This window comes from Streptomyces griseicoloratus, from assembly GCF_014534645.1.
Classification (GTDB): Bacteria; Actinomycetota; Actinomycetes; order Streptomycetales; family Streptomycetaceae; genus Streptomyces; species Streptomyces griseicoloratus.
This window is the reverse complement of the sequence record NZ_JACVQF010000238.1, coordinates 169099-253037: the sequence shown is the minus strand read 5'-3', so window position 1 is coordinate 253037 and position 83939 is coordinate 169099. Positions and strand designations below refer to the sequence as shown.

At 71.2% G+C, this 83939-nt stretch carries 88 protein-coding genes, 1 tRNA gene and 1 pseudogene (1 of these 90 running past the window's edge); 54 read left to right on the top strand and 36 right to left on the bottom strand.

What is annotated here, in order from left to right; genetic code table 11:
- The first annotated feature begins 224 nt into the window (after window positions 1-224).
- The 5 genes from H0H10_RS38705 to H0H10_RS38685 are packed head-to-tail and all read left to right on the top strand — an operon-like array spanning window position 225 to window position 4677.
- Complete coding sequence (locus H0H10_RS38705) at window positions 225-767, top strand: RNA polymerase sigma factor (RefSeq protein WP_188185903.1); 543 nt, start codon at window positions 225-227, stop codon at window positions 765-767.
- A complete protein-coding gene (locus H0H10_RS38700; protein ID WP_188185902.1) occupies window positions 764-1600 on the top strand; it encodes a zf-HC2 domain-containing protein in 837 nt (278 codons plus the stop codon). The genes H0H10_RS38705 and H0H10_RS38700 overlap by 4 nt, the downstream gene beginning before the upstream one ends.
- 40 nt (window positions 1601-1640) lie before the next feature.
- Window positions 1641-2501 carry an ABC transporter ATP-binding protein gene (locus H0H10_RS38695; protein ID WP_188185901.1) on the top strand — a complete coding sequence of 287 codons (861 nt, stop codon included), beginning with the start codon at window positions 1641-1643 and terminating at the stop codon, window positions 2499-2501.
- Window positions 2498-4021, top strand: a complete 1524-nt coding sequence (locus H0H10_RS38690; RefSeq protein WP_188185900.1) for an ABC transporter permease — start codon at window positions 2498-2500, stop codon at window positions 4019-4021. Before H0H10_RS38695 ends, H0H10_RS38690 begins: the two co-directional genes overlap by 4 nt.
- Window positions 4009-4677, top strand: coding sequence for an ABC transporter (locus H0H10_RS38685; protein ID WP_309142006.1), 669 nt, complete (start codon window positions 4009-4011; stop codon window positions 4675-4677). The genes H0H10_RS38690 and H0H10_RS38685 overlap by 13 nt, the downstream gene beginning before the upstream one ends.
- 261 nt (window positions 4678-4938) lie before the next feature.
- Here the strand turns inward: H0H10_RS38685 and mshD are convergent, their stop codons facing one another.
- The gene (gene mshD, locus H0H10_RS38680; protein ID WP_188185899.1) at window positions 4939-5865 is read right to left on the bottom strand and encodes a mycothiol synthase; all 927 of its coding nucleotides are present in this window, start codon (window positions 5863-5865) and stop codon (window positions 4939-4941) included.
- Window positions 5866-6023: 158 nt separating this feature from the next.
- Between mshD and H0H10_RS38675 the strand changes: the two genes are divergently transcribed.
- Complete coding sequence (locus H0H10_RS38675) at window positions 6024-7844, top strand: bifunctional metallophosphatase/5'-nucleotidase (protein ID WP_188185898.1); 1821 nt, start codon at window positions 6024-6026, stop codon at window positions 7842-7844.
- A 61-nt stretch (window positions 7845-7905) separates the two neighbouring features.
- On the opposite strand, the gene H0H10_RS38670 is transcribed toward H0H10_RS38675, so the two are convergent.
- Both H0H10_RS38670 and H0H10_RS38665 read right to left on the bottom strand, forming a co-directional pair.
- Window positions 7906-9978, bottom strand: coding sequence for a pectinesterase family protein (locus tag H0H10_RS38670; protein ID WP_188185897.1), 2073 nt, complete (start codon window positions 9976-9978; stop codon window positions 7906-7908).
- A gap of 86 nt (window positions 9979-10064) precedes the next feature.
- Window positions 10065-10685 (bottom strand): DUF7691 family protein, encoded by a 621-nt coding sequence (locus H0H10_RS38665; RefSeq protein ID WP_188185896.1) that lies wholly within the window; start codon window positions 10683-10685, stop codon window positions 10065-10067.
- 111 nt (window positions 10686-10796) lie between these two features.
- Between H0H10_RS38665 and H0H10_RS38660 the strand changes: the two genes are divergently transcribed.
- Complete coding sequence (locus tag H0H10_RS38660; protein WP_188185895.1) at window positions 10797-11084, top strand: hypothetical protein; 288 nt, start codon at window positions 10797-10799, stop codon at window positions 11082-11084.
- Window positions 11081-11479, top strand: coding sequence for a PIN domain-containing protein (locus H0H10_RS38655; protein WP_188185894.1), 399 nt, complete (start codon window positions 11081-11083; stop codon window positions 11477-11479). The genes H0H10_RS38660 and H0H10_RS38655 overlap by 4 nt, the downstream gene beginning before the upstream one ends.
- Window positions 11480-11488: 9 nt before the next feature.
- On the opposite strand, the gene H0H10_RS38650 is transcribed toward H0H10_RS38655, so the two are convergent.
- The 5 genes from H0H10_RS38650 to H0H10_RS38630 form a co-directional block, all read right to left on the bottom strand.
- Window positions 11489-12904 carry a sensor histidine kinase gene (locus H0H10_RS38650; RefSeq protein WP_188185893.1) on the bottom strand — a complete coding sequence of 472 codons (1416 nt, stop codon included), beginning with the start codon at window positions 12902-12904 and terminating at the stop codon, window positions 11489-11491.
- Window positions 12901-13632, bottom strand: a complete 732-nt coding sequence (locus H0H10_RS38645) for a response regulator transcription factor (RefSeq protein ID WP_188185892.1) — start codon at window positions 13630-13632, stop codon at window positions 12901-12903. Before H0H10_RS38645 ends, H0H10_RS38650 begins: the two co-directional genes overlap by 4 nt.
- A gap of 93 nt (window positions 13633-13725) precedes the next feature.
- The gene (locus H0H10_RS38640) at window positions 13726-14805 is read right to left on the bottom strand and encodes a S1C family serine protease (protein ID WP_188185891.1); all 1080 of its coding nucleotides are present in this window, start codon (window positions 14803-14805) and stop codon (window positions 13726-13728) included.
- Window positions 14806-14936: 131 nt separating this feature from the next.
- On the bottom strand, window positions 14937-15959 hold the full coding sequence (locus tag H0H10_RS38635) for a LacI family DNA-binding transcriptional regulator (protein ID WP_309142005.1): 1023 nt from the start codon (window positions 15957-15959) through the stop codon (window positions 14937-14939).
- Between the two features lie 97 nt (window positions 15960-16056).
- Window positions 16057-16830: a response regulator transcription factor gene (locus H0H10_RS38630; protein WP_188185890.1), complete on the bottom strand. Its 774-nt coding sequence runs from the start codon at window positions 16828-16830 to the stop codon at window positions 16057-16059.
- A gap of 234 nt (window positions 16831-17064) precedes the next feature.
- On the opposite strand from H0H10_RS38630, the gene H0H10_RS38625 reads away from it, so the two are divergent.
- The 8 genes from H0H10_RS38625 to H0H10_RS38595 all read left to right on the top strand — a co-directional run bounded on the left by H0H10_RS38625 (window position 17065) and on the right by H0H10_RS38595 (window position 22367).
- Window positions 17065-17901, top strand: coding sequence for an alpha/beta hydrolase (locus H0H10_RS38625; protein WP_188185889.1), 837 nt, complete (start codon window positions 17065-17067; stop codon window positions 17899-17901).
- Window positions 17902-17938: 37 nt separating this feature from the next.
- Window positions 17939-18193, top strand: coding sequence for a MoaD/ThiS family protein (locus H0H10_RS38620; protein WP_188185888.1), 255 nt, complete (start codon window positions 17939-17941; stop codon window positions 18191-18193).
- A gap of 3 nt (window positions 18194-18196) precedes the next feature.
- Window positions 18197-19543: a hypothetical protein gene (locus tag H0H10_RS38615; protein ID WP_188185887.1), complete on the top strand. Its 1347-nt coding sequence runs from the start codon at window positions 18197-18199 to the stop codon at window positions 19541-19543.
- A 148-nt stretch (window positions 19544-19691) separates the two neighbouring features.
- Window positions 19692-20426, top strand: coding sequence for an LmeA family phospholipid-binding protein (locus tag H0H10_RS38610; protein WP_188185886.1), 735 nt, complete (start codon window positions 19692-19694; stop codon window positions 20424-20426).
- 180 nt (window positions 20427-20606) lie between these two features.
- Window positions 20607-20687, top strand: coding sequence for a putative leader peptide (locus H0H10_RS41385; protein ID WP_350310325.1), 81 nt, complete (start codon window positions 20607-20609; stop codon window positions 20685-20687).
- Between the two features lie 137 nt (window positions 20688-20824).
- Complete coding sequence (locus H0H10_RS38605) at window positions 20825-21670, top strand: sulfurtransferase (RefSeq protein WP_188185885.1); 846 nt, start codon at window positions 20825-20827, stop codon at window positions 21668-21670.
- A 49-nt stretch (window positions 21671-21719) separates the two neighbouring features.
- Window positions 21720-22007, top strand: a complete 288-nt coding sequence (locus H0H10_RS38600; protein ID WP_010351646.1) for a DUF1416 domain-containing protein — start codon at window positions 21720-21722, stop codon at window positions 22005-22007.
- Between the two features lie 99 nt (window positions 22008-22106).
- Window positions 22107-22367, top strand: a complete 261-nt coding sequence (locus tag H0H10_RS38595) for a DUF3099 domain-containing protein (protein WP_188185884.1) — start codon at window positions 22107-22109, stop codon at window positions 22365-22367.
- 6 nt (window positions 22368-22373) lie between these two features.
- On the opposite strand, the gene H0H10_RS38590 is transcribed toward H0H10_RS38595, so the two are convergent.
- A complete protein-coding gene (locus H0H10_RS38590; protein ID WP_188185883.1) occupies window positions 22374-22736 on the bottom strand; it encodes a DsrE family protein in 363 nt (120 codons plus the stop codon).
- A gap of 272 nt (window positions 22737-23008) precedes the next feature.
- Here H0H10_RS38590 and H0H10_RS38585 point away from each other — a divergent pair, with 272 nt between their 5' ends.
- From H0H10_RS38585 to ygfZ, 3 genes are read left to right on the top strand one after another with little or no spacing between them, the layout of a single operon-like run.
- Window positions 23009-23584 (top strand): heme-binding beta-barrel domain-containing protein, encoded by a 576-nt coding sequence (locus H0H10_RS38585; RefSeq protein ID WP_188185882.1) that lies wholly within the window; start codon window positions 23009-23011, stop codon window positions 23582-23584.
- Window positions 23585-23615: 31 nt separating this feature from the next.
- Window positions 23616-24053 carry a Fur family transcriptional regulator gene (locus H0H10_RS38580; protein WP_188185881.1) on the top strand — a complete coding sequence of 146 codons (438 nt, stop codon included), beginning with the start codon at window positions 23616-23618 and terminating at the stop codon, window positions 24051-24053.
- Window positions 24054-24062: 9 nt separating this feature from the next.
- On the top strand, window positions 24063-25028 hold the full coding sequence (gene ygfZ, locus H0H10_RS38575; RefSeq protein ID WP_188185880.1) for a CAF17-like 4Fe-4S cluster assembly/insertion protein YgfZ: 966 nt from the start codon (window positions 24063-24065) through the stop codon (window positions 25026-25028).
- 19 nt (window positions 25029-25047) lie between these two features.
- Here ygfZ and dtd read toward each other — a convergent pair whose 3' ends face one another.
- Window positions 25048-25473 (bottom strand): D-aminoacyl-tRNA deacylase, encoded by a 426-nt coding sequence (dtd, locus tag H0H10_RS38570; protein WP_188185879.1) that lies wholly within the window; start codon window positions 25471-25473, stop codon window positions 25048-25050.
- Window positions 25474-25641: 168 nt separating this feature from the next.
- Here dtd and H0H10_RS38565 point away from each other — a divergent pair, with 168 nt between their 5' ends.
- The 3 genes from H0H10_RS38565 (at window position 25642) to H0H10_RS38555 (ending at window position 28684) form a co-directional block, all read left to right on the top strand.
- On the top strand, window positions 25642-26289 hold the full coding sequence (locus H0H10_RS38565; RefSeq protein ID WP_188185878.1) for an RsiG family protein: 648 nt from the start codon (window positions 25642-25644) through the stop codon (window positions 26287-26289).
- Window positions 26290-26367: 78 nt separating this feature from the next.
- On the top strand, window positions 26368-27366 hold the full coding sequence (locus H0H10_RS38560; protein ID WP_188185877.1) for an asparaginase: 999 nt from the start codon (window positions 26368-26370) through the stop codon (window positions 27364-27366).
- Window positions 27367-27427: 61 nt separating this feature from the next.
- On the top strand, window positions 27428-28684 hold the full coding sequence (locus H0H10_RS38555) for a GNAT family N-acetyltransferase (RefSeq protein WP_188185876.1): 1257 nt from the start codon (window positions 27428-27430) through the stop codon (window positions 28682-28684).
- A gap of 148 nt (window positions 28685-28832) precedes the next feature.
- On the opposite strand, the gene H0H10_RS38550 is transcribed toward H0H10_RS38555, so the two are convergent.
- Window positions 28833-29018, bottom strand: a complete 186-nt coding sequence (locus H0H10_RS38550) for a hypothetical protein (protein ID WP_188185875.1) — start codon at window positions 29016-29018, stop codon at window positions 28833-28835.
- A 185-nt stretch (window positions 29019-29203) separates the two neighbouring features.
- Between H0H10_RS38550 and H0H10_RS38545 the strand changes: the two genes are divergently transcribed.
- Window positions 29204-30115 (top strand): FadR/GntR family transcriptional regulator, encoded by a 912-nt coding sequence (locus tag H0H10_RS38545; protein WP_188185927.1) that lies wholly within the window; start codon window positions 29204-29206, stop codon window positions 30113-30115.
- A 39-nt stretch (window positions 30116-30154) separates the two neighbouring features.
- On the opposite strand, the gene H0H10_RS38540 is transcribed toward H0H10_RS38545, so the two are convergent.
- A complete protein-coding gene (locus tag H0H10_RS38540; RefSeq protein WP_188185874.1) occupies window positions 30155-30343 on the bottom strand; it encodes a hypothetical protein in 189 nt (62 codons plus the stop codon).
- A 139-nt stretch (window positions 30344-30482) separates the two neighbouring features.
- Here H0H10_RS38540 and H0H10_RS38535 point away from each other — a divergent pair, with 139 nt between their 5' ends.
- The 3 genes from H0H10_RS38535 to H0H10_RS38525 all read left to right on the top strand — a co-directional run bounded on the left by H0H10_RS38535 (window position 30483) and on the right by H0H10_RS38525 (window position 33064).
- Entirely contained in the window at window positions 30483-31394 is a 912-nt protein-coding gene (locus H0H10_RS38535) for a winged helix-turn-helix domain-containing protein (protein WP_188185873.1), read from the top strand.
- A complete protein-coding gene (locus tag H0H10_RS38530) occupies window positions 31394-32122 on the top strand; it encodes an HAD family hydrolase (protein WP_309142004.1) in 729 nt (242 codons plus the stop codon). The genes H0H10_RS38535 and H0H10_RS38530 overlap by 1 nt, the downstream gene beginning before the upstream one ends.
- A gap of 72 nt (window positions 32123-32194) precedes the next feature.
- Window positions 32195-33064, top strand: a complete 870-nt coding sequence (locus H0H10_RS38525) for a winged helix-turn-helix domain-containing protein (RefSeq protein ID WP_188185871.1) — start codon at window positions 32195-32197, stop codon at window positions 33062-33064.
- Window positions 33065-33069: 5 nt separating this feature from the next.
- On the opposite strand, the gene H0H10_RS38520 is transcribed toward H0H10_RS38525, so the two are convergent.
- Window positions 33070-33960, bottom strand: a complete 891-nt coding sequence (locus H0H10_RS38520; RefSeq protein WP_188185870.1) for a hypothetical protein — start codon at window positions 33958-33960, stop codon at window positions 33070-33072.
- 7 nt (window positions 33961-33967) lie between these two features.
- Here H0H10_RS38520 and H0H10_RS40660 point away from each other — a divergent pair, with 7 nt between their 5' ends.
- Entirely contained in the window at window positions 33968-34093 is a 126-nt protein-coding gene (locus H0H10_RS40660) for a hypothetical protein (protein WP_262506341.1), read from the top strand.
- A gap of 59 nt (window positions 34094-34152) precedes the next feature.
- Here the strand turns inward: H0H10_RS40660 and H0H10_RS38515 are convergent, their stop codons facing one another.
- Window positions 34153-34908: an HAD family hydrolase gene (locus tag H0H10_RS38515; protein ID WP_188185869.1), complete on the bottom strand. Its 756-nt coding sequence runs from the start codon at window positions 34906-34908 to the stop codon at window positions 34153-34155.
- Window positions 34909-35154: 246 nt separating this feature from the next.
- On the opposite strand from H0H10_RS38515, the gene H0H10_RS38510 reads away from it, so the two are divergent.
- The 3 genes from H0H10_RS38510 to H0H10_RS38500 are packed head-to-tail and all read left to right on the top strand — an operon-like array spanning window position 35155 to window position 38981.
- Window positions 35155-36258 (top strand): aminoglycoside phosphotransferase family protein, encoded by a 1104-nt coding sequence (locus tag H0H10_RS38510; protein WP_188185868.1) that lies wholly within the window; start codon window positions 35155-35157, stop codon window positions 36256-36258.
- A gap of 17 nt (window positions 36259-36275) precedes the next feature.
- The gene (locus H0H10_RS38505) at window positions 36276-36881 is read left to right on the top strand and encodes a TetR family transcriptional regulator (protein ID WP_188185867.1); all 606 of its coding nucleotides are present in this window, start codon (window positions 36276-36278) and stop codon (window positions 36879-36881) included.
- A gap of 54 nt (window positions 36882-36935) precedes the next feature.
- Window positions 36936-38981, top strand: coding sequence for a HelD family protein (locus H0H10_RS38500; RefSeq protein ID WP_188185866.1), 2046 nt, complete (start codon window positions 36936-36938; stop codon window positions 38979-38981).
- A 38-nt stretch (window positions 38982-39019) separates the two neighbouring features.
- Here H0H10_RS38500 and H0H10_RS38495 read toward each other — a convergent pair whose 3' ends face one another.
- Complete coding sequence (locus H0H10_RS38495) at window positions 39020-39922, bottom strand: NAD(P)-dependent oxidoreductase (RefSeq protein ID WP_188185865.1); 903 nt, start codon at window positions 39920-39922, stop codon at window positions 39020-39022.
- A 50-nt stretch (window positions 39923-39972) separates the two neighbouring features.
- On the opposite strand from H0H10_RS38495, the gene H0H10_RS38490 reads away from it, so the two are divergent.
- The 4 genes from H0H10_RS38490 (at window position 39973) to H0H10_RS38475 (ending at window position 42179) form a co-directional block, all read left to right on the top strand.
- A complete protein-coding gene (locus H0H10_RS38490; RefSeq protein WP_188185864.1) occupies window positions 39973-40335 on the top strand; it encodes a winged helix-turn-helix transcriptional regulator in 363 nt (120 codons plus the stop codon).
- Window positions 40336-40514: 179 nt separating this feature from the next.
- Window positions 40515-41027 (top strand): helix-turn-helix domain-containing protein, encoded by a 513-nt coding sequence (locus H0H10_RS38485; protein WP_188185863.1) that lies wholly within the window; start codon window positions 40515-40517, stop codon window positions 41025-41027.
- Between the two features lie 79 nt (window positions 41028-41106).
- On the top strand, window positions 41107-41736 hold the full coding sequence (locus H0H10_RS38480; RefSeq protein ID WP_188185862.1) for a hypothetical protein: 630 nt from the start codon (window positions 41107-41109) through the stop codon (window positions 41734-41736).
- A gap of 107 nt (window positions 41737-41843) precedes the next feature.
- On the top strand, window positions 41844-42179 hold the full coding sequence (locus H0H10_RS38475; RefSeq protein WP_188185926.1) for a DUF2516 family protein: 336 nt from the start codon (window positions 41844-41846) through the stop codon (window positions 42177-42179).
- A 30-nt stretch (window positions 42180-42209) separates the two neighbouring features.
- On the opposite strand, the gene H0H10_RS38470 is transcribed toward H0H10_RS38475, so the two are convergent.
- The 3 genes from H0H10_RS38470 to H0H10_RS38460 all read right to left on the bottom strand — a co-directional run bounded on the left by H0H10_RS38470 (window position 42210) and on the right by H0H10_RS38460 (window position 46009).
- Window positions 42210-43625, bottom strand: a complete 1416-nt coding sequence (locus tag H0H10_RS38470) for a PP2C family protein-serine/threonine phosphatase (protein ID WP_188185861.1) — start codon at window positions 43623-43625, stop codon at window positions 42210-42212.
- Window positions 43626-43913: 288 nt separating this feature from the next.
- On the bottom strand, window positions 43914-44996 hold the full coding sequence (locus tag H0H10_RS38465) for a C40 family peptidase (RefSeq protein WP_188185860.1): 1083 nt from the start codon (window positions 44994-44996) through the stop codon (window positions 43914-43916).
- Between the two features lie 203 nt (window positions 44997-45199).
- Window positions 45200-46009 (bottom strand): class I SAM-dependent methyltransferase, encoded by an 810-nt coding sequence (locus H0H10_RS38460; RefSeq protein ID WP_188185859.1) that lies wholly within the window; start codon window positions 46007-46009, stop codon window positions 45200-45202.
- Between the two features lie 189 nt (window positions 46010-46198).
- Here H0H10_RS38460 and mshA point away from each other — a divergent pair, with 189 nt between their 5' ends.
- Together mshA and H0H10_RS38450 are read left to right on the top strand one after the other, a co-directional pair.
- A complete protein-coding gene (gene mshA / locus H0H10_RS38455; protein WP_188185858.1) occupies window positions 46199-47536 on the top strand; it encodes a D-inositol-3-phosphate glycosyltransferase in 1338 nt (445 codons plus the stop codon).
- Window positions 47529-48035 carry a type III secretion system chaperone family protein gene (locus H0H10_RS38450; RefSeq protein WP_188185857.1) on the top strand — a complete coding sequence of 169 codons (507 nt, stop codon included), beginning with the start codon at window positions 47529-47531 and terminating at the stop codon, window positions 48033-48035. The genes mshA and H0H10_RS38450 overlap by 8 nt, the downstream gene beginning before the upstream one ends.
- A 69-nt stretch (window positions 48036-48104) precedes the next feature.
- Here the strand turns inward: H0H10_RS38450 and H0H10_RS38445 are convergent, their stop codons facing one another.
- The gene (locus H0H10_RS38445; RefSeq protein WP_188185856.1) at window positions 48105-48911 is read right to left on the bottom strand and encodes a helix-turn-helix transcriptional regulator; all 807 of its coding nucleotides are present in this window, start codon (window positions 48909-48911) and stop codon (window positions 48105-48107) included.
- A gap of 49 nt (window positions 48912-48960) precedes the next feature.
- Here H0H10_RS38445 and H0H10_RS38440 point away from each other — a divergent pair, with 49 nt between their 5' ends.
- Entirely contained in the window at window positions 48961-49389 is a 429-nt protein-coding gene (locus H0H10_RS38440) for a DUF2000 family protein (RefSeq protein ID WP_373566967.1), read from the top strand.
- Window positions 49390-49421: 32 nt separating this feature from the next.
- On the opposite strand, the gene H0H10_RS38435 is transcribed toward H0H10_RS38440, so the two are convergent.
- On the bottom strand, window positions 49422-50684 hold the full coding sequence (locus H0H10_RS38435; RefSeq protein ID WP_188185854.1) for an MDR family MFS transporter: 1263 nt from the start codon (window positions 50682-50684) through the stop codon (window positions 49422-49424).
- A 153-nt stretch (window positions 50685-50837) separates the two neighbouring features.
- On the opposite strand from H0H10_RS38435, the gene H0H10_RS38430 reads away from it, so the two are divergent.
- Window positions 50838-51599 carry a phosphoglyceromutase gene (locus H0H10_RS38430; protein WP_188185853.1) on the top strand — a complete coding sequence of 254 codons (762 nt, stop codon included), beginning with the start codon at window positions 50838-50840 and terminating at the stop codon, window positions 51597-51599.
- A 647-nt stretch (window positions 51600-52246) separates the two neighbouring features.
- Here H0H10_RS38430 and H0H10_RS38425 read toward each other — a convergent pair.
- The 7 genes and pseudogenes from H0H10_RS38425 to H0H10_RS38395 form a co-directional block, all read right to left on the bottom strand.
- Window positions 52247-53473 (bottom strand): tyrosine-type recombinase/integrase, encoded by a 1227-nt coding sequence (locus tag H0H10_RS38425; protein WP_188185852.1) that lies wholly within the window; start codon window positions 53471-53473, stop codon window positions 52247-52249.
- On the bottom strand, window positions 53473-53712 hold the full coding sequence (locus H0H10_RS38420; RefSeq protein WP_073934353.1) for a helix-turn-helix transcriptional regulator: 240 nt from the start codon (window positions 53710-53712) through the stop codon (window positions 53473-53475). The genes H0H10_RS38425 and H0H10_RS38420 overlap by 1 nt, the downstream gene beginning before the upstream one ends.
- Window positions 53705-54373 (bottom strand): annotated as a pseudogene (locus H0H10_RS38415) (replication initiator); the annotation flags it as partial. The pseudogene H0H10_RS38415 and the gene H0H10_RS38420, both read right to left, overlap by 8 nt.
- Before the next feature lie 442 nt (window positions 54374-54815).
- Window positions 54816-57206, bottom strand: coding sequence for a hypothetical protein (locus H0H10_RS38410; protein WP_188185851.1), 2391 nt, complete (start codon window positions 57204-57206; stop codon window positions 54816-54818).
- Complete coding sequence (locus H0H10_RS38405; protein ID WP_223181045.1) at window positions 57203-58528, bottom strand: alpha/beta fold hydrolase; 1326 nt, start codon at window positions 58526-58528, stop codon at window positions 57203-57205. The genes H0H10_RS38410 and H0H10_RS38405 overlap by 4 nt, the downstream gene beginning before the upstream one ends.
- Before the next feature lie 191 nt (window positions 58529-58719).
- Window positions 58720-59220 (bottom strand): ribosomal protein L7/L12, encoded by a 501-nt coding sequence (locus tag H0H10_RS41380; protein WP_373566968.1) that lies wholly within the window; start codon window positions 59218-59220, stop codon window positions 58720-58722.
- Window positions 59221-59237: 17 nt separating this feature from the next.
- On the bottom strand, window positions 59238-59804 hold the full coding sequence (locus H0H10_RS38395) for a hypothetical protein (RefSeq protein ID WP_309142003.1): 567 nt from the start codon (window positions 59802-59804) through the stop codon (window positions 59238-59240).
- A 199-nt stretch (window positions 59805-60003) separates the two neighbouring features.
- Between H0H10_RS38395 and H0H10_RS38390 the strand changes: the two genes are divergently transcribed.
- From H0H10_RS38390 to H0H10_RS38380, 3 genes are all read left to right on the top strand, one after another.
- Complete coding sequence (locus H0H10_RS38390) at window positions 60004-61251, top strand: NsdA family TPR-like regulatory protein (protein WP_223181044.1); 1248 nt, start codon at window positions 60004-60006, stop codon at window positions 61249-61251.
- Between the two features lie 2 nt (window positions 61252-61253).
- Window positions 61254-61574 (top strand): 4a-hydroxytetrahydrobiopterin dehydratase, encoded by a 321-nt coding sequence (locus H0H10_RS38385; RefSeq protein WP_188185848.1) that lies wholly within the window; start codon window positions 61254-61256, stop codon window positions 61572-61574.
- Between the two features lie 194 nt (window positions 61575-61768).
- Complete coding sequence (locus H0H10_RS38380) at window positions 61769-62203, top strand: hypothetical protein (RefSeq protein ID WP_188185847.1); 435 nt, start codon at window positions 61769-61771, stop codon at window positions 62201-62203.
- A gap of 124 nt (window positions 62204-62327) precedes the next feature.
- Here the strand turns inward: H0H10_RS38380 and H0H10_RS38375 are convergent, their stop codons facing one another.
- Window positions 62328-63083, bottom strand: a complete 756-nt coding sequence (locus tag H0H10_RS38375; protein WP_188185846.1) for a ferritin-like domain-containing protein — start codon at window positions 63081-63083, stop codon at window positions 62328-62330.
- 160 nt (window positions 63084-63243) lie between these two features.
- Between H0H10_RS38375 and H0H10_RS38370 the strand changes: the two genes are divergently transcribed.
- On the top strand, window positions 63244-63492 hold the full coding sequence (locus H0H10_RS38370) for an SCO4226 family nickel-binding protein (protein WP_188185845.1): 249 nt from the start codon (window positions 63244-63246) through the stop codon (window positions 63490-63492).
- 217 nt (window positions 63493-63709) lie between these two features.
- Here H0H10_RS38370 and H0H10_RS38365 read toward each other — a convergent pair whose 3' ends face one another.
- Entirely contained in the window at window positions 63710-63865 is a 156-nt protein-coding gene (locus H0H10_RS38365; RefSeq protein ID WP_188185844.1) for a hypothetical protein, read from the bottom strand.
- Between the two features lie 196 nt (window positions 63866-64061).
- The gene (phoU, locus tag H0H10_RS38360; RefSeq protein WP_188185843.1) at window positions 64062-64751 is read right to left on the bottom strand and encodes a phosphate signaling complex protein PhoU; all 690 of its coding nucleotides are present in this window, start codon (window positions 64749-64751) and stop codon (window positions 64062-64064) included.
- A gap of 201 nt (window positions 64752-64952) precedes the next feature.
- Here phoU and H0H10_RS38355 point away from each other — a divergent pair, with 201 nt between their 5' ends.
- Both H0H10_RS38355 and phoP read left to right on the top strand, forming a co-directional pair.
- The gene (locus H0H10_RS38355; protein WP_223181043.1) at window positions 64953-66473 is read left to right on the top strand and encodes an ATP-binding protein; all 1521 of its coding nucleotides are present in this window, start codon (window positions 64953-64955) and stop codon (window positions 66471-66473) included.
- Between the two features lie 5 nt (window positions 66474-66478).
- Window positions 66479-67150 (top strand): two-component system response regulator PhoP, encoded by a 672-nt coding sequence (gene phoP / locus H0H10_RS38350; RefSeq protein WP_466113876.1) that lies wholly within the window; start codon window positions 66479-66481, stop codon window positions 67148-67150.
- A 144-nt stretch (window positions 67151-67294) separates the two neighbouring features.
- Here the strand turns inward: phoP and H0H10_RS38345 are convergent, their stop codons facing one another.
- On the bottom strand, window positions 67295-68014 hold the full coding sequence (locus H0H10_RS38345) for a copper chaperone PCu(A)C domain-containing protein (protein WP_188185842.1): 720 nt from the start codon (window positions 68012-68014) through the stop codon (window positions 67295-67297).
- A gap of 742 nt (window positions 68015-68756) precedes the next feature.
- Here H0H10_RS38345 and H0H10_RS38340 point away from each other — a divergent pair.
- The 6 genes from H0H10_RS38340 to H0H10_RS38315 all read left to right on the top strand — a co-directional run bounded on the left by H0H10_RS38340 (window position 68757) and on the right by H0H10_RS38315 (window position 75278).
- Window positions 68757-69239, top strand: coding sequence for a CarD family transcriptional regulator (locus tag H0H10_RS38340; RefSeq protein ID WP_003953493.1), 483 nt, complete (start codon window positions 68757-68759; stop codon window positions 69237-69239).
- A gap of 226 nt (window positions 69240-69465) precedes the next feature.
- Window positions 69466-70221 carry a 2-C-methyl-D-erythritol 4-phosphate cytidylyltransferase gene (ispD, locus tag H0H10_RS38335; RefSeq protein WP_188185841.1) on the top strand — a complete coding sequence of 252 codons (756 nt, stop codon included), beginning with the start codon at window positions 69466-69468 and terminating at the stop codon, window positions 70219-70221.
- Window positions 70211-70717 carry a 2-C-methyl-D-erythritol 2,4-cyclodiphosphate synthase gene (gene ispF, locus H0H10_RS38330; protein WP_188185840.1) on the top strand — a complete coding sequence of 169 codons (507 nt, stop codon included), beginning with the start codon at window positions 70211-70213 and terminating at the stop codon, window positions 70715-70717. Before ispD ends, ispF begins: the two co-directional genes overlap by 11 nt.
- A 215-nt stretch (window positions 70718-70932) precedes the next feature.
- Window positions 70933-72333 (top strand): cysteine--tRNA ligase, encoded by a 1401-nt coding sequence (gene cysS / locus H0H10_RS38325; RefSeq protein WP_188185839.1) that lies wholly within the window; start codon window positions 70933-70935, stop codon window positions 72331-72333.
- 109 nt (window positions 72334-72442) lie between these two features.
- Window positions 72443-73384 (top strand): 23S rRNA (guanosine(2251)-2'-O)-methyltransferase RlmB, encoded by a 942-nt coding sequence (rlmB, locus tag H0H10_RS38320; RefSeq protein WP_188185838.1) that lies wholly within the window; start codon window positions 72443-72445, stop codon window positions 73382-73384.
- A gap of 118 nt (window positions 73385-73502) precedes the next feature.
- The gene (locus tag H0H10_RS38315) at window positions 73503-75278 is read left to right on the top strand and encodes a DoxX family protein (protein ID WP_188185837.1); all 1776 of its coding nucleotides are present in this window, start codon (window positions 73503-73505) and stop codon (window positions 75276-75278) included.
- A 111-nt stretch (window positions 75279-75389) separates the two neighbouring features.
- Here H0H10_RS38315 and H0H10_RS38310 read toward each other — a convergent pair whose 3' ends face one another.
- The 4 genes from H0H10_RS38310 to H0H10_RS38295 form a co-directional block, all read right to left on the bottom strand.
- The gene (locus H0H10_RS38310; protein ID WP_188185836.1) at window positions 75390-76124 is read right to left on the bottom strand and encodes a nucleotidyltransferase family protein; all 735 of its coding nucleotides are present in this window, start codon (window positions 76122-76124) and stop codon (window positions 75390-75392) included.
- 60 nt (window positions 76125-76184) lie between these two features.
- Window positions 76185-76640 carry a hypothetical protein gene (locus tag H0H10_RS38305; protein WP_188185922.1) on the bottom strand — a complete coding sequence of 152 codons (456 nt, stop codon included), beginning with the start codon at window positions 76638-76640 and terminating at the stop codon, window positions 76185-76187.
- Between the two features lie 246 nt (window positions 76641-76886).
- Complete coding sequence (gene msiK / locus H0H10_RS38300; protein WP_188185835.1) at window positions 76887-78023, bottom strand: diacetylchitobiose ABC transporter ATP-binding protein MsiK; 1137 nt, start codon at window positions 78021-78023, stop codon at window positions 76887-76889.
- A 133-nt stretch (window positions 78024-78156) separates the two neighbouring features.
- Window positions 78157-79200 (bottom strand): helix-turn-helix transcriptional regulator, encoded by a 1044-nt coding sequence (locus H0H10_RS38295; protein WP_188185834.1) that lies wholly within the window; start codon window positions 79198-79200, stop codon window positions 78157-78159.
- 133 nt (window positions 79201-79333) lie between these two features.
- Here H0H10_RS38295 and H0H10_RS38290 point away from each other — a divergent pair, with 133 nt between their 5' ends.
- A complete protein-coding gene (locus tag H0H10_RS38290) occupies window positions 79334-79744 on the top strand; it encodes a DUF3224 domain-containing protein (RefSeq protein WP_188185833.1) in 411 nt (136 codons plus the stop codon).
- A 93-nt stretch (window positions 79745-79837) separates the two neighbouring features.
- Window positions 79838-79911 (top strand) — tRNA-Thr (locus H0H10_RS38285).
- A gap of 63 nt (window positions 79912-79974) precedes the next feature.
- Here the strand turns inward: H0H10_RS38285 and H0H10_RS38280 are convergent.
- A complete protein-coding gene (locus tag H0H10_RS38280; RefSeq protein WP_188185832.1) occupies window positions 79975-80856 on the bottom strand; it encodes an aminoglycoside phosphotransferase family protein in 882 nt (293 codons plus the stop codon).
- A gap of 132 nt (window positions 80857-80988) precedes the next feature.
- On the opposite strand from H0H10_RS38280, the gene H0H10_RS38275 reads away from it, so the two are divergent.
- Entirely contained in the window at window positions 80989-82395 is a 1407-nt protein-coding gene (locus H0H10_RS38275; protein WP_188185831.1) for an NAD(P)/FAD-dependent oxidoreductase, read from the top strand.
- 102 nt (window positions 82396-82497) lie between these two features.
- Window positions 82498-83939, top strand: partial view of a Tat pathway signal protein gene (locus tag H0H10_RS38270; RefSeq protein ID WP_223181042.1) — the start only. 1825 nt of this gene lie beyond the right edge of the window; the window shows 1442 of its 3267 coding nt (coding positions 1-1442); its start codon is at window positions 82498-82500; its stop codon lies off the right edge, out of view.

Below are 83939 nucleotides of genomic sequence, written 5' to 3'. Positions count from 1 at the left end.
CCCCAGTGCCTGAACGGCCTGGGAGGTACCCCCAGGGCGGCACGGGTGGGCGCAGCGGCACCCGGGCAGGGCCGGGCTGCGCGTCCCACCCCCGGCCCGCACCCACGCCGGGTGACCCCTGGGCGTCCTGCTCCGGCGCCGACCCCACCGACGGCGCGGCGGTCCGTGTCGGTGAGAGTCGATGGGGCGTGAACCGGACGGGGCGCGTCGTCCGATGAGGGGGTGTGAGCGAGATGAGAAGCGACGGGGAGCTGCTGCGGGCCGTCGCCGCGGACGGCGACCGGCGCGCCTTCGAGGAGCTGTACCGGCGGTACGCCCCCTGGCTGACCGCCCGCATGCGCAGCCGCTGCGCCGACGCCGGCGTCGTCGACGACGTCGTACAGGAGACCTTTCTCGCGGTGTGGCGGGGCAGCGCCCGGTACCGGGAGGACGGGGACGTCGCCGGGTGGCTGTGGCGCATCGGGTCCCGGCGGCTCGTGGACGCGCTGCGCGGCGACGGGGCGCGGGGACGGCTGCGGCAGGCGCTGGCGCGGCTGCGGCACCGGGAGGAGGTCTCGGCGGAGGAGCGCGTGCTCGCGGGCGTGGAGCACGGTGACCTCGCCGGCGCGCTCGTCCGGCTGTCGCCGGAGCTGCGCGCGGTGCTCCAGGCCACGGTCGTCGACGGGCTGACCACCCGCGAGGCGGCCGTCCTGCTCGGCATCCCGCCGGGCACGGTCAAGACGCGGGCCATGCGGGCCCGCAAGCAGCTGCGGGAGGCCCTGGCATGACCTGGCACGTCGACGAAGAGGACCTGCGCGGCTACGCCCGCGGGGAGCTGGCACCGCCCGCGCTGTGGTCCGCCGATGCGCATCTGGTCGCCTGTGAGCGGTGCCGGGGCGTTCTCGCCGAGTTCGGTGACGCGGGGGCCCTTCAGGCCGGCTGGGAGCGGCTGGATGCCGAGTTGGACGCGCCGCGGCCGGGTCGGTTCGAGGGGCTGCTGGTGCGGCTCGGCGTCGCCGACCACACGGCGCGGCTGCTCGCCGCCACCCCCGTGCTGCGCCGCTCGTGGCTCGGCGCCGTCGTCGCCGTGCTCGTGACGACCTTCCTCGTGGCCTTCTCGGCGGGCGCGGCGGACTCGCCCACGCTGTTCCTCGCCTTCGCGCCGCTGCTGCCGCTGGCCGGGGTGGCGCTGGCGTACGGGCCCGGGCTGGACCCGACGTACGAGATGGCGGTCGTGTCGCCGACGCACGGCTTCCGGCTGCTGATGATCCGTACGGTCGCCGTGCTCGTCGTCGGGCTGGGGCTCAACGGCCTCGCCACCCTCGCTCTGCCCGACTACGGGCTGCGGGCGCTGGCCTGGCTGCTGCCCGCCCTCGCCCTCACCGTCTCCGGGCTGGCGCTGGCGCCCCGGCTGGGTCCGGTGGCCGCGCCGTCCGTGGTCGGCGCGGTGTGGGTCGCGGTGCTGTTCGCCGCCAACGCCGCGCAGACGAGCGCCGGCGATCCGCTCGCGCCGTTCACCGCGGCCGGGCAGGGCGTGTCCGCGGTCCTCGCCGGTGCGGGTGCCGGGCTGCTGTTCCTGTTCCGCGACCGCTTCGACGTCTTTCCGAGGGGGGCCGCGTGATCGCCGTCCTCCGTGGTTCCTTCGTGTACGGGAGTGCCGTATGACCTTCACCGTCTCCGCCTCCGGGCTCAGCCTCCACTACGGAGGCACCCGTGCCCTCGACGACGTGTCGCTGCGGCTGACCGCGGGCGTCACCGGGCTGCTCGGGCCCAACGGGGCCGGCAAGACCACCCTGCTGCGGGTGCTGGCGACGGCCGTGCCGCCGGACCGGGGGGCCTTCACCGTGCTCGGGCACGATCCGGGCAGTGCGCGCGGGCGGCAGGAGGTACGGCGCCGGCTGGGGTACCTCCCGCAGACGCCCGGCTTCCACCCGGACTTCACCGCCTTCGAGTTCGTGGACTACGTGGCGATCCTGAAGGAGCTGACCGACCGTGGCGCCCGGCACCGCGAGGTGCGACGGGTGCTGGAGGAGGTCGGCCTCGGTGATGTGCGCGGGCGGCGGATCAGGAAGCTGTCCGGCGGGATGCGGCAGCGGGTCGCGCTGGCGGCCGCGCTCGTCGGTGACCCCGGGTTCCTGGTGCTCGACGAGCCGACCGTCGGTCTGGACCCCGAGCAACGGATGCGGTTCCGGGAGCTGATCGCCCGGGCCGGGGAGGGGCGGACGGTGCTGCTGTCCACCCACCAGACCGAGGACGTGGCGATGCTCTGCCACCGGGTGCTGGTCATGGCGTCCGGCGCCGTGCGTTTCGACGGCACGCCGGCCGAGCTGACCGCTCGCGCGGAGGGGCGGGTGTGGAGCAGCACAGAGCGGGACCCGGGCGCGAAGGCCGGGTGGCGTACGGGGACGGGGTCCTTCCGGAACGTGGGGGAGCCGCCCGCGGGTGCCGAGCTGCTGGAACCGACCCTGGAGGACGGCTACCTGCTCACCCTCGACGGCACGGGCGCGGAGGTGGCGGCGTGAGCGCGGTGCTGGAGGTACCGGCGGAGGCGGGGAGTCCTTCGCGCGGTGGTGCGCGGGCGGCCGTGCTCGCCCTCGCGCGGTTCGAGGCGCGCAGGCTGCTGCTGAGCGTTCCCGTCGCCGTCGCCTTCGTCGGGTACGTCGTCTGGATCGTGTGGCACGGGCGGAACACGTGGGACGGCTACCCCGCCCTCCAGGACGCCGACCGCGCCACCCAGAACATGCCCATGCTCGTGGGCCTCGCCGTCCTGCTGAGCGCCAACCTCGCCGTACTGCGCTCCTGGCGCCACGGCACGGAGAGCCGGTTCGCGGCGCTGGTGGTGTCCCCCTGGTCCCGTACGGCGGCCCATGCGCTGTCCGTCGTGCCGGCCGCCCTGCTCACGGCGGTGTGCGTGGCCGGCCAGTTCACCCGGGAGGCACTCAAGCCCGGCGCGGTCGGGCACGGTTCGCCCGCCGAGCTGCTCGTCGGCCCGCTGACCGTACTGCTGTTCGGCGTGCTCGGGGTGCTCGTGGCCCGTCTGGTGCGCTCGGCGTGGGCCGCGCCGCTGGCGGTGGTGTGCCTGCTGTTCCTGTTCGTGCTCGGTACGGGCCCGTCCGGCACGGACGGCGTCTCGTGGCTCGCGCCGGTCGTCACCGAGCCGAGCACCAAGACCCTGCCCTCCGCACTGCTGGGCCGGCCGGCCGCCTGGCACGCCCTGTACCTGGCGGGCGCGGCCCTGACCCTGGCCTTCCTGGCGGTGCTGGCCGCCGGCGGGCGGAGCCGGACCGTCAAGGCGGGCGTCGCGCTGAGCCTCGCCCTGGCGCTGACCGGCGGGATCGCCCAGGCCGCGCGGATGTCGCCGTCGCCGGAGCTGACCGCGGCCCGGGAGCGCGCCTCGGTGAGCCCGGAGAAGGAGCAGACCTGCGTCGAGCGGGGCGGGTCCCGGTACTGCGCGTTCCCCGAGTGGACGGCCCGGACCGGGGCCTGGGCCGGCGTGGTGGACGAGGTCAGGTCCCTCGCGGGCGGCTCCGCTCACGGGCAGCGGCTGGTCGTACGGCAGCGGCTCGACGCCCGCTACGGGCTGGAGGGCGACGCCGCGCTCGCTCCGTCGGAGGCCGCGCACCAGGTGACCGTGGGCACCTCCTGGGGCGGCAACCGGGTCCCGGAGTTCTCCACCGCCGTCGCCGCCGTGCTGGTCGCGGGCAGCGAGAAGGCGAGCGGCGGGATGTGCGACGGGCGGATGGTCACCGTCATGTGGCTCTCCCTGAGCTGGCAGGACGACCCGCTGGGCGCCCTGCGCCGGGTCCGTCTCGACGACAGCCTGAGCGGCTCCGCGGTCGTGCTGTCGCCCACCGATCCGCTGACGATGACGGAGGGGCAGACGGACGTCGTACGCCGCCTGCTCGGCGAGCCCCGGGCCGCCGTCGCGCAGCGGGTGAAGGCGCACTGGGCCGAGCTGACCTCGCCGGGCGTCACGACGGCACGGGCGGCGGAGCTGCTGGGCGTGAAGGGTCCCGAGAAGGCGGACTCGTGCGAGGAGTGACGTGGGCCCTGGCGGGCCCGGTGCGGCGGACGCTGCCGTGGCGGGCGCTGGGGGCCGCCGGTGCCGTCGGGCTGCTGATCGCCGGGGTGCCGCGGCTGACGGGCGCGCAGCCGAACCCCTGGCAGACGCTCGTCCTGCTGCGCGGGATCGCCCTGGTCGGCGCGCTGGGGCTGGCCTTCCTGCTGGACGATCCCGCCCGGCACGTCACCGCCGCCGTACCGACCCGGCGTCCCGTGCGGCAGGCGCTCCGGGCGGCCCTCGTCGCACCGCTCGTCGCCCTGTGGTGGACGGCTGTGCTGCTGCTCGCCCCGCCGGCGTCCCGGCCGCCGGCCGCCGGCATCACCCTGGAGGCTGCGGTGACGTGCGTGTTCGCGCTCGCCGGTGCCGCGGCGGCGGTACGCCTGAGGGACGAGCCCCGGCCGGGGCCGGGCGTCGCGGCGGCCCTGCTGGTCTCGGCCGCACTCGCGCCGCTGCTGGCACCGGAGAGCTGGGCGCTGTTCGTGCCCTCGGCCGACGAGCGGTGGGCCGCGGCCCACGACCGGTGGGCGGTGCTGCTCGTGGTGGCGGTGGTGGGGTGGGGGGTGTGCGGCCCGGAGCCGGTGGCGCGCCGACGACGGCGGGCGACCGCCGCCCGGGCGGCGGGTGGGGCCGGGTGACGGTCGTGCCCGTCGGCCGAGGGTGGGGGCACCGTCGTGCGGCCGGTGGGTGGGACCGGGTGGCCGCTGTGTGGTGAGTGGGCGGGGACGAGCGTCGTGCGGTGAGTCGGTGGAGGGACTGCCGTGCGGTGAGCGGCCGGCGGTGACCGTCACGCGGTGAGGCGGACGGGAGTGACTGCCGCGCGGTGAGGCGGCGGAGACTGACCGTCGCGCGGTGGCCGGGCGGTCGTGGTCGCCGCCCCGGTCAGCCCGTCACGTCTGTCACGTCTCCGTGCGGTACATCAGGTCCGTCTCGTGGGTCACGAAGCCCAGCCGCTCGTAGACGGACACCGCCGCCGTGTTGTCGGCGTCGACGTACAGCATCGCCGTGGGCAGGCCCAGCCCGGCCAGGTGCCGCAGGCCGATGGAGGTCAGGGCCTTGCCGAGGCCGCCGCCCTGGGCGTCGGGGCGGATGCCGAGGACGTACACCTCGCCGAGCTGCTCGGCGGCGTGCACCTTGGTCCAGTGGAAGCCGATCAGCTCGCCGCCCCGCTCGGCCAGGAAGAAGCCGGCCGGGTCGAACCAGGACTCGGCCTTGCGGTCGTCGAGGTCCCGCTGGGTGAGGGCCCCCTGCTCGGGATGGTGGGCGAAGGCGGCGGCGTTCACGGCGAGCCAGGCCGCGTCGTCCCGGCCGGGGACGAAGGTCCGTACCGTCACGCCCTCCGGCAGCACCGGCTCGGGCAGGTCGAGGTCCGCCAACGGACGCCGCATCTGACGGAGTTCGCGGAAGAGGGTCAGGCCGAGGACCTGGGCGAGGTGGCGGGCCGCGGAGTGGCCGCCGTGCGCCCACACCCGCAGCCGCTTGCCCGAGGCGCCGAGCAGCGCCGCCCCGAGCGACCGTCCGTGCCCCTGCCCCCGGTGGGAGGGATGGACGACCAGCTCGGCGGCGGGCGGCTCGACCGGGTCGGTGTCCTCCAGCTGGGCGTAGCCGACGAGTTCGCCGTCGACGGTGAGCAGCAGATGCGACACGCCCTCGCGTGCGCCCCCGCGCAGCTGCAGCCGCCCCTGTTCGGACACGGCCTGCTGACCGTCGTTCCGGGCGGCCTCGTCGAGCAGCCGGAGGACGGCCTCGGTCTGGTCCGAAGAGAGCGCGGAGTACGTGTCGATCGAACGGGGGCGGCCGGGTCGCACGGTGTCGTCGCTGGTCATGCGTACGAGGGTAAGGGGCGGGCCCGGCAAAGTGGTGGCAGAAGCTAGACCAGGATGTAACCCGGAACCCCCTGTCGCGCTACGCGCGTTGACTCTAGGCTGCGCCGACGGGCCGTCACGTCGGCGGCCCCCAGCGACGCAGACCCACAGGGGGGCGCATGCCAGCCACAGCTCAGTCGTACCGACAGCGCCGCAGACGGCGTACGAACCGTCTCCTCGCGGTCGCCGCCGGCGCCGTCACCGCCGGGGCGCTCGCCGCGGCCGCGCTGCCGGGTACGGCGAGCGCGGGCGAGGCCGGAAGGGGCCACGGCGGCCACGAGCCCGGCCGCTACCAGGACGTCCAGCTCCTGTCCTTCAACGACCTGCACGGCAACCTGGAGCCGCCGGCCGGTTCCTCCGGCCGGGTCACCGAGGTCCAGCCGGACGGCACGACGAAGACGGTCGACGCGGGCGGCGTGGAGTACCTGGCGACCCATCTGCGCCAGGCCCGCAAGGGCAACCCGTACTCCATCACCGCGGCCGGCGGCGACATGGTCGGCGCCTCCCCGCTGCTGTCGGGGCTCTTCCACGACGAGCCGACGATCGAGGCGCTCAACAAGCTCGACCTGGACGTCACGTCCGTCGGCAACCACGAGTTCGACGAGGGCGCCAGGGAACTGGCCCGTCTGCAGAACGGCGGCTGCCACCCCACCGAGGGCTGCTACACGGACAAGGAGTTCGAGGGCGCCGACTTCCCCTACCTCGCCGCGAACGTCCTGGACGAGAAGACCGGCAAGCCCGTCCTCGCGCCGTACTGGGTGTGGAAGAACAACGGCGTCAAGGTCGGCTTCATCGGCGTGACCCTGGAGGGCACCCCGGACATCGTGTCGGCGGAGGGCGTGAAGGGCCTGTCCTTCAAGGACGAGGTCGAGACGATCAACAAGTACGCCAAGGTGCTCCAGGGACAGGGCGTGAAGTCGATCGTGGCCCTGATCCACGAGGGCGGCTTCCCGGCCTCGACCTCCTACAACTACGACTGCGACTCCCCGGGCGCCGGCGACGGCATATCCGGACCGATCGTCGACATCGCCAAGAACGTCACGCCCCAGGTGGACGCGCTGGTCACCGGCCACACCCACAACGCGTACGTCTGCACGATCGACGACCCGGCGGGCAAGCCGCGCATGGTCACCTCGGCCGCGTCCTTCGGCCGTCTCTACACGGACACCACGCTCACCTACGACCGGTGGACGGGCGACATCGCCCGCACGGCGGTGAAGTCGGCCAACCACGTCGTGACGAGGGACGTCCCGAAGGCCCCGGACATGACGTCGCTGATCGACAGGTGGAACACCCTCGCCGCCCCCATCGGCAACCGCCCCATCGGCTACATCTCCGGCGACATCGGCAACACCGGCACCGAGTCCCCGCTCGGCGACCTGATCGCCGACGCGCAACTGGCGTACGGGAAGGAGCTGGACCCGGAGACCGACCTCGCCCTGATGAACTCCGGCGGCATCCGGGCACCGCTGACCTACGCGGCCAAGGCCGGTGAGGACGACGGTGTGGTGACGTACGCCGAGGGCTTCACGGTGCAGCCGTTCGCCAACACGGTGAACCTCCAGGACTTCACGGGCGCTCAGGTCATCCAGGTGCTCAAGGAGCAGGTGAGCGGGTCGAACGCGGAGGCGCCGAAGATCCTCCAGGTCTCGTCCGGCCTGACGTACACCCTGGACCTGACGAAGACGGGCGCCGACCGCGTGGTCACGGACTCCATCCGCCTGAACGGTGCGGCCATCGACCCGGCGGCCACCTACCGCGTCGCGACGAACAGCTTCCTCGCGGGCGGCGGCGACGGCTTCCCCACGCTGGGTCAGGGCACGAACGACGTCGTCGGCGCGGACGACCTGAAGGCCCTGGAGCAGTACCTGACGGCCAACTCCTCGGCCACCGCCCCGATCGCTCCGCCCGCGGCGGACCGGATCACGATCGTGGGGTAGCGCTCCGCGGTGTTCGCAGCGGGCCCACGGACGCCGGCCGTCCGGGGCCCGCTCGCTTTCCTCACGCAGCCGTGGGCACCCAGTCCCCGAGCCAGTCCGCGACCTCCTGGCCGGCGGCCTGCGCGTCGGTCAGGTGAGGGCGGTCGCCGCTCGCGGCGCCCGCGCCCGGGCCGGTGTTCCGGTACTCGGCGAAGCGGTCGTCCCTCCAGGAGAAGCCGCTCATGTCGGTCCAGGGAGCGGTACGGACCGCCGCGCTGAGGGTGGTGTTGCGGACCGTGGTCTGCGGGTCGAGGGACGCGTCGCCGCCCGCGTGCCAGGGACGGCCGAGGTGGAAGGTGCGGTCGGCCACGTCACCGTTGACCGTGGAGTTGGCGATGAGGATGCCCTTGCGGTTCGCGGGCGTGCTGGGGGCCGTGACGTATCCGGCGGAGGTGCCGTCCCAGCGCTTCTTCAGCGTGATGACGGACCGGTCGATCACGGCGGTCGCCCGGCCGAAGATGAAGTCGACGTTGCCGGTGACGTAGGAGTTGGTCATGTAGACCCGGCCGAGCCGGTCCTTGGCCGCGGTGTCCACGAGCAGGGTGTCCTGGTCGCCGTTGACGATGATCCCGTCGAGGAACACCTTGTCGGCGGCGGTGCGCAGGGCGACGGCCTGGTGGCCGGACAGGGACTGGTTCGCCTTCTCGTCGAAGTCGTTGGTGACGGTCAGGTTGCGGGCCTGGAAGTCGTCGGCCTCGACGGCGACGGTGGCGCTGCCGGCGGTGCCGTACGTGCCCGACCCGTCCGGCTTCGGCGTGCCCGCCGCGTTCCCGTAGGTGATGACGGTGTCCTTGCGGCTGCCGCCGGTGCCCTGGATGGTGACGTGCGGTTTGTTCGAGGGCACCTTCACGGTCTCGCGGTACGTGCCGGGCTTGACGGCGATCACCACGCGGGAGGGGTTGTTCGCGGGGACGGCGTTCACGGCGGCCTGCACGGTCCTGTACTGCCCGCTGCCGTCCCGGGCGACGGTGAGGGTGGTGGCGGCGGCCTTGGCGACGGCGGTCGTCCCGGTGGAACCGCGCGGACCGGCACCGGACTTGAGCAGCGCCGGCACGTCCGCCGCCTTGTCGGGCGTGTAGGCGTAGTACGCCTTCGGGTCGAAGGCCGTGCCGCCGCTCTCGTTGCGGCCGCTGGTGCCGGAGAAGACGTTGCCGCGCTGGACGACCGTCGCGGTGGCGTCCTTGATGACGGGGTTGTTCACGCCCTGGAAGTAGCTGTTCTCCAGGACCATCGCCGTCCTGCCGCGCGCGTAGTTGCCGTAGGAGGAGGTGATGTCCGTCCCCGGGGTGTCCTCCAGGTAGTTGTTGTAGAGGTGCGCGTGGGCGGCGTTGTCGGTGGACGGGTTGCGCTGCTCGGTCTCGCGGAACCAGTTGTGGTGGATCGTGATGTCCGTCTTGACGTTCTCGGTCCAGCCGATGCCGAACGTCTTGTTGTTGTTGCTGAGTTTGTTCCACGACACGGTGACGTTGGTGCTGTCCTTGCGGACGTCGATCAGGCCGTCCGCCATGTGCCGCAGGTCGTTGTGGTCGATCCAGACGTGGTGGGCCCCGTCCATCTGGACCGCGTCGAAGTCGTGGTCCTTGTCGTTCCAGACGCCCTGGTACGAGTCCCGGATGGTCAGGTTCCGGATGATCACGTTGTGCACGCCGGTGCCGAGGAAGAAGCCGCCGCCGACGATGTGCCCCGAGGTGCCCGACCCGACGATGGTCTTGTCGGACTGGACCTTGATCTCCTTCCCGACGGGCGACATGGTGATGGTCCCGGCCACGACGATGACGTACGGCTCCGCGGCGGTGGCGTACTTCTCCAGCTCGGCCTGCGTCCGCACGGTCACGGTCTGCCCGTCCCGGCCGCCGTACGTGCCGTTCTGGCCGAGTGCGTCGACCGAGGCGAAGCCGTCGGCGGTCTCGGCCGCCCAGGCGGGCGCGGCGGTGGCGGCGGCGGACGCCTGCCGGGCGGCGCCTTCGCCGAGGAGGCCGGCGTCCGTGCCGTAGGCCAGGGTCCCGGCGGCGGTCAGCGCCAGGGGGAGGCCGACCGCCAGGGCTGTGCGCCTCTTGCGGTGACGGTTCCTGCTGCGGGTGCGGGTGTCGCTCACGGCAACTTCCGTTCAGGTGGGGGACTGGGATCACCTGTTGGTCGCTGCCGACGGAGGAGAGGTTGCCGCGTCGGCCGGCACAGCCGTCAGGAGCGGAAGCCGATGACTCCGAAGCCGGGCCGGGCCTGTGCGTGCCGCATCCAGCCGAGGCACTGCATGACGGCCTCCACGACGGCGGGCTCGAGCGGCGGGGCCTGGCCGGATTCGTCGACGGCGCGCTTGGTGGCCTCGAACTGCTCCAGGGCCTGCGTGATGCGCTCGGGCGTCCACTCGCCGCTGCCCGGCATGTACGTGTACGGCAGCGGAGCGGGCAGATCGCTGTAACCGAAGTCCTCCACGGAGACGGCCGTGATGCCCAGGGCCCTCAGGCCCTCGTCGACGACGGAGAGCCAGTCGCCCCGGTGGGGCGTGAAGCAGGAGTTGTCCAGGAACGAGCCGGTGAGCGAGCACAGCCGCTTGTACGCGTAGCCGTACTGGAAGGCGTGGTCCTTGTCGTCGCTGAACGGCCCGCCGTTGACGACCGCGCGCAGTGCCTCGTACGCCGTGGGAGCGCCGTCCGCGATGGCGTCGCCGAAGTAGTCGTCGTCGCGGGCGAGGTCGTCACCGAAGTTGGTGCGTATCACCTCCAGCAGCTGCTCGTCGCGGGAACCGACGAGTGCACGGGTGGCGGACACGTCGAGAAGGTAGACGCTCAGGGAGGAACTCATGGGTCACAACCTAGGTGCTCCCACTGACATCGGGTTCGACGAGGAACGTCCTTCGGGTGAACCGGCCGACGGTATGCGTCCGCGAGGTTGTGGTGTGACTATGGTGGCGCCATGGCTGAGAACACGACCATTCAGGTGTCCCGCAAGGCACGCGACCACCTCGCGCAGGTGGCCAAGGAGCGGGGGATGACGCTCGGGCAGCTCGTGGAGCAGCTGGCCGCCGAGCAGCCGACGGCGGAGCAGATCGCGGAGCGGGTGGCGGCCACGCGCAAGGTGCTGCGCGAACGGCTCGGCTGCACGCTCAGCGACGAGGAGTTCGACAGCGGCCCGAACGTGCTGGCCAACGTCTATGCCGTGGCGGCGGAGAAGGCTCGCGCCCTCCGGGAGCGGGCCGCGTGATCATTCTCGACACGTCTGCGGCCCTCGCGCTCGCTCACGGTCACGAGGGACTTCACCGCCTCGCGGACAACATCGCGCACACCCCCGGTGACTGGCTGCACCTACCGGCGCTCTGCCTCCTGAAGGCCGAGGAGAGCGACGCGGGCGTCGGCGGCGCGCTTCTCGCGCTGCCGGGCCTGCGAGTCGATCCACTCAACCAGCTCGCGGCCGTCACCGTCGGGGGGATGGTGCGCGACGGCTGGGGCGGCGCGGACACCTGCCACGCCCTCTACGTCGCCACGCCGCACCTCGAGTCGGGCGGCATGTCGATCATCCTCACCGGACGGGAGGACGCCTACGCGCCAGGCTTCCTCACCGTGGACATCGACTCCCCCGGCATGCTCGGTTCCCACTGAGTGCCGTGGTCAGGATCCCGGCGGCGGCACCGGCGCCCCCGGCAGCCGTACCGTCGCCACCGTCCCGCCGCCCCCGTCCCCGGCCGGGGCCAGCGTCACCTCGCCGCCCGCCTGCTGCACCGTGCGCGCCACGATCGACAGGCCGAGCCCCGAGCCGGGCAGCGCGCGTGCCGACGGTGAGCGCCAGAAACGGTCGAAGACGTGCGGAAGTTCCTCGGCGGGGATGCCGGGGCCGTGGTCGCGGACGGTGAGGACGCCGTCGGCGAGGCGTACGTCGATCGTGCCGCCCTCCGGGCTGAACTTCACCGCGTTGTCCAGGATGTTCACCACCGCCCGCTCCAGCGCGGACGGCTCCGCGCGCACGTACCAGGGCTGGACGTCGGCGGTGATCGTCAGCTCCGGGCCGCGCAGCCGGGCGCGGCGCAGGGCCGACTCGACCACGTCCTGCCAGGCGAGGATCTGTGTCCTGCCCGCGTGCTGGCCGGGGTCGGGCCGGGACAGCTCCTGGAGGTCGCCGATGAGCGCGGCCAGCTCGGTCATCTGCGCCTTCACGGAGGCGAGCAGCGCCTTGCGGTCGGCCTCGGGGAGGGGCCTTCCGGTCTCCTCGCTGCGGGTGAGCAGCTCGATGTTCGTCCGGAGGGAGGTGAGGGGGGTGCGCAGTTCGTGACCGGCGTCCGCGATGAGCTGCTGCTGCAGGTCACGGGAGCTGGCCAGGGAGGAGGTCATGGAGTTGAAGGAGCGGGAGAGACGGGCGACCTCGTCGTCGGAGTCGTCCTCGACGGGGATGCGGACGGTGAGGTCCTCGGTGCGGGCCACGTGTTCCACGGCGCGGGTCAGTTCGTCGACGGGACGCAGACCGGCGCGGGCCACCCACAGGCCGGCGGCGCCGGCACCGACGACACCCGCGCCCGCGACGAAGAGGAGCACCAGCGCCAGATGGTTGAGCGAACTGGTCACCTCGCCCAGCGGCCGTGCCGCGGAGACGGCGACGCCCTGCAGACGGGGCACGGTGTAGGTGAAGACGCGGTACTTGGTGCCGTCGGAGCCGATGGCGTCGTGCAGGGTGTCGGGGGACTCGCCCTCGGCCACGGCGTGGTCGGCGTCGGTGAGCGGGACCAGCTCCTTGCCGATGATGAGGCAGCTCCCGCCCTCCCGGTCCACGAGCTGTACGGACGAGCCGAACGGGTTCTGCTCGTGCGTGAGGGGTTCGTGGGCGCACAGGCCGGTGCGCAGGTTGACGTACTGGCTCACCTGCTGGCTGTCCATGCGGTTCGCCTTCAGGGCCTCGTCCAGCGAGCTGACCAGCACGCTCTTCACCACGAACCAGCACGCCACCGCGGCCGCGGTCACCGCGAACGCCACCGCCGCCGCCACCAGCAGGGCCAGGCGCGAGCGCAGGGGCAGGCCGCGGAACCGTCTGATCACTCCGCGCCGCCCTGCCGCAGTACATAACCCACGCCCCGGACGGTGTGCACGAGCCGCGGCTCGCCGGCCGCCTCTGTCTTGCGGCGCAGGTACATCACGTACACGTCGAGGGAGTTGGACGACGGCTCGAAGTCGAAGCCCCAGACGGCCTTCAGGATCTGCTCCCGGGTGAGGACCTGGCGCGGGTGTGCCATGAACATCTCCAGGAGGGTGAACTCCGTGCGGGTCAGCTCCACCGTCCGCCCGCCCCGCGTGACCTCCCGCGTCCCCAGGTCCATGCTCAGGTCGGCGAAGCGGAGGACGTCGTCCTCCTCGGAGGCCGCCACCGCCGCCGCGTAGGAGCTGCGGCGCAGCAGCGCGCGGATGCGGGCGAACAGTTCGTCCAGCTCGAAGGGCTTGACCAGGTAGTCGTCGGCCCCGGCGTCCAGGCCGGTCACCCGGTCGCCGACCGTGTCGCGGGCCGTCAGCATCAGGATCGGGGTCGTGTCGCCGGCGCCGCGGATCCGGCGGGCGGCGGTCAGGCCGTCCATACGGGGCATCTGGATGTCGAGGACGACCAGGTCGGGCCGGTACGCCACCGCCTTCTCCAGGGCGTCGGCGCCGTCGACGGCGACCTCGGTGTCGTACCCCTCGAAGGCGAGGCTGCGCTGGAGGGCTTCGCGGACCGCCGGCTCGTCGTCGACGATCAGGATCCGCTGGGTGTCACGGTCGCCTTCTGCGGGGCTCATGGTCTCGGGTTCCTCGGGTGCGGTGGGGACACGGGGCGCTGAACGCCTTCAGCGTCGCACGTTCACAGGAGGCGGGGAAAAGACGGTCGCCGCTCAGTTGCCGGCGCCCGCCCGCAGGTCGGCCAGGTCGGCCTTGACCGTGTTGATCGGGATGGCGAAGCCGAGGCCCACGCTGCCCGCGTCCGCGGACGAGGAGGAGCCGGCCGCCGAGTACATCGCGGAGTTGATGCCGATGATGTTGCCGTTCATGTCGATCAGCGCACCGCCGGAGTTGCCCGGGTTGAGGGACGCGTCGGTCTGGATCGCCTTGTACGTCGTCGTGGACGAGCCGGTGTCGCCGTTGAACTCCTGGCCGCCGAACTCGAACGGCCAGCCGCCGCCCTGCCGCTGCTGTTGCTGCTGCCGGCCCTCGTCCGTGGAGACGGTCACGTCCCGGTCCAGGGCCGAGACGATGCCGCTGGTGACGGTGCCGGTCAGGCCCTCGGGCGAGCCGATCGCCACGACCTCGTCGCCGACCCGTACGCCGTCGGAGTCGCCGAGGGTGGCCGCCTTCAGCCCGGAGGCGTCCTCCAGCTTGATCAGCGCCAGGTCCTTGGAGCTGTCGGTGCCGACGACCTCGGCGGTGTACTCCTTGCCGTCGCTGGTGGTCACCTCGACCGACGAGGCACCGGAGACGACGTGGTTGTTGGTGATGATCTCGCCGTCGCCGGTGATGATCACGCCGGAGCCGGTGGAGGAGCCGGCGTTCGAGGTGGCGCTGATCTCGACGATGCTCGGACTGACCGCCTTGGCGACCCCGGCGACCGTGCCCCGGTCGCTGGAGGGCACCACGTTGGTGCTGGTGGAGCTGGAGGCGACGGTGTCGCTGCCGGTCAGCTCCTGGATGCCGTACGCGGTGCCGCCGCCGATGGCCGCCGCGACGATCGCGACGGCCGCGAGCAGGGCGACCGGGCCGCGCCGGGCCCCTCGCTTCCCGCGCGGACCGCCGGGCTCCCCGGCCGCCGGCGGCACGGGCGGCTGCGCCGGCGGGGGCGGCCACTCGGGGCTCACCGGGCTCATCGGGCTCGCCTGGCTCACCGGGTTCACGGGAGCGGAGGCGTGCTGCTGCGTTCCCTGGTACGGGTTCTCGTGCGCGTGCTCGTACTCGCCGCTGTGGCGGAGGCTCTCGGTCATGTCCACGAGCATGTCCGCCGACGATGAGAGCTTCCTGAGTGCTGTCTGAGAAGCCCGGCAGAACCTCGTATGCCCGATATAAAGAGCCCTCTGCCGCTGCACAAGGCCCTGTGCCGCCGGATCGCCGGAGGCTACTGGCAGCCGCAGGACTGCCGCAGCACCAGCCGCGACGGGAACACCTTCAGCCGCTCCCGCCGAGAGCCCGCGACCCGCAGCCCGTCGTCCAGGACCAGGTCCACGGCGGCCCGCGCCATCGCCGACCGGTCCGAGGCGACCGTGGTCAGCGGCGGGTCGGCCAGCGCGGCCTCCTTGATGTCGTCGAACCCGGCGACCGCCAGCTCGCCGGGGACGTCGATGCGCAGCTCGCGGGCCGCGCGCAGCAGGCCGATCGCCTGGTCGTCGGTGGAGCAGAAGATGGCGGGCGGACGGCGGGGACCGGAGAGGATCTCCAGGGCCACCCGGTAGGCGTCGTAGCGGTTGTACGGCGCCTCGAAGAGCCGTCCCTCGGTGGAGAGACCGGCCTCCTTCATCGCGCGCTTCCAGCCCTCGACGTGGTCGGAGACGGGGTCGCCGACGGCGGGCGTCTCCGCGGTGCCGCCCATGCAGGCGACGTACTCGTAGCCGTGTTCCAGCAGGTGGCGTACGGCGAGCTGGGCGCCGCCGAGGTCGTCGGTGACGACGGCGACGTCGTCGATGGCCTCGGGGCGCTCGTGCAGCAGGACGACCCGGGCGTCCCACGCCTCGATCTCGGCGGCGGCCAGGTCGTTCAGGGCGTGGCTGACCAGGATGAGGCCGGACACCCGCATGCCGAGGAACGCGCGCAGGTAGTGGACCTCGCGTTCGCCGACGTAGTCGGAGTTGCCGACGAGCACCATCTTGCCGCGCTCGGACGCGGCCCACTCCACCGCGTGCGCCATCTCCGCGAAGAAGGGCTGGCGCGCGTCCGGCACGATCAGACCTATGAGGTCCGTGCGCCGTGACGCCATCGCCTGGGCGACCCGGTCGGGCCGGTACCCCAGCTCCTTGATCGCGGCGAGGACACGCTCGCGCGTGGCCGGGGCGACCGGCCGGGGTCCGTTGTTGATGACGTAGCTGACCACGGCAGTGGAGGTCCCTGCCAGCCGCGCCACATCATCCCGAGTCACCTTGGCCACGCGCGGAGTCTACGCGGATGGACCCGCTCTGGGCAGGGCGTATCACAGCTTGGATTAAGCCCCGGCCCTCGGGGCTCCGCCCTGTCCGGACGGTCCGCTACGCCTTGGAGCGGGCCTCGGCGGCGACGGCGGGCGCCGCATCCGGGGCGTCCGTCTTCGGCTTGGCCTTGGCCTTGGCCTCCTCGGCGGCGCGCTCCACCTTCTCCGGCGTCACGAAGCGGTAGCCGACGTTGCGGACGGTGCCGATCAGCGACTCGTGCTCGGGGCCGAGCTTGGCGCGCAGCCGCCGTACGTGGACGTCGACCGTGCGGGTGCCGCCGAAGTAGTCGTAGCCCCACACCTCCTGGAGCAGCTGCGCGCGGGTGAAGACCCGGCCCGGGTGCTGGGCGAGGTACTTCAGCAGCTCGAACTCCTTGAAGGTCAGGTCCAGGACCCGCCCCTTGAGTTTCGCCGAGTACGTCGCCTCGTCCACCGACAGGTCGCCGTTGCGGATCTCCATGGGGGAGTCGTCGCCGACGATCTGCTGGCGGCCCATGGCCAGCCGCAGCCGCGCCTCGACCTCGGCCGGGCCGGCGGTGTCCAGCAGCACGTCGTCGATGCCCCAGTCGGCGGTGACGGCGGCGAGGCCGCCCTCGGTGACGACGAGGACCAGCGGACAGCCGGGCCCGGTGGAGCGCAGCAGCTGGCACAGGCTGCGCACCTGCGGGAGGTCCCGGCGCCCGTCGACGAGGATGACGTCGGCACCGGGGGTGTCGACCAGCGCGGGGCCCTCGGCGGGGGCCACGCGCACGTTGTGCAGCAGCAGACCGAGGGCGGGGAGCACCTCCGTCGACGGCTGGAGGGCATTGGTCAGGAGCAGAAGAGAACTCATCGCGCCCCACCTGCCTGGGTCGTCATACGGTCGTGCACGGTTCGCTCGCCCATAACGTCTGGTTCCTCCTCGGTCCCTGCGAGGACGTTTACGGCACTGCTTCGTACGGTGCGGGTCCCGCGCCCGTGGGGCCCGCTGCGAGTCCGGGACGCCGGTGAAGACGAACGCACCCGAAAGCACAAAAGGACCCGGGGGCTACGCTGCCCGAGTCCTCTGCCCAGCAGAATAGCCGACATGAGCATCGGTCCGGCAGGTCATGTGGCGCGTTCCACCATTCGTCCGTATCCCGAGACGGCGCGGCGGGCGCCGCGCCGCACCCCCGCACGGACCTTCCTCGACACCGCCGACGGCGTGCGGATCGACGCCGTGTACGAACCCGGAACGGCCGGTGACCTGGTGTTCGTCGTCGCGCACGGCTTCACCGGCGACGCGGACCGTCCGCACGTACGGCGCATCGCGGAGGCGTTCGCCCGGTACGGGGCCGTGGTCACCTTCTCCTTCCGGGGCCACGGTGCCTCGGGCGGACGGTCGACGGTCGGCGACCGCGAGGTGCTCGACCTGGCGGCGGCGGTCGGCTGGGCCCGCGGCTTCGGGCACGCGCGCGTGGTCACCGTCGGCTTCTCCATGGGCGGCTCGGTGGTGCTGCGGCACGCCGCGCTGTACGGCCCGGACGGCGATGCGCGGACGGACGCGGTGGTGTCGGTCAGCTCCCCGGCGCGCTGGTACTACCGGGGCACCGCGCCCATGCGCCGGCTGCACTGGCTGGTGATGCGCCCCGCGGGCCGGCTCGTCGGCCGCTACGGGTTCCGTACCCGCATCCACCACCGCGACTGGGACCCGGTGCCGCTGTCGCCGGTGGAGGCGGTGGCGCGGATCGCCCCGACGCCCCTGCTCGTCGTCCACGGCGACCGGGACGGTTACTTCCCCCTCGACCACCCCCGGATGCTGGCCGAGGCCGCCGGTGACCACGGCGAACTCTGGCTGGAGCCCGGGATGGGACACGCGGAGCACGCGTCCGGCGAGGGACTGCTGCGCCGGATCGGCGACTGGGCGGCGGCCCGGGCGGGCTAGCCTGACGGTGTTCACCGTCAAGTGATTGAGGAACCAGATGGCAAAGGTCACGGTGCGCTACTGGGCCGCCGCGAAGGCCGCGGCCGGGGTGGCCGAGGAGCCGTACGAGGCGGACACGCTCGCCGAGGCGCTCGACGCGGTGCGCGGACGCCACCCCGGCGAACTCACGCGCGTGCTGCTGCGCTGCTCGTTCCTCGTCGACGGCGACCCCGTGGGCACCCGCGGGCACGAGACGGTACGGCTGGCCGACGGCGGCACGGTCGAGGTGCTCCCGCCGTTCGCAGGAGGGTGACCGATGACCGACCAGCCGAACCGGCCGCATCAGCAGAATCAGCCGTACGAGGGATACGACGCGCAGGCGTGGCCCGGACAGCAGGGGCACCAGGGGTATCACCAGGGACATGCCCCGTACCCGGGCCAGGGCTACGAGGACCCGCACGCCGCCGAGCACACGCAGCAGTGGCAGGGGCACACCTGGGAGACGCAGGTGCAGCCACCGGTCTCCGCCGAGGAGACGGCGTACCTGCCCCCGCAGACCTACGACGGCCCGGCGGGGCCGGGCTACGGGACGTCGGCCGGTGGGTACGCGGCACAGGCGTACGCACCCGGTGCCGCGCAGCCCCAACCGCAGACGTACCAGCCGCAGCAGCAGTACCCCCAGCAGCAGTACGCCCAGCACCCGCAGACCGCACAGCCCCACCAGCAAGCCGCGCAGCCGCACCCGCAGACCGCACAGCCCCACCCGCAGTCCGCCCGGGCCCACAGCCCCCAGCCGTACGCCCCCTTCGCCTCCCCGGCCGCTCCCTCCGCCGCCGAGCCCGCCCCTGCCGCCCCCGGGGCCGCCGAAGGCGCCCCCGAGTACGGGCCGGCGACGCTCGCCGGGAACGCGCGGATCACCGACGCCCAGCGGGCCCGCGCCGAGGGGCGTTCGCCGATCATCGACCCCGGGATGCAGCCGGCGCTGCTCACGGCGCTGCTCGGGCTGCTGCTGGCCGGCGGGGCGGCGCTCGGCACGTACGCGCTCCTCGTCCCGCTCGTCGTCCTCCAGGCCGTCACCGCGGCGGGCTGGTTCCGGCTGAACGGCATGTGGCCCGCCCGGCAGGGCATCGCGCTGGGCTTCGCCGGGGCGCTGGCCGCGGACGCGGCGCTGCTGGTGTCGGACCGCTCCCCGGCGGCGATCCTCGGCACCCTCGGGGTGTGGGTGCTGCTCTCCCTCGTGCTGCAGCTGCGCTCGCACGCCGACCCGGACGAGCGGATGTACGGCCTGATGGCGACCGTCGCGTCGGCGGCGCTGGCCGTCGTCGCCGGCGGGTACCTCGCCGCCGATGCGGACGCGGTCACGGTCGGCGCGGTCGCGGTGGCGGTCGCCGTCGTGGCCCGCGCGGTGCCGCTGCCGACCCCGGCGTCCGTGGTCGTCGCGCTGCTCGCGGCGGCCGGTGCGGGCGTCGCGGCCGGCTCGGCGACCGGTGTCGGGTCGCAGGGCGCGCTGCTCGGCGCGGGCGCGGCGGTGTGCGCGCTGATCGGCCACCGGGTGGCGGCCTACGACTATCCCTCCCGGTTCGTCCACTTCACGGCGGGCGTGGCGCTGCCGCTCGCGGCCGCGGCGCCGGTCGTCTACGTGCTCGGGCGGGCGCTCGGCTAGGGCCTGTCCGGCCTGTCACAGGTGGTCGACAAATTCCCGGCGGCCGCCGCGCGTCGCGTTAGCCTCGCGCGGGACGGCCGCCGGTCGTCGAGGACGCCGTCGTGGACCGCGACCGCCGTCACCGACCGCCTAGCGTGGGGAACACCGGATGCGTGCACTGCGAATACTGCTCATCGTCGTCGTGGTCCTGTGCGGGCTCTTCGTCGTCGCCGACCGGATCGCGGCCGGCTTCGCGGAGGACGAGGCGGCGGACAGGCTGCGCACCTCCGAGAACCTCGCCTCCACGCCGGACGTGTCGGTCAACGGCTTCCCCTTCCTCACCCAGCTCGCCGCCGGTGAACTGGACGACGTGGAGGTCGGCATCGACGACTACGAGGCGACCGGCGGCGACGGCGAGAAGATCCGTCTCGACCGCATCGAGGCGCACCTGAAGGGCGTGGAGTTCTCCGGCGACTTCGGCTCGGCCACCGCGGCCACGGCCACCGGCACCGCGACCGTCGGCTACGACGAGCTGATGAAGGCCACCAAGTCCGAGCCCACCGAGATCGCGCCCGGCATCACCGCCAAGGTCGTCGGTCTCTCCGACGGCGGAAACGGCAAGATCAAGGTGTCGCTCGCGGCGACCGTGCTGGGCATCGAACTGTCCGAGCCGGTCGACGTGCTCAGCTCGGTCAGGGTCAGGGACGACGACGTCGAGGTCGTCGCCGACGGACTGCCGGAGATCGGCGGCAGGCAGCTCGGCGAGTCCCGGATCCGGGCCATCACCGACTTCCAGCAGAGGATCGACGAGCTGCCCGGCGGCATCCGGCTCGACAAGGTCGAGGCGGCCGAGGACGGCGTCGAGATCACGGTGCGGGGTTCGGACGTCCGGCTGGCCGGGTAGTACGTACGTCCGACAGGCGAGACGCCCACGTCCGTACCGCAGATGTGACGCCAACGCACCCACCCGGCGGCCGTGCCGGACCCGCACGGCCCAGTCGTGCTTCCCGAATGGCGGACGATGGCGTCTCATCATCCGACACACCGGTGACACGCCCCGGCGTACCTCCCTACGATCGAGGCCATGAAGCGACAGGCGGATCTCACGAAGCGGCGGGCAGTGGACCTGTGCCGCGTTGCCGCCATGCTCTGTCGCACGTTCTGAGCGGACGGGCGGCTGCGCCCTCCGTGTTCCCTCACCGCCCAGCCCAGGGCACTCGCGCGCCGCGCCGGCCCGACCGCGCGCACGCGCACGCACCCTCTCACCGCACGCCCCGCCGCAACTGCCCCGGAGGAGAAACCATGAGCCGCAGCGACGTCCTGGTCGACGCCGACTGGCTTCAGGAGCACCTGGACGACCCGAACATCGCGATCGTCGAGGTGGACGAGGACACGTCCGCGTACGACAAGAACCACATCAAGAACGCGATCCGGATCGACTGGACCCAGGACCTTCAGGACCCGGTCCGCCGTGACTTCATCGACCAGGAGGGCTTCGAGAAGCTCCTGTCGGCGAAGGGCATCGCCAACGACACGCTGGTGATCCTCTACGGCGGCAACAACAACTGGTTCGCCTCCTACGCCTACTGGTACTTCAAGCTGTACGGCCACGAGAACGTCAAGCTCCTCGACGGCGGCCGCAAGAAGTGGGAGCTCGACGCCCGCGAGCTGGTCGACGGCACCGACGTGCCCGAGCGCCCGGCCACCGACTACAAGGCCAAGCCGCAGGACACCTCGATCCGCGCCTTCCGCGACGACGTCGTCAAGGCGATCGGCGCGCAGAACCTGGTCGACGTCCGCTCCCCCGACGAGTTCTCCGGCAAGCTGCTCGCGCCGGCCCACCTCCCGCAGGAGCAGTCGCAGCGCCCGGGCCACGTCCCCACCGCCCGCAACATCCCGTGGTCGAAGAACGCCAACGACGACGGCACCTTCAAGTCGGACGAGGAGCTGAAGGCCCTCTACGCCGACGAGCAGGTCGACCTGGCCAAGGACACCATCGCCTACTGCCGCATCGGCGAGCGCTCGGCCCTGACCTGGTTCGTCCTGCACGAGCTGCTGGGCGTGGAGAACGTCAAGAACTACGACGGCTCCTGGACCGAGTACGGCTCCCTCGTCGGCGTGCCGATCGAGCTCGGCGCCAACAAGTAAGACGGGCACACGCCCGACCGACCTTTCCCAACCCCTCAGGAGAGACGACATGTGCGGAGCGAAGGCCGGCGGCCCGGACGCCTCGACGATCAAGCCCGGTGAGACCACGATCCAGGGTCAGGTGACCCGCGACGGCGAGCCGGTGACGGGCTACGTCCGTCTGCTGGACTCCACCGGCGAGTTCACGGCGGAGGTCCCCACCTCCGCGACGGGCCAGTTCCGCTTCTACGCGGCCGAGGGCACCTGGACCGTCCGAGCGCTCGTCCCGGGCGCCACCGCCGACCGCACGGTCGTCGCCCAGCAGGGCGGGCTGGCCGAGGTCGCGATCGCCGTCTGACGGCACCCGGCGGCGAAGGGCCGCACCCACCGGGTTGGACACCTGGGGTGCGGCCCTTCGGCATGCCCCGCGCCGGCCGTGCGGGCCTACGCTGGAGGCATGTACGCACGGCGTCGGCACCGGTACTTCGCCCTGATGGGGACGTGCATCGCGCTCTTCGTCCTGGCCTGGGCGGTCGTACGCCTCTGGTCCGTCCCGGCGGCCGTGGCCATGTGCGTGGTGGCCATGGTCATACCCCCGGTCGCCGCGATGGTGGCCAACCGCCGCGGTCCCGACGACCGCTGGTGGGACGACCCCTCGGGCGACCCGCAGTCCGACGAGTGGTGGGACGAGCTGGACGGCAAACGGCCGCGGAGCTGAGCCCGCTCAGTACACGAGCGCCTGCGTGTCCTCCGCCAGCGCCTCCTGCACGAACACCTGCGCGCCCGCGATCCGCACGCCCTCGATGACGTCCTTCTCCGTGATGTCCCGGCGGGCCGCGCACTGGGTGCACAGGGTCAGCCGGCCGCCGGCCAGCACCGAGTCGAGCAGATCGGGCAGCGGCGCGGCGTGCGGCAGCTCGAACTCGGCCGCGCGGCCCGGCAGCGCGAACCACGAGGACTCGCCGGTCAGCCACAGGGAGACGTCGACGCCGCTGGCCACGGCCACCGCCGCCACCGTGAACGCCTGCGAGCACCGCTCGGGGGCATCGGCCCCCGCCGTCACCTTGATCACGAGCTTCTTCGCCATGGTCCGCATCGTACGGCTCCCAGGTGTGCGCACCTCACAAAGTGCCCCCGCCCCCGGCCGCGTAAGCTGGTGCCCGGCCCTGTGCACCTAGCGCACGCACCGCACCCCGCTCAATCGAGGAGCACCCCGTGGAGATCTTCTTCGAAATCCTGCTGGTCCTGGTCTGCGTCGGCGTCCTCGCCTTCGCCGGACTGACCGTGAAGAAGCTGTACCAGGGCCAGCGCTGACGCGCCCCACCGACGCAACCGACGTACGAGACTGCTGAGCTGCTCATGATCGAGATCCCGTCCGACCTCCACAAGGACCTCGTCCCGCTGGCCTTCCTGCTCGGCGACTGGGCGGGCGCGGGCGTGCACGACTTCCCCGGCGCCGAGAAGTGCAACTTCGGGCAGGAGGTCACCTTCAGCCACGACGGCCGGGACTTCCTCGAGTACCGCTCCCACACCTGGGTGCTGGACAACGACGGCAACAAGGTCCGCCCGCTGGAGACCGAGTACGGCTTCTGGCGCATCGACGCGAACCGCAAGGTCGAGGTCACGCTCACCCGCGACGACGGCGTCATCGAGATCTGGTACGGCGAGATGGCCGACCAGAAGCCGCAGATCGACCTGGTCACGGACGCGGTGGCGCGCACGGCCGGCTCCCGCCCCTACTCCGGCGGCAAGCGGCTGTACGGCTACGTCAAGAGCGACCTGATGTGGGTCGGCGAGAAGCAGACCCCCGAGGTCGAGCTGCGCCCCTACATGTCGGCGCACCTGAAGAAGGTCGTCACCCCCGAGGACGTCGAGCGCTGGGCCAAGGCCCTCCCGGACGACCTGCCCGACGACGGGATCGCGTTCTTCAAGTAGGCGATCCGCCCGGCCGTCCTAGACTTGCGGTGTGGTGAGCACCGACTGGAAGACGGATCTGCGGCAGCGCGGCTACCGGCTGACGCCGCAGCGGCAACTCGTGCTCGAAGCCGTGGACACCCTGGAGCACGCGACCCCCGACGACATCCTCGGCGAGGTGAGGAAGACGGCGTCGGGGGTCAACATTTCCACGGTCTACCGGACCCTGGAGCTCCTGGAGGAGCTGGGGCTGGTCAGCCACGCCCACCTGGGGCACGGGGCGCCGACGTACCACCTCGCGGACCGGCACCACCACATCCATCTCGTGTGCCGCGACTGCACCAATGTGATCGAGGCCGATCTGTCGGTGGCCGCCGAGTTCACCGCCAAGCTGCGCGAGCAGTTCGGCTTCGACACGGACATGAAGCACTTCGCGATCTTCGGCCGGTGCGAGGACTGCTCCCCGAAGGGCTCAACTACCGAGTCGTAGGCTAGCGGTATGAAGAGCCCCCTGCTGTCCCTGCCCGGCGCCGTCCCCGCCGAGGGCGTGGACGAAGGCGTCGCCGCCCACTACGGCGATCTGTTCCGTGAGCAGCGTGCCCTCGCCGACGGCACCGGCTTCGTCGACCTCTCCCACCGCGGTGTCGTCACCGTCACCGGCGAGGACCGGCTCGGCTGGCTGCACCTGCTGCTCACCCAGCACGTCAGCGACCTCCCGCCGGGCCGGGCCACCGAGGCACTGATCCTCTCGGCGCACGGCCACATCGAGCACGCGCTGTACCTCGTCGACGACGGCGAGACCGTCTGGGCCCACGTGGAGCCCGGCACCCAGGAGGCGCTGATCGCGTACCTGGAGTCGATGAAGTTCTTCTACAAGGTCGAGGTCGCCGACCGCACCGCCGACATCGCCGTCGTCCACCTGCCGGCCGGTTCGATCACCGAGGTGCCCGAGGGCGTCGTGGTCCGGGAGACGCCGTACGGGCGTGATCTCTTCCTGCCGCGCGCCGAACTGGAGGCGTTCGCCGCCCAGGCCGGTCCGCCGGCCGGGATACTCGCCCACGAGGCGCTGCGGGTCGAGCAGCACCGCCCCCGCCTCGGCTTCGAGACCGACCACCGCACCATCCCGCACGAGCTGGGCTGGATCGGCAGCGCCGTCCACCTCCAGAAGGGCTGCTACCGGGGCCAGGAGACCGTCGCCCGGGTGCAGAACCTCGGCAAGCCCCCGCGCCGGCTGGTCTTCCTTCACCTGGACGGCAGCGAGGTGCACCTGCCCGGGCCCGGGACCGACATCAGGCTCGCCGACGACGGCCCCGAGGGCCGGAAGATCGGCTTCGTCACCACGTCCGTGCGCCACCACGAGCTGGGCCCGGTCGCCCTCGCCCTGGTGAAGCGCAACGTGCCGGTGGACGCCCGGCTGGTGGCCGGAGACACGGCGGCCGCCCAGGAGACCGTCGTGGAGCCCTGAGCGGCCGCGGGGCGGCGCCTCAGACCTCGACCAGCACCGTGAACGGGCCGTCGTTCGTCAGCGACACCCGCATCTGCGCGCCGAACCGGCCCGTCGCCACGGTGGCGCCCAGGGAACGCAGCCGGGCCACGACCTCGTCGACGAGCGGTTCGGCCGTGTCGCCGGGCGCGGCCGCGTTCCAGGTGGGACGACGGCCCTTGCGGGCGTCGCCGTAAAGGGTGAACTGGCTGATCACCAGGAGCGGTGCGTCGATGTCGCTGCACGACTTCTCCTCGTGCAGCACGCGCAGCGACCAGAGCTTGCGGGCCAGCCGGTCCGCCTTCTCCTTGGTGTCGTCGTGGGTGACGCCGACCAGGACGCACAGGCCCTCGCCCTCGATCGCCCCCACCGTCTCGCCGTCCACGACGACGCTCGCGCCGTCCACCCGTTGCACCACTGCACGCATACGCTCATGATGCCGTGCGCCCCCAGGGAGCCCACGGGCGGCCCCGTACGGGTTTCTTTTCGCTCTCTAACCCCCCATCTGGGGCCGTTCACGGGCACTCGGTCACATAGCGGCCACTTGGGGTGGCACGATGCTCCCAGACGCCGGTCGAGGGGACGGTAGAGGCACATGAGCACACCGAGCACGGGGCAGCCGTCTGTGGCTGTCGCGTTGAGTTACGCAGGGGGCCTGGAGACGGCCCGGCCGCCCGTGCAGCGCACGGACAGCCCGGAGCTGCCCCCGGATCCCGTCCCGGGCTCCGCGGGCCGGGGATGTCCCCAGAGGAACGACCTGACCGCACTGAGCCTGTCCGAGCTGCGCACCCTGCGCCGGGACGCCCAGCGCGAGGAGGCCGACCTCAGCTATGTCCGGCGGCTGCTGCAGGGGCGGATCGACATCCTGCGGGCGGAGCTGGCCCGGCGCGGGCCGGCGTCCGTGGTGGACACCGCGGAGGCGTCCGTGGTCGAGCGGCTGCCGGAGATCCTGACCGACGCCCCGGCCCGGCAGCGCTCCTCCGCCCGTCATGTGACGCTGGGCACCCCGCAGAGCGAGGAGTACCGGCAGCTGGCCGAGGAGATGCTCGGCGAGGTGGAGCTGTCGGACCTCTGCGCCCGCACCGACCCGGAGCTGAACACGGCGATGGCCCGGCTCGTGCGGTACGAGCAGCAGGTCTCCCGGCGGCGGCAGCGGCTCCAGCGCACCGCCGACGAGTGCAGCGCGGAAATCGCACGCCGGTACCGTGAAGGGGAAGCACAAGTAGACGACCTGCTCGCGTAACGCCAGGAGCCGACCCTGGGGACCCGGTGATCCCGGGCCTTGTCCGCGACGGGTCCCCCGCCCGGAAGGCCACCGCCGATGCCCGAGTCCCCGTCCGCCGCCACCTCCTCGTCCGCGCCGTCCGCCATATCGTCCGCCGCACCGCCCGTCCTCGCCGAGGTCGTCCGCTCCGGCTTCGTCGAGGGCCGGCACCGGGGCAGTCTGGTCGTCCTCGGTGCCGACGGAGCCGTGGAGCTGGCGCTCGGGGACGTGACGGCACCGGTCTTCCCGCGCTCCTCCAACAAGCCGATGCAGGCGGCGGGCGTCCTGCGGGCCGGTCTGGACCTCGCCGGGGAGCGGCTGGCGCTGGCCGCCGCGAGCCACTCGGGCGAGGCCTTCCACCGTGAGCTGGTGCACAAGATGCTCTGCGAGTACGGGCTGGACGCACAGCAGCTGCAGTGCCCGCCGGACCTGCCACTGGACCCGGAGGAGCGGGACGGCTACCTGGCGTCGGGCGCGGCGCCCGACCGGGTGACCATGAACTGCTCGGGCAAGCACACCGCGATGCTCGCCGTCTGCCTGGAGCGCGGCTGGCCGCTGGAGACCTACCTCGACCCGGAGCACCCGCTCCAGCGCCTCATCCACAGGGTTGTGGAAGAGGCGGCGGGCGAGCCCGTCGCCGCCGTCGGCACGGACGGGTGCGGGGCGCCGCTGATGGCCATCAGCCTCGTCGGGCTGGCCCGCGCCTACCGCTCCTTCGCCGGCGCCGAGCCCGGCTCCCCCGAGCGCCGGGTCGCCGACGCGATGCGCGCCCACCCCGAGTACGTCGCCGGTACGCGCCGTCCCGACACCTGGCTGATGCGCGAGATGCCGGGCACGCTGTCCAAGATGGGCGCGGAGGCGGTCCAGGCGGTGGCCCTGCCGGACGGCCGTGCCCTGGCCTTCAAGGTGGAGGACGGGGCGACGCGGACGCTGGGCCCGGTGCTGGCCCGCGCGCTGACGCTGATGGGCGTCGACGCCCCGGTGGTGGAGCGGATCGGCCGCGCCCCGCTGCTGGGCGGCGGCCGCGAGGTGGGGGAGATCCGGGCGGCCTTCTGAGCGGGCGGCCGGGACGGGAATTCCCGCGACGCCGGTGCCCTCGCCGACCTACCGTGAGCCCATGACCCGCAGTGCCGACATCGACGTCCGTCCCATCACCGAGGCCGAGTTCCCCGACTGGAACCGCGCCCTGAACACCGGGTTCCTCCAGGCGCCCGCGATCAGCGAGGAGCTGTTGCGGGCCCGCCGCAACCAGTTCGTCCCCGGCCGCCTCCTCGGCGCCTTCGACGGCGACCGGTGCGTGGCGACCTTCCGGTCCTTCGCGCAGGAGCTCACGGCCGTGGGCGGCGCCCTCGTCCCGGCCGACGCCGTCTCGAACGTCACCGTCAGCCCGACGCACCGCCGCCGCGGCCTGCTCACCCGCATGATGGCGCAGGACCTGGCGGCGGCGAAGGAGCGCGGGGACGTCGTCGCGACGCTGATCGCGGCCGAGTACCCGATCTACGGACGGTACGGCTTCGGCCCGGCCACCACGATGGCCGAGTGGACGGTCGACGTGCCCCGCGCCGGCCTCGACCCCCGCTGGGCGGCCCCGGAGGACGGCGGCCGGATCGACCTCGTCGACGGCGAGGACGTCCGCAAGCTCGGCCCCGAGCTGCACGAGCGGCTGCGCCGGGCGCAGCCGGGTGCGGTCAGCCGGGCCGAGCTGTGGTGGCAGACCAGGACCGGCGTCCTGAGCATGGACGGCTCCCCCTGGCGCGAGCCCTTCTACGCCGTCTACCGCTCGGCGGCCGGCGAGGTCGAGGGCATGGTGTCGTACCGGGCGGACGACCGGTGGGGCGACGCCAAGCAGCCGCTGAACACGGCGACCGTCGACTGGCTGCTGGGCACGACCCCGGCGGCCGAGCGCGCCCTGTGGCGGTATCTGTGCTCGATCGACTGGGTCGTGACGGTCAAGAGCGGCTGGCGCGCCCCGGACGACCTGCTCCCGCACCTGCTGCCGGACCCGCGCGCGGCGAGGATCACCACGCAGGCGGACTGGCTGTGGGTGCGGATCCTGGACGTCGTACGGGCGCTGGAGTCGCGGACGTACGGCGGTACGGGGTCGCTGGTGCTGGAGGTCGAGGACCGGGACCGGCTGACCGGGGGCCGGTGGCGGCTGGAGGCGTCGGAGACGGGGGCGTCCTGCACGCCGACGACGCGGAGCGCCGATCTCGTGCTCGGCGTGGCGGAGTTGGCGGCTCTCTGGCTGGGCGACGAGTCGGCGGTGCGGCTGGCGGCGCTGGGCCGGGTCCGGGAAGAACGAGCGGGCGCCGCCCGAGTGGCCGACGCCCTGCTGCGTACGTCCAGGCGGCCTTGGTGCCCGGACCTGTTCTGAGGTCGCTGCTCCCTTCTGACGGCGACGGGTGTGTGCATCCGTAGCGTGCTCTTCAGTTGTGGTTGTGGTTGTTGTGCGGTGGTGCGCCTGCGCGGCCGGGCTCCCGGCTCCCCTCCGGATGGGGGGCCCGGCCGGCAGGTCCGTCGGTTCAGCCGGACTGTGCGAGCAGCATCACGAGGATCACCGCGCCCACACCGCCGATCATGGTGTTCTTCGCCTTGATGCCGATGGAGAGCGCGACGAAGGCGATGATTCCCATCGGCCCGTACTTCCATTGCACGAGCTGCTCGAACCCGATGGCCAGAGCGGCGACGACGACGGCGATGAGCGGCATGGTGGTCCCCCTTCGGACCGTTCCCCCGTGGGACGGCCCCAACTGTCACCGTGGTGGCCAACCCTTCCGGGAGCTGACCACGTTGCTCAAGTTGGCTGCCAACTTCACTGTACTTATCTCCGCTTGGAAGCGACTCATAACCACCTTTCCGCGAACTGCCTAAAGATGGCGGGAAGTTGTACTGTTTGGTCGTGGAGCCGGAACACGCCTCCGTCAACGGACGGAAGAGACCGCAGCCGCCGCAGAGGACCCATCGCGAGGTGGCCGACGAGCTGCGGGCCCGGATCAGGTCCGGGGCGCTGCCCCCGGGCCGGCGCATGCCCACGCAGGCCCAGCTGGCCGAGGAGTTCGGCGTGGAGCGCGGCGCCGTCCGGCAGGCCCTGCGCATCCTGCAGTCGGAGCACCTGCTCACCAATGTGACCAAGGGGAGTCCGGCGACCGTCGTCCCCGACCTCGACAAGGCCCTGACCGGCCCGGGGGCGCCGCCCCTGCCCACCACGGTCGCCCTCGCGCCCCGGATCGCCTCCGCCTTCGCCGCCCAGCACGTCCGGATCGACGCCCTGTGCCTGACCTCGGTCTCCCTCACGCTCGCCCTCGGCGAACCGCTGCGCCAGATCCACGCCGGGCGTCGGAAACCGGCCAAGATCGACGTCCGGGTGCTGCTGCCGAGCCGGGACATCGACCTCGCCTTCCCGGTCCCGGTGGCCGGCCGGGGCGGCGGCGACCCCGTCCACCGGCGGTGGCTGGCCATGCGCAACGCCCAGGGCCAGGTGCTCCGGCACAACCTGCTGGCGCTGCGCGCGACGCACGGCATCGACGTGCGCGTCTCCTTCCGGGCGCTGCCCTTCACGCCCCCGGTGAAGCTGTACCTGCTCAACGGCGTGGAGTCGCTCTTCGCCTACTACACCCTGACGCGGCGCGAGCAGGAGTTCGACCAGGAGCGGCTGGAGATGTACGACGCGGAGGGCACCCGGTCGGTGCTCTTCGCCTTCGAGCGGGGGGCCGGGCTGCGGGACACGGCGTTCGTGGAGCAGTCGCGCCGGTGGTTCGACGCACTGTGGGAGACGATCAGTTCGGAGCTGCTGCTCACGTCCTGAACGTCTCCCGCGGCGGGTGGTCCGCGCGGCACTGTTCCTTCAGAGGGCGGGCCCCGCGACCAGCAGGGCCAGCAGCACCGCGCCGGCCGAACTGACCGACGGGCTCTTGGCCTTGAGGCCCACGGTGAGCAGGGCCAGGCCGATGAGTCCGGTCGCGCCGTACCTCCACTGGACGAGCTGTTCGAAGGCGACGACGAGGACCGCGGTGACGAGGGCGAGAACGGGCATGGTCTTTCCCCCTTCGGAAGTGAAACTTCCGCCAACTTGTCCGAGTTGGCAACCAACTCTGAGTATGTTGTCCCCACTTGGCAGCTACTTATAAACAAGTTTCAAACAACTCCCGTTAGGTAGGTCGGAGTTGTAGCGTTTGGTCGTGACCCAGGAGAACGTGGCCGTGGACGGCAGCAGAAGGCTCTCGCCCCAGGAGATCGCCGACACCCTGCGGGAACGGATCCGCGTCGGAGACCTCAAGGCGGGCGACCGCCTGCCCACCCAGGCCGAACTCGCCGAGGAGTTCGGAGTCGAGCGCGGCACCGTCCGGCAGGCCCTGCGGGCACTCCAGGACGACGGGCTGCTCACCAACGTCAGCAAGGGCAGCCCCCCGCGCATCGCCGAGCCCGCTCCGGCCCGGGGTGAGCCGCTGCCGACCATGGTGGCCCTGGGGCCGCGGCTGTCGGAGGCGTTCTCGGTGCCGCGCGTGCGGGTGGACGTCGTGTGCCACACGTCCGAGACGCTGATGCTGGCGCTCAGCGAGCCGCTGCGGCTGATCCACGAGGGCCGTATCCGCCCCGACTCCATCGACTTCCGCGTCCTGATGCCGTCCCGGGACATCAACCTGGCCTTCCCGGTGCTGGTCGAGGACCATGCCGAGCCGGACCCCGTGCCGGTCCAGGACCACGCCGAGCCGGACCCGGTCCACCAGCGGTGGCTGCAGATGCGCAACGCCCAGGCCCAGGTGCTCCAGCACAACCTGCACGCCGTGCGCTCCACCCACCACATCGACGTGCACGTCACCTTCCGCGCACTGCCCTTCACCCCGCCGGTGAAGCTCTACCTGCTCAACGGCGAGGAGGCCCTCCTCGGCTACTACATGCTCACCAGGCGGGAGGAGGAGTGGGAGAGCCGGAACCTGGAGATGTACGACGCCCTCGGCTCCCAGTCCCTGCTGTTCTCCTTCCTCAAGCGGGCCGGGCACCGCGACGCGGTCTTCGTGGAGGAATCCCAGAAGTGGTTCGACGCCCTCTGGGAAACCATCACCACGGACATGACACTCTCCTAGTGACTTCTGATACGACGCGGACCGGGCCGGGGTCGGCCACGGGGAATCTCGGGCGGCTGGTGAGCGGCGCCCGTTTCGTGCTCTGGGACTTCGACGGGCCGATCTGCCGCCTGTTCGCCGGGCACCGGGCGGAAGGGGTCGCGGCCGACCTCGTCGCCTGGCTGGAGCGGCGCGGACTGTGCGGGCTGCTGACGGAGAAGGAGCGGGAGTCCCCGGACCCCCACGCGGTGCTGCGCGCGGTCGACCGCCGGCATCCGCACAGCGACCTGGTCGAGGAGCTGGAGGAACGTCTCACCCAGGAGGAACTGCGGGCCACCGCGTCCGCCATGCCGACCGCGTACGCCGACCCGCTGATCCGGACCTGGACTGCCGTGGGCGTACGGCTGGCCGTCGCCACCAACAACTCCGCGCGCGTCGTGCGCGCCTACCTGGACGGCCGGGGCCTGCTGCCGAGCTTCACCCCGCACATCTACGGCCGCACCCGGGAACTGCGGCTGCTCAAACCGGACCCGCACACCCTCCACCGGGCCCTCAACGCGATGGGGGCCGCGCCGTCCGCCGCACTGTTCATCGGCGACTCCCCGTCGGACTGCCAGGCAGCCCACCGGGCCGGCGTCCCCTTCCTCGGCTACGGCCGCGACGAACGCAAGACCAAGCTGCTGCAGCAGGCCGGGGCGGACGTCGTGGTGGGGTCGCTGGAGCCGGTGCTGGCCCTGCTGCGGAGGTAGCCGCAAGGAAGGGCGGGCACGTGCCCGTCCCCAGGCCGTTTACCGGCAGATCGCCAGCGGTACGTTCGAGGCGTGACTGCCAAGGGGAGCGGGGGCGGCGGGGAGTTCCGGCGAGTCGCCGAGGCTCTGCGGTTGAGACTGGCCGACGGGACGTATCCGCTGGGCGCCTTCCTGCCCTCGCAGCAAGAGCTCGCGCAGGAGTTCGGCGCCTCCCGGGAAACTCTCCAGCACGTGATCCGGGAACTGGGCAACGAGGGCTGGATCGACAACCGGCGGGGCAGCCGGGCCCGGGTGGTCAAGTGCGGGCGCGTCCAGTCCTCGACGCCCAAGGCCACCAGGTCGCGTCGTCCCCTGACGCTGGGCCCCCTGATCAGCGAGGCGTTCGAGCAGCCCGAGATCACACTGGACGTGTACACACTGACCTCCGAATCGCTGGACGCGCACATCCGGCTGCAGGCGGAGCGCATCCGGACGGGCTCCATCGCTCCGCGGCGCATCGCTCTGCGGATGCTCCTGCCGTCCGAGTCGCTGCCCCTGCCCTATCCGCGGGCCAAGCACGACAGGGACAACGGGCGATTGCGGCACCGCCTGCGGCACATCACGCGACGGCACTCGGAGTCCCTGTGCGAGGCGCTGCGCGAGCTGGAGAGGGAGCAGCTGGTGCCGTCGGTGGAACTGAAGATCCGCCACGCCCCCTTGACCCCGGCCTTCAAGCTCTACGTGATCAACGGGGTGGAAGCGCTGCACGGCCCGTACGAGGTGATCGAACGGACCATCGTTCTGGACGGCGGGGAGACCATCGACGCGTACGACGTGCTCGGCCTGGGAGCGAGGTTGACGCACCACGTGAAGGACGCCGATCCCAACTCGCCGGGTTCGGCCTTCGTCGAGAGCATGCAGGCCTGGTTCGACTCTGTCTGGGACCTCTTGGCCGAGGAGTGACGCGGTCAGCCGGCCGGTCGCTCTTCCGGTGGCACCCAGCGGGGATCGTCCAGGACGGGCCTTTCGGGTTTCACGTACTCCAGGGTGTCCCAGAGGTTCCGGTGCCACTCCATGTGATGTTCGGCGATCTCCTGCGTCGAGCGAGAGACGGTTCTCCGGTCCCATCCGATGATGCGCGCGTTTCCGTATCTGGCGCCGTAGCCTTCGGTGTCGAGGATCTGGATGGAATGCCCCCGCCAGTCGATCGTCCTGCTTCGTATTCCGTACGGTGCGGAGAAGACTTTCTCCTGGTTGAATATGTAGAGTTTCCTCTCGGGTACGTGCGGTGATTCTCGCACTTCGCACGATATGGCGATGTGCGGATTTCTTTCATGCACCCGGTCCAGGAGTTCTTTGAGTTCGTTCCAGTTGCGTCTGGTGAATTCTTCGCGCATGCGTTCGCGGTTCTCCGGCGAATCCCCGAAGTAGTGGGTCCGTGCGGGGAGACCGGCGGCGTCGGGTGCGGGCTCGAGCTTTCCCGGGAGGCTGAGGGGCAGGTTGAGGTGGGCGACGACAAGGCGAAGCGTCAGCTCCTGGGTGCCCGTCTTCTGATCACCCAGTCTCGTGAGGGAGGGTCTGAGCAGGCCGAGTAGCGTCTGCATGCTGAAACCCGAGAAATCCACTCGAACGTTCCGGGCCTCGAATGCCTCCGCGGCCGGCGGGCCGAGTTCTTCCAGATCGGCGAGAACGTAGACGCCCGATACTTCCCGCGGCTCGGATTCGCTCACGGCGTCGAAGAGGACGAGCGCCACGAGTGCCGCGAAGGAGCCGCCTATGAAGCCTTGTCCCTTGAGTACGTCTCCCAGCGGCTCGATGATCTCGGCAGCCACTCCGAGCACCACGACCAGGGCCAGCAATCCTTTGATGATGCGCGGTTTCCACGTGCTCAGCGAACGGCGCACGAGCTGGAGTCTGGACGGGCTGTCGTCGCCGGGCCTGCTGGAAGACACCCTCTACCCCCTGTGTGCCGCCGAGCCGTGGCGGCGGTGATGCCTGTGGATCTCCGAGGCGCACCATGATGCCGCGCTCAACACCACCGCAACAGGTGGTCAGTTGGGGTCGGCCGGTGACTCGGGGGCATGGGACTTGGCGGCATTGACCAGTGGCGCGAGCGACGACACGACGCGGTCTGCGCCGCGGCGCATCATCTCCGCCGCACGCTCCGGTGACCGGGTGCAACCGATGAACCGCGTCCCGGCCGCGCGGGCGGCCGACAGGTCCGTGAGCTGATCCCCGATCAGAACGCACTCGTCAGGGGCCAGGGCGAGGTGTTCGACGGCACGGTTGACGGATTCGGGGGAGGGCTTCATGTGGCGCAGTTCCTTCGGGTCGCGCCCCATGACCGCCTCGAATTTCGACTGCAGGTCGAAGGACTTCAGGAACTCGCAGACCGGACCGTCGGCGTTGTTGCTGACGATCACGAGCCGCATGCCCAGGCCGAGCAGCGCCTCCACGAGGGCGCCGAGGTGTGGCGTCGGGCTCGCCGTTCTCACGATCTCGTATTCGTGCCGGGTCACGATGGCTTCTGCCAGGTCGAGCGCTGCACGGTCCCGGGGAGGCGAGGCAGGGCGGTCGAGCATGTCCCGCACCCGCAGCAGGACGCCGTGTGAGTCGTCGCAGTCTTCGACGTCCGGGTCGAGGGCGCCCCAGTGCCGTCGGACCGCCTCCTTGATTTCGTCGGCGACGGGCGCGGTCGAAACTCCTCGGAACAGATCGGTGACCGGGCCGTCGAAGTCGAAGAGCACGGCTCGTGCGGTGCCGAGTAGTCGTGACAGTGCTTCCTCTTCGCCGAGCACGTCGCCCATCTCCGTCCCTCCGGTCGCCCGCCTCAGTGTGTACCAGGGTGGGCGCCACTGCCAGGAACGCAGGTCAAAGACGTTCCGATCCGGGCGTATGCGGCCATGCCGTCGCACAAGTGCCCGCCCGTTCGCCGCGCGGTGGGACGGCACGGCGAGGCTTGAAGGGCTCCTGGCGTAGGGCCCGCAGGAACAGGAGTAGCGTGCTTCCACTTCTGTACCCTTCGCAAGGGTCCAAGGCGAGAGAAACGGTAAATGTCGCCCGAATCGGGTTCCATCGCTCGGCTTCGTGCTGTCGAGGTGAGCGGTGACGAAAGCGTGGTCGAGGGCCCCCTGCGTGGATATCACCACGAGACTTACGTGGTTCCGCTGCCTGGCGCGACGGGAGCCGCGCGAGCGGCCCGATGGAAGTGCCGGGAGCCGCGCAGCAACTTGCTGTGGTTCGACCGGCGGTGCTTCACATCGGAGGAGCAACTGCTGCGGGTCCTGCAGGGCCGGATCGCTCGCATTCCGGACGTCTTCGAGATCGACGGGCTCGCACTGCAGCGCTTTGTCGAGGGGCGCACCCTGGGATCGCTCTACGGGGCCGGTCAGGCGGTGCCCCATGATGTCGTGCGGCAGATCGTGGAGCTCTTCGGCGAGCTGGCCGCGGTGACCTCGGAGACTCTCCCGGTGGAAAGGCGTTGCCATCCCGAGGACCGCCCGGCGGACGGTGACACCGCCGGCTTCATGGAACGGCTCATCTGCTTCACCGAGCAACGCGTCTATGAGAAGAACTTGCCGGAATTCGAGGCCCTCTTCGCAGCCATCGGGCTGGACGGCGACTCGTTCAGGCGGCTGCGGAAGCATGTGTCCGGGCTCCGTGAGCGTCCGTTCTGCCTTCTGCACGCCGACCTGCACCGTGAGAACTTCATCATCGACGCGGACCGCCGCTTGTGGACCATCGACTGGGAGCTGGCGATGGTGGGTGACCCGCTCTACGAGCTGGCCACCCACCTGCACCTGATGCGCTACCCGTCGTGGCAGCGGCATCGGGTGGTGGAGCAGTGGCGACGCACCGTCGAGACCGTGCGGCCGGGCAGTTCGAACGGCTGGCGGCACGACCTGAGACTGCTCATCGATTACAAGAGAGCCCAGTCGGTCTTCACCGATGTCATCCGGGAAGCCCTCTCGCTGGGACATGGGGCGTACGCGTCAGGGCCCCGGCTCGCTCACGTGGCAGCCAGGCTGTACAAGATCCTGGCCGATGCGGCTCTGCCCCTGGGGCTGGAGTCGGTGCCGGCGCCGTCCAGCATCGGCACGGCACTCGTGCGGTGGCAGCGGGCGCACGCGGGCGACGTCCGGATCGGTGAACCGTGACTGCGTAGGCTCGCGGCATGAGTGAGATGGGGCTGCGGGAGCGCAAGCGGCGGCGGATGTTCCAGGTGGTGTCGGACATCGCCATCGGGCTCTTCGTGGAGAAGGGGTTCGACGCGGTGTCCGTCGCGGAGGTGGCCGCCGCGGCCGAGATCTCCAAGCCGACCCTCTTCCGGTACTTCCCGGCGAAGGAGGACCTCGTCCTGCACCGGATCGCCGACCACGAGGGTGAGGCTGCGCGGGTGGTGGGGGAGGGGGCCGCGCCGCTCGTCGCGCTGCGGCGGCACTTCCTGGAGGGGCTGGAGCGGTCGGACCCCGTGACCGGGCTCAACGACCACCCCGACGTGCTCGCGTTCCACCGGCTGCTCTACGGCACTCCCTCCCTCGTCGCCCGGCTGCACACGCATCTGGAGCGGTCGGAGGCCGCGCTCGCCGAGGCGCTCGGCGGGGATCTGAACGCCCGGCTGGCCGCCGGGCAGATCATCGCCGTGCAGCGGATCCTCGCGCAGGAGAACTGGCGGCGGATCGCGGCCGGGGAGCGGGCGGCGGACGTTCGTGAGGACGCCGTGGCCGCGGCGGAGCGGGCGTTCGCGCTGCTGGCGGCGGGGCTGCCGCACCTCGCCTAGCTGCGAGTCGGTAAAAAATTTAACTCGGTAACGTATTCGGGTACGCTCGGTGGAATGACGTCACCGGACCCCGCCCTCCGCCACGCCCTCGCCCTGGAACGCGCCCACCACGAGCACTGCCGCGCCGCCCTCGCCACCATGGCCGACGGCGCCCGGGAACAGGTCGTCACCAGCGAGGACGTCTCCGCTTCCGGCGCCGACGCCGAAGTCCTCGGGTACCGGCTGCGCAGCCGGGCCAAGGCGCTGCGCGAACTGCCCGAGGGGCCGCTGTTCTTCGGGCGGCTGGACTTCGCGGCCGGCGACGGCGGCGGGGAGCACGCCGGGCAGCACTACCACGTCGGGCGGCTGCGGATCACCGAGGACCCCGCCGCCCCGCCCCTCGTCGTCGACTGGCGCGCCCCCGTCTCCCGGGCCTTCTACCAGGCCACCGCCCGCGAACCGCAGGGCGTCGCCGTCCGCCGCCGCTTCGGCTGGGCGCCCGGCAGCCGCGGCGACTCGGCCGACCTCACCGGACTGGAGGACGAACACCTCGGCAGGGGAGAGTCCCGGACGAGCGACATCGTCGCCCGCGAGATCGAACGGCCGCGCGTCGGGCCCATGCGGGACATCGCCGCCACCATCCAGCCCGAGCAGGACGACCTCGTACGCGGCGACCTCGCCGCCTCGGTCTGCGTCCAGGGAGCCCCCGGCACCGGCAAGACGGCCGTCGGCCTGCACCGGGCGGCGTACCTGCTGTACACCCACCCGCAGCGCATCCGGCGCGGCGGTCTGCTGATCCTCGGTCCCAACCGCACCTTCCTCTCCTACATCGCCGAGGTGCTGCCCGCCCTCGGCGAGACCGGCGTACGGCAGTCGACGCTTTCCGAGGAGATCGCCCGGCACCCGGTCACCGCCACCGACGACGAGAAGTCCGCCGCCGTCAAGCACGACGCCAGGATGGCCGAGGTGCTGCGCCGGGCGCTGTACGCTCGCGTGGCCGCCGGGGCCGCCGAGCCCCTGTCCGTGCCGGACGGCGCCTACCGTTGGCGGGTCCCGGACGACGTGCTCGCGCGGATCGTCGCCGGAGTGCGGGACGAGGAACCGCCCTACGGCGTGGGGCGGGAGCGGGTGCGCTCACGGATCGTGCGGTACGTCCAGGACCGGGCCGAGCGGCGCAGCGGGCCGCGGCCCAGCGCCTGGGTGCGCAGGATCGAGCGCGCCCGGCCGATCGGCGCCTGCCTCGACGCCGTATGGCCCCGGGTGCGGCCGGAGGAGGTCGTCGCCGGGCTGCTGAGCGACCCCGGCACGCTGGCGGAGGCGGCGGACGGACTGCTCGACGCCGACGAGCAGAAGGCGGTGCTGTGGGCGGCCGGCCCGCCGCGGTCGTGGAAGTCGGCGCGCTGGTCGGCCGCCGACCTGGTCCTCCTCGACGAGGTCGCCGGGCTCCTCGAACATCCCGGGGGATACGGCCACGTCGTCGTCGACGAGGCCCAGGACCTCTCCCCGATGGAGTGCCGGGCCATCGCCCGCCGGGCCGCCTTCGGCTCGCTGACCGTCCTCGGCGACCTGGCCCAGGGAACCACCCCGTGGGCGGCGCGGTCCTGGGAGCCGGTCCTGGCCCACCTCGGCGTGCCGGACGCGCCGGTGGTGCCGCTGACCACCGGCTTCCGGGTGCCGGGGGCGGTCGTCGCCCTCGCCAACCGGCTCCTGGAGCGGCTCGACGTCGACGTACCGGCCGCCCGTTCGCTGCGCGGCGACGGGGAGGTGAGGATGCGCCGGACGGCGCCGGGCGAGGTGCCGGACGCCGTCGCCGACGCCGTGCGGGACGCGCTCGCCCGGGAGGGCTCGGTCGGGGTCGTCGCCGCCGACGCGGACGTGCCCGGGGTGCGTGCCGCCCTCGACGCCGCCGGGATCGCGGCCGCGGGCCCGGACGAACCGGGCGCGCGGGTGACCGTGGTCCCGGCGGGCGTCGTCAAGGGCCTGGAGTACGACCACGTCGTCGCCGTCGAACCGGCGGCCGTCGCCGAGGCCGAGGAACGCGGGCTGCACCGGCTGTACGTGGTGCTGACCCGGGCGGTGTCCCGGCTGGACGTGGTGCACGCGCGGCCGCTGCCGTTCTGACGCCCGTCACGCGCGGCGGCGCCCGTCTCCGACGCCCGTCACGCGCCTCGGTGCCCGTCCAGTACCTCGGCGACCCGGGTGAATCCGTCCGACCCGTGCCCGAGCGCGATGACCCGCCGGGCCTGCCCCTCGATCACGCGCATCACGCTCGCGTCGATGCCGTGGGCCTCGGAGGCGTGCACGATGTGGGCCATGGTCGAGGCCGCCGAGGTGATCGGGTTGAGCTCGCCCGAGTACGTACCGGCGTCCGTGTCGGCCGCGAACTCCGTGAACAGCGGCGGGAGGATCGCGGCGATGCCCTGGGCGAACGGGGCGAGTTCACCGGCGGTGACGCCCTCCGCCCGGGCCACGGCGAGGGCGTGCGCGTACCCCGCCATCGCCGTCCAGAAGATGTCGAGCAGCGCGATGTCGTACGCCGCGGCCCGGCCGGCGTCCTCCCCGAGGTGGGTGTGGGTGCCGCCGAGCGCGTCCAGTGCGGGCCGGTGCTCCCGGTACAGCTCCTCGGGCCCGCTGTACAGGAACACCGCGTCGTCCGTGCCGATGGTCGGCGTCGGGGTCATGATCGCGCCGTCCAGGTAGCGGATGCCGTGCCGGGCGGCCCACTCGGCCGTGTCCCGGGCGCGCCCGGGGGTGTCGGCGCTCAGGTTCACGACCGTACGGCCCTTGAGGGCGGTGGCGACGGCGTCCCGGCGCAGTACGGCGTCCGAGGCGTCGTAGTTCACCACGCAGACGACGGTCAGCGGGGCGGCGGCGACCGCCTCCTCGGCCGAGGCGGCCGCGATCGCGCCCCGGGCGACCAGCTCGGCGTCCCGGCCGGGGGTGCGGTTCCAGACGGTGGTGCGCAGCCCGGCGGCCAGGAACGCGCCGGCCAGCGCCCGGCCCATCGGGCCCAGGCCGAGGACGGTGACGGTGGCGGCAGACCGGTCGGTGTGCACAGACATGGTTCAACTCCCGTAACATAACTGGCAATTGCTGATGAAGGGGGCACGGCGTGACGCATCGACGCCACGACCGGAACGTCTGCGGGGTGACCGCGGCCGTCGCCGTGATCGAGGGCAAGTGGAAGACGACGCTGCTGTGGCTGCTGGAGTCCGGCCCGCACCGGCCGGCCGAGCTGCGCCGCCGCGTGCCCGGTCTCACCGAGAAGGTGCTGACTCAGGCGCTGCGCGAGATGGAGGCGGACGGACTGGTGGACCGGCGGGTGTACGACGTGCTTCCGCCGAAGACCGAGTACTCCCTGACCGCCTTCGGCCGTGACCTCGCCGAGGCCCTCTCCCCCCTCTCCGACTGGGGCCACCGCCGCCTGGAAAGGCTGGCGGGAGCCGAGTCCGCCGAGATCCGCGCGGCCTCCTGATCCGTACCCGCCATCAGCTTCGGCCGCCGGCCGCGCGCTGCCAAGTACGCACAAAAAAGTGGGTGTACGAAGGAGCGGCAGGGGCAGGCGCGCACGCGTCGAGGCGCGGATCGACGCCGTGCTCGAACTATTGCAAGCATGTGCTTGCAATAGTTAGCAGCGTGGTGCATCGTGGAGTCATGGCATCGCTCAACGTCGGCAATCTCGGTGAGTACCTGCGCGAGCAGCGGCGGAACGCACAGCTGTCGCTGCGGCAGCTCGCCGATGCCGCGGGGGTGTCCAATCCGTATCTGAGCCAGATCGAGCGCGGGCTGCGCAAGCCGAGCGCGGAGGTGCTGCAGCAGGTCGCCAAGGCGCTGCGGATCTCCGCCGAGACGCTGTACGTGCGGGCCGGGATCCTCGACGCGGAGCGGGACCGGGACGAGGTGGAGACGCGTGCGGTCGTCCTCGCCGATCCCACGCTGACCGAGCGGCAGAAGCAGGTGCTGCTCCAGATCTACGACTCGTTCCGCAGGGAGAACGGGTTCGGGCCCCACCCGGACGGTGCGGCCCACGCCCCCGGCGACGCACAGGAGGCCCCCCGGGGCGACGACGCCCGGGACGACGCCCCCGACGGCGGCACCTCCATACGCGCCCGCCGCCCCCGTACGACCGGCGGCGATGCCGCCGGCCCGCAGCAGACGGCCGGGTGAGAAGGAGCGAGCACCCGGCCGGCCGTGCGCGGGAATCCCACAAGACCCTCAGCAAGAAGTGATCCGGGAGGACCACACCATGGCCATCACCGACGACCTGCGCAAGACCCTCAGCGACCCCACCCCGCTCTACTTCGCCGCGGGCACCGCCGACCTGGCCTTCCAGCAGGCGCGGAAGGTCCCCGCGCTCGTGGAGCAGCTGCGCGCCGAGGCCCCGGCCCGTATCGAGGCCGTCCGCAACACCGACCCGAAGGCCGTCCAGGAGAAGGCGACGGCCCGCGTCAGGGAGACGCAGGGCACCCTCCAGACCAAGGTCAACGAGCTCCTCGGCTCCCTCGACGCCGACTTCCGCAAGCTCGGCGAGACCGCCCAGGACCTCGCGCTGCGCGGGGTCGGCGTCGCGGCCGAGTACGCCGTCAAGGCCCGGGAGACCTACGAGAAGGTCGCCGAGCACGGCGAGCAGGCCGTGCGCACCTGGCGCGGCCAGGCCGCCGAGGGCATCGAGGACCTCGCCGAGGACGTGGAGGAGCTGGCCGTGGCCGTGGAGCCCAAGGCCGAGCCGGTCAAGGTCGCGGAGGACAAGCCCGCCGCGGCCAAGCCGGGATCCACCACGGACAAGACGGCCCCGGCCGCCAGGAAGGCCCCGGCGAAGAAGACGACGACCACCACGGCCCCCACCGCCAAGAAGACGACGCCGCCCGTGAAGTAACGGGCGCGGAGCACCCGCGGGCCGGGCACCCTTGGGGTGTCCGGCCCGTTCTACGGGTACGGTGACCGCATAGGGACGACCCGAGTCTGGTGGTGGACGTTGTGCTGATGCAGGGGTTCGCAGGCTTCATGTGGCTGCTGAGCATCGCCCTGATCCTTTTCAGCGGCTTCGCGTTGATCGACGCCGCCACGCGCCGCGAGGACGCCTATCGCGCGGCCGACAAGAAGACCAAACCGTTCTGGCTGATCATCCTCGGCCTGGCCTTCGTGGTGAACCTGATCTTCAACATCCTGTCGTTCCTGCCGATCCTCGGTCTCATTGCGACGATCGTGTACATGGTCGACGTACGGCCCGCGCTGCGCGGTCTGCCCGGCGGCGGGCGCAACACCCGCCGCGGCTCCAGCAGCGACGGCCCGTACGGACCCTGGAACGGCGGGCGCTGAACCCACGCGCCCGGCCGGCCCCGCCTCCGGTCAGGGCACGCGGTCCAGCAGCAGGACCGCCACGTCGTCCGCCAGCTCGCCCCCGTTGAGGGCGCGGACCTCGTTCACCGCGGCCTGGAGCAGTTCCTCGCCGCGCAGGCCCTCGGCGAACTGGCGGCGGACCATCTCCACCATGCCGTCCTGGCCGAGCCGCTCCCGGCCTTCGCCGACATGGCCCTCGATCAGGCCGTCGGTGTAGAGCATCAGGCTCCACTCGGCGCCCAGCTGCACCTGCATCCGCGGCCAGCGGGCGCCCGGCAGCAGCCCGAGGGCCGGGCCGTTGTTGTCGTACGGCAGCAGCCGTGCGGGCAGGCCGGGGCCTGCGACCAGGGGCGCAGGGTGTCCGGCCAGGCACAGGCCGGCCCTGCGGCCGTCCGGTGCGATGTCCACGGTGCACAGGGTCGCGAAGATCTCCTCGTCCGAGCGCTCGTGCTCCAGCACCTGCTGCAGCGTGCCGAGCAGCTCGTCGCCGCACAGCCCCGCCAGCGTCAGCGCCCGCCACGCGATGCGCAGCTCCACGCCGAGCGCGGCCTCGTCCGGGCCGTGGCCGCAGACGTCGCCGATCATGGCGTGCACGGTGCCGTCCGGGGTGCGGACGACGTCGTAGAAGTCGCCGCCCAGCAGCGCGCGCGAGCGGCCCGGGCGGTAGCGGGCGGCGAAGCGCAGGGGCGAGCCGTCCAGCAGGGGCGTCGGCAGCAGGCCGCGCTCCAGACGGGCGTTCTCCTGCGCGCGCAGCCTGCCCTCGGCCAGGCGCCGCTCGGCCGAGTCCGACCGCTTCCGCTCGACGGCGTAACGGATCGCCCGGCTCAGCAGCCGGCCGTCCAGCTCGTCGCGGAAGAGGTAGTCCTGGGCGCCGACCGCCACGGCCTCCGCGCCGCGCTCGGCGTCGCTGGAGGAGGTGAGCGCCAGCACGGCGTGCCGGGGCGCGAGCTCCAGCACGTGCTTGAGCACCGCCAGCTCGTCGTCGTCCCCGTCGCCCGCCCGGCCCGGTGCGGGCAGGGCGAGGTCCAGCAGGATGCAGTGGACGTCGTCGGTCAGCAGCCGCTCGGCCTCCGTGAGGTTGCGGGCCGTGCGGACGCGGATCGGCTTGCCGGCCTGGTCGAGCAGGTCGGGCACGATCGGCGAGCCGGCCGGATCGTCCTCGATCAGCAGCAGCGTCAGGTTCGTGTGGGCGGGGTTCTCGCGCTGTTCCGTGGTGTTCTCGCGCTTGTCCGTGGTGTTCTCGCGCTTCTCCGGGGTGGTCGTGCGCTGGTCCGTTGCGGCCGGGCGCCGGATCGTGGTGTTGTCGGCCGGGTTCTTCCCGGGCGTGGCCTGTTCCTTGGAAGGGCCGCCGCCCGGGGGCGCGGCCGGCGCCTGACCACTCTCCACGGCCGGGATCGCTCTCTGCCGCGGTACGGGTACGGGCATCTTCTTGGGTTCCTTCCCTCCCCCCGAGGGCACGGCGGGGCGAGGGACCTCGACCCACCGACGGGGACCATAGCGGGTGACCGCGCCGCTGCGGAATGGTCCAGAACACGCCGGGCGGCCATCGGCCGCTGTCATATGCCGCGTTCCCTACCGCAGTTGGACACGTCGCCGCGGGCCCGGGGATGACGAACGTCACGCGGCCCGCGCGCCCGGCGTGGAATGGCTCACGTGGGCCACGTCACGCCCCCGGGGCGGGGCGCGTGGCCCCCGTCACCCCGCCGGCGCGTCTCACGCGTCGGGCCGCACTACCCCGAGGATCGGCATCGAACCCGCTCCCGCGATCGTCACCGACCGCCCCGGTCGCGGGGCGTGCACGACCTTGCCGTCGCCGACGTACATGCCGACATGGCTGGCGTCGTCGAAGTAGATGACCAGGTCGCCGGGGCGCATGTCCTTGACGTCGACGTGCCTGAGCTGCTTCCACTGCGCCTGCGAGGTGCGCGGCAGGGCCCGCCCGGCCGACGCCCAGGCCTGCGAGGTCAGTCCGGAGCAGTCGAACGCCTTCGGGCCCTCGGCGCCCCACTGGTACGGCTTGCCGATCTGCGCGGTGGCGTACTCCACCGCCTTGCGGCCCTGCTCGGTCGCGTCGCCCTTGAGATCCTTGAGGATGCCGGAACCGAGCCAGGCGGTCTGCGCCTCGGCGGCTGCCTCCCGCTCCAGGCGCTCCAGGCGCTCCTTCTCCTCCTTCTCCAGCTCGGACTCCAGCTTCTCGGCCGCCGCGATCTGCTTCTCGACCTTCTTCTGGGCGGTGGCCTTGGCCTTGCGGTTCGCCTCCAGCTTCTTCCACTGGGCGTCGGCGTCCGCGGCGTAGGTCCTCAGGTCCTGCTGGGTGCGGGTCAGCTCCCCGATCAGGCCCTTGGTCGCGCGCTGGCCCTGGAGCACCCGGCGGGTGCCGTCGAGGAACTCCCCGGGGTCGTCGCTGAGCACCAGCTTGGCCTCGTCGGGCAGTCCGCCGGTGCGGTACTGGGAGCGGGCCGCGGCGCCCGCGCGCTCCTGCAGCCTGTCCAGCTTCTCCTGGCCCTTGACGATCTTCTTGGCCAGCTCGACGATCTCGGCGGACTGCTTCTGCGCCTTCTCCTCGGCGGCGTTGTACTCCTCGGTGGCGGCGGCCGCAGCGCGGTAGAGCTTGTCGAGTTTCTGCCGTACGGCTTCGAGGTCCTTGCCGGGGGTGGCGGCCGGGGCGGACGGGGTGGCGGCCCGTGACGGTGTGGGGTTCGGGTCCGCGAACGCCGTGCCCGGTGCCGCCAGCACGGTGACCGCGCAGACCACGGTGATGGCAGCAGTCGTCAAGCCACGCTTCCCCGTACGCATACCTCGCCCCCAAGCTGATTAACCGTCAGTAACATACGTTGCCTGGGGGATCGTGCCATGCCGGCGCGGAAAGCGACAGAGGCAGTCCTTCCCCCCTTCTGTCTCCCGGCACGGCCCTTCCCCCGCTGTGTGACGAACGCCGCACCGAGATCGTTCCCGTGCGCAGTCCGGACGCGCGACGGCTCGCGGGGCCCGGTCGCGCCTCAGCCGCGCGGTGCCAACGCCGCCCAGTGCACCGTCACTTCGCCCTGCCGCCACCGCGCCGGTCCGTCCGTCACCGGCCAGTCGGCCGTCAGGTCCCGTACCGCCCGCATCCAGCGCTGGCGGGCGCCGTAGGAGGCGTAGGGCGCGGCGGCGGCCCAGGCGCGGTCGAAGTCGCGCAGGAAGGCGTGCACCGGCTCGCCGGGGACGTTGCGGTGGATGAGCGCCTTCGGCAGCCGTTCCGCCAGGTCCGAGGGCTGCCCGAGCGAACCCAGCCGGGCCGCGAGGGTGACCGTGCGGGGCCCCTCCGGTCCGAGCGCCACCCACACGTGCCGACGGCCGATCTCGTCGCACGTGCCCTCGACCAGCAGTCCGCCGCGCGAATGCGCCGTCGCCGGCGCGAGCCGCGCGCACAGCCGCTCCCAGACGGCGGCGACCTCGGTCTCGTCGTACTGGCGCAGCACGTTCGCCGCGCGGATCAGCGAAGGCCGCTGGGGGAGGGGTATCTCGAAGCCGCCGTGCCGGAAGACGAGCCCTTCGCGCGCGTACGGCTCGGCCGCCGCGACCCGGGCCGGATCGATCTCGACGCCCACCACGCGCGTGCGGGGCGCGGCGTCGCGCAGCCGGTGCAGCAGCTCCACGGCCGTCCAGGGAGCGGCCCCGTAGCCGAGGTCGACGGCGACGGGATCGGCGGCGCGCCGCAGCTCGGCGCCGTGCGTGGCCGCGATCCAGCGGTCCATGCGGCGCAGCCTGTTCGGATTGGTCGTCCCGCGCGTGACCGTTCCCACGGGGCGGGTGGCGCGGGCTGGCATACGTACGAGGGTATGCGGCCCGCGCACCTGCCCCGTACGCACCCGATCCTCGAACGGTTGAGCGAAGATCGGTAATGATTCGGCAAAGGCCGGGAAACCGGAAATGGAGCGTGGTCATCCGGCGTTCGCACCCCTTGGAGGGCGTGGCTCGTCCTCCGACCGGCATGCCCGCAGCGAGGAGGAACGGCCGTGAGCCAGTACGTCAGCAGGCTCGGGCGTCGCTCTCCGGCGGCCTCCCCGCGGCTGCGACTGCACCGCAGGCCCCGCCGTGTCGCCATGCTCTCCGTGCACACCTCCCCGCTCCACCAGCCCGGCACCGGCGACGCCGGCGGCATGAACGTCTACATCGTGGAGCTGGCCCAGCGCCTCGCCGCGATCAACATCGAGGTCGAGATCTTCACGCGCTCGACCACCGCCGCTCTCCCGCCGGCCGTCGAACTGGCCCCCGGCGTCCTCGTCCGGCACGTCGACGCCGGCCCGTACGAGGGCCTGGCCAAGGAGGACCTGCCGGCCCAGCTGTGCGCCTTCACGCACGGCGTGATGCAGGCGTGGGCCGGGCACCGCCCCGGCTACTACGACCTGGTCCACTCCCACTACTGGCTCTCCGGCCACGTCGGCTGGCTCGCCGCCCAGCGCTGGGGCGCCCCCCTGGTGCACGCCATGCACACCATGGCCAAGGTCAAGAACGCCAACCTGGCCGACGGCGACACCCCCGAGCCGGCCGCCCGCGTCATCGGCGAGACCCAGATCGTCGCCGCCTCCGACCGGCTGATCGCCAACACCGCCGAGGAGGCCGACGAACTGGTCCGGCACTACGCCGCCGACCCCGCCAAGGTCGCCGTCGTGCACCCCGGCGTGAACCTCGAACGGTTCCGCCCCGCCGACGGCCGTGCCGCCGCCCGGGCCCGCCTCGGACTGCCGCAGGACGCCCTGATCCCGCTCTTCGCGGGCCGCATACAGCCCCTGAAGGCCCCCGACGTGCTGCTGCGCGCGGTCGCCGTCCTGCTCGGCGAACGCCCGGAGCTGCGCTCCCGCATCGTCGTCCCCGTCGTCGGCGGCCCCAGCGGCAGCGGCCTCGCCAAGCCCGAGGGGCTGCAGAAGCTCGCCGCGCGGCTGGGCATCGCCGACGTCGTACGTTTCCGGCCGCCCGTCGGCCAGGAGCAGCTGGCCGACTGGTTCCGGGCCGCGTCCGTGCTGGTCATGCCCTCCTACAGCGAGTCCTTCGGCCTGGTCGCCATAGAGGCGCAGGCGACCGGCACGCCGGTGCTCGCGGCCGCGGTCGGCGGCCTCCCGGTGGCCGTGCGCGACGGGCAGACCGGCCGCCTCGTCCAGGGCCACGATCCCGCCGCCTACGCGCGCGTGCTGCGCGACTTCGCCGACAACCCGGAGCTCCCGGCCCGGATGGGCGCCGCGGCCGCCCGGCACGCCCAGTCCTTCGGCTGGGACAGCGCCGCCGCCGCGACGGCCGACGTCTACACGGCAGCGATCCAGTCCCACCGGCGTCGCGTACGCTCCCACCATGGCTGAGTCACAGAAGGCGAAGGCGGCGCAGGTCGTCGAGGGCGCCCTGCAGGACGCCGAGCTGGAGTGGGAGAGCCCCGAGCCCGGCAACTACGTCGTGAAGCTCCCCGGCACCCGCAAACTGTCGACGACGGTCTCGCTCCTGATCGGCCGGCACTCCCTCTCCCTGAACGCCTTCGTCATCCGCCACCCCGACGAGAACGAGGCGGCCGTCCACCGCTGGCTGCTGGAGCGCAACCTCAAGCTGTACGGGGTGAGTTACGCCGTCGACCGGCTCGGCGACGTCTACGTCACCGCCAAGCTGCCGCTGGCCGCCGTCACCGCCGACGAGATCGACCGCCTCCTCGGCCAGGTCCTGGAAGCCGCCGACGGTGCCTTCAACACCCTGCTGGAGCTGGGCTTCGCGACCGCGATCCGCAAGGAGTACGCGTGGCGGGTGTCGCGCGGGGAGTCGACGCGGAACCTGGAGGCGTTCGCCAACCTCACCCGGCGTCCCGCCGACTGAACTCCTGGCCTGCCCTCTGGCCGACGTGCCGCCGACCGAGCCGCCGGCCGGCGTCCCGCCGGCAGACCCCTACGACGGCCGGCGCGAGCTGTCCCGGTAGCGCCCCGGAGTGACGCCCACGAGCCGCTTGAAGTGCCGGGTCAGATGGGCCTGGTCGTAGAAGCCGGTCTCCGTGGCCACCTCGGCCGGCGCCCGCCCCGAGAGCAGCAGCCGGCGCGCTCGCTCGATCCGGCGGGACATCAGGTACTGGTGCGGGGCGATGCCGTACGCCGTGCTGAACGCCCGCACCAGGTGCGCCGGGTGGGCGGGCACCAGCGCGGTGGCCTCGTCCAGCGTGAGCCCCTGGACGACCCGTTCGTCGAGCAGCTCGCGCAGCCGCCGGGCGAGCGCGGGGTCCCGGTGCGGGGAGCCCCGGTGGTCCCCGGGCCGCAGCCGCTTCCGCAGCCGTTCGCCGATCAGCGTCAGCCGGCTCTCCGCCTCCAGTTCGTCGCCGGGACGGGTGAGCGCGGCGTGCACCTGCCCGACGCGCCGCCGCAGCACGGGGTCGCGCAGGTCGGGCCCGTCCACCGCGGCCCCGATCAGGTCCTCGCCCAGCAGGGTGGCGTCCAGGTACAGCACCCGCTTGCGGAAGCCGTGCGGCGTGGCGGGGGAGCCGTTGTGGGGGACGTGCGGGGGCAGGAGCGACACCGTGTCGTGCGGGGTACCGTGCTCGTGCCGGTCGAGGTCGTACCGCACGGCCCCGTCGTCGACGATGAGCAGCGTCCACGCCTCGTGGACGTGCATCGGATAGGCGTACTCGGTGTAGTGGGCGTGGAACACCTCGACGACGCCCGGGACACGCGGGCGCCAGGCGGAGACGTTCCGCTGCGGGGCCATGCAAAGAACGTACAAGACCCCGCCCCGCTACGGGCGGCAGTCTCGTTCCATGAACGACGCAGAGCCCATCCGCTTCGACACCAAGATCGCCGTCCTGCTGCGCGAGGACCTGGAGACCTGGCAGCGCCTCAACGTCACCGCCTTCCTGGTCAGCGGCCTGAGCACCCAGGTCCCGGAGGTGATCGGGGAGCCGTACGAGGACGCGGACGGCGTCCCCTACCTGCCGATGTTCCGCCAGCCGGTGCTGGTCTTCGAGGGCACGAAGGAGACGCTGACGCAGGCCCACGCGCGCGTGCTCTCCCGCTCCCTGCCCCGCGCGGTGTTCACCTCCGACCTCTTCGCCACCGGCAACGACCGCGACAACCGGGCGGCGGTACGGGCCGTGCCGACGGCGGAGCTGGACCTGGTGGGGCTCGCGGTGTACGGGCCGAGGAACGCGGTGGACAAGGTGCTCAAGGGCGCACGGATGCACCCCTGAGCCCTGAGTCCGAGCCCCGGGACCGTGGGCGGTCAGGCCGCGCTGACCTCGGGCTTCGCGGGCGCGGGCGTCTCGGGGGACACGGTCTCCTCGGCGGGCAGCCGCCGCATCAGGGCCCCGTACCCGACCGCCGCGACCGTGCCGATCACGGCGCACAGCCCCCACAGCCACTCGGCGCCGTACCGGTCGATGACCAGGCCGGACATCACCGGGGCGACGAGGGAGGCCACCGCCCAGGACATCGTGTACATGCCCTGGTAGCGCCCGCGCCCGTGCACCGGGGACAGCCGGACGACGAGACCGGTCTGCGTCGGGGCGTTGACGATCTCGGCCAGCGTCCAGACGCAGACGGTGAGGGCGAAGACGCCCACCGAGCCCGCGAAGGCCGTGAGCCCGAAGCCGTACCCGGCCAGCAGCGAGGAGACGACGAGCAGCCGCTTGGGGTCCCGGTGCTCGATGAACCGCGTGACCGGGATCTGGAGCACGACGATCAGCACGCCGTTGACCGCGATCGCCATGCCGTAGTCAGCGGGTGTGAACCCGGCCTCGCCCATGGCCACCGGCAGCCCCACCGAGCCCTGCTGGAAGATCACGGCGATGAGGAAGGACAGCCCGACGACGCCCATGAAGCGCCCGTCGCGCAGCACGGTGCCCAGGGAGATGGCCGGCTCGGCCTCCGCGGCCGTGCCCGTCACCTTGGCGGGGCGGGACTCGGGCAGCTTCACGAAGACGACGATCGCGCAGACCAGCGTCATCCCCGCCTCGATCAGGAAGCCGGCGAGATAGCTGAACTCGGCGATGAAACCGGCCGCCATGGAGGAGATCGCGAAGCCGAGGTTGATCGCCCAGTAGTTGAGCGAGAACGCCCGGATGCGGTCCTCCGGCCGCACGATGTCGGCCATCATCGCCTGCACGGCCGGTCGGGAGGCGTTGGAGGCCATGCCGACCAGGAAGGCGACGGCCGCGATGGCGAGGGGGTCGCGCACGAAGCCGAGCAGCGCGACGGAGACGGCGGTCGACGCCTGCGCGACGAGCAGGGTGGGCCGACGGCCGAGCCGGTCGGTCATCACCCCGGCACCCAGCGAGGAGATGACCCCGCCGAGCCCGTGCAGAGAGGCGACGAGACCGGCGTACGAGGCGGAGTAGCCGCGGTCGAGGGTCAGGTACAGGGCCATGAAGGTGGCGACGAAGCCGCCGAGCCGGTTGACCAGCGTGCTGGTCCACAGCCACCAGAACTCGCGGGGGAGGCCGGAGACCGACTCCCTTGCGGCACGTCTGAGACCGGCGACTGACATGGGACCCCCGAAACTGATGTAAGCGGCGCAGATGGTGAGCACAACTTACGAAAGATCGCTCCGCGAGGGCCACTCAATTAACACTTCCCGTCAACCGTCCGCCCACCGGGCGCCCCGCGCGGGCGCTCCGGAGGTTCGATTACGCTCGGAGCCATGGCCGACGCACCGTACAAGCTGATCCTCCTCCGCCACGGCGAGAGCGAGTGGAACGAGAAGAACCTGTTCACCGGCTGGGTGGACGTCAACCTCACCGCGAAGGGCGAGAAGGAGGCGACCCGCGGCGGCGAGCTGCTCAAGGACGCCGGCCTGCTCCCCGACGTGGTGCACACCTCCCTCCAGAAGCGCGCCATCCGCACCGCGCAGCTCGCCCTGGAGGCCGCCGACCGCCTCTGGATCCCCGTCCACCGCTCCTGGCGCCTGAACGAGCGCCACTACGGCGCCCTGCAGGGCAAGGACAAGGCCCAGACCCTCGCCGAGTTCGGCGAGGAGCAGTTCATGCTGTGGCGCCGCTCCTACGACACCCCGCCGCCGCCGCTGGACCGCGACGCCGAGTACTCCCAGTTCTCCGACCCGCGCTACGCGACGCTGCCGCCGGAGCTGCGCCCGCAGACGGAGTGCCTGAAGGACGTCGTCAACCGCATGCTGCCGTACTGGTTCGACAGCATCGTCCCCGACCTCCTCACCGGCCGCGTCGTCCTGATCGCCGCCCACGGCAACTCGCTCCGTGCCCTGGTCAAGCACCTCGACGGCATCTCCGACGCCGACATCGCGGGCCTGAACATCCCGACCGGCATCCCGCTCACCTACGAGCTCGACGCCGACTTCAAGCCGGTCAACCCGGGCGGCACCTACCTCGACCCGGAGGCGGCCGCGGCAGCGATCGAGGCCGTGAAGAACCAGGGCAAGAAGAAGTAAGCGGTACGGATCAAGCCCTCTGCCTGCGGGTTTCCCGTGGGCAGAGGGCTTGTTTCTGCACCGGGGCCGTCGCTGGGCCGTGAAAGGGATCCGGGGCCGCTGTCAAGCGTTCCCGCACGCCTCGGTGAATATCGATGTGCCCGGTATGCTGTTCGCGCCTTACCTGAACCTCCCCTGAACTCCGCATAGATGTGCGTGAGTTCCAAGGCTCCGGCCCGATCCGCGGGCCGGCTGGAGGAGAAGGGAGGCGGTAGAGGTGAGCCTTGAGAAGGACGAGCCTCGTAGGTGGACCAGCGCCGAGAGGTGGCAGGTCTGGCTTACGGGGGCAGGCCTCGTGGTGGCCATCGCTACCGGCGTGATGCAGTTCGCTCGATGAGCGAGTCACGCGCGAGGACGGTCGCGACCGGGAGCTGTACATGCAGCGAGCCCGGTCTGCTGGTAGGCGACCGGGCTCGTTGACTGCGAGAGGGCCTGGGTCTGGTTGCCGCCGGATCCAGGTCCTCGGTCGTCCGAGTGTGGCACTCAGACATTGCAATGCAATGTCTCACGACGCTGCTAATTCCATCAAGTTTTGTGACCTGATCCAGAGCCGCGCTGGCCCCTCTTTCCCGTCGCCGAGCTAGTTAAGTTGACTGAGAAGAGGTCTGTCACCTGCGGTCGAATACGGACGCCACTGCCTTGCGGGTACGTTCCTGACTCGAAGGCATGAGATGTGCGTACGCGCGGAGCGTCAGGCCTGGGTCCGAGTGGCCCAGGTACTCGGCGAGAGCCTTGATGTTCTCGCCCGCGTCGAGGAGCACCGAGGCGTAGAAGTGCCGCAGGGCGTGCATGCCGTTCTCGCGGGACTCGGCGTATGAGCCGCCCGGCTTCCGCTCGGGGATCACACCGGCCGAGGCAAGCGCCGGTTTCCACGCCTCCTCGTTGAGCGACGTACGCCAGACGTGCCCACCGCGTGGCCCGGTGAAAATGAGCCGCTTGGTCACCGGAGGACCGTCGGCGACCTTCCACGGCAAGGTGATCTCGACCGGCGGGAACCGCTTCATGTGCGCCCGGAGCGCATCGGCGACAGGGCCAGGAAGCGGCACGTCCCGCAGCTTGCCGCCCTTCGGCGGCGCGAACACAGCCTTGCTGCGACTCAGCTTCAGTTGCTGGACCACGCGGAGCGTGTCCGACTCGAAGTCGATCGCGTCGACAGCCACGCCCAGGATTTCGCCCTGGCGGAGCCCGCAGCCGCCGCCCAGGTCGACCATGGCTTGGTAGCGCTCGGGCATGGCGGCCCGGACGGCGAAGACCCGCTCGGGCGTCCAGGGCACGATGCGCTTGTTGTCGACGGTCGGCGGACGGACGGACCGGGCCGCACACGGGTTGCGGGGAAGGTGGCCGTCGTCCACGGCCGCGCTGAGCGCCGCGCGCACGTTGGAGTAGATCGTCCTGGCGTACGACCCGCGGATGCCGTTCTCCTGCAACTGCCGCACCCAGTCCCGGATGTGCGTCGGCTGGAAGGAGCCGAGCGGACGCGAGCCGAGGTAGGGGTAGGCGTGCAACCGTAGTTGCGACTCCATCGAGGCCTGGGTGTTCGGGTCGGCGCCCTGTGTGGCGACCCAGCGCTCGGCGTACTGCTGGAAGGTGATCCGGGCGGCGCGCGGGTCGATGTACTGCCCGCGCGCCATGTCCGCCTCGATGTGCGCCAGCCACTGATCAGCGAGCCGCTTCTGACGGTCGGGGAAGCTCTTGGCCTTCTCCGTGCCGTCCGGGCCGACGTAGCGAGCGCGGTAGCGGAGGCCGGATCCGTAGCGCTCGGTCTTGACCTTACGCACCTTCCCGTCCGGGCCGGTCTCGGTTCTGTACCAACGGTCTTGGACGTGCCCGGCCATCAGGCGGCAGCCCCTTCCCGCAGTGACTCGACCCAGGCTTGGACGTCCGCAGGGTCGTAGCGCAGATGTCGGCCGACCCGGAAGCCACGGGGACCGGTGCGCTTGCGGCGCCACTGGTAGACCGTCTCGACGCTGGGCAGATCGAACATCGCCACCAAGTCGTCAGGAGTCAGGTACCGCGACGGCAGACCACGCGGCTCGGAAGCTGCTTCCGCGACAGCGAGGCGACGGCTACCCATGGGTGGGCTCTCCTTCCGTTCCGGGGGCGGGTTCGAGGGTTTCGGCGAGCCAGGCTTCGGCGTCGGTGAGGCCGGTTCCGGCGTAGACCCAGTGCGCGAGGACGAGGGTCGTGTCCGGGTCGGTCCCGTCCGCTGCCAGGGCCTGTGCGCGGCGCCATTCGACGCGGGCGTCGCGGAGGGCGCCGAGGGTGGTGGAGTAGCGGCGGGACTTGGTGGAGAAGTGACCGCGGAAGCCGAGCATGTGGGCCCAGGCCCGCAGGCGGAGGTGTTCGAGGTCCTTGCGGGCGCCGAGGGTCCAGGCGGTGCGGATGAGCCGGCGGGCGTGGTCGCTGATGTCGATCTGGGCGAGTTCGGCGAGGAACCTCAACGGCCGGTCCAGAGCCCCCGTCGCGGTCTCGGCGCCCTTGGTGGCGTACTTGGCGATGTACGCGGCGACGGCCCGCTCGGTCAGCTCCTGGCCGCCGTCGAAGTCGGCCGAGCGGATGGTGCGGACGTCGAGCTGACGGCCGAAGGCGAAGGTGTGGGCCTGGCCGTCGATGACCGGGCCGTCCACGCGGGCGGCGGTGGCGGCGGCCCGGATGGCGTCGGTCAGCAGCTCGGCGGTGGCCCAGGCGGGAGGCGGGGTGTCGCCACCCCCGGGGCCGTCGAGGCGGATGACGGCGATCCGGCCAGTGGTCTTCCTGCCGATGGCTCACCGCCAAGGCGTCGATCTCCCAGCCTGCGCATACGACTTCGCGCCCCGCGCCACAGACTGAGTTACAACTTTCTCTACTGGTTCAAGGCGGCTCGCTCCGCTCCCCGCGCGGCCCGGCCCCCGGCCGGGCCTGCGCTCCTGTCTCCGCCCCGCTCCAGCCCGGCCGGCGCCCGTGCCGCGCACGCAGCAATCAGCAGCCTGATGCCAGAGAAGGGATACGGCGTGGCTGGGACGGCCGACTCCACGGCTTTACGGAGCCACTTTGGCGCGAGCCTCGAAGATCATGGCCCCAACGTCGTGCTTTACCGGGCAGGTCCACAGACTGCCCGACGCGCCGGAAGCTTACGGGGCCATGATCACTCGCGCCAAAGCAGCGCCACCCCAAAGCCGCTCCGCCGACCTTGCATCGTCACCGAATCTCGGTCAGCAATGCAGCGGCCTCTCTCCGGACAGTCAACGAAGGGTGATTCGCCACGAGCACCCCAATTGCTTCCTTTACTGAGTCTGGGACGCTGCGGTTTTGACTCATCTGGCGAATGACGAGAAGGGGAACCAAGATTCCTTCATCGCCCATCATTTCAACTAGACGATACTCCGCACTTTCCCTGAACTCCGATTGAGTCGCAGCAAAGAAAGAAAGAGCTCTAGCTGCATGGCCTCGTACTGCAGGTTCTGAATCATGGCTGAATTGCATGGCTTGCGCTAGCAGCCATGGACTGGCAATCGACGACGCAAGTGTGGCTACCGTACGCGATGCCTCCTCGCGCGACTCCGCTTCCCCGCTCCCGGACATCTGGGAGATTAGGGAGAACGTCTCCGGCTCACCAATCATTCGCCTAGATGCAAGGAACCGCAGAGCTGCAGGGAAAGGAACCACTACATCGCCGTCGAACGGTCCACCCTGCGATTGAAGCAAAGCGGCAGATTTGAGACGGAATACTTCAGCTACCTCAGGCGGAACTTCCGCCGACGAATAGGATAGCCTGTCGAACGCCCCGCTCTTGTCAGCCCTCTGAACTCTTTGGTCCACGAGGAATTCGGAGAGTGTGGGCCACAGCATTGTCGCATCAGCATAGATAATCAGGGCCGCAGCGACATCTGCCGGATCAAGTGCACGAAACGAAAAACGCCCTCGGGAAGCTTCTGACCTGATGCTAGCTAGTGCCTGAGTCACGATCTCAACTGAGGCAGAGGCTTCGGTATCACTCATAGCAGCACCGCCCATCGCGGCATTTACACGATTGGCTACGTCCTCCAGATCTTCGAGGACGGCGTGCTCGGGCAAAGTATGGCCACTCGTCAATGCCTCGAAAACACTGCGACTTGCAGCCATGCGTGAGCTGTTTGATCGGAAGAAGTCATTCCAACGCGATTTCGTTTGTGGCGAGACGTTCTCCCAGTTCAGATTCCGCAGGGAGCGACCAACGGCTTTGTCCCAGAGCTCGTCGCCCTGGTGTTCGTCTTGCGCAGCCTGAAGTAGAAGAAGTGCGATCTCGTCATCTTCCTCAGCGATGTTCGCTAGACGTGTGGCTGTCAGCCAGGCGGACTCAAGTCGCACGACGTCTAGTTGCGATGACCCGGGTGCCGGCTGAGCTCCTCCTGCTTCGATCACTCGGCAGGTCAAGGACAGAGCATTCCGAGCATCGCTTTGCGTCATTAGGTCCGCTGCGCCCCGTAGAACGCGCAACTCGGATGCTCGCAGCATGCGCGGCTCTGTGCGATTTTTCAGAATCTGCGTTGAGTCCTTCGCCAAAGCAGCCAAAGGACCGGAAGCGCGAATACGCTCAACCGCGAGATCGATCTCAGATTTCAAGTTGGCATGCCTGAGGAGGCGCAGTGCGTCAGCGACTTCGTCTGAGTCAGGACGCGCAGCACTCATGCACTGCACGAGTTTCATCAGTGCATGTTCCTTGCGGAGCCTGTAGACCGCCACATCACCTAGAAGCTCGTAATTCAAGGCCGCATGAAAGAGCGTGGGAGCGCCCCTGCCGCCAATCGTACGAGTCTGACTGCGGAACATGCGATTGAATGATGCCTCAACGAATTTTGAGTACTCAGATGCTCGCAGCTGATCAATCTTGGACGCCTGATTTGACTTCGGAGTGCGCACTAGCTGCTGCCATGTAGGAAGCGACGGTGGAAGCTCGTCGGCGCCATCGACGACAAGCCGCATGGGGACAAGGCTCCAAGCAGCATGTCGTAGGGCCGTGATTACGTGACGGAGGGACTCGGTATAACTGACCGAGGCCCCAGGGCTCATCGGAAACTCCGAGAAGTCAGAGTCTTCAATCTCGTCAAGCAGGCTCAAGATCTCCGTCGTTTGAGAAATGTGATCTCTGCCTGAATCGCGGAAGCGAAGACACTGCTGCTGCAACAGGGATGCTCGGACTAGCTTTCCCTCGGGTGTTTCCACAGTTGTTTTGCCGAGGAGACCTTCAAGAATTCTTCTACATTTCTCGTACTCGTCCAGTTCAGCTGCCGCACAGCAGGCAAGAAGACCGAGTGCGCACGATCGGGCAAGATCAATTGATTCTTCAGATTGAATCTCTTCGACGAGTCCGTCGAGGCCTACTCGAATCCCCTGGTTGGTCAGGCTCATTTCGGCGCTACGCACGCCTTGGTCAATACTGACAGATCCCTCTGCCTCCTCCATTGAATAATGAGACCAGCGGCTAGGGTCGCCGGACACAATCCCGGCCAGCTGCGCGTATGGTGCAGCGTCGTATTCGGGGTTTCTGAAGTTAGGATGGGGGGCGATGTCAAGCGGGCGCAGCACTGCAACAATCCACGCCAGATTCATAGCGGTTTCCTCCCTGGAATATCATAGGGGTCTGGCGCGAGGTCCAGCACTCGGTCAATACGTGAACCGTCCCGCATGTGTACCGACTTGCGCTTAATGGCAGCCTGAATCCACGTGGTCATGATTGTGTAGAGCTGAATAGCGTCTGGAACCCCTTCTACGTAGAAGGAGCCTTCAATGTCTGCTGGCAACCATTCGATAATGACCGTTTTGGCCTCTGGCCAGCGTGCACCTACCGCGCAAATTCCGACAAAGATCTTTCCGCCGCTACGCACATGCTCGGCATACACTTTCAATACCGTGCCCTGCGTGGAAGAGTTCTCCTGCAGGACTGCATCTGCGGATCTCACTGTGATAAGCACGTCGACAGGAGCGTCGGGGTAGTTCCACTTATCAACGACTGATATGGATGCTGAGCTCAGCTGTTCTCGCACCGAGTGATAAACGCTTTCCCACTGAGTCCCATGGAAGTCGGTGCGCAACTCTGAAACGATGACAGTAGATGGATTCGCTTGATATAGGGAGCGATGCGCCTGATCATCAATCTGAGTGTTGACGGTTACAGCTTGCTGGATAGGCGGGTCGCTGTCAGCTGCTGTTTCCAGGAGCAGCCGGCGCAAGGTCGCGTAGGACCTATGGTGGCGAGAAGTAGGCTTGATGATGGTGAAGTGGTCCCCGGGAAGCGCCCCTACTTCCGGAAAGGAGCCCTGAGCTGACGCCCTGGGCACGATGTTGTCTTCTGCTCCTGCGTAGACGGAGAAGGGGATTGGGCATGTCCTCTCCCCGACTATTTTAGCGTTGACTACGTCTCGAATTACTGCCGCATGCGTGTCCCGGATCTCCTCGTTCAGCGTGCGCAAATCCCGCTCCTGAGGGTGGGACCCCAATAGATCGCGACGCAATTGGCGTGCAAAATCCGAGCCTGCATTTGGAGTAGCGAACAAAACCACTCGCCGGATACGCTCCAGTTCGGCGCCTCGCCCCTGGTTAAGCATACGTTGGAGATAACGCTGTACCACCAGGCCGCCCATGCTGTGGCATACGAGAACCAGTCGACGATATCCGGCTGCTTCTGTCTCCAAAAAGGTTTGCAGGACGTCCGCGATAGTACTCAGGGTTGGGAGGCGACGGTCTGGGCGCCAGAAAAGAGACCGGGGTACATGCGTGGAGTACTCCAAATGGAGCACATCGACTGACTGGAGTTCGTCGTCTTCCGAGATCCTCTCGTCAAAGTTTCGCCACGTCGCCGCCTTCGAAGCGAACCCGTGGACGAATACAGCAGCCAGCCGATCTTGCTCACCCACCGCACGCCCCCATGACATCCGTCAAACAGGAAACATACTCCCCAGCGGGACGGCTTAGCGAGATGGTCGAGTCCGTGTGCCGGGGCAGGTTGGCCTGCTGCAGAGTGTCAGCTGAACCGTCTGCTCGCTGAACCACGCGCAGGCCAAGCCGCACCACAAACGCACCAGATCGAGGGGGCCAGCGGGAAGTCATGGTGAAGCGGCCCTTGCTAGACGACACCCACCTGGGCAAAGAGGTGATCCCGGGACCGGCCCCCCGAAGCGTCCCTCGCGCTAAAGGGGGACCTCCAGGCTCCAGTTCGGCCGTGTCCCGGGCCGTCCCTGGGCCGTCCGAGGCCGCTCAACAGTGGCCAAGGACGACCAACGACGACCACCAGGAGCGCGAGCCCACGGCCCATGAGCAGCGAAAACGCAGATCCCCAAGATCCCCGACAACACCCAGGGCAAGAAGAAGTAACAGCCCACCAGTGAGCCCCCTGCCTGCGGTTTCTCCGCCGAGCGGGGGGCTCCGGCTTTTGCCTCACCTCTGCCTGCGCGCCCGCATCACGGAGTGTCGCAACCGCGGTCTCGGCAGTCTCTTCGGGCATGCCGTCGAGGATCACGACAGGAGCTTGATCCACCAGGACCTTGCTGCGCCAGAGGCTCAGTCCGGTCAGCCGACGTACGACCTGTGCGACGTCCAGCACGCGAGCGCCGGGGTCGGTGAGCACCACGTCAGCCGCTGCGCTCAGGGCTCTGGGACGGGATCCGGATGACCCTCCGCCGGCGAGGACATTTCCGCGTCCTCTGCCATCCGATGGGCTCCGGCTGAGATCAGCCGGGCGACGCTCAGTGGAGGGCAGAGTGTGGCGGCCGACGGCATCGGGACCGACCAGTAAGAGGCGGTCGCGTGTTCAGGGCAGTCCGCGATGTCCAGTCGTGGCACCCCGAGATAGGTGCCGTGGCCGAGGCAGGCCACGTCGTGCACGCGCCAGTCTTCTGCCGCCGCACGCCACGTCGTCGGCATGCTGCCGTGCACGAGAGCGTAGTACCGGGGTCCGTACGGATCGCAGATGACCGGGCCGCCCTCCAGTGCCTCCTCGAGGAAGGCGTCGACCTCCCGTGGATCGGCGGTGGCTGCCACGGCGTGCACGAGCCGTCCGGGGATCCGAACGGCCGAGAACAGCGTGCCGAGAGGGAGCAGGGTGACCCCCTGCTCCTGCCACTCCCTGCGGGCCTGACCGGGGGACGCGTGTGCGGACAGCAGCCACTGTTCGGCGGCCGGCCGCCGGCCCGCATCGGAGTGCACGATCACGCCGGGCTCCACCTCAACCCGTCTCGGCGCTCCTCGCGTGCTCGTCCTGGGTACCTGCATCGCGTTTCCTGCGCTTTCCGTAGTCACACGGTGATGGTGGGTGCGCGGAAAGGTGGAGAACCAGGCCGCGCTGTGGCCATGTGCGGCCACGTTGCGGCCATGGCCGGAGGGGAGCGTGATGACACCGCAGACTGGGCGCATGGGTGGTCGCAACGATGCGCTGCGGGCGGCGAGGCTCCGAGTGGGCTGGCGCACCGTCGAGCAAGCCGCTGCCCGGCTTACCGAGCACGGGCAACAGTTGCTGGACGATCGGCACTTCACTGTCTCCGCGCGTACGTGGCGCCGATGGGAGGGTGAACGGCCCGGCTGGCCGCCCGAGGAGACCGCCGTCGTCATCCACGACGCGCTCGGCCGCTGGCCGGAGGACCTTGGGTTCACCACGCCGGCCGGGTGGATCCGTCCGGAGCACCACGAAGAGGAGCAGGTGAAGCGCCGCACGTTCGTCTCCGTCACTGCTGCGGCGCTCGTCCCTGGCCCGGTCGCGCCGCAGTACGTCGATCCGGCTCTGATCGACTACTTCCAGCAGCAACTGGAGGGGCACTACAGGGCCGACATGTTCCTCGGTCCGCACGACCTGATCGGAACCGTCTCCGCCCAGTACCAGCTCATCGACAAGCTGCTCCGCTCCGCGAAAGGCGAGACCCGGCGGGGACTGCTGCGAGTTGGCGCCGCCTATGCGGCTCTGGTCGGCTGGCTGTACCAGGACGCCGGCGACATGGAGGGCGCGGCCTTCTGGCGTGGCGTCACCCAGGAGATCGCCGTACGCTCCCGGGAGCCGCACCTGATCGGCTACGCCCTCGTCAACCAGGCCCAGGTCCGCACGGACCTGGGCGACGGCCAGGCAGTGGTCGACCTGTGCGAGGCCGCCCTGGAGGACTCACACCGCCTGGCACCGAAGGTACGCATCATGGCGATACAGCAACAGGCCCACGGAGTCAGCCTCATCGGCGACCGGAAAGCCGTCGACCAGCTCATCGACCAGGCAGACTGCCTGCTCCCACACGTGGACGACGACCTGCCCTGGGGCAACGCCTGCCGCCGCACACCGGCCTATCTCGAAGTACAACGCGCCACCTGCTACGGGCGGTTGGGCCTCGGGCAGGAGGCAGTCTCCCTGTGGGACCAGATCCTCGCCGTCATCCCTGAAACGGCCCGAAGGGACCGAGGTGTCTACCTCGCACGTCACGCCACGGCCGCAGCCACCGCAGGCGAGCCCGACCAGGCGCTTGAGTACGCGCGGACTGCCGTGGACATCGCCATGGAGACCGGGTCCGCCCGGATGCGCAGGGAACTGGGCGCCCTCCAGAAGGCGATGCAGCCGTGGCAGGATGCCCCGGTCGGCCGGGATCTGCGGGATGCCCTGGCACTCGTGACGGAGGGGAGCTGAGCATGACGGAGGCACCGGTGCCACTGAGCGAGGGCGACATTGAAGCGGCCCTGCGTGACGTCCCCGGGTGGCGACGCGAGGGCGACGAGATCACCCGCACATTCGGCATCCGCTACCACGGCGGCGTCGCCATGATCGTCCACGTAGCCGACATCGAACGCCTCATCAGCCACCACGCGGACATCGACCTGCGCTGGGACCGGATCCGCTTCGGCATCACCACCCACGACGCCGGCCACAAGCTGACAGCCGCCGACTTCGACCTGGCCCAACGCATCGACGCCATCGCCCGGGCCCACGGCGCGAATCCCCTTGACGCCTGACACTGCAGCCCGCTGGCACGGGGCTGTGGACAAGGCTTGCTCTGGCCGACGCGGGCAACCTAACTGCATCTCACCCAGTGGCCCTTTACCGCACCACTTGCGTCGGCGTCTGCAAAACCGGCAGATCTGTCCACGGTGTCCACTCCGTCGGCGACCCTGTCCCTTGCTAATGGCTCGTTAACAGGGGGGCTGTCATGGTGTCCGTACTCACCAGCACACTGAACTGGGTTGAAGACACCGTCAACAAGAAGAGTGGCGCTGCCGTCATCCGGAACGCCTGGGTACGTGACCGGGAAGGAAAGGATCGGCTGAGCCTCACGCGCCTCCAGGCGGTTCGAAAGCACATCGTGCGCCGAGGGCTGCGTACGTTCCCCGATCGCTTGCATTACCCCGGAGAGGACTGGTCCTTCGTCGTCTACCGGCCCGAACTCCTCGTCTTAGACGTCGGTGTACTCGCTGCCGACCCTCAGAAACGCGCGGCGCTGGACTACGTCATGGAGGCCCTCAACCAGGGCACGTATGGCCAGTACCTCGTCAGTGGGCACCGGTTCCGGAACAAGTTGCTCGAACTCGCGTCAGCGCACCCGGAGATCCACTGGCAGTTCAAACAGCAGGACGCGGCTGCATGAGCAACGCCCTCAGCGCCAGCTTGATGCGCCTGCCGTCACACGTCAGCCAACCGAGGATCTGGGACGGGGGTGCAGCTGCTCTACGGAGCTGGAGACCTCGGAAGGCGGCCGCGCGTTCGCGAGACTAGTCGTCGTCGCTGGCAACGGCCTGCCCGCCGCTCGTCCATTCGTCCGGTCGAGGTGCCAGCACCGTGGAGATCACCGCGTCCGATGACGCCATGACCTCGGACACGAAGCGGCGGCGGGTGAGGCCGAGGTGGTGCAGGGCGCGGCCGTGGTCGGTGGCGACCACGAGGGTGGCTCCGAGCAGGAGGAGGCGCCACAGGGTCATCAGGGGGCGGCGGGCGGGGCGGGGGAGTCGTGTCAGGGAGGCGTGCAGGCGTTCGGAGTGGAACGGGACGTGGCGCTGCTCGTCGGACAGGATGCGCCCGGCCACGTCCGAGGTGAGCGGGTCCTGGGTGCCGTCGCGCAGGGCGCGGTAGTACCGCAGCGCCACCACCTCGGCGATCATCAGCACCAGCAGTTCCATGCGCAGGCCCAGCAGGCGCCGCAGGCGTACGAAGGCCGTGTCGCTCCAGTGGCTCGACAGGGGCGCTTTGCCACCCGCCCTCAGGAGCCGGGCGAGCAGGCGGGCGTGGTTCTGTTCCTCGGCGACGAAGAGCCGGACCGCCTGGGCGTAGTCGGCGTCGCCGGCCTGGTCCGCCTTGCCGACGAGGTTCGCGCCGTCGCCGTCCTCGCCCACCTGGAAGCGCTGGATGCTGGCCCACACCGCCGCAGGCAGGGTCGCCCCCCGCTTCCAGTCCGGATCCCCCTGGGCCTGCCGGCGCTCCCGCTCGTCCTCGAACCGCCGTGTCCACTTGGCGAACCCGTCAGCAAGCACCCGTCAGCCCCTCCCCGAGGCACGGCCACCGTGCCTCGGAGAAGGACGACGCCGGTGGATACGGAAACGTTCCACTTCCCGCTGGGCGGCTGCATCGGCGCGGCGCGGCCGCCGTACCGGGCGCACCATGGAGGTAGGACCCGGAAGGGGGTGCCACACCATGGCGCAGTTCATGGACGTCCATCACGACATGCGGGGCATCACGGCCGACCAGCTCCGCGAGGCACACCAGGCCGACCTCGCCATCGAGAAGGACGAGAACGTGCACTTCGAGCGGGCGTGGGCGGACCCGGAATCCGGCACGGTCTACTGCCTCTCCGAAGGGCCGTCGGCCGAAGCGGTCCAGCGTATCCACGAACGCGCGGGACACAAGGCGGACGAGATCCACGAGGTGTCGTTGTCCATCTGATGTGCCGATGGAGTACGGCTACTCAGGATGCGGTCACACCTGGCTCAGTGCTCTGCGCTGCGCGATCCTCCGGTCAGCAGCCAGGCCAGGGTGACCTGGGGACCGTGGCGCTGTGCCGGTCCGCGGCCTCGGTGATACGGCACCGCTCAGGGGACCTCGGCGGCGTATGGCGAAGGGCCCCGGCGCGCGCTGCCGGGGCCCTCGGTGTCGTACGTCGTCAGCCGCACTGGCAGGGGTTGCCCGACTGGCAGCCGCAGCCGCAGCCCGATCCGCAGCCGCACGCGGCGATCAGGGGCAGCATGCCGGTGTCGGCGGGCTGCTCGGTCGGACGTTCCTGTGCGGGGTCGGGCGTGGTGGTGGGGGATTCGGCCATGGGTCCCTCCTTGATGCCGGTGCCTGTGCACCTTTGCCCATTTCATGCCCCGGGGCGTGGTCGCATCAACGGCGCACGGAGGCGTTCGGGCGCGCCCCCGCGCCGCAGGGCCCCGGACCCGTGCCGCACGGCCCCTGGGTCCGTGCCGCTGGGCCCGGACCCGTGCCGCAGGCCCCCGACCCGTGCCCCGGACCCGTCAGGCGCCCTCGACCTGTGTCACCGGCTGGATGTCGGCCTGCAGCTCGTCCGCGTGCTCGCCGGTGACCAGGTACACCACGCGCTTGGCGACGGCGACGGCGTGGTCGGCGTAGCGCTCGTAGTAGCGGCCCAGGAGGGTGACGTCCACGGCCGTCTCGATGCCGTGCTTCCAGCGGTCGTCCATCAGGTGCTGGAAGAGCGTGCGGTGCAGCAGGTCCATCGCGTCGTCGTCCTGCTCCAGCTGGAGCGCCAGGTCGACGTCCTTGGTGATGATCACCTCCGCGGCCTTGGCCATCAGGCGCTGCGCGAGCTGGCCCATCTCCAGGATGGTCGCGTGCAGGTCGCGCGGCACCGCGCGGTCCGGGTAGCGCAGCCGGGCCAGCTTGGCCACGTGCTGGGCCAGGTCGCCGGACCGCTCCAGGTCGGCCGACATCCGCAGCGAGGTGACGACGATGCGCAGGTCCGTCGCCACCGGCTGCTGCCGGGCCAGCAGGGTTATCGCCCGTGCCTCCAGGTCGTGCTGGAGCTCGTCGACCTTCTGGTCGGCCTCGATCACGCTCTCGGCCAGCTTCAGGTCGGCGTCGAGGATGGCGGTCGTGGCGCGCCCGATCGCCGACCCGACCAGCCGGGCCATCTCCACCAGTCCGTCGCCGATCGAGTCAAGTTCCTCGTGGTACGCGTCCCGCATCAGGGTTCCTCTCGTACGTCCTTTTAGGGGGGTCTCACCCCTCGCTTCACCCCCACGCTTCCACGTTCCGGCCCGTACGCGTCCGTTTCCGGCACCCCGAATGAACCAGTACTGGCCCCAAGGTGAACTCTGGGCGACGAGTGTTCGAGGTCGCCCTCCGATGGCTGGGGCGGGGCCCCGGGCCATGCCTAACCTGGATGCATGGACGTGAACGCGGCGGTCGCCGCAGCGGCAGCGATCGCCGGAGTGCTCACCGGTGTCATCGCCATGCTGGCGTTCCGCTGGAGCGAGCGCGACCAGAAGCGGCCCACCCGGACCTCCCTGCACACCGACCCGGTGCTCCCGCCCGGCGTGGACACCGTCCTGTCGGTGCTCAGGTCCTCCGCCGTCGTCCTCGACGAGGCCGACGCCGTCGTCAAGGCCAGCTCGGCGGCGTACGCCCTCGGCCTGGTCCGGGGCGGCAAGCTGGCCGTCGAGCCCATGCTGCAGATGGCCCGGGACACGCGGAGGGACGGGGAGATACGGCAGGTCGAGCTGGATCTGCCGAGGCGCGGCAACGGACGGGGCGAGGCCCTCGCCGTGTCCGCCCGCGTCGCGCCCCTCGGCTCCCGGCTCGTGCTCCTGCTCGTCGAGGACCTCACCGAGGCGCGCCGCATCGAGGCCGTACGACGCGACTTCGTCGCCAACGTGAGCCATGAGCTGAAGACGCCCGTCGGCGCGCTCTCCCTGCTCTCCGAGGCGGTCATGGACGCCTCCGACGACCCCGAGGCCGTGCAGCGCTTCGCCGGGCGGATGCAGATCGAGGCGACCCGGCTGACCAATCTCGTGCAGGAGCTCATCGACCTGTCCCGGGTCCAGAACGACGATCCGCTCGACGACGCCGAGCCCGTCCGGGTGGACGAACTGGTCGCCGAGGCCATCGACCGCTGCCGGCACGCGGCCGGCACCAAGCAGATCACCATGGCCGCCGGAGGCACGGCCGACCTGCACGTCCGCGGCAACCGCGGCCAGCTCGCCGCGGCCCTCGGCAACCTCGTCGAGAACGCCGTCAACTACTCGCCCGCCCGCACCCGCGTCGGCATCGCCGCCCGCCGTGTCGGCGCATCCGGCGGTGACATGATCGAGATCGCCGTGACCGACCAGGGCATCGGCATCTCCGACAAGGACAAGGAGCGCATCTTCGAACGCTTCTACCGCGTCGACCCGGCCCGTTCCCGGGCCACCGGAGGCACCGGCCTCGGTCTCGCGATCGTCAAGCACGTGGTCGCCTCGCACGGCGGGGAGGTCACGGTGTGGAGCGCCGAAGGCCAGGGTTCCACCTTCACCCTGCGGCTGCCGGAGGCGGGCACGGCCCGCGCCGGCGACCGCACACGGCAGCGGACCGCCCCTGACGCGTACGCGGACCACATGGAGCACGCGGAGCACGCGGACCATGCGGATCCGGCTGACGGCCAGGAGCAGGTGGATCAGGCCCATGCCGATCAGGAGCGCCCCGCGGACCACTCCGATCACGCCGATCACGCAGATCGCTCCGATCACGCGGATCACCCCCGTCACGCCGAGCGCGCGGAGCACGAACAGCGTGCCGAGTGCGCGGAGCACGAAGAGCGTGCCGAGCGTGCGGGTCTCAACGGTGAGACCCGGCGGCCCCGTCGCACTTCCCCCCACGCATCCCCCCCATCCCCGTACGAAACGCTTCCCGCCCCGGAGGTCCTTCCGTGACCCGAGTGCTCGTCGTCGAGGACGAGGAGTCCTTCTCCGACGCCCTGTCGTACATGCTCCGCAAGGAGGGTTTCGAGGTCGCCGTCGCGACCACCGGGCCCGACGGACTCGACGAGTTCGAGCGCAACGGCGCCGACCTCGTCCTCCTCGACCTGATGCTGCCCGGACTGCCGGGCACCGAGGTGTGCCGTCAGCTGCGCGGCCGTTCCAACGTCCCCGTGATCATGGTGACCGCCAAGGACAGCGAGATCGACAAGGTCGTCGGCCTGGAGATAGGGGCCGACGACTACGTCACCAAGCCCTTCTCCTCCCGCGAGCTGGTCGCCCGCATCCGGGCCGTCCTGCGCCGCCGGGGCGAACCGGAGGAGGTCGCCCCCGCCGCCCTGGAGGCCGGACCCGTCCGCATGGACGTCGACCGGCACGTGGTGACCGTCGGCGGCACCAAGGTCGACCTGCCGCTGAAGGAGTTCGACCTGCTGGAGATGCTGCTGCGCAACGCCGGCCGCGTGCTGACCCGCATGCAGCTCATCGACCGGGTGTGGGGTGCCGACTACGTCGGTGACACCAAGACCCTCGACGTCCACGTCAAGCGGCTGCGCGCCAAGATCGAGCCCGACCCGGGCGCGCCGCGCTACCTGGTGACGGTGCGCGGCCTCGGCTACAAGTTCGAACCGTAGGCCGGCACCTGAGCGACGGAACGTGAGCAAGGGCGGGACCTCTCGGAGGTCCCGCCCTTGCTCAGTGCTTGTCCGGTGCTCAGTGCAGTCCGGCCTTCGGTGTCCGGCCCGCGTCACATCCGGCTTAGTGGCCGGTCGACCGGCTCAGTGGCCGGTCGACGCCTCCTGCGACGCGGTGCCGCCGTCGGCCGGGGCCGTCGACGTGGACGTGTCGCCGGACGCGCCGTGCTCCCCGCCGTCGGCCGGGGCGCCGGAGGTCTGGCCGTCGGCCGGCTCCCCGCCGTCCTCGCCCGCCGGTTCCCCGGTGGCCTCGCCGGAGGGCTGCGCCGTCGCGCCCGCCGCGCCCGGGACCTCGCTCGGGCCCCAGGACTCGAAGTAGCTCTCGGCCGGGACGACGAACGCGCGCAGGGTCACGTCACCGGTCTTGCTGAAGGTGAAGGTGATCTTCTGGGCGTTGCCGTCCTGGATGGCCTCGCGGCTGCTGGGCAGGACCGCGGTGGCGTTGTCCTTGCCGCCGAGGACGAGGGAGCCGCCCGCCGGGATGGTCAGGTCCTTGCCGCCCTTCGCGGGCTTCAGCTCGGCGGACTTGTCGGTGCCGTCGACCGTGATGGACTCGAGCTTCTGGTCGGTGCTGCCGGCATTGAAGAAGGTGGCAGCGACGACGGCGGGGCCGGTCGACTCCAGGTCGGGCTGGGTGATGACGACCGCGTTCTGGATCTTGATGTCGCCGACGGTCGTCGCCGCGTTGTCCGGCTTGATCTCCAGGGTCTGGGCGTTGTGGCCGGCGCCGCACGCGGCGAGCGAGGCGATCGAGAACGCGATGGCGGCGGCGGCGAGGGCGCCGCGTCGAAGGCTGCTGCTCACGGCGGCGGCAACTCCTTGACTCGAGCGAGGCGGCGGCCACGGAATAAAGCCGCCCTAAGTGTCTGTCAGCGGCCTCAGGTTACCGAGCCGTTCCCGGGCGGCCGCACCCGACCCTCCCCTAGGCCCTCCGCTTCGCTCAGCAGGCGGTAGTTCCGGGGCTCGGAGCCGGGCATTCCGGAGCCCCGGGAACCGGATGGCCGGGCGCCGCCGTCCTGGACTTCCGTGGACCTGTGCCGGACGGGGCCTCTCCCGGGACGGATGAGTCCGGTCCTGTGACAGATGAGACTGCAGAGTCACATTGGGGCGCGCACTCGTCCGTCATTCACATAAGAAGCCATCCACAAGAAGCCGCCCGGGGGAATTCCCGGTGAAGGAATGCGCGGCCGTGCGGACGGCCGCGGAATTGATCACCGAGACCCGCGCGGGGCGCCGTGTGATCAATTCGGGATTCGTCCGGAACCCCCTCCCGGCCACCGAACGGAGTAGCGGAAGTCGCACGCCTGGAACCGGACATATGGGGATCTTCGACCGCCGGTGCGGGCCTCCCGAGGTGTGTAACGTGCGCGTTTCCCTCGCCCCGAACAGCCGCTCCGACCTGCGAATACCTTCTTCCGCTCGGCCGCCGCAGCACGTTCCTCTTGCTGTTGTCAAGCCCCGAGATATGCCCTGACCTGCGAAAACGCCATTCAGAAGACGCCGTATCCGTGTTACCCTGGATAGCCACGGAAGGGGTACCTGTCACATGACGTTCAAGGTTGGCGACACCGTGGTCTATCCCCATCACGGGGCCGCGCTGATCGAGGCCATCGAAACTCGCCAGATCAAAGGCGTGGACAAGACCTACTTGGTGCTGAAGGTCGCCCAGGGTGACCTGACGGTGCGTGTGCCAGCGGACAATGCGGAGTTCGTCGGCGTGCGTGATGTGGTCGGTCAGGACGGACTGGACCGGGTCTTCGAGGTGCTGCGCGCACCGTACGCCGAGGAGCCCACGAACTGGTCGCGTCGATACAAGGCAAACCTGGAGAAGCTCGCCTCCGGCGATGTCATCAAGGTCGCGGAGGTCGTGCGCGACCTGTGGCGTCGTGAGCGCGAGCGCGGACTCTCCGCCGGTGAGAAGCGGATGCTCGCCAAGGCCCGCCAGATCCTGGTGAGCGAGCTGGCTCTCGCGGAGAACACCAACGAGGACAAGGCCGAGGCCCTGCTCGACGAGGTTCTCGCGTCCTGACGCGTGCGGCAGTGCCCGCTCGGTTCACACTGAAATGCCGCGGTGCCCGATGACGTCTTTCCGTCGCCGGGCGCTGCGGCATGTCCGTACCCGATACCGATACCGGGCGTGCCGACCCGGGCGACTCGCTCGACCAGCGTCACGGAAGGGTCCGGTCGGGGCGTCGCGCCCGGCACTTCCCAGGCCATACCCACGCCAGGCCAGCACACAAACCTGACAGGAACCGATGTCTGACGAATCGCGACCCGCACCGGCCGCGGCCGCCCGCACGGCCGTCGTGATCCCGGCCGCCGGCCGGGGCGTACGCCTCGGACCCGGCGCCCCGAAGGCGCTCCGCGCCCTGGGCGGCACCCCCATGCTGATCCACGCGGTCCGTGCGATGGCCGCATCCCGTGCGGTCTCCCTGGTCGTCGTCGTGGCCCCGCCCGACGGCGCCGCCGAGGTCAAGAGCCTGCTCGACGCGCACGCGCTGCCCGACCGGACGGACTTCGCCGTCGTGCCCGGCGGCGAGACGCGCCAGGAGTCCGTACGGCTCGGACTCGAGGCGCTGCCGCCCGGCTACGACATCGTCCTCGTGCACGACGCGGCCCGGCCGCTGGTGCCGGTGGACACCGTGGACGGCGTGATCGAGGCCGTCCGCGACGGAGCCGTCGCCGTCGTGCCGGCGCTGCCGCTCGCCGACACCGTCAAGCAGGTCGAGCCGGCCGCGGTGCCGGGCGAGCCGGAGCCGGTGGTGGCGACGCCGGAACGGGCCCGGCTGCGCGCGGTGCAGACCCCCCAGGGCTTCGACCGGGACACGCTGGTGCGGGCGCACGAGACGGTGACCGGCGACGTCACCGACGACGCGAGCATGGTCGAGCGGCTCGGGCGGACGGTCGTCGTGGTGCCCGGTCACGAGGAGGCGTTCAAGGTGACCCGGCCCCTCGACCTGGTCCTCGCGGAGGCGGTCCTGGCGCGCAGGAGGCTCAACGATGGCTTCTGAGGGCGGTTTCGACTCCTTCCCGCTGCCGCAGGTCGGCATCGGCACCGACATCCACGCCTTCGAGGACGGCCGCGAGTTGTGGTGCGCCGGCCTGAAGTGGGAGGGCGAGGGCCCTGGTCTGGCCGGGCACTCCGACGCGGACGTCGTCGCGCACGCCGCGTGCAACGCGCTGTTCTCGGCGGCCGGACTCGGCGACCTGGGGCAGCACTTCGGCACCGGGCGCCCGCAGTGGTCCGGGGCGTCCGGGGTGACGCTGCTGACCGAGGCCGCGCGGATCGTGCGGGAGGCCGGCTTCCGGATCGGCAATGTCGCGGTGCAGGTCGTGGGCCCCCGGCCGAAGATCGGCAAGCGGCGCGAAGAGGCGCAGAAGATCCTCTCGGAGGCGGCCGGGGCACCGGTGTCGGTGTCCGGTGCGACGACCGACGGGCTCGGCTTCCCGGGCCGGGGAGAGGGCCTGATGGCCGTGGCGACGGCACTGGTGGTACGGGCCGGCTGAGCGGGCCGCGCGCTCGCGTGTCGGCCGGACCTGGTGTCGGCCGGGCCCGGTGTCCGCCGTTCCCAGTGTCCGCCGTTCCCGGCGTCCGCCGGACCCGGTCTCCGGCCGTGCGCGGGGTCACGGAAGCGCGGCAAAGCGGGTCGCGAAAACCATGAAAACGCGCCCGCCGGTCCGGCGGGCCCATGGCACTGCCCGGCGCCCACTACCCTGGACACGTGACGATTCGCCTGTACGACACCAGCGCCCGGCAGATCCGTGACTTCGCCCCGCTCACGCCCGGGTGTGTCTCGATCTACCTGTGTGGCGCCACGGTGCAGGCCGCCCCGCACATCGGGCACATCCGGTCCGGGCTGAACTTCGACATCATGCGCCGCTGGTTCGCCCACCGCGGCTACGAGGTGACGTTCATCCGCAACGTCACCGACATCGACGACAAGATCATCAAGAAGGCGGCCGAGCAGAACCACCCCTGGTGGTCCATCGGCTACGAGAACGAGCGGGCGTTCAACGACGCCTACGCCGCCCTCGGCTGCCTGCCGCCGACGTACGAGCCCCGCGCCACCGGGCACATCACCGAGATGGTCGAGATGATGCGCGGCCTGATCGAGCGCGGCCACGCCTACGAGTCCGAGGGCAACGTCTACTTCGACGTACGGTCCCTGCCCGGGTACCTGTCCCTGTCCAACCAGGACCTGGACGACCTGCGCCAGCCCGAGAGCGAGGGCGAGACCGGCAAGCGGGACCCGCGCGACTTCGCCATGTGGAAGGCGGCCAAGCCCGGCGAGCCGAGCTGGGAGACGCCGTGGGGCCGCGGGCGGCCGGGGTGGCACCTGGAGTGCTCCGCCATGGCCCACAAGTACCTGGGCCGGGAGTTCGACATCCACGGCGGCGGCATCGACCTGATCTTCCCGCACCACGAGAACGAGATCGCGCAGGCCAAGGGCTTCGGCGACGCCTTCGCCCGGTACTGGGTGCACAACGCCTGGGTCACCATGAGCGGCGAGAAGATGTCGAAGTCGCTCGGCAACTCGGTGCTCGTCGGCGAGATGGTCAAGCGGTGGCGCCCGATCGTGCTGCGGTACTACCTGGGCACCCCGCACTACCGCTCCACCATCGAGTACAGCGAGGAGTCGCTGCGCGAGGCCGAGTCGGCCTTCGCCCGTATCGAGGGCTTCGTGCAGCGCGTCACCGAGCTGGCCGGTGGCGCCGTCGAGCCCTCCGCCGAGGTGCCGCCCGCCTTCGCCGAGGCGATGGACGACGACCTGGGCGTGCCGCAGGCGCTGGCCGTCGTGCACACCACGGTCCGGCAGGGCAACAGCGCGCTGGCCGCCGACGACAAGGAGGGCGCCGTCGCCCGCCTCGCCGAGGTCCGCGCCATGCTCGGCGTGCTCGGCCTGGACCCGCTCGACGCGCACTGGGCGGGCGGGAGCGAGGAGAGCGAGGATCTGCACGGCGTCGTCGACAGCCTCGTACGCCTCGTCCTCGACCAGCGTGAGGCCGCCCGGGCCCGCAAGGACTGGCCCACCGCGGACGCCATCCGGGACCGGCTGGGCGACGCCGGTCTGGTCATCGAGGACAGCCCGCAGGGACCCCGCTGGAGCCTCGGTTCCCGCTGACCCGTCCCGGTCAGGAAGATCGACTGTGCCGCCCGGCCCTCCGGGCGGCACACTGCATAAGACGCAAGCAGTACACACACTCCCGTAAGAGAGCGGAGACAGGTAACTCATGGCCGCGAACAACCGCCGCATGTCCGGCAAGAAGGGCGCGCAGGTCGGCAGCGGCGGCAAGCGGCGCCGGGGCCTGGAGGGCAAGGGACCCACGCCCCCCGCCGAGATGCGCAAGGGACACGCCAAGCAGCGCGCCGCCCAGGCGAAGGCCCGCCGCTCGCAGGGCCGTCCGCAGCAGCGGCGCGGCGGCGGACGCTCGGCGTCCGAACTCGTCGTCGGCCGCAACCCCGTCGTCGAGGCGCTGCGCGAGGGCGTGCCCGCCTCCACGCTCTACGTCCAGCAGTTCATCGACAACGACGAGCGGGTGCGCGAGGCGCTCCAGCTCGCGGCCGAGCGCGGCGGCATCAACCTGATGGAGGCGCCGCGTCCCGAGCTGGACCGGATGACCAACGGGCTCAACCACCAGGGCCTGGTCCTCCAGGTCCCGCCGTACGAGTACGCCCACCCCTCCGACCTCGCCGACGCCGCCTTCGACGAGGGCGAGGACCCGCTGATCGTCGCCCTCGACGGGGTGACCGACCCGCGCAACCTCGGTGCCGTCGTCCGGTCCGTCTCCGCCTTCGGCGGCCACGGCGTCGTCGTGCCCGAGCGGCGCGCGGCCGGCATGACGGCGGGCGCCTGGAAGACGTCCGCCGGCACGGCCGCGCGCACGCCGGTCGCCCGTGCCACCAACCTCACGCGCGCTCTGGAGGCGTACCAGAAGGCCGGGATCGTCGTCGTGGGTCTCGCCGCCGACGGGGAGGTCGAACTCGGCGAGCTGGAGGCCCTGGACGGGCCCGTCGTCATCGTCGTCGGCAGCGAGGGCAAGGGCCTGTCCCGGCTGGTCGGCGAGACGTGCGACTTCCGGGTGCGGATCCCGATGCCCGGTGGCGCCGAGTCACTGAACGCGGGTGTCGCGGCGGGGATCGTCCTGTACGAGGCGGCGCGCCGGCGGGCCTGAACCGGCGTTCGACATGGTCCCCCGCGCGGGGGGTTCGGGGTGGTTCGGGCGCGTTTGACGGGGTCCGGACAGATCCGGCGGGTCAAAGCAGTGTCCTAACGTCACGTCACTCGGTTAGATGAGTGTGGACACCAGAACACCCCGCACACCCACGGGGGACCGCTCGTCGGGAATCGACGACGCTCCCGCGCTGAGCACGGTGAAGGTGCCGAGCGATCCGGCCCAGGTGATCGTCAGTCACGCGAGTTTCCGCGTGCAGCTGGGTGCCTCCGCGCGGCGGACCCGATCCCCGCGGATCGCGCGGCACTTGAGCGCCACCCAGGACACCGCCCGCATCCCCGTCGTCGGCGCCGCCGAACGCGCGGGCGCCGGCGCGGGTGCCCGCCGCCGCCCCCTCGTCTGGAGCGGCCGGTCCGATCCCGACGACACCGGCGCCCACCGACTGCTCCAGGCGGTGCGGGCCGGAGCCGGCCGCCACCCCGAGGAGGCCGCCGCCGACGCCGGAGCCACCCAGGTCATCCCCCGCGTCACCGTGGACGACGGCACCCCGGGCGGCACCACCCACACCCCGTACACCGGCTACGACCCGGGATACGACGGGTACGACGACGACTCCACCCAGACCCTCGAAACCCCCGTGGTCGGCGCCCAGCGCGGCCCGGGCCGCGAGGGGACCCGGCTGCTGCCTGCCATGCGGACCGTCGGCAGCGCCTACGACGAACCGGCCTACGACGAACCCGTCTACGACGAACCCCTCTACGCCGACGAGGACTTCGGCTCCGGCCCCGACGACGGGTACGCGGACGAGACCGCGCCGCGCGCCAAGCGCCACGCCGCCGACGACCCGGCACGGCACGCCTACCACCCCGGCCGCCGTATGAACCTCGGCGTCGTGCTGCTGCCCCTGCGCGTCTTCCTCGGCTTCATCTCCGTCTACGCCGGCATGGGCAAGCTCTGCGACCCCGTCTACTTCGACGGCGGCGAACGCGGCTCCATGGTCAAGTGGCTCAACACCCTGCACCCCTGGGACGTCGCCGAGCCGCTGCGTCAGTTCGCCCTCGCCCACCCCGTCGGCTCCGGGCTCGTCATCGCCTTCCTCCAGGTCATCGTGGGCGTCCTGACCATCCTCGGCTGCTGGCAGCGCGTCGCCGCCGCCATCGGCGCGGCCCTGTCCGCCGCGCTCCTGATCACCGTCAGCTGGAAGAGCGTCCCCGCCTACGACGCGCCGGACATCATCTACCTCGCCGCCTGGTCCCCGCTGATCATCGCCGGTGCCCCCGTCTACTCCGTGGACGGCCGGCTCACCGCCGGCGCCTGGCGACGCCTCGGCCCCCGCGCGGCCATCTGGGACCTGCGCCGCTACGTACTGCGCCGCGGCGCCCTCGTCACCTTCCTCGTCACCGGCCTCACGCTCCTCGTCGGTTCGCTGCTCGGCGGCGCCGTCCGGGACGCCGACCGGGTGGTCGTCCCGGGGCCCGGCGAGGCCCCGCGCAACGAGCAGCCCGGCTCCCCGCTCCCCCAGGAGCCCGGCGAGCGGCAGCGCACGCCCGGGGCGTCCTCCTCACCGACCCAGGGCGCCACCTCCGGCACGACGGCGACCCCCTCCACGGGCGCCGCGGCCACGCCGGGCGCGACCGGCGACGGCAGCGGTACCGCCACCGGCGGCGCCCCCAGCCAGACCCAGGGCACCGTCGGCCAGGCCCCGTCGCAGCGGACCGCCCCGGCCGAGCAGGCCCCGAGCACCACCACGGGACCGACCTCCGGCGGCGCCACCGCCGGCGGCAGCGGCGGGGGCGGCTCGACCGGAGGCACCGGTACCGGAACCGGCGGCGGTGACGGTGGTTCGTCCACGGGTGAGCCGGGCGGCCGTCTGGTGGGCGGCCTCCTCGGCTAGCCCCCGGCCACGGCCCGGTGTACGACGACGGGGTCCCGCACGTGATCGTCCGTGCGGGACCCCGTCATTTCGTCCCTGTGATGTCAGGTCGGTTCCGGGAACTGCGCGGGCTCAGCGTCCCTGCGCCGCCAACTCCCGCGCCGCCTCCGTCAGATCCTTCGCGGTGTCGATCGCGCGCCAGTAGGAGCCCTGCGGAATGGGGAAACCGGCCAGCCGGCGCTCACGGGCCAGCCGCGGGAACGTCGTCCGCTCGTGGTCCCCGCGCTCCGGGAGCATCGCGGCGAACCCCGGGGAGAAGACGTACACGCCCGCGTTGATCTCGAAGGTCGAGGGCGGTGCCTCTATGAAGTCGGTGATGTGACCGAAGCCGTCGGTCTGCACGGCGCCCCACGGCAGGCGCGGACGGGCCAGGGCGAGGGTCGCGACGGCGTCCCGCTCGGTGTGGAAGTCGGCCATGTCGCGCAGCGAGAACCGGGTCCAGATGTCGCCGTTGGTGGCGTACCAGGCCCGGTCGGGGTGGGGCAGGTGCGCGGCGGCGTACTTCAGGCCGCCGCCGCGGCCGAGGGGCTCGGTCTCCACGACCGTGGTGACGGACAGCGGCAGATCGGCGGTCTCCAGCCACTTCTGCAGGACCTCGGCGAGGTGGCCGCAGGAGACCACCACGTCCGTCACGCCCTCCTCGGCGAGCCAGGCAAGCTGATGGCCGATGATCGGAGTCCCGGTGCCCGGGATCTCGACCATCGGCTTGGGCCGGTCGTCGGTGTAGGGACGCAGCCGGGAACCCTGTCCGCCGGCCAGGACGACGGCTTGAACGGGGCGGCGGGACGCAGCGTTCGGATCGGTCATGCCCGAACTGTACGTGGCGTCCCCGGCCGGCACGCAGCCCTGCCGCCCGGTGGCCGGTGCTCAGCCGTGCGCGGCCAGGACGCCCGAGGCGAAGGCGGTGTCGCAGACGGGTCGGGCGTACGACTGGGCGCGGGTCGGGCCGTACGTCCGCACCGCGGCGCGGCCCAGGGAGCGGGCGATGGAGGCGCAGTGCCGGGCCAGCGACGGGCGGTCGTCGACGGCCTGCTGGAGGTGGGTCAACGCCACGCCCGGATCCTCCTCCTGAAGCTCGGTCAGCAGCCGGTCGCGCAGCACCTCGTGCGGGGCGCGGGCCGCGGCGCGCGAGGATGCCCCGGTGGCGGAGGCCTCCGACGCGGTGAGCACCGAGTCCGAGGGGGTCCCCGACCAGTTGACTCGGGTGACCGCCAGGGTCCCGGAGAGCACCAGGACGACGGGCAGGACGAAGGCGAGGGAGCGGCCGATCCGGCGGGCCGGGCCCCGGCCGCGTCGCGTCTGTTGGGGGGCGGAGTGCTTCACGGAGTGCTTCACGCGAGTGAGAGTAGCGTCCGGTAGTGATTTGGCGACATTTAGTCACCGGTTCGGGGGATGGGGAAGGGTGCGGAAATGGGTAGAGGGTTGACGCACACGGCTCGAAACGTCCGTTGTATCGGGGTATTTGTCGACAACGAGAAGGGCCCCGCAGCAGGCTGCGGGGCCCTTCTTCGTCAACACGGGTGAATTCACCCGTTACGGGGGTGTGGGACCGCGTCGGCCCACGGCGCCTCAGTCGGAGAGACGCTCACCCGTGGAGGTCGAGAACACGTGGGTCTCGCCCGGCCGCGGCACGACGTGCACGGTGGCGCCCTTCTCCGGCACCGAACGGCTGCTGACGCGGACCACCAGGTCCTTCGTCTCGCCGCCGACCTCGACCGTGCCGTAGATGTAGCCGTCGGCGCCGGTCTCCTCCACGACGTTCACCGAGACCGCGAGGCCCGCCGGGGCCTCCTCGGAGTCCTTCGACAGGGACGCGGACACGCCGCCGTTGAGCTCCACCACGTCGAAGTGCTCCGGGCGGACGCCGACGGTGACCGTGCGGTCGCCCTTGTCGGAGGCGGCCTTCAGGGCCTCCCGGCTGACCGGCACCACGCTGTTGCCGAACTTCACGCCGCCGTCGGTGATCGGCACCTCGACCAGGTTCATGGCCGGGGAGCCGATGAAGCCGGCGACGAAGAGGTTCGCGGGCTTGTCGTACATGTTCCGCGGGGTGTCGACCTGCTGGAGCAGACCGTCCTTCAGCACCGCCACCCGGTCGCCCATCGTCATGGCCTCGACCTGGTCGTGGGTGACGTACACGGTGGTGATGCCGAGGCGGCGCTGGAGGCTCGCGATCTGCGTACGGGTGGAGACACGGAGCTTGGCGTCCAGGTTGGACAGCGGCTCGTCCATGAGGAACACCTGCGGCTCACGCACGATCGCGCGGCCCATCGCCACACGCTGGCGCTGACCACCGGAGAGCGCCTTCGGCTTGCGGTCGAGGTACTGTGTGAGGTCGAGGATCTTCGCGGCCTCCTCGACCTTCTGCCGGATCTCCGCCTTCGGCACGCCGGCGATCTTGAGCGCGAAGCCCATGTTGTCGGCGACCGTCATGTGCGGGTAGAGCGCGTAGTTCTGGAACACCATGGCGATGTCCCGGTCCTTCGGCGGCAGGTGCGTGACGTCGCGGTCACCGATGCGGATGGCGCCGCCGTTGACGTCCTCGAGACCCGCGAGCATCCGGAGCGAGGTCGACTTGCCGCAGCCGGACGGGCCGACCAGGACGAGGAACTCCCCGTCCGCGATCTCGATGTCGAGACCGTCTACCGCGGGCTTGTCGGAACCCGGGTAGATCCGGGTCGCCTTGTCGAACGAGACAGTGGCCATGGTGAATGGGCCCCCTTCTACCGGCAGGAACGTGCCGGACGATCCGTTGTAGGAAGGTGGTGCCACGACGGGGAATCCCGTGGTGGTGTCCGTGGATGTTCAGTTGTGGTGTAGTCCACACGGGTGAACTGGGTCAGGACGGTACCTGGCGTTCACCTGGTCTGTCAGTACCTGCGGGCATGTGAACTTCGCCGAAACTTTCGACCCGGTCCGGCGCCGCGTACCGCTCGGCCAGCACCGCCACCACCTCCGCGACCGCCTCGCGCAGCCCCTCGGGACCCAGCACCTCCGCCTCCGCGCCCAGCCGCAGCAGGTCCCCGACCGCCACGGCCCGGGACTCCACGGCGATCTCCACCTCCACCCACCCGTCCCGGTCCGGCGCCCCGGCGGTCTCCAGCGCCCGCACGCCCGCCGCCCCGAACTGCATCGGCAGCAGCCGCCGCGCCCGCGGCGAGATCCGCAGTCGCGCGGTCTCCTGGCGCAGCGCCGCCTCCAACTTCCGCGAGGACTCCTCCCAGTAGGCGGCCAGGGCGAAGTCCGCCGGCCGCTCGAAGCTCTCGCCGGTCTCCTCCAGAGCCCGGAAACGCGACACCCGGTACGTGCGTACGGCCTCCTGCGCCAGCGCCACGACGTACCAGATCCCGCCCTTGAGGACGAGCCCCAGCGGGCGCACCTCCCGGTGCACCTCACCGCCCCAGCGCTGGTACCGGACCCGCAGCACCCGCTGGTCCCACACCGCCCGCGCGATCGCCTCCAGCCAGGGCACCGGATCGGCGTCACGGAACCACGCAGGGGCGTCCAGGTGGAACCGCTCCTGCACTCGCCTGCCCTGATCGGCCAGCTCGTCCGGCAGCGCGGCCCACAGCTTCAACTGGGCGGTCGCCAGCACCGCACCCAGCCCGAGTTCGCGCGCCGGTCCCGGCATCCCCGCCAGGAACAGCGAACCGGCCTCGGCGTCCGTGAGGCCCGTCAGCCGTGTGCGGTACCCGTCCATCAGCCGGTACCCGCCGGCGGGCCCCCGGTCGGCGGTGACCGGGACCCCCGCCGCGCCCAGCGCCTCCACGTCCCGGTAGACGGTACGGACCGACACCTCCAGTTCCGCGGCCAGTTCGGGCGCGGTCATCCGGCCCCGGTTCTGGAGCAGCAGGAGCAGGGAGAGGAGCCGGTCGGCGCGCATGGGAGTCATTGTGGCCGCCGTCGACGCCGTACCTGACAGAGGATGTCAGGTACGTCCCCCAGGCTGGTCCCGCACGGCACGGCACGCACGGACACCGACGCCGGCAGCGGCGTCGCGGCACGAGAGGACACCCATGCCCACCACCCGGACCACCGGCCACTTCTCCTTCGCCGACTGGAAGGAGCACGCCGTCACCGGCGAGGACGCCACCCCCCGCCTCGCGCACGCCGCCGTCACCAACACCTTCTCCGGCGGCATCGAGGCCGGCGGCACCACGTGCGAGTACTCCATCGTCTACGTCACCGGCAAGACCGGCACGTTCACGGGCATGGAGCTGCTGGCCGGCCGGGTCGACGGCCGCGAGGGCGCGTTCGCGCTGGAGGAGCGGGGTCACTTCGACGAGGACGGCACCGTGCACTGCACGTTCGAGGTGGTGGCCGGCTCGGGGACGGGGGAGCTGACCGGGCTGCGGGGGAGCGGGGCCTTCACCGCCCGGCACGGGGAGACGTCGGTGGCCTACGACTTCGCCTACGAACTGGGGTGACGAACCGCGATGACCGGGGCGGCGAACTTCGTGGCTCGGGGAAACGCGCTCTGTGTACAGTGGAGCAGCCTCCGCGCCTCGTCGGCGCGCGGTGCCTCCTTAGCTCAGCTGGTTAGAGCGCCGCTCTTGTAAAGCGAAGGTCGTCGGTTCGAATCCGACAGGGGGCTCGGTCATGCGAACGGCCCCCGCCTGGGACAGGCGGGGGCCGTTGCCGTTGCGGTGCCGGGGGCTCAGGTCCGCAGCCGGCGGGCGATCTCCAGTTGCTGCTCCTCCAGCGGATCGTCGTCGTCGACGTTCCACAGGCAGTTCTGCAGGACCCGGCCGAGGGTCCAGGCGCGGGCCCGCTCCCGGTCCAGGCCGAGGACGTCGGTCATGGCGTCGAAGCGCCACCGGACCTCGCCGGGGTCGTAGCGGTTGTCCAGGGCCGGCATCAGGTCGAAGCCGGGGTCGCCGGCCAGCGGCTTGGGGTCGATGGCGAGCCAGGGGGCGCGGTCGGAGGCGAGGACGTTGTCGTAGTGCAGGTCCCAGTGCAGCAGCCGGTCGCCGGGCTCGCCGGCGACCTCGCGCACGGCGGCGGCGCAGTCGGCGACCAGGCGGCGGGCCCCGGGGTCGGGGATGCGGTCCAGGGCCCGGGGCGTCCGGTCCAGCATGTCCTGCGCGATGTCGCCGAGGCGGCGCAGGCCGGCCGGGGCGGGTCCGGCGGTGAGGTGGGCCAGCAGCCCCGCGATCACCAGGACGGCCTCGCGGGAGTCCTCGACGTGGCTGAGCATCCGGGACGGATCCAGGCGCTCCAGGAGCATCGTGCCGGTGGCCTCGTCGTGGTCGAGGAGGCGTACCGCGCCGTCGCCGTCCCACAGCCGCAGCGCGACGGGTTCGCCCTCGGTCTCCTCGCCGAGGATCTGCAGTTTCAGCACGGCGGGGGTGCCGTCCCGGCGCCGTACGACGGGCAGTACGAGGGCGGCCCAGCCGTGCATCGACGGGCCGTCGAGCCGCAGGTCCCAGCGGTCCAGAAAACCGGCCGCGAGAGCGGGCAGGGAGTCGATGAAGGCGCGGCCGGCCTCTCCGTTGTACTTCGCCTGCGAGACGGCGAGCGCGTCCGGAACGTCGATCACGTCTGCCGACGCTACCGGGGCGCGGCGGCGCGGTCATGCGAATAAACGGCCGCTCGACGAGCCCTCGAAGGCCGGAAATTCCACTGAATCCGAAGGAGACAGCGGCCGCCGGCCCGGGTTAACGTCCCGGCCATGAGCAGCCCGACCAGCGGTGTCGTGAACGGTGGAATCTCCTTCTGGTACGCGGACGACGGTCTTCCGGCGGTGCGGGAGCCGCTCGCCGGGGACGCGTCGGCGGACGTGGCGATCGTCGGGGGTGGATACACGGGGCTGTGGACGGCGTACTACCTGAAGAAGGCGGCGCCGTTCCTGCGGATCACCGTGCTGGAGCAGAAGTTCTGCGGCTACGGCGCCTCGGGGCGCAACGGCGGCTGGCTGTACAACGGCATCGCGGGCCGCGACCGGTACGCGCGGCTGCACGGCCGGGAGGCGGCGGTGCGGCTGCAGCGGGCGATGAACGACACCGTGGACGAGGTGATCCGGGTCGCCGAGGCGGAGGCCATCGACGCCGACCTGCACAAGGGCGGCGTGCTGGAGGTGGCGTGCACGCCCGCGCAGGCGGCCCGGCTGAGGGCGTTCCACGAGGCCGAGCTGGCGTTCGGCGAGAAGGACCGGGAGCTGTACGGCGCCCGGGAGACGGCCGAGCGGATCAGGGTGGCGGACGCGGTCGGCTCGACCTGGACGCCGCACGGGGCCCGGGTGCACCCGGTGAAGCTGGTCAAGGGGCTCGCTGCGGCCGTCGAGGGGCTCGGCGTGACCATCCACGAGTCGACGCCGGTGACGGAGATCCGCCCACGGCACGCGGTGACGCCGTACGGCACCGTGCGGGCGCCGTACGTCCTGCGCTGCACGGAGGGCTTCACCGCCTCCCTCAAGGGACAGAAGCGGACCTGGCTGCCCATGAACTCGTCGATGATCGCGACCGAGCCGCTGACCGGCGCGCAGTGGGAGTCGATCGGCTGGGCCGGCCGCCAGACGCTCGGCGACATGGCGCACGCCTACATGTACGCGCAGCGCACCGCCGACGGCCGGATCGCGCTGGGCGGGCGCGGAGTGCCGTACCGCTTCGGCTCCCGCACGGACAACGACGGCACCACCCAGGCGGCGACGGTCGAGGCGCTGCGCGAGATCCTGGTCCGCTTCTTCCCGGCGCTGGCCGGACTGCGGATCGAGCACGCCTGGTCCGGGGTGCTGGGCGTGCCGCGTGACTGGTGCGCGACGGTCACCCTGGACCGGTCGACGGGACTGGGCTGGGCGGGCGGCTACGTCGGCTCCGGCGTCGCCACGGCCAACCTGGCGGCACGGACGCTGCGGGACCTGGTGCAACTGGACTCGGGCCAGGGCGGCCGCACGGACCTGACGGACCTGCCCTGGGTCGGCCACCGGGTGCGCAAGTGGGAGCCGGAGCCCCTGCGCTGGCTCGGGGTGCAGGGCATGTACGCCGTGTACCGCGAGGCCGACCGACGCGAGCGCACCTCCCACGGCACGACCTCGTCCCGGCTGGCCAGGGCGGCCGACCGGGTGGCGGGACGGCACTGACGCACCGGGCCCGGCCGAGATCCGCCGGAAAACTTGTGAGGCACATGTCACACCCGTGTGCCAAGATCCCGTCCATCACCGGAAGATCCAAGGGGGGATCGCATGCCCGGCACCGAAGACATTCCCGGGGCGAGACGCAGACGGCCGGGCCTGATGCCGGCCGCGTTCGCCGTCGTCGTCTCGTTGCTCGCCTCACTGCTGGCCCTGACCACGGCGGGCGGTGCCCGCGCCGCCGAGCCGGAGTGTGCGCCGCTCGCCCTCGCGCCGTTCGGCGACCCGGGTGACGCGGTCGGCAAGGCGAGCATCGCACGGGAGACCGCCGCGTGCTTCACCGTCACCGCCGACGCGCCCGGCCTGTACCTGGTGTCGCTGGACGACAGCAACAACGAGACGTTCACGAACCTGTACGCCGCCGACGGCACCGAGGTGGACTGCGCCGGCGACGAGTTCGCCACGAACGGCATGTGCACCCTGCCCTCGTCGGGCACCTACCGGCTGGAGGTCTTCAACAACGGCTGGGAGGACGCGGACGCGGTCGTCACGATGGTCCGTCTGAGCTCGACCGAGGGCTGTGCGGAGCCCGTCGGCACGAACTGGGACCAGCCGGACCAGGTGCGCACCACCGTCTCCCCGGTCGAGGTCGACTGCCAGCCCTTCCGGGGCCGGGCCGGTGAGCGGATCCGGCTCACCGAGGGCTCCAGGGTGTACGGCGAAGCGCTCGCCTGGATCACCGACGACAGCGGTGCCCGGATCTGCCCGCACTTTCCCGAGGACGGCGAGGACAGCTGCGTGCTGCCGGGGGACGGGCCCTACCGGGTGCTGTCGCGGGTCTCGTACACCGAGAAGGGCTTCCCCGCCGAGTACGCCGTGAAGGTCCGCCGGCTGAACGAACCGCAGGGGTGCACCACCGTCCCCGTCCGGCCGTTCGGGCCCCTGGAGAAGGTGGACCTCACCACCAATCCCTGCTTCACCTTCGCCGCCGCCAAGGCGGGCCCGCACACCGTGAACTTCGTGAACGAGGCCGGGGAGAGCGGTCCGTCCCGGGTGTACGACGCCTCCGGCATCACCGTGTGCCGGGCGAACTCCGACCCGTGCCGGCTGCCTCGCGCGGGCGCATACACCGCCGTCCTGGACGGCTCCTACCCCTTCACCGACGAAACCCCGGACGGGCTGGTCGTCCTGGACCGGGCCTCCGGCGCCGGGTGCGAGCCCGCGGACACCGGTGGCCTCCACCGCGGTGAGCTGACCACCGCCGGCCAGTACGACTGCCTGGAGCCTGCTGTTCCGCAGGGGGCCACGATCGCCGCGCTCACCCCGCTCGGCGGGGCCGGCGTGGACGCCGACGCGGAGGCCGTCGACCGCGACGGCGTGGTGCAGTGCAACGAGAGCGAGCTGTCCGGCGGCAGGTGCGCGCTCACCGGCGCCGCCCCCTACCGGCTGCTCGTCCACGCCGACGGCACTCCCGCGACCGGTCCCTACGCGCTGGCACTGCACCGCACGGACGCGGCGGGCGACTGCCCGGTCCTGCCGGCCGGCAGTTTCGC

Excerpts from the sequence above, each read along its gene's own strand:
- H0H10_RS38700 (WP_188185902.1), top strand. The coding sequence starts at position 764 with ATGACCTGGCACGTCGACGAAGAGGACCTGCGCGGCTACGCCCGCGGG.
- H0H10_RS38695 (WP_188185901.1), top strand. The coding sequence starts at position 1,641 with ATGACCTTCACCGTCTCCGCCTCCGGGCTCAGCCTCCACTACGGAGGC.
- mshD (WP_188185899.1), bottom strand. The coding sequence starts at position 5,865 with ATGACCAGCGACGACACCGTGCGACCCGGCCGCCCCCGTTCGATCGAC.
- H0H10_RS38675 (WP_188185898.1), top strand. The coding sequence starts at position 6,024 with ATGCCAGCCACAGCTCAGTCGTACCGACAGCGCCGCAGACGGCGTACG.
- H0H10_RS38665 (WP_188185896.1), bottom strand. The coding sequence starts at position 10,685 with ATGAGTTCCTCCCTGAGCGTCTACCTTCTCGACGTGTCCGCCACCCGT.
- H0H10_RS38660 (WP_188185895.1), top strand. The coding sequence starts at position 10,797 with ATGGCTGAGAACACGACCATTCAGGTGTCCCGCAAGGCACGCGACCAC.
- H0H10_RS38645 (WP_188185892.1), bottom strand. The coding sequence starts at position 13,632 with ATGAGCCCCGCAGAAGGCGACCGTGACACCCAGCGGATCCTGATCGTC.
- H0H10_RS38640 (WP_188185891.1), bottom strand. The coding sequence starts at position 14,805 with ATGACCGAGAGCCTCCGCCACAGCGGCGAGTACGAGCACGCGCACGAG.
- H0H10_RS38630 (WP_188185890.1), bottom strand. The coding sequence starts at position 16,830 with ATGAGTTCTCTTCTGCTCCTGACCAATGCCCTCCAGCCGTCGACGGAG.
- H0H10_RS38625 (WP_188185889.1), top strand. The coding sequence starts at position 17,065 with ATGAGCATCGGTCCGGCAGGTCATGTGGCGCGTTCCACCATTCGTCCG.
- H0H10_RS38620 (WP_188185888.1), top strand. The coding sequence starts at position 17,939 with ATGGCAAAGGTCACGGTGCGCTACTGGGCCGCCGCGAAGGCCGCGGCC.
- H0H10_RS38615 (WP_188185887.1), top strand. The coding sequence starts at position 18,197 with ATGACCGACCAGCCGAACCGGCCGCATCAGCAGAATCAGCCGTACGAG.
- H0H10_RS38610 (WP_188185886.1), top strand. The coding sequence starts at position 19,692 with ATGCGTGCACTGCGAATACTGCTCATCGTCGTCGTGGTCCTGTGCGGG.
- H0H10_RS41385 (WP_350310325.1), top strand. The coding sequence starts at position 20,607 with ATGAAGCGACAGGCGGATCTCACGAAGCGGCGGGCAGTGGACCTGTGC.
- H0H10_RS38605 (WP_188185885.1), top strand. The coding sequence starts at position 20,825 with ATGAGCCGCAGCGACGTCCTGGTCGACGCCGACTGGCTTCAGGAGCAC.
- H0H10_RS38600 (WP_010351646.1), top strand. The coding sequence starts at position 21,720 with ATGTGCGGAGCGAAGGCCGGCGGCCCGGACGCCTCGACGATCAAGCCC.
- H0H10_RS38595 (WP_188185884.1), top strand. The coding sequence starts at position 22,107 with ATGTACGCACGGCGTCGGCACCGGTACTTCGCCCTGATGGGGACGTGC.
- H0H10_RS38590 (WP_188185883.1), bottom strand. The coding sequence starts at position 22,736 with ATGGCGAAGAAGCTCGTGATCAAGGTGACGGCGGGGGCCGATGCCCCC.
- H0H10_RS38585 (WP_188185882.1), top strand. The coding sequence starts at position 23,009 with ATGATCGAGATCCCGTCCGACCTCCACAAGGACCTCGTCCCGCTGGCC.
- ygfZ (WP_188185880.1), top strand. The coding sequence starts at position 24,063 with ATGAAGAGCCCCCTGCTGTCCCTGCCCGGCGCCGTCCCCGCCGAGGGC.
- dtd (WP_188185879.1), bottom strand. The coding sequence starts at position 25,473 with ATGCGTGCAGTGGTGCAACGGGTGGACGGCGCGAGCGTCGTCGTGGAC.
- H0H10_RS38565 (WP_188185878.1), top strand. The coding sequence starts at position 25,642 with ATGAGCACACCGAGCACGGGGCAGCCGTCTGTGGCTGTCGCGTTGAGT.
- H0H10_RS38560 (WP_188185877.1), top strand. The coding sequence starts at position 26,368 with ATGCCCGAGTCCCCGTCCGCCGCCACCTCCTCGTCCGCGCCGTCCGCC.
- H0H10_RS38555 (WP_188185876.1), top strand. The coding sequence starts at position 27,428 with ATGACCCGCAGTGCCGACATCGACGTCCGTCCCATCACCGAGGCCGAG.
- H0H10_RS38550 (WP_188185875.1), bottom strand. The coding sequence starts at position 29,018 with ATGCCGCTCATCGCCGTCGTCGTCGCCGCTCTGGCCATCGGGTTCGAG.
- H0H10_RS38540 (WP_188185874.1), bottom strand. The coding sequence starts at position 30,343 with ATGCCCGTTCTCGCCCTCGTCACCGCGGTCCTCGTCGTCGCCTTCGAA.
- H0H10_RS40660 (WP_262506341.1), top strand. The coding sequence starts at position 33,968 with ATGATGCGCGGTTTCCACGTGCTCAGCGAACGGCGCACGAGCTGGAGT.
- H0H10_RS38515 (WP_188185869.1), bottom strand. The coding sequence starts at position 34,908 with ATGGGCGACGTGCTCGGCGAAGAGGAAGCACTGTCACGACTACTCGGC.
- H0H10_RS38510 (WP_188185868.1), top strand. The coding sequence starts at position 35,155 with ATGTCGCCCGAATCGGGTTCCATCGCTCGGCTTCGTGCTGTCGAGGTG.
- H0H10_RS38505 (WP_188185867.1), top strand. The coding sequence starts at position 36,276 with ATGAGTGAGATGGGGCTGCGGGAGCGCAAGCGGCGGCGGATGTTCCAG.
- H0H10_RS38500 (WP_188185866.1), top strand. The coding sequence starts at position 36,936 with ATGACGTCACCGGACCCCGCCCTCCGCCACGCCCTCGCCCTGGAACGC.
- H0H10_RS38495 (WP_188185865.1), bottom strand. The coding sequence starts at position 39,922 with ATGTCTGTGCACACCGACCGGTCTGCCGCCACCGTCACCGTCCTCGGC.
- H0H10_RS38485 (WP_188185863.1), top strand. The coding sequence starts at position 40,515 with ATGGCATCGCTCAACGTCGGCAATCTCGGTGAGTACCTGCGCGAGCAG.
- H0H10_RS38480 (WP_188185862.1), top strand. The coding sequence starts at position 41,107 with ATGGCCATCACCGACGACCTGCGCAAGACCCTCAGCGACCCCACCCCG.
- H0H10_RS38475 (WP_188185926.1), top strand. The coding sequence starts at position 41,844 with ATGCAGGGGTTCGCAGGCTTCATGTGGCTGCTGAGCATCGCCCTGATC.
- H0H10_RS38470 (WP_188185861.1), bottom strand. The coding sequence starts at position 43,625 with ATGCCCGTACCCGTACCGCGGCAGAGAGCGATCCCGGCCGTGGAGAGT.
- H0H10_RS38465 (WP_188185860.1), bottom strand. The coding sequence starts at position 44,996 with ATGCGTACGGGGAAGCGTGGCTTGACGACTGCTGCCATCACCGTGGTC.
- H0H10_RS38460 (WP_188185859.1), bottom strand. The coding sequence starts at position 46,009 with ATGCCAGCCCGCGCCACCCGCCCCGTGGGAACGGTCACGCGCGGGACG.
- H0H10_RS38450 (WP_188185857.1), top strand. The coding sequence starts at position 47,529 with ATGGCTGAGTCACAGAAGGCGAAGGCGGCGCAGGTCGTCGAGGGCGCC.
- H0H10_RS38445 (WP_188185856.1), bottom strand. The coding sequence starts at position 48,911 with ATGGCCCCGCAGCGGAACGTCTCCGCCTGGCGCCCGCGTGTCCCGGGC.
- H0H10_RS38440 (WP_373566967.1), top strand. The coding sequence starts at position 48,961 with ATGAACGACGCAGAGCCCATCCGCTTCGACACCAAGATCGCCGTCCTG.
- H0H10_RS38435 (WP_188185854.1), bottom strand. The coding sequence starts at position 50,684 with ATGTCAGTCGCCGGTCTCAGACGTGCCGCAAGGGAGTCGGTCTCCGGC.
- H0H10_RS38430 (WP_188185853.1), top strand. The coding sequence starts at position 50,838 with ATGGCCGACGCACCGTACAAGCTGATCCTCCTCCGCCACGGCGAGAGC.
- H0H10_RS38425 (WP_188185852.1), bottom strand. The coding sequence starts at position 53,473 with ATGGCCGGGCACGTCCAAGACCGTTGGTACAGAACCGAGACCGGCCCG.
- H0H10_RS38420 (WP_073934353.1), bottom strand. The coding sequence starts at position 53,712 with ATGGGTAGCCGTCGCCTCGCTGTCGCGGAAGCAGCTTCCGAGCCGCGT.
- H0H10_RS38410 (WP_188185851.1), bottom strand. The coding sequence starts at position 57,206 with ATGAATCTGGCGTGGATTGTTGCAGTGCTGCGCCCGCTTGACATCGCC.
- H0H10_RS38405 (WP_223181045.1), bottom strand. The coding sequence starts at position 58,528 with ATGTCATGGGGGCGTGCGGTGGGTGAGCAAGATCGGCTGGCTGCTGTA.
- H0H10_RS38390 (WP_223181044.1), top strand. The coding sequence starts at position 60,004 with ATGGGTGGTCGCAACGATGCGCTGCGGGCGGCGAGGCTCCGAGTGGGC.
- H0H10_RS38385 (WP_188185848.1), top strand. The coding sequence starts at position 61,254 with ATGACGGAGGCACCGGTGCCACTGAGCGAGGGCGACATTGAAGCGGCC.
- H0H10_RS38380 (WP_188185847.1), top strand. The coding sequence starts at position 61,769 with ATGGTGTCCGTACTCACCAGCACACTGAACTGGGTTGAAGACACCGTC.
- H0H10_RS38370 (WP_188185845.1), top strand. The coding sequence starts at position 63,244 with ATGGCGCAGTTCATGGACGTCCATCACGACATGCGGGGCATCACGGCC.
- H0H10_RS38365 (WP_188185844.1), bottom strand. The coding sequence starts at position 63,865 with ATGGCCGAATCCCCCACCACCACGCCCGACCCCGCACAGGAACGTCCG.
- phoU (WP_188185843.1), bottom strand. The coding sequence starts at position 64,751 with ATGCGGGACGCGTACCACGAGGAACTTGACTCGATCGGCGACGGACTG.
- H0H10_RS38355 (WP_223181043.1), top strand. The coding sequence starts at position 64,953 with ATGGACGTGAACGCGGCGGTCGCCGCAGCGGCAGCGATCGCCGGAGTG.
- H0H10_RS38340 (WP_003953493.1), top strand. The coding sequence starts at position 68,757 with ATGACGTTCAAGGTTGGCGACACCGTGGTCTATCCCCATCACGGGGCC.
- ispD (WP_188185841.1), top strand. The coding sequence starts at position 69,466 with ATGTCTGACGAATCGCGACCCGCACCGGCCGCGGCCGCCCGCACGGCC.
- ispF (WP_188185840.1), top strand. The coding sequence starts at position 70,211 with ATGGCTTCTGAGGGCGGTTTCGACTCCTTCCCGCTGCCGCAGGTCGGC.
- rlmB (WP_188185838.1), top strand. The coding sequence starts at position 72,443 with ATGGCCGCGAACAACCGCCGCATGTCCGGCAAGAAGGGCGCGCAGGTC.
- H0H10_RS38315 (WP_188185837.1), top strand. The coding sequence starts at position 73,503 with ATGAGTGTGGACACCAGAACACCCCGCACACCCACGGGGGACCGCTCG.
- H0H10_RS38310 (WP_188185836.1), bottom strand. The coding sequence starts at position 76,124 with ATGACCGATCCGAACGCTGCGTCCCGCCGCCCCGTTCAAGCCGTCGTC.
- msiK (WP_188185835.1), bottom strand. The coding sequence starts at position 78,023 with ATGGCCACTGTCTCGTTCGACAAGGCGACCCGGATCTACCCGGGTTCC.
- H0H10_RS38295 (WP_188185834.1), bottom strand. The coding sequence starts at position 79,200 with ATGCGCGCCGACCGGCTCCTCTCCCTGCTCCTGCTGCTCCAGAACCGG.
- H0H10_RS38290 (WP_188185833.1), top strand. The coding sequence starts at position 79,334 with ATGCCCACCACCCGGACCACCGGCCACTTCTCCTTCGCCGACTGGAAG.
- H0H10_RS38275 (WP_188185831.1), top strand. The coding sequence starts at position 80,989 with ATGAGCAGCCCGACCAGCGGTGTCGTGAACGGTGGAATCTCCTTCTGG.